Origin of the sequence: Paenibacillus faecis (genome assembly GCF_008084145.1) — a bacterium.
Lineage (GTDB): Bacteria > Bacillota > Bacilli > Paenibacillales > Paenibacillaceae > Fontibacillus > Fontibacillus faecis.
In genome coordinates, this window is the sequence record NZ_VSDO01000003.1 from 576,716 (window position 1) to 692,058 (window position 115,343).

Below are 115,343 nucleotides of genomic sequence, written 5' to 3' on the forward strand. Positions count from 1 at the left end.
GTTCACGCTGACCTCGCCGGCCAACGCGTTCGTTCTCCGCAACGCCGTGGCCGAGAATACCACCGGTACGGTCAGCATTTACGCGAACGGCGTAGATAAAGGCAACTTTACCGTGACCTCCAAGTTTTCCTACGTATACGCGACACCTTCGACGCTCGGGCGGCTCGGCTATGACAATTCGGGCTCCAAGGCCTACTGGCTCTACGAGGATTCGCAGCTGCTGCTGGATCAAGTCTATCCGGCGGGGACCAAAATCCGCATTCAAAAAGATGCCGGAGACGTTCCCTGGATCTATGTGGATATGATCGAGACCGAAAACGTCGCACCGCCCGCCGCGAATCCGGACCCGGGCAAATATGTCCAGGTTTCGGCCGCCAAATCCATCGAGCAGGCGCTGAACGAGTTCCGGCAAGATCCGGCCAAGAAGGGGATTTTCATCCCGGCCGGCGAATGGACCCTCCCGTCCAAAATATACCTGTACGGCCGGGCAACCGAGATCATCGGCGCGGGGCCTTGGCATACCCGACTCGTCGCCCCGAAAGACCAGACGAACACCGATGTCGGATTTAATATCGGCTCCGGCGCGAACGGTTCAACCATCAAGGATCTGTCCGCCTGGGGCAACTATATCTACCGGCAAGACGGACCCGGCAAGTTCATTGACGGAAACGGCATGCAGAACGTCACCATCGAGAACGTCTGGGCCGAACATTTTGTCTGCCTCTATTGGGGAGTGAACTCTTCGCACAATACGTTCAAAAACAACCGGATCAAAAACATGTTTGCGGACGGCATAAACATGACCAACGGCTCCTCCTACAACATCATCGACAACAACTATGCCCGGGGAACCGGCGACGATTCGTTCGCGTTGTTCAGCGCCATTGATTCGGGCGGCTCCTATAACGTCGGCAACAAGTATACCAACCTCACCGCCACCAATGTCAGACGGGCAGCCGCCTTCGCGGTCTACGGCGGACAAAACAACCTGTTCCAGAATCTGTATGGCGCGGATACTCTGACTTATCCGGGCGTCACCATCAGCAGCTTGAGCTTCGGCTACAATACGCTCGGTTTCGGCGACCAGGATACCGTCATCGATGGCGTCACACTGGATCGCACGGGCGGCGATTTCTGGACCAGTGTCGGCGGCGACGACAAAATCAACGACTACCAGAATTTCGGGGCCATCTGGTTCCACGGCGGCGACAGGGACTTCAAGAACGTTCTGGTGAAGAACGTCGACATCAATAACCCGGTGTACTTCGGACTGATGTTCCAGTCCAAGTCTCCGGAGAACCTTCCGATGCAAAATGTCCGCCTGGAGAACATCACGATTAACAACCCGACCCGCTACGGCATTAAACTCGTCGTTAAAGCGGAGGACGGCCAAGGCCCGGTTGTCGGCGAAGCGAGCTTTACCAACGTGAAAGTGAACAATCCGGGCATCAGGGCCATCTACGGCGAGGACCGTTCTCCGAATTTCAACGTTATTCGGGTATCGGGGAATAACTGGTAACCCCTGAAATTTCAGCGGCTTAAGGAAGGAATGAGCGGTGCAAGAGGGTATCCTCGCGGGTCGCCATTCCTTCTTTTCTATACTCTATATTTATTTCTACCTAAGAATTATAATTGAGCATATTACCAAATTATTCTATGGGTAGAGAGGGGAACTTTCGTGAGGAAGCTGGTTGCTTCATTGGCGGTTACGCTTGTTGTCGCGCTGCTTTTTCAGCAGCAGGTGTTTGCCATGGCCATTTACGTTAAGACTTTGACCGGCAAGACCATAACCCTGGATGTGGAGCCTTCGGACTCCATAGAAATGGTGAAGCAGCAAATATCCGATAAAGAGGGCATTCCCGTCGACCAGCAGCGGCTGATTTTTGCCGGGAAGCAGTTGGAGGATGGCCGTACCCTGTCGGACTATAACATTCAAAAGGACTCCACACTGCATCTGGTACTGCGAATCCGCAACGATGCGTCCTTGAAAAGCCTCGCCATCCATCCGGGAATCCTGGACCCTGTGTTTGTTCCGGCGGTGGAAGCGTACCGGGCCAACGTCCCGTACGATATCCCGTCCATTTCGGTCTCCGCCGACGCGGCGGATGACACGGCCTCGATCCAAATCAACGGCGGGGCGGACAATCCGGCGGACGTGCCGCTTCAGGTCGGGGATAATTCCGTGACGATCACGGTAACCGCGGCGGACAATACCGCGAAAGCCTACACCGTGACGGTAACCAGAGCAGCCCCCGTGCCGATTGACAGTTTAGCCGTGGCGGGCACGTCGGCGACCACGGTCGCGTTAAGCTGGGCGGCGGTACCGGGAGCTTCCGGTATGGCGGTCGAGCAGTCCCTTGCAGGGCGGAACGATTGGGCGGCGGCAACGACGACACCGGCTCCTCTAGCGGCGGATGCGACATCCGCGACGGTGACGGACCTCAGCCCGGATACGGCGTATGACTTCCGGCTGGTCGTCACGGGCGGCGCCAACGAGGGCCGGTCCAATATCGTCAGCGTTAAGACCGCCGCGCCGGACGTCGACGCGGAGACACCGGCGGTCGTTTCGCAGCCGCTGGACCAGACGCTGCGCCTGGGCGCTTCCGCCCGGCCTTTAAGCGTCACCGCCCTCGTATATGACGGCGGAACCCTTAGCTACCAGTGGTACCGGGGCGACAAGAACGAGACGGCCGGCGGAACCGCGATTGAGGGAGCGGCCGGTTCGTCGTATACGCCGCCGGATAAGACGGTCGGCACCACATACTATTATGCGGTGATTACGAACATGAACCCGGGCGTGACCGGCGTTCAAACCGCATCAGCCACAAGCTCGGCGGCCAAGGTGACGATTCTCCCGGCCACACCGCCGGGCGGTCATGACGGCGACGGATCGTCAGGAGGCGGTTCCGGCGGTTCAGTCGTGTTATCCCCACAGACTCCGATAAAACCGGAAGATCCGGCGAAACCGAAGGCCGAGTTCACGTTTAAAATCAACGGCCAAAGCGCCGATATCGGGTCCGTCTCGCTCACGGAGGTCAATGGGCGTAAGATCGCCAAGGCCGTGTTGGATTCCGGCAAACTGCGTGAACGACTGGCGGTTGGGGAACAAGCCTCCGCTTCCGTGGCCGTAACGATCACGGTCAATGAAGATGCGGATGCGGTGATCGGCGAAATCAACGGTCAGTTGGCCGATTTTTTGCAGAAGAAGCAGGCCGTTTTGACGGTGGAGTCCCCCCAAGCGGCATTCACGCTGCCGGTGCGGGAAATCAATCTCGACGGTCTATTGCGGCAAATGACATCGTCCAGACAGAACCCGACCATGCAGGACCTGGAGATTCAAGTTGAAGTCGCCAAGTCCCCTGCCGATACGACACGATCGTCGGAACAGGCGGCAGCGCGTCATGATTCGGAACTGGTTTCGCCTCCCCTGGATTTTGCGGTCCGGGGCGTCCATAAACAAACCGTTGTCGACATCCGGGAATTCGGTACTTACCTGACCTGGGACATCCCGCTCCCGGGCGGTGAGACGCCTAAGACGACAACCGGCGTGATGCTTGGCTCCGACGGAACGGCCCGCCCCATCGCGACACGCTTTATGGAGGCGGGGGGCCAAACTTACGCCAGACTGTCGGGCATGGCCACCGACACCTACGCATTGACCCGCCGGCAGCCGGCCGGATTCAGCGATACGACGCATCATTGGGCCAAGGGAGCCATCGAAAACCTGAGTTCGCGGCTGATCCTTACAGGTGGCGAGTCCGGGCTGTTCCGGCCCAACGACCAGATCAGCCGCGCCGAGTTTGCGGTCATGCTCACGCGGGCGTTGGGGCTTCCGCTCAAGGAAGGTACCTCCCTGTTTTCGGATATAAACACGAGCGATGGGTACTACAGCGAGGTCAATACGGCGGCGGCCTTCGGCCTGATCGGCGGCTTCGAAGACGGCTCGTTCCGCCCGGCCGACAAGATCACGCGCGAGCAAGCTATGACCATGATCGCACAGGCGATGAAGCTGACCGGCCTGGCGGACCGACTTCCCGGTCAATCCGGCGAGCATTCTGCGGCGCTGAGCGCGTTCCCCGATGCCGCGAACGTGTCCTCTTGGGCGCTTAGCGGCATCCGGGACAGCTTGGCGGCGGGGCTGATCACAGGCCGTGCTGATGGCAGATTGGCGCCGCAGAGCTCTGTGACCCGAGCCGAGGTCGCCATCATTGTCGAGCGCCTGCTGCAAAAATCAGGACTGATTTAATTCATCATGGGGCTAACCGTTTATCGGTAGCCCTTTATCACTTCTTGCGGGGAGAATTACCTGGAAAAGTTCGTTTATTTGTCGTGGTCGGGTAAGCGTGGCCGAACCTGGGCTGAATTAGCAGTGGAACAGGCTATCGATAGGCTCTGTTGGGCTATGGTTGACCATGGCTGGGCCCAGGCAATAGATTTAACGGGAAAACCTCCCGTTAAATAACGCGCAAATGGCCGGGGGCGAGGATTACCTGGAAAAAGTCCCGCTAATTTGCCGCAATCGGGCCCGATCGGCCAGAATAGGCTGAATTAGCGGGAGAAAATCCAGCTAATTGGGCGAGACCCTACCCATGGGGCAAAATTAACGGGAGGAAATCCTGTTAATTTGGAAGGACGATACAGAAGGACGACGGGACTGGACAATATTGGCAGCGCACTCAGAAGATCGAGGCACTCGGGTGAAGGATTAGTTAGTTGAGTAATATGATCTGCCTGCGGTGTTTAGTTACGGTAGAAGATAGAGGCAAGTTTGAGCTTGGACAGTGTTTGTCTCGGCGAGGTCCTGGGCCTAACTTTGGGGTCGGACACGGCCATGATTGGGCCATGATTGGGCCATGGTTGGGCCATGGTTGGGCCATGATTGGCCATAGTTGGCCATAGTTGGCATGGTTGGCCCCACTTGGGCCATGGTCGGCCATGGTTGCCATGATTGGCCAGAGGTGAGCCCTGCTGAGCCCAGGCAACGGATTTAACGGGAAAACCTCCCGTTAAATGACGCGCAAATGGCCAGGAGCGAAAATTACCTGGAAAAAGTCCCGCTAATTTGCCGCAATCGGGCCGGATCGGCCAAACTAGGCTGAATTAGCGGGAGAAAATCCAGCTAATTGGGTGAGACCCTACCCATGGGGCAAAATTAACGGGAGGAAATCCCGTTAATTTGGAAGGACGATGCGAGAGGACGACGGGACTGGGCAGTATGGGCAGCGCACTCAGAAGATTGAGGCACTCGGGTGAAGGATTAGTTAGTTGAGTAATATGATCTGCCTGCGGTGTTTAGTTACGGTAGAAGATAGAGGCAAGTTTGAGCTTGGACAGTGTTTGTCTCGGCGAGGGCCTGGGCCTAACCTTGGGGTCGGACACGGCCATGATTGGGCCATGGTTGGGTCATGATTGGGCCATGATTGGGCCATGATTGGGCCATAGTTGGCCATAGTTGGCATGGTTGGCCCCACTTGGGCCATGGTCGGCCATAGTTGCCATGATTGGCCAGAGGTGGGCCCTGCTGAGCCCAGGCAACGGATTTAACGGGAAAACCTCCCGTTAAATGACGCGCAAATGGCCAGGAGCGAAAATTACCTGGAAAAAGTCCCGCTAATTTGCCGCAATAGGGTCGAATCGGCCAAAAATGGCTGAATTAGCGGGAGAAAATCCAGCTAATTGGGCGAGTCCACACCCATAGGGCCAAATTAACGGGAGGAAATCCCGTTAATTTGGAAGGACGATGCCGAAAGGACGACGGGACTGGACAACATGGGCAGCGCACTCAGAAGATCAAGGCACTCAAGGGCCCCCCGTTAATGCCCGGGGTTTTCCCGTTATCCCAACGTTCCGCCCCCCCTCTTCCCCTGCAAAACTGATCCAAAATGCGCATGACAACTCGTACCGCTTCCCTTAAACTATGAAGTACAAATTGCACACATTTTCCAGTCTCCCTAGCTTACTCACCCCCACTTCTAAAGGAGGAATGAACTTGTACAATCCCCGCAAACCCAAGCGCATCCTGATCCTGGGCATTCTTGCGGCAAGCCTGACCGCCCTGCCCTTTTCGGCGGCGGCCGCCGAAGGAACCGCCAATCCCACTGTGGAGCTCCGAATTATGGAGACCACCGATCTGCACGTGAACATGGTCAATTATGATTATTTTGCGGATAAGCCTACGGACGAATACGGTTTGGCTAAGACGGCAACGTTGATCAAGCAGGCCCGCACCGAGGCCAAAAACAGTCTGCTCATCGACAACGGCGACCTGATCCAGGGCAACCCGCTGGGCGATTACGTCGCCACGGTAGAAACGTTGAAAGAAGGCGAAACGCATCCCGTCTTCAAGGCGATGAACCTGTTGGATTACGATGCCGGCAACTTGGGGAACCACGAGTTCAACTATGGTCTCGATTTTCTGGAGCAATCGCTTGAAGGCTCGGATTTCCCTTACGTGAACGCCAATGTCTACATAGACGACAAAGACGGGAACCCGGCCAACGACAAAAATGCCTTCACCCCGTACCTGATTCTGGACAAGGAAGTCACCGACAACAGCGGGGCCAAGCATAAACTCAAGGTCGGAATCATCGGCTTCGTGCCGCCGCAAATTATGGTGTGGGACAAAGCGAAGCTCGAGGGCAAGGTCGTTGCCAAAGATATTGTGGAGACGGCGGAGAAATTCGTTCCTCAGATGAAAAAAGAGGGCGCCGACCTGATCATCGCGGTTCCGCATTCGGGCTTTGAAGACATCCCGCAAACCCCGCTAATGGAGAACTCGGTCCTCTACCTCAGCAAGGTCAAAGATATCGACGCCATTTTATTCGGGCATGCGCACAAGGTGTTCCCGGATGCTTCCTTTGAGGGTAAGCCCGGCGTTGACCTGACCAAGGGCACCATTAACGGCGTGCCCGCCGTGGAGCCCGGATATTGGGGAAATAACCTGGGGATTATCGACATAACCCTGGAGCAAAAAGACGGCAAGTGGACGGTGAAAAACTCCGCCGCTGCCGTGAAACCGATCTTCGACAGCGCGAAAAAGCTCCCTTTGGTCGAGGCGGACCAAAGCATCTGGAACGCGGTGAAGAAAGAGCATGAGGCCACGCTGGAATATGTTCGGGGACCGGTCGGCAAAACGACCGCGCCGATCAACAGCTGGTTTGCCCTGATCCAGGACGATCCGTCCATTCAAATTGTGACGAACGCGCAAAAATGGTACGTGGAGCAGCATCTGCAAGGCACCGAATACGAAGGACTTCCCGTTCTTTCCGCGGGGGCCCCGTTTAAAGCGGGCGGACGCCAAGGCCCGAACTATTACACGGATATTCCGGCCGGCAGCATCGCCATCAAGAACGTCGCCGACCTCTACCTGTACTCCAACACGGTTAACGCCGTGCTGGTCACGGGAGCCGAGCTGAAGGAATGGCTGGAATGGTCGGCAGGACAGTTTAATCGGATCGATCCCGCCGGCACACAAGAACAGGCTTTGGTCAACTACGACTTCCCGACCTATAACTTCGATGTCATCGATGGCGTCACTTATCAGATTGATGTGACACAGCCCGCCAAATACGACGCCAAGGGCGGACTGCTGAACGAGAAGGCCAGCCGGATCGTGAATCTGTCCTACGAGGGCAAACCGATTGATCCGGCGCAAAAATTCGTCGTGGCGAGCAACAACTACCGCGCCTCGTCCAGCAAGTTCGCCAATCCGGACGGCAAACGGATCATTCTCGCTTCGCCGGATGAAAACCGGCAGGTCGTCATCGACTATATCCGCTCGAACGGCACGATCAACCCGAGCGCCGACGGCAACTGGTCGCTGGCGCCCTTCGGCAGCGCGAACGTGACGTTCGCCACTTCGCCGGCGGCCAAAGACGCTATGGCCGGTAACGCGTCGCTCGCCGCCAAGCAGAACGAGTTGACGTACCTCGAAACGACCGAGGACGGCTACGCCAAGTTCAAGCTGAGCGTGACGGCCGACGGCAGCAAGCCGGTGGCCCAGCCGGCGTCGCCGGCGACTCCGCAGCCGAACCCGGCAGAGACGCCGGTGACGACGCCGGAGCAGCCCGCTCCGGAAGCCGCGAAAGCGGAACCGGCCGCTCCGGCGAACAACCCGGCTCCGACCCAGCCGCCGGGGGCGGCCAAAGAAACGGTCTACGTCGTTAAAAAAGGCGACAACCTGTACCGGATCGCCCTCGACCACAACACGACGTGGCGGGAGTTGGCCAAGTACAACAAGTTGGCCAACCCGAAGCTCATCCGTGTCGGGCAGCATATCCTCATTCCGGCCAAATAACAAAGGCCGGAACTAACGAACCCTGGCGCAGCCAAGCAGCTGCGCCAGGGTTATTTTCGCTTGGTCCGACCTCTCCCCCAACACCTCAGGGCGTTTAAGATTCACTTAAGGTTAGCGGCGTATTTTTAGGGAACACATCACTTACATTACAACCGGGGAGGATTAAGTCCAAATGATAACATCCAACGGAGCAGGCAAAGAAACCAGAAAAAAAAGCATCACGTATTTTAAATTCGGCTTGGATCTCATCATGGCGCTGACGTTTGTGCTATTTTTTAACAAGCAGGTTCTCGGGGGACTTACGTTTCATGAAATGGCGGGGATCGGTTTTGCCGCGGCCTTTCTTCTCCATATGGGACTCAATTGGAGATGGATCGTCAGGGTGACGTCGAAGTTGTTCGACCGCAAGCTGCCGCTGAAGACCAAGTTCAGTTACTTGTTGAATCTCGTGCTGTTGTTGTCCATGACCTTTGTAATCATCTGCGGGCTTTTTATTTCCAGGGTCGTCTTTCCCGCGCTTCGCGTCGGCAACGAGCCATGGTTCAAAGTCGCGCACATGTCCGTCGCCTACTTGGTGCTGATCCTCGTCGCGGTGCATATCGGCTTGCACTGGAAATGGGTCGTGGGCGTCTTCCAGCAAATCGTCCGCTACCGTATGAAAAAGCCCTTCCCCGCCATGGCCGCAAAGCTAGCCGCGGCCGCGCTGCTGGTGTTCGGCTGCTATCAAATCTATACCTCGAACTTCGCCATGCATTTGCGGGGTGTTGCCCAGGTAGCCGGCTTCTCCACCCCGTCGGTGCACGCGGGCGGACGGGACGGCGGACGGCCGGAAGGATTCGGGACGGCCGCTTCCATGCAAAGTAAGGGGGAACACGGCGGGTTCGACCGAGCCGGCCGCGAAGGCGGATTCGAGGGTAGAGGCGGAGGCGCCGGGCCGAACGTTTTTGGCGTCGTCGGTGAATACCTCGGTATCATGTCTGTGTTTATTATCATCGTTTACTACCTGGATCAATGGCTTCTAAAGCGGAACGCCGCAAGGAAGAAGCAGCGCCTCCAAAAAGCGGGCCCGGCCGGTGCGTAACGGATGCAGAAGAAAGTACAAGATCCATGCGCGGCCACCAGTTCATGGTCAGATCACGGATCCCCTAACCTAACCCTTCAAGATCCCGCCCAGATAGCCCGACAGCGCCTCGGCGGCCTTGGCATGCGCCCGTTTCCCCGGGTGCGTGCGGGCGCCGACGGTTTCGTCTGTCGTGTCGGGCAACTGGAACACGGAAACCCGGCGGTCTCCCGTAGCCCGGATATACGCATCCACCGCCCGGTAAATGGACGGCATCAACGGAAGCCCCAGCATCCCGTAGACCCAGACGATGTGGGCGTGCTTGTTATTTTTCCGCAGCTTTCCAAGAAAGCTCTCCACCGCCCGCTCGAAAGCGCGCAAATCCTCCTCGTTGTACGTCCCGTCCTCATTCAAACGCTGCTTATGCGCTTCTCCCGTAACCGGGTCTCCCCATGCCGGATTATTAAAGGCCCCGGCATCGTTCGTCCCCAGATTCACGACCACCGCGTCCGGCTGCCAGGACGCAAATTCATGTTTCCGAAAAGCACCCAGCGCTTCGTTCCTGGCCCCCGTCAGAAGTCCGCAGACCTGCTCGTAGTAAGCCGGAATCACGTTTCGGGGGTTGTTGTCCCAACTGGTGAGCACGCCCCAGCCGCTCTGGGAGATCACGCGGTATTCCGCGTTCAGCGCCTCCGCGGTCATGTACGTGTAATTGTCCACGGCGCTGAACCACATCGGAATCCAGTCCTCCTCCGTCCGGGCCCCAACCGCTCCCTCGCCGGATGTAATGCTGTCGCCGATAAACTCGATCTTGACCGGCTTGTCTTCCACAGGCGCAAAGGTCCCGTCGAACTTCACCGCGTGAATCCGTAAAGAGCAGCCCGGGTCCCCGTTCATGGCCTGGACGTCTTTGACGACCCGGACATTTTTGACCCTGTCGGGGTTCATCCCCCTAAAAAGGCAAACCCAATATCGTCCCTTGGTCAGCATCTGCCTGCTCACAGCCGCGGAGTTGATCAGCACGGTGATCCAGGACTCGTACTGATCATAATCCGCTTCCACCTCGATCCAAAGCTCGGACCCCTTGGCGTTGAGTTCTATGCCGCTGCCCGTCCAGAACAGTGTCAAGGGCGCAAGGTCTCCGGTGGTCCGTCCATGAACCTTCAAATGCGCGATTTCCGACAACGCGTACGGCTTCAACTTTTTCTGGTCCTGATCCTTCAAACTCGTCTCCTCCATTCAAATTCTCGGAATTGATGATTTCGCTTTATCCTGCGTTTCCGCGGCCATTCGAATCGTTAAAAAGCAATACAGGAGCATACTCATAGACGGAGCGCCTAAAATAAAGGGGTTGAATTGGGAAGCGACGATGATGGCCACCACCAGATAAAGCGCCCCGGCCGCCTCCGCCGCTTTGTTCTTGACAAACCATACGATAAAGATGAAGAAGGCCGCCCAGCCCGCAACGCCCACTACCCCGATTTGAAGCAGCAGGGAAGGCAGCAGCATTTCATATAAATAAGGTTGCTCCATGGAGCTCCTCAACAAATTTTCCGTGTAGCTCCCATAACCGAATCCGATCCAGGGACTTTCCCGCCATTGCTCCAACAAAGCCCGGGTTTGCACCAAACGGGTGTCATTGGCCCTTTTCGCTCCCTCCAGTTCGTCGGTAAATCGCAGTTCCTCATTGACGCCCTCCTGAATGCGGATATCCCCCTCCTTAATGGCGCTGGTACTGTTCACCGCGAAGGTGTTCTGGATTCTGGTGAATAGATAGTTGTCCAGCAGAGTGGCATTCAGGATATAGCCGCTAACCACGGCTAAACTTAGGCAGACGACCAACTTTTTATAGTGAATCCGGCCCTTCATTCGGTTGCGGAAATAAAACAGTAACAGAAATAAAAATCCGAATAACAATCCCATCCACAGCGATTTGGTCAAAGTCAGAAACAGCGCCGTGAGGCCGAGCAGATAAAATAGGCATGTCCTCGGGGTCAATTTGCTCTTATGCGTAAAATAAAAGATCATCAGCAAATACAAGGACGTTGGATAAATGATCCTGAAATAATTCATCGGATACATGACCGGCGGGCGTTCGGAATGCCCCAGCGTTAAGGAACGGAGCGTTTCGAAAAAATGAATGGCGAACGTAGCGTCGCCGTAGATTTTTTCACCCGTGTACAAAAAGATGTGCAGCAGAGCCAATCCGGCGAGACAGAACTTGATCAGGGGCTCGGCCCGATGCAATCGGATGTACCCGATTCTCATCAGAATCAGCAGCGGAAAGTACAGCAGCAGCAAGGTTGTCGATTTGACCTGTTGCACCGCCATTTCGACGCCGTACCCGGAAAAGGCCGGAATGATAAAGACCCAAATGGCATTGAACAATAAGAATAAAGCGAGCACGAGGTCAAAAGGATTCAACATCCCCCACATCGGCGCTTCGCCGTCTCCATGGACCCAAGTTAATTTCTTTGTTGCCGCAGCATGAACGAGCATCCCGCAAAGCGCCGCGAGAAATAAAGCATAGGTCAGCACCCGGACCGGAATTTCCCCGACCAGCAGCAGTTTCCCGTTATAGCCCAAAATAAGCTCGCCGATAAATAGAGTGGTGATGACGGTTAGCAACAACCGCGGCATTTTTTTCAATAGATGCGATCTGCCCATGGTGATCAATGCCTCCAATGTAAGTCCAAGCGGACTGATCTGAGTTGTCTGAATTGAGACCTCCCCTTATTCTAGCAATTTAGGTACCGCCGCACTATGGGGGTAAATTCCAGGAATTTAACCGATGTGGGTGAAATCCCCTTTTTTCCGAAACTCTATTCTATACATATCCGTCTATATTAATAGACTCTCTATTTCGACGTAGTCCCACAACATAAAAAGGGGTGCACGCTATGAAAAAATGGATGGCTGCGAGCGTTGTTTTGGCCCTGCTGGCTGCAGGGGGCACGAACGTTCACGCAGCGGCACAGCAGGCTTCGCCGCAACTGGTAATCAAAGGAACCCCGGTCAAGTCGGACGCGGCGCCTGTAATAAAATCGGGACGCGTGCTTGTCCCGATTCGGGTGGTGACGGAAATGCTCGGCGGGAAGGTGACCTGGAACACGCCCGAGCAGACCGTTTCCCTCCGGAAGTGGACGGACACGATTCAACTGACGCTCGACAAACAGACGGCGGTCATCAACCGCCCCGGCGAAAGCAAGCCGGAAACCCGGCAGCTTGAGGCCCCAGCCAGGCTGGTGAACGGCCGGATCTATGTACCGCTGCGGTTCGTGTCGGAAGCGTTCGGCTACCCGGTGGATTGGGACGGGACGACCGCCCGTGTAAAATCACCGCTCAGCATGAAGGAACAGGAAATCCTGGCCTCCGGTTCGCTGGAGGATGCCCGGCAGCTGGTGAAGAAACAGCTGCTGTCCGGAACGGTGCACTACAAGCATGAGGCGTTAGTTTACAGCTATGAAAGCGAGTATCGGGAGACGACCTTCCTGTTTCCGGAAGGGGAGGCGCTTCGCGGCTATATGATCCAGGGAGACACCATCATGCGGTTTGAGTTCAAGGAAGATTTCCCCCTGGCGGTTTGGCAGGCCCGCGTCAAGGAAGGCGATAAGACGACCTCGGTCCTCCAGGGGCATTGGACAAAAGCCATAGGCGAAAATCCTTCGATCAAAAAAGCCTTCTTCACCTACACCTCCGGCGGCTGGGGAGACAGCTTCAACGAGGAGACCGGCTGGATCGATCCGCAAGGCGAATATTCGCAGCTTGGCTACAAACGCCTGGTCGGCGGAGAGGTGGAAATGTCCCACGGGACGATCGCCTACGCGCAGACCCATGAGAAGCGGCAGGAGACCGTCAAGTTCAATAAGACGGGCGGCGCGGGCAAACCTTGACGGGAATGCGGCAAACAAGCCCGCGCGGCGCACGCTCCGCCTGCCATATAAAAAGTGCCCTGTCCGATACGTTATCGGAATCGGGGCACTTTTATTTTTCAGCTTACTTTAACGCCTTCCAAACCCAATTCTCCACCTCCGGCAGATCGAAGCCTTCCTCCCGGATATACTCGTGATGTTTCTTCAGCATGGCGTCCATCTCCTCGACGATCGCGGCGTATTCGCCGGCGTCGGGCAGATTCAGCACGGCTTCCTTCACCAGGTCGAAGCGGTCCATCTGGTTCAGCACGCGCATATCGAACGGGGTTGTGATGTCGCCGTTTTCGCGGTAGCCGTGCACGTGCAGGTTATGGTTGCGGCGTTCAAAGAACAGGTCTTTGATCAAGCCTTCGTAACCGTGGAAGGCGAAGACGACCGGTTTATCCTGCGTAAAATAGCGGTCGAATTCGTCGTCGGACAAGCCGCGCGGGTCCAGCTTCCGGCTTCTGAGCTTCAGCAGGTCGACCACGTTGATGTAGCGGATTTTCAGCTCCGGCAGCTTCTCATGCAGAATCGAGATCGCCGCCAGGCTTTCGATCGTCGGCTCGGTGCCGGCGGAAGCGAAGACGATATCCGGCTCCCCGCCTTGATCCGTGCTGGCCCAGTCGATCACCTTCAAGCCTTTCCCCACCAGCTCCTGCGCCTCTTCCGCCGTAAACCATTGCGGACGCGGGTGCTTGGACGAGACGATCAGGTTGATCTTCTGGCGGTCGTTCAGCACCGTGTCGAACACGGCCAGCAACGTATTGGCGTCCGCCGGCAGATACTCCCGGATGAATTCCGGCTTCTTGTCGGCCAGATGGCCCAGCAACCCCGGATCCTGGTGCGTGTAGCCGTTATGATCCTGCTGGAACACCGTCGACGTGGCCACAACATTGAGCGAAGGAATGTCCGCGCGCCAGCCTTGATCGGTCGCCTTGCGCAGCCATTTGAAATGCTGGGTCAGCATCGAATCGACCACCCGCAGGAACGCTTCATAGCTGGCGAAGAACCCGTGGCGGCCCGTCAGGACGTAACCTTCGAGCAAGCCTTCAGCCTGATGCTCGGACAGCTGGGAATCGATAACGCGGCCGTAAGGCGCCAGGAACTCGTCGTTCGGTTCTTTGATGGCGTCCAGCCATTGGCGTTTGGTGACCTCGAACACCGGGCCCAACCGGTTGGACATCGTTTCATCGGGCCCGAAGATGCGGAAGTTCCGGTTCTCCTCGTTGATCCGCACCACTTCGGCGATGTACTTGCCCAGCACGGCCATATCCTGCGCAATTACTTTGCCCGGAACGGAGTTATCCAGCGCATAGTTGCGGAAATCCGGCAAGCGCAGGTCTTTCACGAGTTTGCCGGCATCGGTGACCGGATTTCTGCCCATCCGCCGGTCGCCCTTCGGCAGGATTTCGGCGATCTCGGCTTTCAAGCGCCCGTTTGCGTCGAACAACTCTTCGGGACGGTAGCTGTTCATCCACTCCAGCAAAGCCGGGGCATGCTGCATGTTCTTTTGATCCGCCGGAATCGGAACCTGGTGAGCGCGGAAGGAGTCTTCGTTCGGCACGCCTGCCCATTCCTTCGGCCCCGTCCAGCCTTTAGGGCTGCGGAACACCAGCATCGGCCAGGCCGGACGGGCGGGATCGTTGTTTTTGCGCGCATGGCTCTGAATGCTATGAATCCGCTCAATGATCGCGTCCAGCACGAGGGCCATTTCCTTATGCATCCGCGCGGGGTCTTCCCCTTCGACAAAGAAAGGCTCCCAGCCCATGCCCTTAAAATAGGCCGTAATCTCCTCTTTCGATTGACGGGAGAGAATCGTCGGGTTGCTGATTTTGAAGCCGTTCAGATGCAGGATCGGCAGCACCGCGCCATCCGTAATCGGATTGATGAACCGGTTGGAGAACCACGAAGCGGCCAGAGGTCCGGTTTCCGCCTCGCCATCGCCCACCACGACCGCGGAAATCAAATCCGGGTTATCCAAAATCGCGCCGACGCCGTGGGAAAGCGAATACCCCAGTTCGCCGCCTTCATGGATCGATCCCGGCGTCTCCGGAGCCGCATGGGAAGCTACGCCGCCCGGGAACGAAAATTGCTTGTACAGCTTTTTCAAGCCGGGGATATCCTGCGTGATTTCGGGATAAATTTCCGTATAGCTGCCATCAAGGTACGAATTGGACACCATGACCTGGCCTCCATGGCCCGGGCCTTCGATGTAGAACATGTTGAGATCGTATTTCGTGATGATCCGGTTTAAGTGCGCGTAGATGAAGTTCTGCCCGGGGATAGTTCCCCAGTGCCCGATCGGTTTAAGCTTCACGTCCGAAGCTTTCAACGGTTCCCTTAACAGCGGATTATCCTTCAAATACAGTTGCCCGACGGAAATAAAGTTCGCGGCGCGCCAATAAGCGTCCAGCTTCTCCAGATACGTTTTTGACGAGTAGTCCAGTTGTGCGATGGGTACTCCCATGTCATTCACTCCTATCTCTTTGTTCGTTCATTTGTGAAACATTTCACCTATGTATCTATCATAACGACTTTTTTGAAAAATGATACGGTCCAATTTTGTGAAAAGATGAACATGCTATGAATTTTGGTTGAACCAAAGCCGATCATAACTGCCGCCCAATAGGTGGTTTGCTCTAAGGCTATAAGCCTTTATTACCGGCTCGCGTCTAAAGGCGCTAGCTTTCACTGCTTTCACTGCTTTCACTGCTTTCACTGCTTTCACTGCCTTCACTACGTTCAAGCTAATATGCCGCTGCCGCTTTTGCCTATCCCTGAAGGGGTTCGATTATTACTCGTACTCCGTCAGACAAACCTTGATAACATAGAATTCCTGCATATGTGCCACTAGCGTTGCGTTAACCCGAAGGGTCTAATGGCCGTAATCGCCTCCCCTAGAAGCCGGGCGGTGGATAAGGGCTTTTTGAGGCGTTATTTTGTCGAATTCGTCCCTTCGATGAGAAATAGCGGTCATTTGGGGCCTTATTTTAGGGAAAAGCGGGTCGAAAAACGATTTTTGGAATCGCACCAGAGAAATAAGGCCCTTTTTAGCCGCTATTTTCCCCGAAAAAGCGAATTTGGGCGAAATAGCAGCCCAAAACGCCGCTATTATAACGGGCGGCAAGTGAGATTGCGGGGTCGGCAACACCATATCAGGTTTAATGCAACGCCAGTGCGCATCTGCAGGAATTTTCGACGAAACCGGCTCGTTTCTCTAAAATCGCTGGAAATTCCTGCAGATTTGCATCTTTTTCCGCATCCCCTCGGAGATCGGCCTAAATACCTGCAGATTTGGTTACTACTTAGGACTTCCTGCTTAAGTGCGGGAAGTTTTTTTTTCTATAAAAAAGGGTTTATAACTCTTTTGTCAAAAAGGTAAGTTAATCCAATTCATGAGAGGAGCGTCACCCATGCATCTATCCCCTGAACAAGTCCATGCCATATGCAAGGGCGACCCCGAAATTATCACTGCCTTCAACGCTTTGCTGCAGGTGATCGATCAGCAGGCCAAACGTATTGTAGAGTTGGAACAACGCGTTCAGGAACTTGAACGTCAACTCGGTCAAAATAGCAACAATAGCAGCAAGCCGCCTTCTAGCGATGGGTTCCGTAAAACCAACAATCTCCGGCAATCCGGTGGAAAAAAAGGGGCACCCAAAGGCCATCCCGGGCAGACACTGCGTATGGTGGCACAACCGGATGAAATCCAGATTCATCCGCATGCGATCTGCACTTTCTGCCATACGTCTCTGGCAGACATCCCTGCTCAAGGGTATGAAGCCCGGCAAGTCTTCGATCTGCCTCCTGTCAAATGGAGCGTCACCGAACATCGGGCCGAAACGAAGTGCTGTCCGTCCTGCAGGACCACAAGTACAGCTGCTTTTCCTGAGCGAGTAAAGGCCCCTGTGCAGTACGGTGATACGCTACGGGCTTGGACCAGCTATTTGAGTGTCTACCAATTGCTGCCTTTGGAACGCATTGCTCAGCTTTTCGAAGATTTGACAGATCACGGTCCGAGTGAGGCTACGCTGCTCTCGCACCTCCAGCAGATGTATACCTCCTTAACTACGCCTGAGCAACAAATCCAACAGCACCTGCTCCGGAGCCCGCTCATCCATGCGGATGAGACCGGGTTTCGCGTTAACGGAAGCGGGGTCTGGATGCATACGGCGAGCAATGGCAACTTCACACACCTCACCGTTCACAGTAGCCGCGGTACCCAAGGAATGGCGGCCGGAGGGATCCTGCCCGCCTATAAAGGTACGGTTGTCCATGATTGCTATGGTCCGTACTTCAACCCAAAGTCGTTTTCGTTCCGCCACGTTCTGTGCAATGCGCATCTCCTTCGGGAATGTCAGGGCATTACCGAGAACGATAATCACCAATGGTCGGGGGAAATGAAAACATTGCTGCAAGAAAGTTGGAGCCTGGTGTGCGCCTCCCGCGAATCCGGCAAGCCTCTCCCGGAACTGGTGGTCCAGGAAATCGAGCAGCACTATGACGATATTCTTTTTCGTGGCAGAGAAGAATGGAGTAAGAACGTCGTTGCCAGGAAAAAGGGCGTACGCGGCAGACAAGCCAAAGGTAAGGCCGGGAATTTAGCAGAGCGGTTTGAGAAATGGAAATCTGCTATCCTCGCCTTTCTTCGAGATGCCCACGTACCGTTTGACAATAACCAAGCCGAGCGAGATATTCGTATGGTCAAGGTGAAGACTAAAATTTCTGGAGCATTCCGCACCGAAGCCGGCGCAGAACATTTCGCCCGTATTCGCGGAGTCATCTCTACCCTCCTCAAACAAAAACGCCCTATCCTGGAATCGCTCTCTTCCGCTCTTCAGGGCCGTCTCCAATTCTAAACTGCTACCTAAGTAGTAACCAGATTTGCATCTTTTTGGAGTTGGAAGCTTGGAAGCACTCTAGGCACCTCTTTGTAGGTGACATATCACTTCGACTAGCCATTAAGCCACCTTTTCCTTTCGTCATACAAAAAAATAAGACCGAAACCGAGTTTCAGCCTTATCGTTGCACCGATACAAATGTATTGAATTTCATATATTTGTAGTGGAATCGCATATGGGAAAATTCAAACGGCGTGCCGTTGTCGAGAAAAAAGACCCCTTCCATGATACCGACGGGTTCGTGTTCCCGCAAGTTCAGCAGTTCCCGGTCTTCCGGCTGGGAAGGCTCCGCGAAAATCGATAGAAAGGACTTGGTTACGGCCATATTGTGCGCTTCTTCCAAGTAGTTGAAGATCGAGCCTTCGATAATCGTCTGATTCAAATTTTGCACGATTTTGATCGGAATGTAGCCGGTCTCGATCATAAACGGCTCCTCATCGAACAGGCGCAGGCGAACGATTTTATATACAAAATCATGCGGCTCCAGAAACAAATCGCGCTGCAACTCCTCCGTTGGCGAGACCACTTCGAAGCTCAGCACTTTGACTTTCGGCTTTTTTCCGTCCATCTGAAAATTGTCCGTCACGCCCAGATTCGAACCTTCGTAATTAAAAATCGACTCGTTCTTGAGATACAGCGGATTGATGAAGGTCCCGGAACCGCGCTTCTTAAAAATAATCCCGTCGCTCTCCATCTTCGCCAGCGCCCGTTTCACGGAACTGCGGCTCACCCGGTACGTCTCGCTAAGACTCCGCTCGTCCGGTAATCTCAGGTCCGCGTACCTGCCTGCGTGGATGTTCTTTTTCAGGTCATCGATTAATTGCTTATAGATCAATGGTGGCATGCTCCTCTCCTTTTCAAGGATACTTCATTAGTTCGGTCAGGAAGAAAAACAAACCCGCCCGAATCGGGGCGGGCCTGGAGAAACCCTACATCGTCCGCTCTTCCTTCAATCCGCGGATAAAGCTCTCGAAATCGGGGGCGAGCCGGGTGATGCGGTTGTCCTCTTTTTTATCCACATGAACCACTTCGGGTTCGCGGTCATTTCCGGATTCCCGGTAATCCAGCATTACCACTTCATACGCGGAAGGGCAGTCACAAATGACAACTCCGATTTCGGGATATCCCCCTTGCTCGATCAGCGTCCGGCTGCCCGCTTCGCCGCACAGCGAGTGCTTCTTCGTCCGGCCGATGCCCAGAATCCCCGAGATTTCGATCGCATCCCTGCCGGCACCGGATTCGGTCGGGTCCACCGGGAAAAATCGCTGGCGGGGAACGCCTCCGTTATGCTGTTTCATCATCTCCACGTAGAAGGCCGGCAGGCGGAAGACCAGCTCTTCCTCCACGGAAGACACCAGTTCGTCCGTCGGCGGCTCGGACACATACTTCTCCAGCGCCTCCGCGCTGTCATCCCAGAAGCCCGTCGTGTCGATGTCGGCGGCGTCCGGCCGCCCAGCGGCCGCTCGGGCCTCCTCGCTAAACCGGCGCTCCTGCGATCCAGATCCATCCGGCTCGCCCCCCGGTTCCTCCCCGGGTTCTCCCGCCGACGCGCCCTCGGCAAGCTTGTCCCGGATCCAGCCGAGGAATTCCTGCGTATCCTCATCGCCGGGGTCCAGCCGGTCCGCAGATTCGAAGGCTCCCAAAGCCTCCTCATACCGCTCCAAATAGTAATAGGCCAGCCCGATGCGGTAATGCCACAGCGGGTCCTCTTGCCCCTCCTCCGCAACCGTCAAAAACTGATCCACCGCCTCGTCATACCGCTCAAGGTTGTTCAGCGCCCGGCCCAAATGGCTGACCAGGGTGTAGTCTCGTTCCTCCGTCGGTACCTCCATAATGGCATCGACAATCTTCTCGAACTCGTCCTCTTCGTGCCACGCCTCCAATTGGGCGATCAACTCTTCATGCATTCCCGTTGCCTCCGTTTCTTCGTTTTAAGTAAATAGCCATACAGTCTGAACTAAACATCCTTCATCAACATCCAACATTGCAGATATCTAACGCCTCCGTAGGGGGCACACACTTCACTGCTATATTAACTGGAAAATCTCCCGTTAATATACCGCCTTTGACCCTTGGATCGGATTTAACTGGAAAAAATCCATCTATTTCGCGATCCCATTGCCGGTATACGCCATTTCAGACAAATTAGCGGGAGGTTTTCCAACTAATGCGCCTCTGCAGCCGCTTAGGCGCCAAATTAACGTGAGGAATTCCCGTTATTTCAATTAAACCTTTGGCGTTGAGCAAGAGTGTGATCAGAACACTTCCCGTCGATGTCTTTTATGCTAATCAACAGCTCAGCCTTTATGGCTAATTCTTCTCATCCAACTCCTCTTTCCATTGATCCATATCATAAATGATTTTGAATCTGTTCACAGGGGCGGCATTTTCCTCCAGAGGAGCGTATCCCCCTATTCTCATGGAAAGATCCATTACTTGCGGGTGATGGTGCAATTCCTCCAAATGATCCATTATGGCGGATAGTCTGGCTTTCAACGCCAGTTTCCGGGTATCCCCACCGTTGTTAAGGGTTGAAAGTTCCTCCGCGTCCAACCAAGGATTTTCCTCCAAAAAAGCTGTGCCGCAGGTTAATTCCATCTCCATCACCGGCTCGAATATCCGCCAATCCGCCTTCTTTAAAGCCGCCACAAGCGACCCTCGGGCTCCCGCAATATAATAATAGTCGCGGAAAAAGCACATCCTGCAATACGTCTTCATGACTTCAATCCCGCAGTCCGGCAGCGGATATCCCATCGCTACCCCCTCGGTTTGGAGCCTTAAGGCATAGCATTCCAACGATTTCAGGAACAGCCGGTATCCGAGTTCCAAGCCTTCTTCATCATCCTTATGACAGCAATAACTTACGATCTCTTCATCGGTCACTTTAAATCCGAAGGCATATCCCGCGCCGATCTCCCGCGGTTTCAGCTCGATCTCCACGCTCGCGTACAAGTCGTTAAGGCTGGTCACTCTGGATGTACCGCCACCAAGCGTCTTATGTATATCCCCGGTGAATTCCCTGTACAAGATGCGGGGATCCTTGAGGCTCAGCTTCACACCTTGTCCCTTCATAAAGTCACGGATTCGCTGGAGATGCAAATAGTCATTTCCAATAAAAACGATGTCGGTGTACTTCCTTGCCCCATCTTCCGGGAGGTCGAAATGAGCGCCGATCACGACGTCCTTGTCGTGTTCCCAAAGGCGTTTTATGCTGTCAAGGATCCCGTCCCGTTGTTCGATACTTTGCGGAAATGACAGGGCAGCGCCCAGGTACTTCATGTTCAGATCCGGCAGCAGGCGCCTTTGCTCGTCCAAATAGGCCGCCGCTCTTTCAAATTGAACCTTGCGTGAATTCCCGCTCAATCCTCGTTCCATCCTCTCCTAATCCCATATTTCCATCATATAGGAGCTTGGTCCGACAGGCAAATGAGCAAACGGAAAAATATTTATATACCATGAATAGAAAAATTTTACTGTAAACTCTAAAAATCTATACCATTACTTGTTATATTATGGACAGGGACCAAAGTTTAGCTATAAGCTCCCAGTCAGCGCGTCCATCACTCTTGAACGAAAGTGAGGTGAACGGGCTGTTTTTGTTCTAACGCAAGTGATACTCCAGATGGGCAGCATTTCGAGTCAGAAGAGAAGTACAACTGGTTCCGACTTGTAAGAGGCGATTCGTTTGTTTAAGTAGGATCACATCCGAAGGAGATGAAATCTGCTATGGGCAAATGGGTGAGGAAAGGCGGGATTTTTTCTTTCAGCTTTTTGTTAGCGCTTACAACCTATTCGGGATGGACCTCTCTAACTCCCGTCGCCGATGCGGCGGCATCCGATTACAACTATGCCGAAGCGCTGCAGAAATCGATTTATTTCTATGAGACGCAGCGTTCGGGAGCTCTTCCCGAGAATAACCGCGTGGAGTGGCGCGGCGATTCGGGAATGCAGGACGGGGCGGATGTCGGCCATGATTTGACGGGAGGTTGGTATGACGCCGGAGACCATGTCAAATTTGGTTTTCCGATGGCTTCAACCGCAACAATGCTCGCATGGTCTGTTTATGAGTACCGGGAAGGATACGAACAGTCCGGACAGCTCGATGAAATATTGGACAACATCCGCTGGGCGACGGATTATTTCATGAAAGCCCACACGGCCCCGAACGAACTGTGGGGGCAAGTCGGCAATGGGACGGCCGACCACAATTGGTGGGGACCTGCCGAGGTCATGCCGATGGCGCGGCCCGCCTATAAAATCGATGCGTCCAAGCCCGGCTCCGATCTTGCCGGGGAGACGGCCGCGGCGCTTGCCGCAAGTTCCATCATCTTCAGAGACAGCGATCCGGCTTATGCGGACAAGCTGCTCCGGCACGCCAAAGAATTGTATGCCTTTGCCGATCAGTATCGCGGCAAATATTCGGACAGCATTACCGATGCCAAACAGTTTTACAACTCCTGGAGCGGATATGCCGATGAATTGAGCTGGGGGGGCGTATGGCTTTATTTGGCCACGGAGGACGAAACTTACCTCGATAAAGCGATCGCCGCGAGCGAGCTGTGGGGCACCAACCAGCAAGGCGAATGGGACTACAAGTGGACGCACGCCTGGGACGACAAGCATTACGGCGCTCAGTTGCTGCTGGCCCGGATTACCGGCGATCCCAAATTCGTCCGTTCTACGGAAAAAAGCATGGAATTCTGGACCACCGGCGTTTCGGGTACGGGCGAGCGCGTAACGTATACCCCCGGCGGCCTTGCGCATCTCGATCAATGGGGCGCCCTTCGTTATACGGCAAATCAAGCCTTTCTTGCTTTTGTCTACTCCGATTGGGTCGGCGATCCCGTGAAGAAATTAAACGCGCGTTCATTCGCGGAGCGGCAAATCCTGTACATGCTCGGCGATAACCCCCGCGAAAGCAGCTATGTGGTCGGCTTCGGCAACAATCCGCCGCAGCACCCGCATCACCGCACTTCACACGGCTCCTGGGCGGACAGCCAGAACGTGCCGGAGAACCATCGCCACATCCTGTATGGGGCGTTGGTGGGCGGCCCTTCCCAAACCGACGCGTACACCGATTCCATCGGCGATTATGTATCCAACGAGGTCGCCATCGATTATAACGCCGGATTTACCGGGGCACTGGCCAAAATGATGCTGCTCCACGGCGAAGGTCAACAGCCTCTCTCCAACTTCCCGGCTCCGGAACAACGCGAGGACGAGATGTTCGTCGAAGCCTCGGTCAATGCCAGCGGCAGCAATTTTGTGGAAATTCGCGCCTTGCTGAATAACCGTTCCGGCTGGCCGGCCCGCGCCAGCGAGAACATGTCGTTCCGGTACTACGTTGACCTGAGCGAAGCCATGGAAGCCGGATACGGACCGGAGGATATCACCGTAACGGCGGGAGGGTACAATCAGGGAGCCACGGTATCCGAGCTTCAGCCCTATGATGCGGACCGGCATATTTACTACACTACCGTCGATTTCACCGGTACACGGATCTATCCGGGCGGGCAATCGGCCTTCCGCAAAGAGGTGCAATTCCGGATCGCAGCGCCGCTAAACACCAACTTCTGGAACAACGCCAACGATTTTTCGTTCCAAGGCGTAGCCAGCGGAGGAGCGGCCCCGGCTAAGACGCCGTACATTCCGGTGTATGACGGAGGGCGTCACGTCTTCGGCGAACATCCCGCGGGAGGCGGGAATCCGGGTGAACCCACGGTACCCGCCGCGCCGCGAAACGCCAAGGCCGTCCCGGGAGACGGGATCGTCCGGCTGTCCTGGAACGCCGTAAGCGGCGCCGCCGATTATCTGGTCAAGCGGTCGCTGACCAGCGGCGGTCCTTACGAGACGGTGGGAACGACGACGGAACCGGCCTTTACCGATGCCGGGGTCATCAACGACACGACGTATTATTACGTCATCACCGCCAGAAACGACGTCGGCGAAAGCCTTCCCTCGGCCCAAATCAGCGCCAAGCCGCGCACCGTGCCCATTCCGGCGGAAGGCGACCTGGTCGTCCAGTACCGAAACAATGACGCAAACGCCGGCGACAATCAGTTCCGGCCGCATTTTCGCATCGTGAATACCGGCGACGAGGCGGTGGCGCTCAGTGATCTTACCTTGCGTTACTACTACACGATCGACGGTGAACAAGCCCAGCAGTTCCATTGCGACTACGCAGCCGTCGGCAGCGGCAATGTCGACGGGCGGTTCGTCAAAATGGATTCCTCGGCAGCCGGCTCCGACTATTATCTCGAAATATCTTTTGCTCCGGAAGCGGGGAATTTGGAGCCCGGCGGCGACACCGGCGAAATTCAGGCCCGCGTCAACAAAATCGACTGGAGCAACTTCAATGAGAGCGATGACTACTCCTACAACGGGACACAGCAAGCATTCGCCGAGTGGGACAAAGTCACGCTTTATCGGAACGGGACAAGGGTTTGGGGCGTCGAGCCTTGAGCTTTTTCCAAAACTCATACAATCGAAAGGATGATGTAAGGATGACGCATTGGACAAGGTGCAGGAAACCTGCTTCGATCCTGATGACCGTGGTTTTATTCTTTTCCGTTGCAACGACCGGCGTGTTTGGGTTCGGAACGGCTCGGGTTCAGGCCCAGGAACCGGCTCCCGAACAGACTGAGGCGGCGCTGCAGGCGGCTTCCCCGGAGGAAACGCGGTTTCTCCAGCTGTACAATCAGTTGAAGGATCCGGATAACGGGTATTTTTCGCCCGAAGGCATCCCCTACCATTCCGTGGAAACGCTGATGAGCGAAGCTCCCGATTACGGGCATATGACGACCTCGGAGGCTTACAGCTACTGGCTGTGGCTCGAGGTGCTGTACGGGCATTATACGGGCGATTGGAGCAAGCTGGAAGCGGCCTGGGATAATATGGAGAAATATATTATTCCGGTCAATGAGGGCGACGGCAAAGAGGAGCAGCCGACGATGAGTTACTACAATCCGAACAGCCCGGCGACGTACGCGGCGGAGTATTCGCAGCCGGACCGGTACCCCAGCCAGCTCAGCGGCCAATACGCGGCGGCAGAGATCCGCTGGACGCCGAGCTCAAGGCCACATATGGAAACAACCAGACTTACCTGATGCATTGGCTTCTGGACGTGGACAACTGGTACGGATTCGGCAATCTGCTGAACCCCAGCCATACCGCCACCTACGTGAACACGTTCCAACGCGGGGAGCAGGAATCGGTGTGGGAAGCCATTCCCCATCCTTCGCAGGACGACAAGTCCTTCGGCAAACCCGGCGAGGGCTTCATGACCCTGTTCACCAAGGAGAATCAAGCTCCGGCGGCGCAATGGCGTTACACCAACGCGACCGACGCCGATGCGCGGGCCGTTCAGGCCATGTATTGGGCGAAGGAGCTCGGCTACGACAATGAGGTTTATTTGAATAAAGCCGAGAAAATGGGCGATTACCTCCGCTACGGCATGTACGATAAGTACTTTCAGCAAATCGGCAGCGCGGCGGACGGAAGTCCGGCGGCGGGCACCGGCAAGAACGCCAGCCACTATCTCATGGCCTGGTATACGGCCTGGGGCGGCGGTCTCGGGCAGTCGGGCAATTGGGCTTGGCGGATCGGGGCCAGCCACGCGCACCAAGGATACCAGAACGTGGTGGCTGCCTACGCCCTCTCCGATCCGGACGGCGGGCTGATCCCCGACTCCCCGACAGCCGGGCAGGACTGGGATACCTCGCTGAAGCGGCAGCTGGAATTCTATACCTGGCTGCAATCCGCCGAAGGAGCGATCGCCGGGGGCGCGACGAACAGCTGGGATGGCGCGTACAAAGCGTATCCGGCGGGAACGAGCACGTTCTACGGTATGGCTTATGACGATGCCCCGGTTTATCATGACCCGCCTTCGAATAACTGGTTCGGCATGCAAGCCTGGCCGGTGGAACGGATCGCGGAATTGTACTATATCCTGGCCTCGAAGGGGGACACTTCGTCCGAAAACTTCCGCATGGCCAAACAAGTGGTGACCAAGTGGGTCGACTGGTCGATGGATTATGTATTTGTGGATCAAAAGCCGGTAACCGACGCGGACGGGTACTACCTGGACGAGCAAGGAAACCGCGTGCTCGGCGGACAGAATCCGCAAATCGCCACGGTTTCGTCGCCCGGCGACTTCTGGATTCCGAGCAACCTCGAATGGCAGGGCCAGCCGGATACGTGGAACGGCTTCGGCAATTACACAGGCAACCCCGGCCTTCACGCCGTAACCAAAAACCCCGGACAAGATACCGGCGTCCTGGGCAGCTATATTAAAGCGTTGACCTTCTTCGCGGCGGCCACCAAGGCGGAGAACGGCAGCTATACGCCGCTTGGCGGAGAAGCCGAGCAACTGGCCAAATCGCTGCTCGACACGGCTTGGGGGCACAACGACGGCGTAGGCATTACGAAGCCGGAAGCGCGCGCCGATTACTACCGCTACTTTACGAAGGAAATCTATTTCCCGGCGGGCTGGAGCGGCAAGAGCGGCCAAGGCAACACGATCCCGGGAACGAACACGGTTCCTTCCGATCCTGCGAAAGGCGGCAACGGCGTTTACGCCAGTTATTCCGATGTCCGTCCGAACATTAAGAACGATCCCGCCTGGTCCTACCTGGAAGACAAATACAACACGTCCTGGAACCCGCAAACGCAGAAGTGGGAGAACGGCGCGCCCGAGTTCACTTACCATCGCTTCTGGGCCCAGGTCGATATGGCCACGGCCTACGCCGAATACGACCGCTTGATCAACGGCGGCGGTGGCGGCCCGGTCGAGCCGGTAGCCCCCAAAGCTCCCGGGAATTTGAAAGCGGTTGCCGGGGATGCGCAAGTCTCGTTGACGTGGAGCAAATCTAGCGGCGCCGACAGCTACACCGTGAAGCGGGCGGAAACCAGCGGCGGCCCTTACACCGACGTTGCCACGATCTCCGAGACGTCCTATGTGGACCTTGATGTCGTCAATGACACGACGTACTACTATGTGGTCGGCGCCGCCAATGAAGCCGGCAGCAGTCCCGATTCCGTCGAGGTCAGCGCCAAGCCGACAGCCAAGCCGACGCCGGTGGAAGGCGACCTCAAGCTGCAGTACCGCACGAATGACACGAATCCCGACGACAACCAGATTCGGGCGCAGTTCCGAATCGTCAACACCGGCGAAGAAAGCGTGGCGCTCAGCGATGTGAAGCTGCGGTATTATTTCACGGTCGACGGCGACCAAGCCCAGCAGTTCCACTGCGACTATGCAGTCATCGGCAGCGGCAAGGTCACCGGCACCTTCGTGAAACTGAATGAAAGCAAAGACGGCGCGGACTATTACCTGGAGGTCGGCTTCACATCCGATGCGGGAACGCTGGCGCCGGGTGCGGACACCGGCGATATCCAGGTACGCTTCAACAAAGCCGATTGGTCCAACTACAGCGAAGCGGATGATTTCTCATATGATGGAACCAAAACCGCTTATGCGGATTGGGAGCGCGTTCCGCTGTATTTGAACGGCGGCCTGGTTTGGGGGCTTGAGCCTTAAGCCGCCGCTTACGGAAAAAGCAAGAGGGTCATCCGTCGGGATGACCCTCTTTGCTTTTTAATAAACCATGCTGCTTGCTACGGAGCTGATTCCGTTAACTTTGTCAATTCAAAGATCAGCTCATTGGCCATCCGTTTATTCAACCGATACGTTTCGAACCTTCCGGCTTTGGCGGATAAGGTCTTGATCGTTTGGATCTGCGTCTCGGTCGGGGGCTGCCGCTCGATCAGGCCCTCGTAATTTTGATAAGCGACTTTCAGCGCCGTTTCCGGAGACAGCAGATCGATCGTTTCATATAACGCTTTCGCCGCTTGTTCCGTCGTCAAGCCAAATCCGGCATCGGTCGACAGCATGAAGCGGTCGGGGTATTTTTCCATCAGCGGCACGAAGTCCTCCAATTTGTTGGTGCTCTCGGGATTATAGGCCGTAAACCCGGCAAAAAAATCAATATACAAGTTCGGATGCTTGTTTAATAGCGGTTCGATATTTTCCGGAGGGTTATATGCGTTGGCATGTCCGAAGATGATGGCGGTATCCGGATGCTGATCCAGGGCTTCCTCCAGACGGGTGATCGGCTCGCCGTTCGGCGGGTCGATATGCAGCAGAATCGGCACTTGGTATCGGGCCGCCAAATCATATATCTTCGGGAAATTCCCGTCGTTCGGATGCTCCGCCTTCCAGGCCACCCGGGAGACCGTTTGCGAATAAGTCGAAGCGGCGGCCACCTCCCCGATGTTCAAATAGCCCTGTTCCAGGTTTTGCTTAACGATGGACACCCCCTCCTCTTCATAGATCGGAAATCCCGCAAAGGAAGGGTATACGCTCGAAGGCGCTTGCTGATATTGCTGCCAGGCCAGTTTATCCGTTTGCTGGGCGCTCGGCTCCGATATATTTCCGAATAACACGAGGCGGTCGATGCCGTATTCCCCCCACTTCCCGATCGCTCCCGGGTCGGAGGCATCGTGATTATGAATGTCGATGACCGTAAGATCCTGATAGATTTCGTACAGATCTTTATTCGAGTCCTTGTTTTGGTTTTTCCTCAGGCTTTCTATGAAAGCCCCCTCCTCCTTGGGGGTATATTCGGTCAATGGTTCGACCCTGACCTCGGTCCCCTTCTTGTTCCCCGTAGTCTCCTCTGATGACGTGCATCCCGAGAATAGGACAGCAGCGAGAGTTAGCGCACATAGGGCAAAACAACGCACCGTTTGAGGCATAGGCGTTCCTCCGTCTGGATTTTTTTTTGGATCACATAAAGAATGGGGTAGTCTGTCTGATATGCATAATTCGTGAAATTTTCGTCTCCATTTGGAAGCGCTATCAAATCCTATCAAAAATATATCTCATGGAGCCGCGAATTTCCACCTAAATTTGGAAGTATGCCCTGAAATGACCTCCAAGGTGGAAGCTCGCTATTTGAGCAGACGGTAATGCCTCATCGGCCAACCTTGTTTTTGTAGATATAATGTCCCACCCTCGGAGTCTATACCATTAACGGGAAAATCTCCTGTTAATATACCGTTCTTGGCTTTTCGAGCAGATTTAGCTGGAAAAGTTCCATCTATTTCGCGGCCCTATTGCCGCAATACACCATTTTAGGCGAATTAACGGGAGGTTTTCCAGCTAATTCGCCCTTGCAGCCGCATACGTACCAAATTAACGGGAAGTATTCCCTTTAATTCAAACCAAACATTTAGTTGTAGATCAAAAGTGCGAGAAGAGTACGGTACAAAAAAAGGAGAAATCGCCGAACGATTTCTCCCTCCTACAACATGAGCATCCCCGCTATCGGGCAGCCTTAGTTAGAACGTATTTTCAAAAGCCGTGATGCAGGCCCCGCCCTTCGAACGGTCCAAGACCGAGAAGCGGATTTCCGCAAACAATGTCCCAAAGCCCTCGTCATCCAAAAGCTCCCGCCACCATCTCGCCACCTTCACCGGATCGTTCCGGAATACGCCGCAGCCGTAAGCGCCCAGGATCAGGTTCCGGTCGCCCTTATGGGCGAAGATCGCCAAGGCCAGCCGCATCCGGTCTTTCATAACGCGCTCCGCCTCCAACGGGTCCTCCCCTTTGAGCAGTACCTGCCCGTAGTTCACGGCGGGCAGCGTCAATACCGACGCCGTGACCGGCCGCTCGATCAGCTCGAACCTCGGGTCGCGGAAAAACACCACATCCGGCGAGTAGATGGCATGATCGGTATACATCATGGTACCGCAGGCCCGATTGGCCTTATAGTAGCCTTCGTTGCGCAGCTGCGTTTCGTATAGACCGCTGGAAGCGGCCAGGCTCTCCTCCTGGGCCATCGCACCGTTCAGGAAGCCGCCCCCGGGATTTTTGGCGCTGGCGAAGTTCAGCACGCCAACTTGCTCCTTCCCGGCTTCCGCAAAGTCCAAGATCGCCTTCACCGTCGCCTCGTTGGCGACGGAACATGCGGCGGCCTGCGGCAGCCTCGTCAGCCCGGCGCTTGCCCGCACCAGCTCCGCCCCCCGTTCGGGGGTGATCAGCTCGCTGTTCTCCTCCGAATCCTTCTGCGCCGCGGCAAAATCCACCCGGCGCCCCTCATATTCATAGAACCCTTGCCGCTGAATCCGCAAGGTATCCTCGGCAATTCCTTTACGTTTCATCTCCGTTCCCTTCTTTCAATAATAATTCGTCACGCGCTTCGGTCAGCGCAAAGCCCAGCAGATTCCGCCCCCGCCATTTCACCGGGTTCTCCGCGTCCGGGTTTGATTGTCCCATCCCGATCCCCCAAATGCGGTCCCGCGGACTGGCCTCGACCAGAATGCGGTTTTTCGTCGCTTTGAGGTAATCGCCGAGCTCAGGATTTTGCGAAAATTTGGCCAAGCTGCCTCTTTTCACTATGCCGTAGCACGCGCTGTCCCAAATCTCCTTGTCAAAGTTGCGGACCGCTCGCCCGTAAGCCTTCATCTCCTTCGGATGCTTGGCCCCCAGGATCGCCTCCAGCATCTCGCCGTCCCCGAACAGCCGGGCTTTCTCGGCCATCATAAACTGCTCGGCACAGGAATACTTCGTGCCCTCCACCTCAAACGGGCACATCCACCATTGGCTGAAGCAGCTCTTGTCGACGCCTCCATTCTTCGGCGGGGTATGGCCCCAAAAGAATACAAACTTGAACGTTTTCCCTGCGTTATAGGCTTGTCTTAATTCCTCGATATTGTAAATCATCGGTATCCCTCCAAATTCCTCCGATACAAGCGGGAGGGCCGGTGCCCCGCATTTTCGGTATAATGGTCCGTTTCCGTCACAAGATCCGCGACCTTCCGGCGGAAAGCGGCTTTTAGCAGCTCTCTATCCAAAATGACCTCGTACACCTGCTGGAGCTCCGTCAAAGTGAACAGCTGGGGCATTAAATGCAGAGCGATGTCGGTGTAATTCACCTTTCCGCGCAGCCGCTCGATGGCGCAGGCAATGATTTTGGCATGGTCAAAAGCCAAACCGTCGTTGGCAACAATCGCATAAGCCGTCCCGGCCGAAGTCGGCCTGGCCGTCACCGTTCTCGCCACGACGGCCGTAAGCTCCTCTTCTTCGGCGCTCAGCTTAAGCTCGTACTCCAGCGTCTTCACGTATCCGCCCTCTTCAAGCAGTTCCTTCCGTTCCCGCAGCAGCCGGTAGGTTACCTTGAACCAGGCGGCCTCGGCCGCATCGTCCCCCGCCTTAAGCTGGAACTGGTCGCTATTGATCAGGGCCATATAACTGCAGCTCATCACCCAGGTGCGGGGGTCCCGCCCGATATCGCTAAAGGTATACAGCTGCTCCAAATACACGTCATCCAGGCCGGTCTCCTCGCGCAGCTCGCGCGCGGCGGCCTGCTCCGTCGTCTCGTTCGGGCGGACGAAGCCGCCCGGCAAGGCCCATTTGCCCAGGAAGGGGTGCCCTCCCCGGCGAATGAGCAGCATGCGCAGTTCCTTCTCCGGAAGCTTGCGGTAGCTGTCCGCCTGCGCGTCCGTCACGGTAAAAATCACCATGTCCGCCGCCACCGACGGGCGCTCAAAGTCCCCAGCCCGGTACTGCTCCAAAAACTCGCGTTCCGTCAGTCCGTCGCGATCCTTCAAATCCATCGGTCCCGCTCGCTCCTTCACTCTTTTTCCATGATCAGTTCAGCAATTCCCCAAAGTAGTTGCCGTAGGGCTGGAACTTCGCCAGCACCTCGTCGACCTTGCGCATCCGCTCCTCCAGGCTTCCCTGCAGCGGAATGTAGGGGATCCGGCGCTCTTTCAAATCGGCGATAATCTGCTTGTGAAAAACATGCCGCTTCTGATCCCCGCTGCGATCCCAGGTGTCGTCGTACGGAATGTCGTCTTCGCACAGGAAGAACAAATCGTAGCGCTGCGCGTTTTCGAGCGCGATCCGGGTCAACAGCTCCGGTGCCCGGCCGTGGTAATCGAGCGCGAACATGTACGTCGTAATTGCATTGGTGTCGACGAAAAGATACCGGTTCGCCTCCAGCACAGCCCGCTCCTCCCGCTCGATATGCCCGACCGCGATTTCATTGAACGCCTCGAAGCCGATTCGGCGGTCCACCTGATGCTCGGTCCAATAGTCGCGGCCGTATTCGCTCGCGAAGGTCGTATGGTACCGCCGCGCCAGCGCCTCGGTGATCGTCGATTTGCCGGTCGACATCGCCCCCACGAAAACCACCTTCGTAATTAGGTCCCGGTACACGACATCACTTACGAATTCCCGGTACTTGTAAGGGTCCGAACGCACCATCGTCGCCGAGACCGGGACCCGTTCGCGCGCTTCGTCCACCCGCCGGTCCACCGCGCCCAAAGCGACGCTCATGTGCTCGCCGTAGAACTCGCTCGAGTAAAAGTGCGTTACCTGCTCGCCCTTCAGCAGGCCCAGAATATACTGCTCCTCCCGGATTTCGTGTTCCCGGTCGTCGGAGTAGCCGTCCGGGCCGTCCCAAGCTTCGATCACCCGCACGGCCGGGTAAAGCCGGCGTATCCAGTTCGCCCGGATATGAAGCGGGATCGGCGTGACGGTCGTCTCATAGATCACGACGATCAGTTCGTCGACTTCTTGCAGCGCGGTTTCGATCATATATTGGTGCCCTTTATGCAGCGGGGCGAATTTCCCCAGCGTCAATCCCAGCGTTTTCATGCCAGCGCCTCCTTGGCCCCTTTGTTCCAGTTGTAATAGCCGTATCCCGCATTGATCAGATAGGCGCTCCACATAACGATCATCAGCAGACCGTCCGGGCTGCCTTCAACCATCCGAATCACCCACAGCAGCACCGTGAACATATTGAGTACAATGTAGACCACCCATTGCTCTTTGAATCTTCTGACCATCAATAGCGTCGCCACAATGGACAGCACCGTCGTAATCGCATCGATATAAGGCGAGTTCTGTCCGGGGATGAACGAGAGCCCAAGGCCCAACAGCAGACAGCCCGCCACAGAAACCACACCGACCCCCAGCAAACCTTGGGGCTTCATCTGACGCATGGCCAGCTTGCCGCCCTGGCGGTTGTTCTTCCACATGTAAAAGCCGACGACATTCATGGGGACAAAAAACAGCAGGTTCAGCATAACCTCCCCGAAGAGCCCGTTGGCATAGGACAAGTAGGCGTAGCCGACCGTGTTATACATGCCGAACACATAACTCATCAGACTCCCCTTGGCCGCGAGCACCACGCATAGCACGCCCGTAACAAACACCGTAAACCCGAACAAGGAGTCCTTGGATATTACCGTGAATCCTATAGCAATGGAGGTAAACACTACCAGCCACACGATTTCGAACAAGTTCCAGTTCCCCGTAAGTTTCTTCAACTTGCATCTCCTCAGCTTTCTTCCGCTCACGCTTGGAGCGAACTCAAATTGTTACTTAGTATAAAATTGATAATAACAATTTGTTACTATCAAAGATAACAGAAGAACCCGCGGATGGCAAGTAAAATTTTCCTTTCCGGGTGACGAGAGGGCCTGGGAGGACCGGCAGAAGCAGCGGCTGGTATGACTTTGGGTAAGTGAGATGTGGTTGTGTGGGATGTGTGTATCTGGGATGTGTTATGTGGGCTGTGCTATGTCGGCTGTGCTATGTGGGATGTATGATCCGCGCCGAATTAGCGGGAAAATCTCCAGGTAATTTTGCTCCAAAAGCGTACAGGCCGCGATTACCTGGAAAACCTCCCGTTAACCAAGCTTCCTGGGGGGTCATTATCGTGGATCAGGCCGAATTAACGGGAGAATATCCCGGTAATTCGGTCCTTTTAAGCTAAACAGGCAAAATTAGCGGGAGAAACTCCCGTTAATGATGATGAGGGTTAGCGGAAAATCCCCGCGATCACATGCAATTGCCCATCCGAAATCGGGGGATGACAATGCGACGTCTGCTTTTCTTTTTCAGGCTAGAGGGTTCGGACTTCCGTCCCTTGAAGCGATCCGCGGTACGCAAGCTCTGTTCGCTCCATCGTATCGTGAATCTGGCGAATGATGTCATCCAGCGATGCTGGATCGTTCACATCGTATTCCTCGATATTCAGCCGAAGTACGGGACAGGCGGTAAAACCGTCGATCCACTCGGCGTACCGGGCATGCATCCGCTCCCAGTACGCGCGTTCCGTGCGAATTTCCATGTCGCGGCCGCGCTCCTGGATCCGGGATAAGATGGCAGGCAGGCTGCCTTCCAAATAAATCATTACGTCCGGATGCGGAAAATAAGGCGTCATCACCATCGCCTCAAACAGGCTGGTATACGTCTGATAGTCCGTGGCCGACATCGTGCCTTGATCGGCGTGCATTTTGGCGAAGATCCCGGTATCCTCGTAGATGGAACGATCCTGGATGAACCCGCCGCCGGCTTCCACGATCGCTTTCTGTTCCTTAAACCGCTCAGCCAGGAAATAAATTTGCAAATGGAAGCTCCAGCGCTCAAAGTCCGCATAAAACTTTTCCAAATAGGGGTTATGATCGACCTTCTCCATCGAAGTCTTGAATCCCAGCCGCCCGGCAAGCGCCGTAGTCAGCGTCGATTTGCCCACTCCGACCGTGCCCGCGACGGTAATCAGCGCATCGTCCGGTATTCCGTAGTTATTCATCATCACATTAAACTCCTTTACACCTTGTACCCTTCATAAGTGAAAAATTATAACGTTCCTGCCCGCTTTTTACAATCGGAAAATTTCATGTTCGATCCTGGATGACATATCCTTCCTCCGGTTGGAAGGCGACGAAACCGGCCATCTCTTTCTCCCGGAAGTGAATGGGTTGTCCGGCTCCCATGAGCAGGATGTTTCTTTTATCGGCCGCTCCCGTTTGCGGCAGTTCAAAACAGCAAGTATAGGGAAAAACGGCCCGTAACGTGGTATGCACGGCACGAATGAGGGTATCGCCTCCCCCGCGGCCAAACAGATTCATCAAGAGGGCCCCCCGCTCGTTCAGCTTGTTCCTGCACAGCCGAAAAAAAGGCTGCGAAAGCAGGTGAAGCGGCGTATCCTTCTCCGTAAACGCGTCGAGCACCACGAAATCATAGGCGAGATTCGGCTCCCTTACCAGCAAACACCGTCCATCGCCAACATCCACATTATCCGGGGAATATCCGAAATAACGGCGGCTGACCTCTTTTACCCGCGGGTCGATCTCCGCCACCTTCACCCGTTTATCGTAAAGCCGGGCAGGAAGGGTCCCGATGCCGAGCCCGATGATATAAGCGTCGTTGAAATCCGGTATATGGGATTCCATGAGATGAAGCAAGGCCCTTGGATATTCAAAAACAATGCGGCTCGGGCGATCGATATCCATAATCCCTTGAGCGGCTCCGTCCGAAAAAGCCAGTACCCGGAAATTTCCGCGTTCCCCCTCGTAACGGGAGGTCTCATAAACCACCAGCCTGCCTCCCTCTTCGTCCCGATCCTCGTATAGTACCCTCATCCGTCCTGCTCCCTTTTATAGTATGCTCTAGGCTGTGGTTACCCGAAGATCCCTTCGATCTCCTCCCGCTGCCGGGCCGAAATCCCGGTTTCGCTTAGGACAATGACGGCATCGGCCTTCCGCCAGACGAGCAGTTCGCCGTTCGTATCCCAACTGACGATATCTTCGGGAAAGTCATCTATCTTTTTCAACCCCATCCGCCGAACCAATTCCCCGTACTTCGTCTGATCCACGATGTCGTAACAGCCCTTGTGGTAGAAATCCAATTCATATTTAAAAACGCTCTTCCATTTTCCGGTGTTCACCTGTTCCAGCATCGCCAAGTTTTCGATATGGGTCTCGAAACGATGGCATTTGATATCGTACCCTTCGTAATATCTTCCCTGCTCGTCGATCGTAAAGGTCTCTTGGTATAAAGTATCCGCACACTCCAAGTGCCGGACGACGATGTCGTCTTCCGGCTCCATGACGATCAGCCCCGTCTCGCACTCAAAGGCGCCTCGGCAAGGGGGCTTATGAAGAATCCCAAAGACGATGGGTTCCAGGTAAGCATAGTATGTAAAGCCGCCAAAATTCTTTTGAAATTCGATCAATGCATTAGTAGGTGCTATCCCCGCAGCCTCGAACGCTTGAACGATGTCTTTCTCCTCCCGAACGGAATCCTTCCATTTGGAGTGATCCAGAAATCGCCGCGCTCTATTGGATAATTTCACGTCTCCACCCCCGCACAAATTCCGGCCGCCTCTCGGGCCACCCGCCACTCTCATGGCGAAATCGGCAAACTAAAACGCCCTTTCGCCAGCCAACAGCTAGTTTTTAGTATAACAGAGTATGGGCTATTTGCTGGATCGATGCTTTTTAGGCAAATCCGGACCGTAAAACGGCGTAAGAGCGCTACCTGATTCAGGTTAGCGCCCTTAACTTTTTCCGGAGAAGAATATTTGCGATAACTGAGCAAATAGGTTCCTGGTTGCTGTCTCCGCCCCAACTATAGGCCGAAGGGGTTACCCTTTTCGGATTACGCCCCCAGCATGGCGACAAAGGCAAATGCTCTTATTGCTTTTTTGAATGCTGTTGTGTCGGCATCCGCACACATTAACGGGAAAACCTCCCGTTAATATCCCTCTTTCGGCCCTTGGATCGAATTTAGCTGGAAAAGCTCCATCTATTTCGCGGCTCAACTGCCAATATACTCAATTTCAGGCGGATTAACGGGAGGTTTTCCAGCTAATTCGCCTCTATAACCGCATCGGCACTAAATTAAAGGGAGGAATTCCCTTTAATCTCAACCAGAGAATTAACTGTGGGCAAAATGGTGAAAAGCACCATTCACACGGCTGTCCACTAGGCAAATCAATAGTTCAACCTATCTGGCTCCTGTAACCCCGGACTATTGGAGGTATTGCTTTATTCTCCCGATCGCTTGTTCTCCGGCCTGCCGCCACCGGTTTTCATGTTCAATCCGGTCGTCCGGATCGACGGGGGCTTGAAACTGGTTCAATCCGAAGGCCGTAAACGGGCCTAACTCGCCGTTCTCATCGAGTCCTGTATGCACGATATGCTTGATCAGAAACGGACGCCCAAACTCCAACAAAGCGTCGTCCCGATCCAGCTTCCCTTCCACAACCCGTGCCGGCAGGCGCAAGTACACCGTGGTTCCTTCGTTCATGTGCAGAATGGAATCGAAAAATCCGGCGTAATATTCCCAGCTTCCGCAAAAATGAAATCCCTGCTTCTCAAAATCCCCGCACACATCGCCATAATAAGCGCGCATTCCCTCAATCTCCGACGGGATATTTAACATCCTGGCTTCCTCCCTACTTGATATAAATAGACTTATCCTAAGGGATTGCCATGATCAGCCGGTTTCATTCGCGGAAAGGCGCAGGGAAACACGATCGAATAAATGCGGACTCATTCCGATGAGGCCTTCCTGTTGTTCGAACATTTCACCAAGGCAACTGCTCATCCATATAGTAAAACCCGCCGTCTTCGCCCCTTCCTCCGCGGAAAGCTCCGCCTTTTCTCCGCCCATTCGGGTTTTGACCAAACCGGGGTGCACCGAATTGACCTTGAGATTCGTTCCCTTGGTCTTTTGCGCCCAATAAGCCGTCAGCATGTTTAAGGCCGCTTTGGAGGCCGAGTACGCCGGCGTCGCGATCCGCTGCGCCAGTTCATTGGACAGCTGGAACTGAATGGAGCCCAGGGCGCTGCTTTGGTTGACAATCCGTCCCGCATCGCTTTTTAACAACAGCGGCAGCAGAGCTTCCGTAATAAAGAAAGGCGCGAACGTATTCACTTCAAAAGTATCCCGAAAGGCGTCCCCCTCGTAGCCGGAGTTCTCCGCCCAGATCCCCGCGTTGTTAACCAAAATATCCAAGCGTCCGTAGGTTTCTTGGATGAATTGAGCGATCTCCGCGATATGTTCGGCATTCGTCACCTCCAGCTCCACTCCGAGCGCCTGAAGCCCTTCCCTCCGCAGTTCTCCCGCCGCTTCCTCCGCCGCTGCTTTGGTGCGTGCCGCAACCAATACGGTAACGCCCTGCTTCGCCAGTTGTCTGGCTACCTCATACCCGATTCCTTTGCTTGCGCCGGTGACTAAAGCAATTTTGTTCTCCATGATTCATTTCCTCCTTAGTGTGTGGACCTCTTTTAGGTTGTGGATGGCGAAAGGCGGCAGATAATGAAAATGTCTCCTTTTTATTTTGAGAATGAATGTTCTAGAATGTCCGTGGACAGCTTTTGAGAACGGTCGTTCTAAATTTACGAAAAAAAATTAGTCCGCCGCTTTCTCTAGTATATGCATCGACAATTTGGCAATCCGCCGCAGCTTCGCCTTGTCGACTGAAGTCCGGGCCATGACTCTCAAGCCCGTTAAAGCGTTATGCAGAACCTCAGCCAACGCCTTGGCATCGTGCCGCTTCGTAAACTCGCCGTTCCGCTGCCCCCATGCGATGATTTCTTCCAGCAGCCGCTCCACCTTGGCAAAAGCCTCTTTCGCCTTAGCGTCGACATCCGCATCCCGGATCCCCAGTTCAACGGCCGAATTGACAAGCATACAGCCGGGGGGCGTGTCTTCCTCGCCGTTAATCATAAAATCAAAGACAAATTCGACTGCTTCGAGCGCCGTATTGGACTGCTTGGCTCCCGCTGCCAATCTGGTGCTGATCCGGTCTTCAAATCGGTCCATCGCTTTAAGGAACAAGGTGCGTTTGTCGGTAAAGGTATCGTAAAGGCTTCTGCGATGAATCCCCATGCACTCGACAAGGTCATTCATGGAAGTCTTCTCGTAGCCCTGCTCCCAGAACAGCTTCATGGCCTTCTCCAAAACCGCGTTCTCTTCGAATTCTTTGCTCCTGGCCATTTTCAATTCCCTCCTGAAACGATCTTAGCATAATGAGAATGATCAGTAAAGAATTATTTTTACCGATCGTTCTCAAATCATAATCACTTGCTTCCATCACGCAAAAAGAGCCTGATCGCATCAGGCTCCCATCAAATTCTCATCCTATCTCTAGGATTTCAGAATATTATTCTGCTGCTGAAGCTCGACCTCTTCTTCCACCTCATAATACTCCCGGGTATACTCCGCTTTCAAAGCCTCCGCCTTCAGCAGGTTCTCCAGAAGCGGGATCACGTCCGTGCATTTTTGCCCCTTGATTCCCAGCGTTTCCGCCTTGACGGTGCCGTCCGGGAAAATACGAATCTGGATTTTTTCCGGCACTAAACTCCCCCCTTAGAAATCGATCGCGCGGCCTCCGCGGTTCAGGCGGACATCGTCATGCCCCTTGTCGCCGAACAGGCGGCCTGCTCCGGAAGACTTGCCGTCGTAGCCTTCGCGGTCCTCCCGTGGGGTGGCCGTCACAGCCCGGACGTTAGCCCAGTCCCGCAGCGCCCGGATTTGCTCCGCCAGGGTGACCGACAGCGAAACGGTGTTGGCGATGGCTTTGTGGAAGTCCTCCAGGCGAATGGACCGGTTTTCCGCAAAAGCCTCAAACAGCGCGTCGACGATCAACTGTTCGATTTCGGCTCCCGCAAACCCCTCGGTTTTCTCCACCAGATCCTCCAACACCTCGTCGGTCAACTGGAACTCGCCAAGCACTTCAGGATCCTGGATGCGCTTGTGGAAATGAACTCTGAGGATTTCCTTCCGCTCCCGTTTGGTCGGCAGGTCCACAAAAAAGATTTCGTCAAACCGGCCTTTCCGCATCATCTCCGGCGGCAGCTCGGAGATATTGTTCGCGGTCGCCACGACGAAGACCGGCTTGGTTTTCTCCTGCATCCAGGTCAGGAATTGCCCGAAAACCCGGGCGGACGTGCCGCTGTCTCCGCTGCTCGTAATGCCGCTGAAGCCTTTTTCAATCTCGTCGACCCAAAGGATACACGGAGAAATCGCCTCCGCCGTTTTGATCGCTTTGCGCATGTTGCTTTCGCTGCCGCCCACGATGCCCGTGAAGATCCGGGCCATGTCCAGGCGCAGCAGCGGAAGCTGCCACAAGGAGCTGATCGACTTGCTGATCATGCTCTTACCGCAGCCAGGAACTCCCGTGATGAGCACTCCCTTTGGTGCGGGCAGTCCATACTTTTTGGCCGAATCGAGCCACGATTTATTGCGCTTGGACAGCCAGCGTTTAAGGTTTTCGAGCCCGCCGATATCCTCCATCTTCAGGCTGCTTCGGACAAACTCCAAGATGCTGGTCTTTTTAACAATCTGCTCCTTCTCCTCCAGAATGACCTCCACGTCCTGGGCGTCCAGCTTGCCGTCTTCCACCATCGCCCTCGCAAACGCGTTTTCCGCCTCGGACAGAGTCAGACCCAGCGCCGCCTGGGCTAGCCGCTCCTTATCCTCCTCGCCCAGCTCGATCTGGATTCTCCCGCTCTGCTCGTTGATCGCAATCATCTGTTCGAGCACCGCCTTGATCTCTTCGAAGCTCGGCAGCTCAAAGTCCACAATGGTCACGTCTTTCTGGAGATCTTCCGGAAGCACTAACGCCGATGACGTAAAAATCACATTGATGGGATGCGCGCTCTGTTTGATCAGAATCAGCATATCCCTTAATTTGCGGATGACCTGAAGATCAGCCGCCCGCCCTTGCCCGCCGAAAAACACGTGGAAATCCTGCAGGACGACAATGCAGGGCTTGTCGTATTTTTCGATGAACTCGAGCGCTTTCAGGGGCTGCTTGCTGTCCCCCTTTGGCTGGTGGTTCCCGTCGACAATTCCGGTCGTCATCCGCCAAGTCAGCACCTCACGGGGGGTTTTGATTAATCCGGCGTCCTGCGCCACGGAACGGATAAGCGACAGAATGCGGTCTTCTTCCCAAGTCTGGATGTACAAATAAGGAAACCGCGCTTTCAGCAGGTTGGCTAACAAAGTCTTTGTTCGTTGCTGATCATGGACTACGTTCATGTTGACCCTTCTCTCCCTTTAAAAATCAACTTTTCTTCCGGAAATCGGCGGCGCTTGTTTAAGCTGCTGCTGTGAGAACATCACCAACGGCTCAATGGCGTGGTTAGGTTGCCGGGTAATCCCCATCACGGATATAAAATGGTCGAATGATTCAAAGCCGCCGACTTCCTGGCGCTTCGTGACGATTTTCTTAGCCAAAATGATACCGATCTGCGGAATAGCCGCAAGCTCCGCTTCAGTCGCCGCGTTGATATCGATTCGTCCCGCCGTGGGTGTCGAGTCCTGGAGCGGGGGAGCGACCGGCTGCCCGTCCGCCTCGTCCCGCCAACTCTCCCGGGCGGGTATTTGCAGCTGGGGAGGCCGCTTCATCCCCGAACCTCCTCCGCCGGCATTCAGCCGCGTTTCGGCCTCCTGTCTAAGCTTGGCGATCCGTTCCTGTTCGCGGGCTCCTTGCCCGTCCATATAGACATCCAGTTGAATCAAAAAGGCGGGCCTTACCATAAAAGCGTGAATTACAGGAATCACCCAAAGGACGATCGCCATATACGCGCCGAAGTCCATTCCCATGGCGGTGACGGTAAAGGCCGCGATGAACCAGGCCAGATATCCAAAACCGTACAGGCGCCAACGTTGATTTTTCACTCTGAACCCGATGTACAAAAAAGAGATAAAGCTTGTGATTCCGAAGGGGGCCAAGGTTAACAAAATCCACCAGCTGTTGATGATCTCCCAGGACATCCCGCGGTTAGTATACGTTTTTGCCATGCCTTCACCTTCTATCCGTTCAATATGTACGTCACTTGAATGGAGTTATCCTCAAGTACTTCTTCTGTTTCCAGAATGAGCCCCTGCTCCTTGGCCTTTTCGATCAAGCTAGTGTATACGCTCTGTTGAAGGTAGTGCTGGTAGGACAATTCCACCTTCTCCACCCAATCGGCAAAAGCCTCCCGATCCGCGGACTCCGGCAAAATCAGATCGTAGCCGCCCTCTTCGTTCACGATAAAAGTGGCTTCGCGCTCGCCGCCAAAAGTAATGGAATCGGCGGATTCCGCTTTGCGCAGGGAACAGCTCCAATCGTTCAGCGCCTGCTCCAAGAGCGCCTCGTCCTTCATTCGGGTGGGGAGAATCGTATAGCGTTGCCCCCCGTGCTGCAGCTGGTTGGAAATTCCTTCGGCGATCTCCTTGGTTAAAGCGATAGCCAGGGGGATCAAAACTACTTCAATGCTCATGCGTTGGCCTCCTTGCGCCCGTATCCCAACCGCAGCAGCAGCTCGATGTCCGCCGTTTGCGCCATGCCGTTCGCGGTAATCGTCCCGTCGGGATGGAGCCGAATCTCCAGTTTATTCGGGATCTTGGGCAGCTGTTTCTCCAAGTGTTTGTACCTCTCCGTCAAAAAACGATATTGCTGGTTTCTCGAACCGACCCAAGGGCGGCTTAAATCATGTTGACTTTTTATGTAGGGGCCGTCGATCAGCAGGTCGGTCTCGCCCAGTAAGCGCTGCCATCCGGCGTCTTCGGCCTTTTTGATATGTTCGTAAGGGTAGCCCGAGAACGTCACGACCGACAAGTCCAGTTCCCGTCTTATACGGCCGGCTAAACGGCTCAATGCCTCCGCCTGGCTGAAAGGCTCTCCGCCCAGAAACGTGACGCCCTCCAGCTCAGGGGCGCGCTCCAGGGTGGAGCGGATATCCTGGAAGAGGTCCTCCAATGCATAAATTTTTCCGCCGTCCATATCCCAGGTATGGGGATTAAAACAGCCCTCGCAGCGGATCGGACAGCCCTGGACCCAAATGACGTAGCGCAATCCCGGCCCTTCGACCTTCGTTTGCTCGACGATCCTCGAAACCCGGACGAAATCCATCCCTTCACCTGCCTTGTCATTGCTCATAGGACCCTAAAAACGAGCAAGCTGAATAATATGGCATAATTTTACTACACGCCCCCAGTCCCAGCAATGGACCTAAAAGGCTATAATACGGCGGTTTATCCCGATTTCGGCCCCGCCGCCCAAGGACGAAAGACCCTCCTGGCGGAGGAGCGATCAGTTGGGCAAACCGGAAATAATACCGAAGGGCCGACCGAAAGAAAAATTCGGTCGGCCCTGTATCGACGGTCCCTCTTCAGCCCCACGCCTTTACTTTAGATAAGCTAGAGCCAGATCGATCAGCTCTTGTTTGCTCAAGTGACCGCCGACATCCTCGATATGGTACCAGATATAAAACTTGCTGTCCGGAATGGGGTAAATAAAACTGATTCCTTTCCCCGTTGCGATCTCTCTGCTTGTTTCTTTGCCGGGGACGGCCGTATACTCGCCGTACAACAGCTCCGTGCCGTCGACGTTCAGCTTTTCTTTCTTCACACCCTCGCTCCCCGCAGAGCTCTGCTGAACAACCGTTTTCTCATCGGATTTGGTCGCCTGCACCAGCAGTTGCTTGCCGCCATGCTCGTAAACGCTGAACAAGCTCCAATGATCGCCGGACACCCGGAGCGGCTGCATGGCGTAGCCCTTCCCCGATTCGGTTGCCTGCTTCTCCAGTTGGTCCGTCAGCTTGCTCCGCTCCTCGTCGGACAGCTCGTCAGGGAGGTAGGTGACGCGGGCGCTTTCAAACTTGTACTTTTGCCCCGCTACGGTATCCATAAGCTGAATAGGCTGCCCTTTTAACTGTTCACGCAGTGTAGAGAGCGTCTTAAAATGCAAAGGCGCTCTTTCGATATCTATTTTGCGGTCAGGGTTTCCTTCCGCGATATAGAACGCCGCTGCTTCCCCTTCCTTCAAAAGCCGATCAGCCAATTGGCCGCTTTTAAGGGAACGCAGTTGATTTTCCAGCGTGTTCCCGTCCCGGTCGGCGGGGTCGATCTGCTTCTCCTCGTAAACAATATCACCGTGATGATTCGTCAACGAGTACAGATGAACCGCGGCGAAGGCCGAAGATACGGTTAACAGCATGCCGACCAGCACGAATACACTAACCCTGTAATTCAATGTACCTCTCCCTTTTTCCGCTTTGGACTCCAACAGCTTCTTCATTACAGGCCGGGTCAGGTCCGTTTCCGGCAGCCGCGCGTTATGGAAGAGTTGTCTGAGATCCCGGTCGTTGTCTCGATTCACCGCTGCTCGCTCCCTTCATTTGGATATAGTACTTGCGGAATTTGGCGGCAGTTCTTTCATACTTTTTGCGTAAACCGGTACTGCTGCGCTGCAAAATCAACCCGATCTCCTCATAGGTTTTATCCTCCACGCAGCGAAGAATCAGCAAACTGCGCTCCTCCGCCGACAACCTGGACATGGCCCGGAGCACCCGCTCATCGAAATAGGCGGCTTCGATCCGCTGATCGATCGGCTTGTGATCCTCATCCGAACGGTATAGAAACGGAAGGTACCTTGCCAATTTGCGCTTGCGCAAAACGTCCAGGCAATGATTGGAGGCTATCGTATAAATCCATGCCTCAAAAGGCTTTTCCGGACGGTATGTCCGCAGATGCCGGAAAGCCTTAAGGAACACCTCCTGCACGCAATCCTCGGCTTCGGCATGGTTTCCTAACATATGGTAGCAGTAGTGGAGGATCTGCCTCTGATATCTCTGCATAATCTTTTCAAACTGACGGGTATCCCCGTTCAAAATTTCACCGATGATGAAGCGAAGCTCCGTATCATCCACATCCTCACCCCTTTCTAATCTGCACTTCGGACGAGGAATCAAAGGTGCGGCATTACTTCAAATACGCTTTGGCCACGTCGATAAGGTCCTGCTTGCTTAAATTTCCGCCGACATCCTCTATATGGTATTGAATATGAAACTCACTGTCCGGAATACTGTACACAAAGGTGATCCCTTTCCCCTTGCTGATTTCCCTGCTTTTTTCTTTGCCGGGCTCGCTCTTATATTCGGTGTACAACAGCTCCGCTCCGTTGACTTTCAGTTTTTCCGTCTTCACTCCGTCTTCTTGGGAAGGGCTCCGAAGGATCACCGTTTTTCCATCGGATTTGATGGCCTGAACCAGCAACTGGTTACTGCCATGTTTGTAAGTGCTGAACAGGTTCCAATGGTTGCCGGACAGCTGCAGCGGATGCATTGCGTAACCTTTGCCCGATTCGCCGGCTTGCCGCTCCAATTGGTCTGTCAGGTTGGCCAGCTCCTCATCGGACAACGTAAGAGGGTCATACGTAAGGCTGGCGTTCTCGAACTTATACTTCTTCACTGTATCCAAAATTTTAACATGCTGCCCCTTTAACTGTTCGCGCAGTTTGGAGGATGCCGTAAAACTCAGGGACGATCTTTCGATGTTCGTTTTCCGATCCGGGTTTCCCTCCGCAATATAAAAGAGCGCGGCCTCCCCCTTCTTCAGAAGCTGTTTCGCCAGTTTGGCGCTCTTTAAGGATCGGAGTTGATCCTCGAGAGTATTGCCGGACGGACTCGTTTCGTCGAGCAGCTTCTCCTCATAAACCGTCTTTCCCTTGCTGTCGGTCAACGAATACATCTCGGAGGCGGCCATGGCCGAGGAAGCCGTTAACAGCATCCCCGTCAATCCAATTAGGATACCAGCTTTATATTTCATAGAAATGTCTCTCCTTTTTTGGTGTGCGGCAAAAGCGCACTGTGTTTTATGCAGGCCTGGCCAGGTCTGAACCAGGGGCGCGGACTATAGCAAGCAACTTCGTTCGTCGTTCGCTGCGGCAAGGGTCGACCCCTTCCTGCCCCTTTCTAAAGAGTACTACGCACGAGCCCCCTGCAAATGTGACATAAAAAAAAGGACCCGCATCTTGCGGGTCCCACCACCATCAGCCGAAAATGACCGGATCGGCAGCTTAAAGCTTATTCGCGTACATGATTTCCCCATACGTCCCGATAAAGATATATTTTCCGTACATCTTGATCCCGTCTTTCATCATTTCCGTCCCGAATATGCTCACGCCGGGATGCTTGTCGGGGATCGTAACCTTCCGCCACTGTACCCCGTCCTTGGAGACGTAATAATTATCGTAAAGATCGTACCCTCCCTCGCCCAATTCCTCGAAAGAATGGTACATCGCATAGAAAGACCCGTCAAACGCGGTGAGGAAGTTGAAGCCGTCTTTATCTTGGACCAGATTCGTTGTTTTCTTGGACCAATTTACACCGTCTTTCGATACCCACGTTTTGGTAGGGATATATTGGTTTGCAACGACATAGGTGCTGCCGTTCCAGGCCAGAAACACTTCGCTCATGTCCAGCGTCTTCAGCAGCTTCCAATGGACACCATCCGTCGTCTGCATGATCTTCGTCGTCGAGGGTTTATATTCGTTATAAACCTGGAATGTGGCGAGCAGCCGCTTGCCGTCCCAAACCATCGAGGTCAGCCAATCGTTACTAACGCTGTCAACCCGCGTCCAAGACACTCCGTCCTTGGAAGTGTACACGCCGTACACCTGGTCGGAGGCGACGAAAAATTTGCCCGCCCACATCACGTTGCGCAAGTCGCCGAATTGATCCCTAAACTTGATTTTCGCCGGCTTCCAGGTCGTTCCGTCCGCGGAATAATAAGCCCCGCCATTGCCGACGGCAACGAACTTGTTAGCCCCCCAGGCGACATCGAACAGGCTCGCTCTTCCGAGCCTGCCTCGGTAAGCGAACGGGCTGCTGCTTCTCCATGTCTTCCCGTCGTCCGTGTAGATCACGCTGCCGTACGAGCCCACGGCGACCGTTCGTTTGCCGTTCGTGGCCAAACCGTTGAAATCCCCGCTCGTCGCCGTACCGATCATCCGATAGCTCCACGAGGATCCATCTTTCGTATAGATCGAATATGTTCCGTCGGGGTGATCCTGCCGATCGTTCGAACCGATCCCGGCGAAACCGCTTTTTACGGGGTAAATGGTATAGATATTGGCATGAAGATAAGACAAGTCTACCTTCCTCCAACTGGCGCCATCCCTTGACGTATAAGCGACGTTGATATTCACCCCTTCGTTGTTGCCGGAGGCTCCGGTGACAATATACATGTTGTTGCCGTAAACGATGGTCTGCAATTGAACGCCGTTAGGCGACTTTCCTTGTTTCTTCCAAGTCGTCCCGTCCGTTGAAGTGTAAATGCCGTTACCGACACCGATGTATTGATGGCCCGTCCAGACCAGATCGCGGACCCCGGCGGCGGCATTATAGGTTTTGGCGGACCATCCGAGGCCGTCCTTGGAAACGAGGACGTAATTTTGATCATAGCTGCTTACGAAGTAAGTCCCGTTCACATATTTCAGGGTGTTCCAGCCGCGCTCGCTTTTTAACGTATATGAGGTCGCCCAGTTTTCCCCGTCTTTTGACGTAAACACATGTTTCGTTCCCAAAGCCACGAATCCGCCCTGGCCCCATGCCAGATTCTCGATCGTTTCGCCCGGGTTAAAGTCCAGCTTCGTCCAAGTTAAACCGTCTGTGGAAACAAAGCCTTCGGAAGGCTTGCGGTAAAGGTCCATGTCGTATTCCGTATTGTTGCCGAACATGACATATTTCGTTCCATCCCATTCGATAGTCGTCAAATGATAATTCCCGAATTTCGAGAGGGCCTTCCAGCTTACCCCGTCCTTCGACTTCATGACCGTGCCGTATGGACCGACGGCTATGTATTCGTTGTTATTCCCCTTTGTCAGCGCATAGGGCGCGTTGGAGCTAAAGGTCGTGTCCAGCGTCCAGCCTTCGCCCATCGAAACGGCCGGCTCCTGCAGCGTAATCGAGTCGAGTTCCGGGTAGGCCCCTAAAGCATCCGCCTGCGGGACAGCTCCCCCCCATAACGACAATAAGAATGACAGACAAACGACCATGACGAGCGCACTTCTTCTCATGTTTCCCTCCTGTTGTTGACGTCTTGTTGTTTAGAATTATTTTCATCTTAGTCGTTTTTTGTCGAATTGTGATGGGTCTTTATACCTATTAGCAAGAAAAAACATAACCAATGGCCCAAAACGACCGATTGGTTATGTCCGATAAAAGTCACATATTAATTTACAACTTTTTCACTGGGCGCAATACCGCATAGCCATATCCCTCGGGAAAATGACGCTGGTAATCCTGCTTAACGTCCTCATCCCATTCATACCCTCTGCTCTTCGGGTCAAAATTCCAGGCGGTATGTTCAACGGCCCCCATGACGGCGCCGTTATCCTTGAGGTAATCGAAAGGCGGATGAAAGAAAACCAGATATTCCGATTCGGGGATCTCTTTACATTCCATCCCGTCCGGAATAGCTCCCTGGTAGTCCAGGGCAACGGGAATTCCGTACAGATAGCCTTTTTGCCCGTCCCGATAAAACCATCCCGCCGTCTGGCCCAATTGCCCCGGCAAGGCCAGGTTGGACATGCTGTCCAGAACGCCGGCGATCTCATCGCAGTTGTGACCGTTTTGCCAGAACGACCCATAATTTTGTACGTCTAAATCCCAAATTCCAATAAACTTGTGTGCCGGAATGTACTCGACTTTGATCTCGACCGGTTGTACCCGTGAGTTGCTCATCTTGCCACGCTCCTTGGTCAAATAATAATGATAAGGCGAAAATACCTCCTGACGAATGGCCAATGGAATGGGCCGGGGCGCCTTGCGGTAAGCCGCCGGGGTAACCCGGAACGCCTTGACAAACGCTCGGGTAAAAGACTCCTGTGAGGAGAAACCATACTTTACGGCAATATCCAGCACGCGCTCGTCCGTGTCGCGGAGCTCCAAAGCGGCACGGCTGATCTTTCGTGTCCAGATATAATCCCGCAGCGTCATCCCCGTTAACTCGTTGAATTGCCTGGAACAATAATAGGGCGAGTATCCCAACTGCTCGGACATCTTCAGGAGAGATGCGGTTTCCGTGATATTGGCGTCCACCCAGTCCACCATAAGCTGGACCATTTCATTCCACTCGTACATGAGAGATTTCCTCCTTCCAACAGCATCATAGCAAAACGGTTTCCCGGCCTTTTGATCTGAGTTGCACTGCTTTTCGGGAACGCGGCTTTCTTATGTACACTTGTCATATTAGTGAATTTTTCGCACAATGATAATACCACAAGCCCTAAAATAGCAAAGATGATCATCCCCGAACAGGAGGAACTATATCATGAAACTCAGAGTGTCCGCAGTACAATATCAGCTTCAGACCATCGCATCGTTTGACGATTTCGCGAAACAATCGGAGCATTACATTAAAACAGCCGAGGAGTTCGGCGCCGAGTTCGTGTTATTTCCCGAGTTCTTCACGACCCAGCTGATGTCGATCGGAGACAAAGACGGTCACGCCTTGACCATCAACGACTTGCCCGATTTTACCGAGGCGTATTTGAACTTGTTCTCCTCCCTGGCCAAGCGGACAAACCTGCATATTATCGGAGGAACGCACGTCATCCGTAAGGAGGATCGGCTCTACAATGTCGCCCACCTGTTCTATCCGGATGGAACCATAGCGGCACAACCCAAGCTGCATATTACCCCCACCGAAGTGAACGAGTGGAAAATGGCCCCCGGCGATGGCCTGCAAGTGTTCCAGACGAGCAAGGGGACTATCGCCATGCTGACCTGCTATGACATCGAGTTCCCGGAAATTGTGCGAATGGCCAAAGCAAAGGGCGCGGACGTCATCTTTTGTCCTTCCTGTACCGACGATCGCCACGGCTTCCACCGCGTCCGCTACACCAGCCATGCCCGAGCGATTGAGAACCAGGTTTACGTCGTTCTGACCGGAACGGTCGGTTCGCTGCCGACGGTGGATTTCATGCGGGCGAACTTCGGGCAGGCGGCGATCATCACCCCGAACGACATTCCGTTTCCGCCCCGTGGTATATTGGCGGAAGGCGAGATCAACCAGGATATGATCATCACCGCCGATCTGGATCTCGACCTGCTGTACCAGGTTCGGGAGCAGGGCTCCGTCACGACGTGGCGCGACCGGAGAACCGATCTTTATCCGGACTGGAACTAAGGCGGGCCTGGGAAAATGGATATGTACCGCAAGGAATTTTACGTGTTTGACCAGGATCAGCCCGTCCCGGCGGTCATTCGTAATTATACGGAGCGGGACTTTCCCGCGCTGATCCGGATTCAACAGGAAAGCTTCCCGCCGCCGTTTCCGTCCGAATTGTGGTGGAACGCGGAACAGCTGAGCAACCATGTGGCGCTTTTTCCGGAAGGGGCGTTATGCATCGAGGTGAACGGCGAAATCGCCGGATCGATGACGGGTCTGCTCGTGGACTTCGATCCCGCTCACCCCGAACATACCTGGGAGGAAGTGACGGACGGCGGATATATCCGCAACCATAACCCTAACGGAAACACCCTCTATGTCGTGGATATCTGCGTACGCCCGTCCCAACGAAAGCTAGGGCTTGGCAAATGGCTGATGTCCTCCATGTACGACGTGGTGGTCCACAAGGGGGTGGACCGGCTGCTCGGCGGAGGCCGAATGCCCGGCTACCACAAGAAGAAGCACGAGATGACGGCGGACCAATACCTCGCTGCCGTGGTTAAAGGCGAGCTGAAAGATCCCGTGATCACCTTTTTAATGCGCTGCGGGCGTACGCCCGTGCAAGTCGTGGCGAACTACCTGGAGGACGAAGAATCTTGCCATTACGGCGCGTTAATGGAATGGAGAAATCCGTTCCGCATGACAAAATAAATTAAGAATGAGGTGCGCAGAATCTATGGAATACCGCAGAATTACGAGTATCGAGGACCCTTTGTTTAAGCAGATGCACCAGCTCATGCAGGATATTTTCCCACCCGAGGAAGTGCTTGAGTTCTGCCTTTGGAAAGAGCCGCTGGAGGATCCGGGCATCCGCGTCTTCGTTGCCGTTCATGACGGTCAAGTCTGCGGCGCAACGGAATACCGCTTCTATGAGGATTTCAATGTGGCGATGACCGACTTTACCATTATCGGGCGCGCCGGACTGGGGATCGGCCGCTTCCTCAGCCAAAAACGGCTGGAGGATTTGAACGCGCTGGCCCAAGCCAACGGCAAACCGCTGCTGGGCATGTTCGCCGAGATCTACGACCCTTACCGGGTGGAGCAGTACGAATTCGGCGGCGTAAAGCCGATGGATCCGTTTGTCCGCCGTGAAGTGCTGTCGCATTTGGGGTACAAACGCCTCGACTTCCCTTACGTTCACCCTTCCTGGAACAACGACGGGGAAGCCGTCACCGGGCTCGACCTGTGCTTCCTTCCGACCGACGACAGCCTGAGCGAGCTGCCGACGGAGCTGATCGTGAAGTTTTTGCGCCGTTACTACACCGTCCTGCCGAACAAGCCGCAGGCGTGGCACGACATGGTCGGGCAGCTGGAGGCGAAGGAGAGCGCGGCGCTGCTGCCGATCTGACCTTTTGTCAGTCCTGCATGCCGGCGTCACCTGCAAACTAACGGGAAAACCTCCCGTTAATTTACCGCACTTGGCCCTTGGATCGGATTTAGCGGGAAAAGTTCCATCTAATTCGAAGCGGAGTTGCGAATATACGCTATTTTAGGCGAATTAGCGGGAGGTTTTCCTGCTAATTCGCTTCAGCCTCCGCCTTAGCGTCAAAATAACGGGAGAAATTCCCGGTAATCGCACCCCTGCCCAGGTACAAGCCTGGGCAAGGAGAAGCCGCCGAACAAACAACCCTGAAACCGCCACGCGGCGGCCATCAGGGTTGTTTGCGTACTCCATCATTTATTTAGATTCCGCCGTCATGTTGATCTTCAACACATCGCCCGGCCGACCGCCGAAGACGATGAGGCCGTCCTCCGGCAGAACCGCGGTGCGGCTGCCGCCGGCGGCGGAGAAGCTCACCAGCGCGCCTTTCGCATCATAGACGACGAATCCCGCATGCTGCGGCTGATCGACCGTCATGGTCCGGCCTGCCGCCTCGCCGCCGATTTTGAACCAGCGTGCGCCGCCGCTCTCGGCCGGAATCGTGACGATGGACGAATCCCCGCCATAGATCGGCTTCACGGCGGCCTCCCCGACATACGTCCGGCCGGCGGCCCGCAAATATTCGACGCCGTCCTTGCGGAAGAACTCCAGATCGAAGGCATCGCGGCCGTTCATGACCGGAATTTCGGCGACGTTGACGGCGTGGTCTTCGTTCGTGATCTTTGCCCCGTTGGCATAGCCGCCGTCCTCGTTAAGCTCGATCTTCTTGGTCAGAACCGAAGGCGACAGGTAGAACAACGAATTGATCTTTTCGTCCAACGCATAGTAGGTCCGTCCATTCCGCTCCTTCCAAGCCTTGGAGACCGTCTCTGTCACCGGGTTATCGGCCAGCTTCTGGTACTCGTAATAAGCCATGACAGCCTGCCCGAGACCCGGAAACTCCAGGTGGCTTTTGACGCGGATGTACGTATGACCGTTCGTCTGTTCGTCGAAGCTGATGACGGTGCGGCCATCCGCACCCGTAAACTCGTCCCCGCCGGTGTACACGTACGTTTGCTCCGGAATCAAGCCCATCAGCGCGGGCAGCTTCACCTCCCCGTCGTCCACCGTGATCCGAAGTGTGGAGCCCACCGTTCCATACCATCCGGCATAGGCGCGCAAGCGGTCCGGCATGTCTTTTTTCACGGGCTCGGAGAAGGTTGGGGCCGGCAAAATCTCGGCGATGTCCCCCTTCTGTTTCAGGTAGGCCAGCAATATGTTCGTCGCCGCGGCCGTATTATAGACGGACGAACCGCCCGAGGTGAGCAAGGCTATGGAGACGTCCTCTTCCGGCAGCGCGATCAGCGCCGAGTGGTACATCAGCGTGTCCCCGCCTTTGGTCAACGCCTTGATGCCGTAGTCGCCGAACGGGGCCAGATCGACCGAATCCCAACCGAGCCCGTAACCGAACGTGTTCGTCTTGTCTTTGACCCAGACGCCTCTGCGGTACTCCGGCTGCTGCATAGCCGAGGCCGACGCTGCCGACAGCAGCTCGGGCTTCTCCCCCGTCAGCACTTCCGCGAACAGAGTCAACTCTTCGGCGGTCGAGTAGACGCCGCCGGTTCCGATCACGTTCGCGTTCTCCGGGGGCAGAGCGCCGGCGATCCCGGGGAAGCGAATCGGGTACAAGCGGCCGCGGTCGAACTCGTCCAGCGGCGTCTTCGTCGACGTCAGCTGCAGAGGCTCGCCGACATGACGAGCCAGGAACTCGCTGTAGCTCATTCCGCTCACTCGTTCCACGAGAATCTCCAACAATTGAAACCCGTCATTGGCGTAAACGGAGTATTCGCCCGGGTCGGATTTCAGCCGCTGGGACCGCAGGTTCTCAAGCAATTGGTCATGGTTCCCGGTATCGTTATCATCCAGCAGCATGCTGTTTTTGTAGTGAGAACCGTACAACCCCGCCGAGTGATTCATCAGCATGCGGGGCGTAATCCGTTTATACCGTTCGTCAGCCATTTTGAACTCGGGGATATACGCCGTCAGCGGCTCGTCGATATTTATCTTGCCGGCGTCCGCCAACATCATCGCCGCGGCGGTCACGTACATTTTGCTGACCGAGCCGATCCCGAACATCGCTTCTTTCGCTACAGGCGTCTTGCTCCCCGACTCCGTCACTCCGAGCCCTCCGGACAGCACGACTTTCCCTTCGTCCCGGATCGCATACTGCACGCCGGTTACGCCGTAGTTGTCCACGAGGACTTCCGCCAGTTGGCGGGCCTTGGTCCCGGTCAGATCATTTACCGCCGAGCCGCCGCTGGCCCGGGCGGCCTCTTCCGCGACCGGAAGCGCCAGCAGCAGAGCCGCCATCACTCCCGCACTCATCCGTTTCCACATCTTCATGGTTCGCCTCTCCCTCTCTCTGTTCGGATTCAGATCTTGCTTCTCATCATACAAAGAGTAAGTACAGAACGGACGAAAATGCCCTGAAACGAAAAAAAGAACCCCCGAACGGCATTAAGCCGGGGATTCCTGCGCGCTCAAGGGAAGAACGACCATGTTGTCGAACGTCCGCGATTCGGTTTCAATCGTCATATGGCCGCCGTATTTTTCGCAAATCCGCTGAATGTTCGTCAATCCGTAGCCGTGATAATCCGGATTCGCCTTCCGGCTGCGCAAATCCGATACCTCCTGGTCCACATGATTGCGAATGCGAACGAACAAGGCGGACTCGGTCGAACGGACCCGAATCTGAATATACCGGTCTTCGGCGATTTTAACTTTTTTGGACGCCTCGATGGCGTTATCCAGCATGTTCCCCAGCACCACGCACAAGTCGTACCGTTCGATGCCAAGGTTCGGGGTATAAAGCCGGAGCTCCGTGTCGATTCGGACACCATTGGCCTGCCCGATGTTGAGGGCGTTGGTTACCAGCGCGTCGACGGCCAGATTGCCGGTGTTTACCCGGTGGTAGGCATCTTCAATCTTGTTTAGCGTTACGCGGATATGCTCATTGGCTTCGTCCGTCCTGCCCTGTGCAATGCATTCCGCCACGTATAAGAACTGCTGATTTGTATCATGAATGATTCGTTTGACTTTTTTGAAGCTGTGCACGGTTTTTTCATAGTTGGCGTCCTGATAATCCATCTGATGCTGAAGCTGGGCATTCTCGTGGAGCAGTTGGAACTTGGCGATAACGGTATCGAGAATATAGACGACCAGCACGTTTAAGACAATAAAGCCGAACACCGAGAGGAAATAGTGAATATTCTTCTCGCTGTAGGCCGTCAGCACATTCACCTGATAGATGCTGATGACCGGTACGCTCAGGAACAACAGATAATAGCGGGAATCGAGGGGATAATTTTTTCGTTTGGCCAAAAAACGAATCATCTGAACGACGGCAAACATGACTGTACAGCTGACCAGCAAGCTCATGGCAAACAGTCGCTGCCCCGGTTTGGTTATCCAGTCCGAAGGGTCCGCCGTCACGGCAACGGAAGGCTCGATCAAATAGAGGGAAATGGAGTTCACCAGTGTGAGCAGGACCGCATAAAGCACGGAAAACATGATTTTCAGCTTGAGCTCCGCCTCGAACCCCAGTGCCAGGGAAAAGATGACCACGAGTCCCAGCAGCGAGGACCAGAGCGGAGTAATATAAACGGACATATACATCATGTTTAAGAAAACAAAGGCTATCATGTACACCCACTTCGACGGCTTGCCGCTCTCCTTGCCGAAGACGGAATTGAAGTAGAAATTCACCTGGACGGCCATAACCAGCGTGATCCCCAGGTTCAGCAGTGGCAGTATAAGGAGTTCCATGATCTCAATCCGCCCTCATCACCATAAATTTTGTGCAGGCATCCTTGACCTCTTTGATCTTGGAACGCCCGATGGGAAGCTCCATCCCGTTCGACATCACGACTTGGCCGCCGGCAAATTTATGCACGTGGAGCAGGTTAATCAGAACGGCGCGGTGAATTTGTAAAAAACGGTTCTCTTTCAGCGCCGTCGCGTAGCTGGAAATCAGTCCCCGGCCCTCGTGGACGGCATGGAGCGTGGTGAATTTCAGTTTGCCTTTGACCGTCAGGCTTTTGACAGCTTCGATGGCAATGATGTCATCCTGCCGAAGAACGATCTCCTCATGCGTCGATTTGATGATTAAAATGTCTTGCTCGCGTTCTTCAAAATAACGGCACAGCTTCAGCATCTTCTCCTCAAAGAGGTCCGGTTCGACCGGCTTGATCAGATATTGAAAAGTGACGACATCGAAGCTTTCCAGCATATATTCGGCGTAACTCGTCAGGAATACGATCTGTTCGCCGATCCGCTTCATCTCTCTCAGCTTTCGGGCGGTCTGGATCCCGTTCAGTCCGTTATTCATTTCAATGTCGAGGATGAGAATGTGAAAGGATTGTTCCCCGCTCTCATAATGCGCTATCAATTGTTCGCCGGACTCGAACGGCACGGCCTCAAATTCAACGCCGCTCTTGACCGACAAAGCCAGCAGCATCCGCTTGACCCGCTCTCTCTGCAGCGCTTCGTCGTCGCATATGGCAACCCGGTACATGCTTGTCTCACCCTTTCCTTCGGTGATGGAACATTTAGTTCTAGCGTAACATCCGGCCGCCCCGGCAGCAACAGAGCTTGGCAATTCAGCCCGGCTTGGGAGAGATGGGGATCATCGCATTCACGCCAAATTTTTTTTGCACATATTGTTCAGATTGGACCGGCGCCCGGCATCTCTATATCATGGCAGCAACATTTATCCGTCAGCGGGAGGCACACTTGTGGAAGCAAAGGAAGCAAAGGAAACAAGGGAACAAATCATGGAGGAAGACCTAGGGTTGGTGGAACGGGCCCGGCAGGGAGATACAGAGGCTTTCGGCGTGTTGATCGAACGCCACCGGGACAAGGCGCGCGGCATCGCCGAGCGGATGACCGGAGATCCGCATATGGCCGACGACATCGTCCAGGACGCGCTCATTCGCGCATTCATGCATGTCGGATCGCTGGTCGATGCAAGCCGGTTCCTTCCGTGGTTCCACCGGATTGTCCGCAACCAGGCGAACATGCGGCTCCGGCGCGGCGGCCCGTACCGCAAGGAGAAGCCGTTGTCGGCGTGGGATAAAACGCACGCGGAAAGGGTGGATTGGGAGAACCTCGACAGCATTCTCGGCCACTTGACGCGATCCGCATCCGAGGCGGCCCGCACCGAGCACGACCCGGCCGAACATTTGCTGCGGAAGGAGCTCTACGAGACGATTCGCGCCGTTCTTCACTGCCTGACACGCAAGGAGCGGTCCATTTTCGTGGCCTATTTCTTCCGTCAGCTGTCGCCGGACGAGATCGCCGCGATGCACCGGATGCCGGTCGGCTCCATCTACACCTATCTTCACCGTTCCCGCCGCAAGCTTCGTGAAGAGCATGTCCGCATCTCGCTCGGTCTGCTGCCCGAAAAGGAGGGAATGGCTATGAAACGGAGACGAATTCTGGACCTACCGCCGTGGCCCGCGCATGCAACGACCGCCGTCTCCCTGATCGACCGGATCGGCCATTTGCTGGCCGCACTCGGCGATCCTTGGGACACGGCGGAATTGATGGGTCTGTCGGGGTTTGCGTTTCGGATGAAAATTTCGAACAAAACCACATTCGCCGACGGGATCTATGTCTACGATTGGCGGATGACGATACACTCGGTTTTGCAAACGCTCGGATACCAATCATCCATCTTATGCGGCCAGCTCGCCGAATCCCCCGTTCCGCTGCTGGCGGCGGCCGAACGGTTTCCCGTCGTGCTGCCGATCGAAGAAGCCCTGTTGCCGTTCATCCGCAAATATATCGAACTGGGCAGGCCGGTGCTGTACTTCGATACGTTCGCCACAAAACCTTATGTGCACGAATGGGCCCTGATTTACGGTTATGACGACGAAGCGCGTGAAGTCATATTAACCGATCTGATGAAGCCGGAGGGAAAACGGATCTCCTATGACGACCTCGCGGAAAACCCGCTGCGCTTCCTCGTAGGCATCGACGGAGAGGCGAAGGCCTTCGTTCCGGCAAGGCCGTCCACGGCGAACGGAACGGAAGCCGCCGCGGCCGAACGGGTCGAGCGGACCGAACGGGCGATCCGCGAAGCGGTGCGTTATTCCCGCGAGGGCTGCGAATATCGCCCTATGACGGGGTATTTAACCTACACGTCGGGGCTCGCCGCGTATGACCGCTGGATTGGCCATCTCCAGTCCGGACACGCCAACCGGTACGGCATGGGGCAGTTGGCCTTCGTGTATGCGGATACGAGGCGGTATGCGGCGGACTATTTGCGGCGTGTGCCGCTTGAAGGCGAAGCCATGCGGCTTGCGCTGCTGGCATCGGAAGCTTATGAACAGGCCGCCGCATCGCTCGCCGCGTTAAGCAAGGACGTACCGTTCATACGCTCGACCGAGCTGCTTACCGATGAGCTGCGGGCCGTTTGCATTTCCCGACTTACGCAAGCGAAGGAATTCGAAACCGCCGCGGTCGGTTATCTGGAGAAAGCGATATGTGAATTGGAAAAGGAGAAATGAGCCGTGGCGCCAACAAAGATGAAGCTTCGCTATTTGACGCAGTTTGACCCTATGCGGGATCTCCTGGATGCAAAGACTTCGTTTGAGCAGACTCATCCGGAGGTAGAAATTTCGATCGAGCAGGCTGCCGATAACTTCGAATCGATGCAGGTATTCAAATCCGGCGAGTGTCCGGATATTATGGATGGCGGCGGATGGTATCTTTTTAATCAAAAGGGGTTATTCGTGGACTTGATGCCGTTCGTGGAGAGAGAGCCCGGTTTGGCGGACGATCTGCAGCCCGGGATTATGCGGGTGGCGCGTAAGGATGGAAATCTTCCGGGGCTCCCTATCGATATCGCACTCCCGCTGATGGTGATCCATAAGGAGATGTTCGAGAAGGCCGGTGTTCCGCTTCCCTCCGACGACTGGACGTGGGACGAAATGATTGAAATGGCCAAGCAGCTAACGATTCGCGACGAGGACGGGATCGCAACGCAATTCGGGCTCGGTATCGGCCAGGATATCGAGGAGATCGAGCCGTTCATCCTGCGAAATGGCGGACGTTATTTGTCGCCGGACGGCTCCACGACACTAGGATACGCGGACAGCCCCGCATCGATCGAGGCCATGCAGCGCGTAATCGACGCTTTCCGAGTTCACCGCGTCACCCGTAAACCGGGCGAACCGTCGAAGGCGGGGGACTTGCATGAAGGATTCGCGATTGCGCTGGGCTACACCTGGTACGTCGGGAACCTGATCCGGTTCGGGTTGGACGGAAGATTTCAGATCGTCCGCTTGCCCCGGATGCCGCGCGCCGAGGAGGCGAATATGATTTATATGGGCGCCGCCGGGATTACGACCAAGTGCGAGCATCCGGAGCTGGCATGGCAATTCCTTAAGCATTACATTCTCGAACGCCCCGAACGGTTCCGGCAGACGCAGACGCTGCCGTTGACAAAGTCGCTGGCCAGCGACAGCGGGATGACGGAACACCCGATCTGGGCCAAGTTTATAGAAGAACTGGATCATGTGCAGGCGAGCGGCTTTTACCTGAACGAGAAATGGAATTCTTCGCGGCAGCTCATCAATGAGGAAATTCAACGCATGATTCTTAACGAGGCGGACGTCGCCCAAACGATGCGCTCCTGGAGCAGGTATGCATAGAGGATACCCCTTTCACGGGAAATTCCCCCGTGAAGGGAGGCTGTGCGGGAGGAGAGGTGAGTGGGCAGGATAACCCCGAAACAAGATATCGGCAGCCATACCGTGTAATGGCTGTTTTTTCGGCTATTACCCGCCCGCGGCACTAGTTGTTGCATTAACCCGAAGGGCTAATCGCCGTAACCGCCTCTCTTTGAAGCCGGGCTGGTGGATAAGGGCCTTTTGAGGCGCTATTTTGTCGAAGTTGGCTCTTCGAGGTGAAATAGAGGTCATTTGGGGCCTTATTTTAGAGAAAGTCGGGCAAAAACTTGATTTTTAAGCTCGCACCAGAGAAATAAGGCCCTTTTTGACCGCTATTCTTCCCGAAAAAGCAAATCTGGACGAAATAGCAGCCCAAAACGCCGCTATTATAGCCGGCGGCCAGAGAGATTAGCGGATCGACAGCACCATGCCAGGTTTAATGCAACTCCTGTAGGCCGCAAGCCCGTTTCCGGTATAACGGGAGGGGCGTTTTCACCTTATTCCCCGTCCTGCGGCCAACCGCCCCACAAGTTCCCCATATGTCCATCCGGATCCCTAAAGGTGAAGCTGTAACCGCCTTGGGGTTTAAACACCATTTCCCCCACTTCCGCCCCCAGCTTCCTTAATTCTTCATAAGCTTCATGAATATTGTCCACCTGTAACGAAATGATCGGCTGAAGCCGCCCCTGGCTGTCCGTGAAGTCCAGCTTGGGGACCTCGGGCGAGTAAATCAGTCCCAGGCCGACTCCCCCGACATTTAACCAAGCCTCCGGGTCCCCCGGGGTATAGTCGAACGTGAACGGAATGCCCAGCATCTGCGTGTACCATCTCACGGAAGCGTCCAGATCACGTACGGGCAATTGGACGACAGCATAGTTTTTTACGTGGAATGCCATAATACTCCTCCTCTACAAGTTGTCCCCTCATTATAAACGAACGCCAGCCTTATCTTTCTCTTCCTTTCCCGGTCGCACTTTCGGGGCGGTAACCGCCTCTTACCCCTCAAACCGCTGCGTCTTGTACCACTTTGTTTTCCGTCCCGTCGCTTTATCGACGACCATGGAATAGAAGGCGCGCAGGGAAATCAGCAGGAATAGTTGAGCATAGGTGAAATAAGAGAGGCAAGATAAAATAAAGTTTTGCGTCGTGCTCTGCCCGATATCCGTGGCCAGCGCCAGATTGATCTGCAGTACAAACAGGTAATACATCAGTCCCCAAGCAATCATCAGGTACACGTACAGATCGTCCGCAAATTGGAACGGCATCGCCACCTCGGGATTAAACAACCCGATGAAGCCGTAAATCAAATTCATGACGATAATGATGTCCGAAATGATAATGGCCAGCAAAAACCAGAAGTAACTCGCCGTATAGTACAGCACGTGCAGTTTGATGCGCCAGCTGGACCGGTTGAACAAATGGTGGAGATTACCGATCACGACGGAAAAATTCCCCTTGGCCCACCGCTCCCGCTGCTTCAAGTACACGCCGAGCTGTTCGGGCTCCTGCTGATACGCCTCCGCCTGGGGCGCCAGCGCGATAAGCTGCCCTCTCGTCAAAATCTCGAACGAAATGGCCGTATCCTCCGTAATCGCCTCCGTATCCCAACCGCCGATGTCCCGGATCAAATCCGTTTTGATGATAAAGTTCGTCCCGGGAATCGTGCCCAGTTTAAACAGCTCCCATAATCCGGTGTGATAAATCCGTTGGGCCGTAACCAGTTCAAGGTTAATGCATTTGGACAGGAGGTTCTGCCCGCGGTTTCTCGCCTTGTTCCGTCCAAAGACCGCGCCGTAATTCTCCGGGTCTTCCATCGCCTTCTCGACCAGAAAAAACAAAGCGTTGCGCTCGGGCGCCGCGTCGGCGTCAAAAATACAGATCCACTCGTGTTTCGCATACTGCAGCGCGTCGTTGAGCGCACCGGATTTTCCGCCGGTTCCCGTCCGTTCAAAGATCATAAAGTCCCGGTCCCGAAACGCTTCCTTGCTTTTCAGCGCCTTTAGCTTTCCGGCGGTATCGTCACTGCAGTTATCGGCAATAACGATGAGCTGCACTTTCTCCTTCGGGTAATTCAGCCGCAAAATATTCTCCGCCGTCGCCGCGATCACCAGTTCTTCATTGTGCGCGGGCACCATGACAGTGATTGTAGGGAAGTGCTCCATTTGCTCCGGACCGGGAACCGTCCAATCCTTGCGGCTTTGTTTAAAAATAAAGCGGACGGCGCCCCACATGATCACAATCGATTGAAATACGGCCGCCCAAATACTAATTATTGAAAACACCAATAATAAATCAGCCACGGACTTTCCTCCGGTCATATTTTCGATTTACGCGTCTCCGAAAGACCAGCGTTGCAATAAACAATACCAGAACCGCAGCGGCAAAAATCAGGCTGACGATCCGGCATAGCGGAATAAACCAGGCGGTATAAGCCATCTCCTACTCCTCCTGTTGCATATCACCCTTTATGAATCGCGGGTCACTTTAAATATATTCTCCGATCAGGTCCGTCTCCGTATTGCGTTCAAGCGCGGATATGACCGCGTCGGTATCTTCATATTTGCTGAACTGTTCCTTCGTAAAGACCAGGGCTCCGGCGCGGATTACCAGCTTCAAATCCCGGTCCTTCCGGTCCAGGAAGGGAATGTCCATCAAGGCGTTTTTGATCCGGTCCGTCAGTTCCTTCAAATACTCGTGATTCGTCATCGGGAACAGAACAATAAATCTCCCCTGGTCCAGCCCGAACTTATAATCCTCGTAGCGGATTTGCTTCTGAATCTCCTCCGACAAGGAAGCGAGCAGCCGGGCATATCCTTGGGAGCCGAGCGATTCCCGCACCATCGGCAAAAAATCGATCTTAAACATAGCCAGACAGAAACGGTATGTATCGGAATACCGGTTGGCCAGATTCGACTGTTTCACAAGCGTTTGGGCAAAAGCTTCCTTATTCCCGAGCGAAGTATCCAAATCCACTTCCGGGTTTCTGCGCTGCAGTTCGTCAAGCCGCTCCATCATCCGCTTGGTGCGGATCAATCCGGCCTTGATAAACGCGGCGGCGGCCATATAGGCCGGGGGCAGCCACAGCCAGGATAGCGACAACACGTCCACCTCGGCATAAGACGCCAACCACACGAAATAGGCCACCAAATAAACGAAAATACAGACGACAGCCACCCCGGCCGGGAGTAAAAAACCGAGCAGCAGAGCCGCCAGGCTGCCTATACTGAACACCAATTCGAATGCCGTAAAAGATTGCTCCCGGAATATATTCACAAATACCAGCAGCACCTGGATGACCGCCAACCCGATCAGCAGGCTGTATCCCCAGACCATGCGCTGGATTAATCTCCTATTTCTCATGCCCACCTCTAAAATGTTTAAAAGTCATTACTTTCTCTTCAACGCATACTCCCCCAGGAGGGGGAGCAGATTATCAAAAATGTGGGTATTGGCCTCAAACACATACCCTCCAGGATAGCGGGAATCGCGCCCCTTGAAGGTCAGCATTCGTTTGTACAGTTGTTCGGCAAAAGACCGGTCCCCTTGTTGAAGGGCGAACTGGATGGCGAGGCCGTAAACCGAAGGGGACTCATACGTCACGGCCGCCGTCCGGTCGGCTCGCCTGTATTGTCCGAACAGTTTGCCCGTTTGTTTGAACTTCTGCTTCAGGAATTGATGCAGCGCCCCTTGATCTCTTTTCGTCTTCCCGGTATGAATGGCTACCATCAGCTGGTCAATCATATTTACGCTGGCTTCATACGAATACTCTCCGCTGACCACGTTGAACGACTTGGGATAAAATACACCGTCATCCGGCATGTCCTGCAGCAGCGTCTGATACCGCAGGTAGGTCTCCTCGTGCAGCACCTCTTCTTGCACGAGCCTCTTTAGCGTAGACAAATCCACATAGGCCAGAGCCAAAGTATCCGGGGACTCCTCTCTGGCGAAATCGTAGAAATCCACGAGGTATCCGTTTTTTTGCGAGTGGATCAGCAAGGTTTCCGTTAACCCCTTCGCCTTTGCACGCCACTCGGGATGACCCTTCCACTTCCCGGCCCCTTCCAGTAAAGCCCCAATAATCCGCAAGTCGTCGCCAAGCGCGTTCGTGCTGACCTCCAAACTTCCGTCAGGGCTTAGTTTCCAAGCGATGTAACTTTGATCCTTCGTGAAATAGCGGTCCAACGTTTCAAAGCTCTTATCAAAAGCGGCCTCATCGTTACCGGCTAGCGCCGCCTGCATCCATAACCCAAGCGACTCGGAGAGCGCCTCTCGTCCCGCCGCCATTTCCGGACTGACCGAGGGGGACTCTTTTAAATAGGTAGCCAAGGTGCCGTTGGGATTGGTCATATGCTTCGCAACGAAACTTTTCGTCGACTCTTTGCCTTCCGCGTAGGACAAACATCCCCCGATCCCCAAAGCCGCACTCAATAATAACCCGAACCCCAAGCCTAAAATTTTACGTCTGCTTCGCCTTAACAAACTAGGACCCCCGTTCTGTTGTGTCTCTCGTAGTCGTGATGTTGACGCGGTCTTCTTGAGAGGCCGATCTATTTGGAGCCTGGTGCAGTATTCTGGAATTAAATGAAAGTTTAATGTTTCCTCCACGCATTGTATCATTTTTTATCTGTACAAAAACTGTACAAGCAAGAAAAAAATCTCCGCACGCCAAAATCCCCGGTGAAATCCACCGAGGATAACGGTTGAGTTTAAAGTTTGGGTCAGGCCAAATACTCCGCCATAATTTGTTCGATATCGTAGGGAGTTACCCCTTTCTTCACCGAAAATACCATCCCCGCCTGGTCCGGACTGTCAACCCGTTCCCCGCGTGCCTGGGCATGCAGGCTGAACAGGTCTTGCAGATCGGGTTTCCGCATCGAGGTCATGGCTTTGCCCATAAGGACCATCCCTTTTTGGTTTCCTTCCACATTGTTGTAGTAATGGGGATGTCGCGTTAACGAAAGATCCGTCCAGATCACCTTACGGGTTACCAGATCCATAATGACGGGAATCGCGATCTGCGTATCGGCGGTGACGTCGATCTTGTTCTCCACGGTGGATGGCTCGAATATTTCCCCGGAGCCCGGTTTTTTACGCATCATCCAGCCCGCGAAGCACTCCGGCAAATCGCAATAAGGCTGTTCCGTAAACGAGTGCAGGGTGGCCACGATATACCGGCCTCCGTAATCGACAATGGAAGGGATATGCAGGTCAATAAACTCGCAGGCGCCCTGAGGAGCCGACACGATATCCCCGCTATGAACGGCACGGTATTTGGACGAGCGCAGGTTCGTATAGGAAATATGCTCCACGTACTGCCAGTTGCGGTCATACATGACGGCGGACAGGTCGATATCCACGCGGCCGGTGGGCTTTCCGTCGACGTTCCCCTCTTTCCACCAATTGAAGAACCGGATCGTGTCCCCTTCGCCCATCGGGAGGCGGCTTCCCCGCACAAGAGTGCGCAGCGCCTTGCTCGCCGAGCGTTGCGAGAACGGAACATGATAATTCTTCAATTCCGGATCGACATAGACTTTCCCAAGCGGAGGGAGCAAGGAGAAACGCCGGACCAGCGCTTCCTCGCACAATCGTACCGCTTCCCGGCAGACAGCCTCATCGATTTCCGGAAGGGTATCGGGAATCGCAAAAGCGTTAGCCACCCTTCCTTTCGGGAAAAAGACGCGCAGATCCTGCGGCTCGTTTCGGCGGGCAAAATGGTTTTTTACCTGCAGCAGCACCGGAGTCGATACCTGGTCCACCACTTCGCCGAACGCCAGCAATACATATTCCGGGTCTTCGGCGGTCCGAACCAGGTGATCCAGTCTTCTGGCAAATTCGCCGGGACGCTGCGTTAACAGATCTATGAGCGTCCACATATTTCGGTACTGGAACGCCAGTTCGACGCTTCCGTTGAAGGTCGTAAAGGGCTTGTTGTTCCGTAAAATAGCAAAAGCTTCCTCACATCGGCGAAAACGGTGTTTGTATTCGGAAGGGTGAAGAATCTCGCCCAAACGAATCCAGCGTTCCTTATACCGGAGCATATCCTCCGTGATTTGACCGCACTGTTCCAGCAGGCCCAGCAGCAGTCTCCGTTCACGCCGTTTAAATTTGCGGAAGCGCGTCGCCTCCGCCAGGCTGACATCGCCGTCCGACCAGGCCACGGCCAACCGCAGGACATCGGTAGCGGTTTTAAAATACCGCCCGATCAGCCCCAAATTGGCCTTGTCATGCCTCATCAAGGAGGCCGCTACGAAAGCGGCATTCTCCTTGAACGGAATCTCGGACGGTAGCATCGCCGCCAATTCATCCGGCTCCGCATGCTCAATAGCCGAATCGATATCCTGTTTGTCCATCTCTGAAATGGAGACCTTGGCTTCGATCAGTCGACGGATCATGAGATGGAATTCTTCCTTGCTTCCAAGATCGATGACCTTCAGGTTTACCTGATCGAGCAGTGTAGGCCTATCCACAGGAGGATATTCAGGGCATTCATAAGTCAGATAATGATAGATCGCATTCAAATACAGCTCCACGTCATCCTCCTGCATCACCTGCATCGGGAAGGCGGGATACATCGGCTTATATTCCACATGCGCGCCGACCATCACCCTTAAATCGGATACCAGCTCGCGATAAAACATTTCAAATTGCCCTTTGGATAAGGCAAGTACGGCGCGCATCAACGCATGCGAAAACGTAAAGCCAAGGGCTTCCAAGTTTTTTAACGCCGTCGCCAAGCAAGCTTTGGGAAGTGTGTTCGCCATGTTCGCCTCTTGCCCTGGCTCGACGATCACCTTGTTTGCTCTTCGTAAAAAAATCGTACTTATCATAATTAAAGAGTCCAGGAAAGCCATATCCCTAATTCAATAAGGGAAGTAGAAGGAAGGAATATGATAGCCTGGACGCCTCCTCTCCGGATGAAAATCCTTCAGGAAAGCCGCGACCCTAATTCGCCAAATGAGTTTAGAAGGAAGGATCGCGATAGCCTGAAGGCTCAAAGGCTCGAAGTCCGTGACCCGATCGCTTTGATGTACCCATCATCGCAGAGTTTGCGGCGCACCAACAGGGCGAAAGTATTACGACTTGTTGAATAGCGGTGGCATTCGCCCAAAAAAAGCTCTTCGAACCCGCCTTCATACGAGTATCGAAGAGCTTTTATTAACGTTCCCTCAGAGCATTCGCGATCCGCTGATCCGGTACGAACCAGATGACCGCAACGAGTACGAAGAAGCAGCCGGAGATCCAAGGACTCACATAGGCGCTCAAGGCCGCAACCAAGTAGAGCAAGGGAGATAATTTCCCTTTCCAGTCTTTGCCCAGCGCTACGACGAAGGAAGAATCGCCGGCATGCTGGTTGCTGATCGTACGCTGAAGCAGCCAGTACGAGAACGCCGCCAGCAGCAAAATAAGGCCGTACAGCGCCGTTGGTGTAGCCGCAAAATGGCTTTCCCCCATCCAGGCCGTTGTGAACGGCACAAGGGATAGCCAGAAGAGAAGCAGTAAGTTGAGCCACATCAACCGCCCGTTCATCGTTCGAACCATATGCAATAGATGATGGTGATTATTCCAGTAGATACCGACATATACGAAACTGAAAATGTAGCTAAGCAGTTTCGGGCCAAGTCCGATAAGCGCCTCCCAGTTGTGGCCTTCCGGCACTTTGAACTCCAGCACCATGATCGTAATGATGATCGCCAGCACGCCATCGCTAAACGCTTCCATCCGGTTTGCTTTCAGAGGGGCTCCCCTTTCTCGCTTCTCGCGTCTTTTTCTATTCGACACCAGTAACTTTGCACATCCCCCTCCACCCTGTCAAGAAAAACTTCACGCTTTTACCCCATAACGTTCACGAATCCTACAAAAGGTTGGGTCGGAACCGTATTCAAAAAATGCTCTCGCAGCCGATATACCTTAAGTATTAAATTTTGAAAATTATCCCAACTGGGAAACTTGGAGGTCGTATTCAATGGCAAAATCATGGACCGTCCTGGTCGATGGCTCACCACACGAAATCGGCATTAAAACGGGGCTCTTTAAATGCAAGATCACCGTGGACGGGGCAGAAAGACGGGTGAAGAGCAGAAGCACAGTGATTCGGCTCATCGATGAACCTATAGTTATCGGGAGCAAAACCCTGAACCTGACTGCAATTGGAGGAAAAGTGGATTTGGCGGTTGACGGTTTCTATCTGAATTCCGCAAAACCTTATATCCCACTCAGCAATATCCCGGGCTGGTCAACGGCTATTATGCTGATTCTCACGATATTCGGCTGGCTTGTTGCAGGGCCGGTCAGTTGCTCCATCGGTGTACTGGGAGGGGTATCCGTCGTTTCAAATTCACTGGCACCGGGGCAGAAAAGCCGACTCCCCGTCTGTCTGGCCATTACGGCCGCCACCGTGGGGCTCCAGATTGCATACCTTTTTCTTCGGTTGCAGCTCATGTATTGATTCACAATTCCAGTAGGAATACATAGCCGATGTACCAGGAAATACATAAAAAGATATGCCGACATTATCGGGTGGAAAATGTTCTAGCGCACTTTCTAACCCTTCCAACTCCAAAAAGATGCAAATCTGCAGGTATTTTAGGCCGGTCCCCAAGGGAATTCGAAAAAAGATGCAAATCTGCAGGCATTTCTGACGATTTTAGAGAAACGAGCCGATTGCGTCAAAAATTCCTGCAGAATTGCAGGAATTTTGAAATTATTGTTCCAAACAGAAAAAAAACATGCACATATGCAGGAATTCTTTATCAAGGTTGTCTGATGGGGCACTAGCACCCCGGATACTTTACCACCGGCCACTTTTGCTTCCGCAGGGCGTTCATCGCTTCGGGGCCCAGGTTAAGATTGTCTTGTACCAACTGATGAGGCGTCAGCGCCATCCATTGATTCAAAGAAACATCCTGGAACCGGTCGCTCTTAAACATTTCCAGAAACCATAGGCTCTGGTCGCCCGTGTTCTGAATGTAATGTCCATAAGCAAAAGGGACGTACCCCACATCGCCAGCGCGATAATCGAACGTCCGGGCCGTGCCGTTTGCGGCAAACACCGTCATCCGCCCCATTCCCGAGATGTAATACTGCCACTCGTCATTGTTCGGATGCCAGTGCATTTCCCGCATGCCGCCCGGCTTGATCTCAACCAGAGCGGCGGCAATCTGGGTGGAGATCGGAAAGTTCGTGGAATCGACGATCCGCACGCTCCCTCCCGGAGTTACCAACGGCTTCTGCGCAAGCAGCCGATGCGAAAACGTTAAAGGAACCGTACCGTAGGGGTCCGCTACCTGCTGGCTTTCCAGAGAGCCGGGCACATTAGCCTGAAAAATATATCGCTGTTCTTTCGGGATATGAGCAAAGGCGCTTGCCGGCACTCCGAAATTCGCGGCCAATACGTCCTTCGGCGTATGCGCAAACCAATCGGAGATCGACAACGTATTGAGGTCCGAGAAATTCCCGTCGTCAAAAACGAGTAAGAACTCGCAGCCTTCCTCCAATCCTTGAATCGAATGCGGAACTCCGGGGGGAAAGTACCACAGGTCCCCCACGCCTACATCCGCTATAAAATTCCTCCCGTTCTGATCGACCGCCGTGATCCGGGCCCGGCCCACCAACATGATGGACCATTCCGCCTGCTGATGCCAATGCAATTCCCGCACGCCCCCCGGCGTAAGTGCCATGTTCACCCCGGCGAGCGTCGTCGCGGTCGGAAGCTCGCGAACGGTCACCTCCCGCGACCAGCCGCCGTGATTCAACTGCATATGCGCATCGGAGAATGAAAACTTCAGGTTGGGGATCATTCCGGCGTCCGTAACGGGAGGAACCAGCAAATCCGGGTTCTCACAGTCGCGCAGAATATCACGCGGACCCAAGTCCCACCAACCTGCCCCATCCTGCCTTATCGGCTGCGGGGTAGGTCCCGTCGCAGCTTGGTGAAGCGGGTTATTTTCCACAGTATCACTCCTCCTTCTCTACTTGCCACTAATCTAAACTATGCCGGGTATACCTATCCCAATCCCAAACCTCCCGCGACTTTTTCGGAGATATACGTAAAAAAGCCCCCAACCTGCCAAGGGGGCAATATATCATCCTATTTAAATATTGGCCGCAACGTTTCGTGCCTGCTCGTCCAGCTTTTGTGCATAATCTACGATATTGTCAAAATCATCCAGGGTCACGCGAATCTGCTGCTGACTCTCCACGACGGAAGACTGAACGCGGCGGATACCTTCCGAAATCTCGGAAATTTCCTTTGCAATGCCGTTGATGGTTCCCTGGATTTCGATGATGGAGTCCGTCACTTCATTGGCCAGCTTGCGCACTTCCGTAGCCACGACATTAAACCCTCGGCCATGCGGTCCCGCGTGGGCCGCCTCGATGGTGGCATTCAGGGCGAGCAGGTTGGTTTGTGAGGCAATGTCGCGGATCGTCTGCACAATCCCCTGGATCGACTTGGCCTGCTCCTGCAGCTGCTTCAGGGTAAGGTTGTTATCCTCCGAAACCTCGGCAACCCGGTCGACACTCCAGAGAAGCTCCCGACTTCGGCTGATTCCCGCTTCCGCACGCTGATTTAACCCCTGGGAGGTTGTCTCCAATTCCCTAACCACTGTAGCCAGGCTGGATTGACGTGTCGTAATATCCGTCGCGATTTTAAATACGCCAATAATCTCGGATTCCCTTTCATCATAAATCGGCATATAGGTGGCTTCCAGCCATACCGCTTCCCCGCGGGCATTTTTCCGTTCTATTTTATCCTGAAAGCTCTGCCCCGACAGTAAGCCATCCCAAAACGCTTCATAGGCCGGCGAGTCCGCAAAAGAATCGAAACAGAAATCGCGATGCCGCATGTTCCTAATCATATCTACGGAATATCCCATCGCGTTCGCAAATACCTCGTTGACATAAGCCACCTTTCGGTCAGTGTCGAAACGGATCATGGCCAAATTCCGCTCCAGTGCCCTGACGACCAGCCCGTCCGTTACCGCTTGATTGTTCATAATGATAAATTTGTCGACCTCCATCATGAAAAAAATAGGCAACTCGGTTTCAGTTTAGCAAAGAGAACTCGACAATAAATATACAGATTCAAAAGGATTCCGGCTCCATGCGGCGAAAAACTCTAGGCAGGATAAGCTTTTTTCGCCCATTCAAAGGATGGATTAAACCCAAAGCGAGGATATAACGGATGAACCTTCAATTACTCTATCATGAATATTTGAATCTAAAATTTAATAGAGGTTTGCCTCCCGTGCAAATGGACCGCTTCGAATACGATTATTGCGAAGACGGCAGAACAGCGTTGTTCCTGACCGGCCGAGATGATGCGCTCTTTACGGACTGGACGGACGAATTACAGCCGAGAGATCCCCACTACATCAGGAACCCCGACTGGAAGCCCGTACTCTCGGATATTTTCAAGCAGATGGATGTATATGATGAACTGGTATTCTACTACCTGTTGTTTACGATCAACTCGACGACGACCATAGCCAATCACAATCCGTACGGCGCAATGAACGATTTCATGAAAAACTATTGTTTCACCCAGTTGTCGCAATTGGGGGATGTCTCCGCCATAAGCGAGGAACGGAAGCGCCAATTAAGGGAGTTCTTCTTCTTTTTCTACCTCTATGCCCACCCGGTAAATGAGGAAACCCTCTACGCCTTTTCATTCCGGGAGCATGAGTTGGTTCATACGAAAACCAATATAGAGATGGAGCGCTATTTCTCCGCATATCACGATTATTACCGCGAGCATATCGACAAGTTCAGCGGGAAGATCCTCCTGTCCCCCCAGGAAATCGAGGCCTGCAAAAGCCTCACGTTGGAGCTGTTGAGTTCCCTTGAAGGAAAATCGGCCAAGCTGACCCTGCCGCCGGAAGAAGGGCTGGAGGATGTGCTGCGGCTGGTTAACGACGTTGATGCGCTGATTCGCACTTATTCGGAAAATAGAACGCAGGTGTTCGAGGTCATGGCCGGGTTTCTTGCGGACAACCACTCCAGTCCCTACCGCGATCACGGTTTCCGGACCCTGCTCCAGCATTATGCTTGTTACATCCTGTATTTTAAATTTGATGAGATTCATCATTTGGTGGATTACTTTAAAAGCAACCCAGCATGGTGCGGGAAGATCATTAACCACCTGTTTGCGGATACCATCTTTCTACAGCGAATCATGAGGCTGAACCACATCGATATTACCGAACATAAGCGGGTGATCGAGTTTTTTGGCGAGGAGGCCCGAAGGATTTATCTGTAAACCAAAATCGGGGCACCGCGATGGGTGCCCACTTCATTCTATCCTTCCTCGATCTCATACAAAGACCTATCCAATTCCCGAATGAACGGGGTCCATTCTCCCGCGGCGTACAGCAACAGCCGATGCATGGCACGCGTGCACGCCGTATAAAACAGCTTGCGTTCGCTCTCCCGATGATACGTCCGCGAGGAGGCGTCATAGATGAGAACAGCGTCGAACTCAACCCCCTTAGCGAGATATACAGGGAGAATCAGCGTTCCTTGTTCAAAAGAGGGAGTGTTCTTCGTCACATGCTTCAGCCCCTGGCACCCCTGCGACATCAAGAGGTCATAGGCTTCTTGGCTTTCGGCCGCCGTCTTCGTAACGACGCCGATGGAGACGAAGCCTTCCGCTTGAAGCGCCGCTATGTGCTCGGCGATCCGCGCCGCCCGCCGCTCCCCGCTGCCCGCGTCGCAGAGGAACGGCTTCAGGCCGATTCGTTCAAAGGGCACGATCTCCTGGCCGTCCGGCAGCAGCGACCTTGTGAATTCCACAATCTCACGGGTCGACCGGTAACTGCGAAGCAGCCGAAACAGGTTGGTTTCGGCTTCCCCGTATAGCCGGACCAGCGGCGAGTCGCCTCCGTAAAGTTCCGTGGCCTGAGCGAAGATAGCCTGGCCGAAATCGCCGAGCACCGTCATGCGGGCCCGGGGGAACATTTTTTTGAGGAACTCGTATTGAAACAGCGAATAATCCTGGCCCTCGTCAATGAACACATGCCGGATTTCCGTGTTTGTCCGCACGCCCTCGATAAGCTCTTTTAAGTACAGATATGGCGTTGCATCCTCATAGAACAGTTCGAGCCGGTCCAGCTTCTCCCGGGTCTGCCCGCAGATTTCCGTCCAAAGCGAAGGGATCTCCGCGTGACCGGTTATCTCCCTGAACGTCTCCCCTTCCGCAAACAGCTGGCTGTACAACCCGACCATATCGATGAACTTCATCCGCTTCACGCTTCGTTTCAGCGGCTTGAACTGCTCCTTGACGATCATCCGCCGCAGCATTTGTTCCTCCCGGTCGGCATAGTCAAAGTCAGCTTCATCGGGTCGGCGCTCCCCTTGGAGCCTTTCCTGAACTTCCTCATATTGTTCGGCGAAATCAAAAACGCCCCGATCCTTGTGCAGCCGTTGAAACGCCTCGGCATACTGATCCTTGTCGAGATAATCCAGTTCCTCCTGTACCCAAAGCTCCTCCCGTTCCTTCTTCTCCAGCGAAACCAGTTCACGCAGCAGCCACTCCTGCAGCAGGGCGATGCGGTTGGTCATACGGATGGAGGGATCATAGCTGTAAAACTTGGCCTCCATCCGCTCGGCCGGAATCAGGTCGCGATCGCGGAACCGGATGCTTTGGAACCGCATGCCCGCTTGCTCCAACCGCTCCGCATAATTCCGGAGCGCTTGCAGGAAGGCGGCGGACGCTTTATATTGAATGCCTTGGACCCGGGCCTCATACCCCTGGCCGGCATGTTCCGTCAAAACGTATTCGATTTGGTCGAAGGGGTCCTCCAGCCGAAACGTATGGCCCAGCCAGTAGTCGAGGTACTCCTGAAAGGTCGTTTGCTGCATGTTCTCTTCCCCCAGCTCAGGGAGCACCGTGGAGACATAGCTGTTGAACATCGGATTCGGCGAGAAAAGAACGATTTGATCCGCCTTTAGACGCTCACGGTGCGTGTACAGCAGGTACGCCACCCGCTGCAGCGCCGCCGAGGTCTTACCGCTTCCGGCCGCTCCCTGAACAATGAGCATCCGGCTTTTGTCCTCGCGGATAATCGCGTTCTGCTCTTTTTGAATCGTCGCGACGATACTCTTCATTTGATGGTCCGCGCCTTTTCCGAGCACCTGCTGCAGCAATTCGTCGCCAATCGTCACGCTCGTGTCGAACACGTTTCGCAATTGCCCCTCACGGATCTGATACTGCCGCTTCAAGGTCATCGTTCCCGTGATGGGTCCACCCGGCGTATCATATCCGGCCGCGCCGGGGGAATGATCGTAATACATGCTCGCGATGGGAGTGCGCCAGTCATAAACCAAGAAACGCAGGCCATCCGCATCGACGAAGGAAGAGACGCCGATATAAACTTGCTCGACAAAACCCAGGCCATCCTCATGGAAATCGATTCGCCCAAAGTAAGGGGACGACAGCAGCCGTTTCATGCTCTTCCATTGCTGGGCACGCAGACGGTGGCTTCGCTCCCGCTCGGACAATAGCGCTTCCTGCTGCCGGATGCTGTAGAAGGTTTCTTCAAAATCCTCATCCGTGCTGGTATTTACGGTGACTTCTTCCCAAAACTGCTTGCGGATGCCCGTCACCTGCTCATGCAGCCCGGTCACCTCCGGCTCCAGCTCGGCGATCCTGGCTTGCAGCTTCTCCGTGACCTCGTCCAACCGTTCCTGTTCTTGTTTCCAATCCTCAGCGCTGATCATCTTCCGCCTGCACCCCTTCATTCAAATTTGCGAAAAAATAAAGTTTGACAAAGCGAATTTTCATATGGTAAGATTAAAGTGTGAATAAGATGGGTTAAATCCGCTCTGTTTCAAAAATATTAAAAAGCAGCTCTCCAATCATATCACAACATATCTATGTGCGCAACTTTAAACCGTCACAATTAAACCCGGCAAATTCGCCGGGTTTTTGATTTTTTTATGCGACTTGATTGCGTTATAAAACTCGCCTCAATCCTCCAAGGGAAGGTTATCCGAAAACAAATCCGGATTGCGCTTGAGCATTTCGGTGATTACTTTCGCCACCATCGCGGCATCACACACCCTTACCGAAGCATCGCCAAACTGCCCCCGGTGCATCGCGCCCGTCTTTTCCAGGACCTCATCCACCTTCCAAAAATGCTCCGACCACGACAGCCCGCAATGCCTGCGGGACGGTACCGGGATTTCCGAGCCGTCGGGTAAAACCGTATACAGCATCTCATGATCATCCGTTAACCTGCCCGGGATGTCCGCCCACTCCTCAACCCCATGAATAAAGGTATTGCGCCTTAAGTCAACACCAACCAACAAAATGGTCGCCCGTCGGTCGAGCAGCTTCCCCCAAGCGGAGCCTCTGGCGCAGGGAGTATCGAAATGATGGTCATCGTTTGTAAACGCTACGGCATCCCGACCTAACGCCGCCACGGAATGGGTGGGGTGCAGGGAACGCACCACACCGGGCCGTTGACGAAAAAGTTCTGGCAATATCCCGACGTTGGAGGGCGTCCGATCCACGTAAAACCTCGGATGGTCCGCATTGATGCGGGACCATGTATGAGTCGGCAGGACAAGCAAGCCCTCCTTCATATACGCTGTAAACGCATCCAAAACGGTGTCTGCGCCGCCCTCGACCGGTCCTATGCTTTTCATGGAAGAATGGATCAGCAGCGTCCCCTTGCCGTCGATTCCCAACTGCTCCAATTGCTTTATCAAGCTCTCTTTCGTATGCACGTGCTCCCCCTCTTTGCGCCTTTATGGGCAAATGTCTCGATAACCTACTGCAACTTGCTCTCGATTCGCTGCATAAATTCCTCGGCTGCGCTGTATCCCAGCTGTTTAAGATACCAATTGTTCGCCGCCGCTTCGATCAATCCCGCTACGTCGCGTCCGGGCTGGAGCTGGATTTCAAGATGCGGAATTTGAACGCCGAGGTACTCGGTGAACTGGGGAACGACCTCCAACTCATTGTTCAGCGCATCTTCCTTCCAGGGAGACAGCTCAATATCAAGGACAATACGCGTCTCGTCCTGAAAAGCCCGGCGTCCATACTGGCGTACGACATTGATCAGCCCGACGCTGCGCAGGGCCAGAAACTCCCGGGTCGTCTCATTATGCGTCCCGAGCAGGGTCGACGGCCCCAGTTTCTTAAGGACCACGATATCGTCAGCCACAAAACGGTGCCCCCTGCGAATGAGCGTATGGGCGGTCTCGCTTTTGCCGATCCCCGATTTGCCCCGAAGCAGGATGCCTATCCCCGAAACATTCACGCAAACCCCATGAATCGACAACTCCGGCGCCAATGCCTTCACCAGATAGTTATCCAACTTGGCGATAAACTCCGTAGTCGTCTCGGACGTGCGCAGGAGCGGAATGCCCTCCTGGTCGCAGAACAGGGTTAGATAGGGAATCTCTTGCTGCCCCGACGTCACAATAAAACAAGGCGGTTGATATTTGACAATATTTCCGATATGAAGCTTGCGTTCCTCTATGCTAAGCGTCAATAAATAGGTAATCTCCTTGCGGCCGAGCACTTGCACGCGCTCCATCGGAAAAAAATCGAAGTATCCGACAAACTCCAGTCCCGGTCTATGCGTTCGCGGCCGGGTAATGGCGCGGTCCAATCGGTCGGCCCCCGCAAGTACTTCCAATTGGAATGTTTCCGTAAGACGCTGAACGGTAATCGACTTCATGTAGTTTTCTCCTCCTGCGGCTAAAGCGCACCTAAAATAAAATGCGCCTAATAATCGATACCCCGGTTTTAAGGATATATTCCACAGCCGACAGGTGCATTCCTGCTGAGTTTGCCGGAATGATAAACAACGGCTCCCCTTGCCTCATTTAAGGACAAGGGGAGCCGAAGCCTCCGAAATACATGATGGTTATTTGCTTACCCGTTTACGGCTTAACCATAAACCGAGACCGATCAGTCCCAGACCCGCTAAGATGTACGGATAACGGCTTCCTTCACCGGTCTTGGGAAGCAGGGTTCCCGGCGATGGCTTGCGCGTTTCCGGCTGCTGCGGTTCCGGTTCCGGCTTGCCGCGCGGGATATCCCCTTCTTCGATATCGACCGGAGGCGTCTCCGGATCTTCCGGCGCAGGCGGCTGAGGCGTCGTCGGTTCGCCTCTCGGGATATCCTCATCCGGTACGTCCACTTCGCCGGACGGCGGTGTTCCCGGATTGGCCGGATTCGATGGATGGCTCGGCGTTACCGGAACCGATGAATTCCCGGGGCTCGTTGGATTCCCTGGAGTTCCCGGATCGGTCGGGTTTGACGGATTCGTTGGATTCGAAGGCTCGCCCGGTTTGACAGGTTCTTCCTTGCTGTTCGTCACGGTCAAGTTCTTCACGTTGCCTTGGCTCGTAATACTGGAGTCAATCGTGACGGTCCACTTCGCTTGATCGATTTTATATCCCTCCGGAGCTGCCAGCTCCTCCAAAATATAATTGTCGTACAGCAGTTTCGTGAACAGGATTTTGCCGTCCGCATCCGTTGTTTTCACGATCGGCGCCCGTTTGCCGGCTTCATCGTATAGCGCGAACTTTGCGCCGGCCAGCGGCTTCGTCTTATCGTCCCGGTCGACCTTGACCACTTCCAGGCTGCCCGTTACGCCGCCTCCGGATCCTGAACCGGAGGAAGTACGGACAATAATCTCTTCCGTGGTCTCCCTAAGCTCGGTCTTCAGTTGGTCGCCCTCGAGCGCTACTTTATTTTGTACGGCTTCTTTGTCTTCCGCGACAATGAACGATTGATATTCCAAAATATACGCCGTGGAGATCGGGTTGGTGAACTTCAATTCAAACGTCTCTTGATCTCCATCAAGCCTTGCGATGGTTAGCGTGTAGTCTTTCCCCTTTGTTAGTTCTTCCGCTTTCGCCGCTTCCCCGCTGGCCTCGATCTTGGTGGCGTACAGATGGAACGAGTCCTCGATCAGGATCTGGTTCGCACTCGGATGGTCGATAATTTTAGCGTTGGAAATATGCGACTGCCCTTCATTGATTCGAATCGACCAGTCGATTTTATTTCCTTTCTGACTCCCTTGCTTCGCGACATACTCACCGCCATGAGGGACCGTTACTTTACCGTTCCAGGTCGCCGCTTTATCGCTTCCTTTCCAAAGTTCAGCGGTATTGTCTATCTCTTTGGCAATCAAAGCGCCCTGCAGCGATGTTTTGAACTCAATCCAGTAGGCGGATGAAGTCGACCCGGGAAAATGAATCGAAAGTTGGTTTCCGTTAGCCTCGGAAGGCTCCGTCACCTTATATTTGGATGCGGGAACTTCGTCGCCTTTCTTGACGTCATTTCGTCCCCCCATCAATTTCATCTCGTATACCTTGACCGAATTCGGCACCAGCTTTTGATCCTGCTTTAACACATCCGTTACAACCGCGTCTTTAAGGGGTTCGAGGTTGTAGTTCATCTTGATGTTCCATGTAATCTCTTTGCCGACGGGATCATAACCGCCGTCTTTACCGCCATTGTTCTTCGTGTAATCGTCGGCGGAGAAGCTGGCATCCCGCTCAATCGGCCCCTTCTTCTCCCCGTTCTCGACCCACGTCATGGAAGCCCGGTTCAGAAAATCAAGCTTACGGTCCTTCAGCCAACCGATGTTAAACTTCGTCTCGTACTCGATCGTATAGGTGGTGTCCAGGGTTTTGGCGAACTCGATAACAAAGCCTTGGCGTACATCTTTGTACTCCACCTTATAATGGCTCTCGGGAACGACTTTTCCGTCCGCTTTAACGACGACGGAGCCCGGTACGAATTCAAGCCCCTGGTACGGGAACGTATCCGTGATCACGACGCTGCTCATGCTGTACTTACCGCCACCCGGCATTTTGTCGCCGTTGACCGTGATCAACCACTTTGCCGTTTTGCCCGCAAAGTCCACCTCCCCTGTTCCCTTGACCAGAGCGCGGCTCTTTTGGGCCGGGACGGTGACTTCTTTGGAAGAATCGCCCGATGCCACTTTGTTCTTCACCGGCTGCCCGTCGGCCGCCGTTCGATCGACCGGCTTGGTTTGGTAAACGATCGTATATGGTGAATCGATATCCTTCTTAAACTGCAGCTTAAATCCGTTTGTCCCTTGCGGATCAGCCTTGTACTCCTCCCCGGAAAGCAGATCCTGGGCATTCGTCGAATTGCCCCTATACACCTTCAACGAATCGGCAATCCATGTATGATTCGTACTGAATTCATCCGTGACGATCGCCTTTTCTTGCGGGATATTCTTTTCGTTAAAGTTGTACTTTACCGTCCAGGTGATGATTCCGGTGTCTTGATCAACACGATACGACTTATCCAAGAATGAGCCGCGATTTACGGTGACCGTAGCGGTCGACTTGGCCTCTTTCATCCCCTCGCCGGTCAGGACAGCCGTGTTCTCGAAGCGCGACTGCTCGCCGGTAAGCTTCGTCGAAAAGCGAATTTCGTAAGCTTTGCTGATCGTCTCATCCTGGAACGCAAGCTCCAGTTTGGCCCCGCCGTTCGTTTCGACCGCATACTTGCCGGATTCCACCTTGCCGCCAAGGGTAACCGATCCATCGCCGTTAACCTGCAACTGGTAAACCTCTACAGAGTCGGCGATCAGTTCCAGACCTTCAGGCAGCGCGTCCGTGATGACCGCGTGCTTGATGTTCTTCAGCGACTTGTTCACCTGAACCGTCCAATCGATCCGGTCTTTGCCGATCGCTTTTCCTTGTTTCTCGGTCAGCTTGCCGCCCTCCGGTTTCAGGTTCACGATGATCGTCTGCACTCCGCTTTTTACCGGAATGGCAATGATGATTTCAGTGCTTCCTTTCAGCACTTCCTTCTTAAATTCCGTGCGGATTTCCAGCTTGCCTGTGATGTTGGAATGACTCTCGACGTAATCGTTGAAGGTCATGACCACTTTCCCGTTCAGATCGACCGTAAATCGGCCAACCTCCCCTTGACCGGAAACAAGCGGAGCATCGATATCCGTAAAAATTTCAAATTGCCCCGGCAGATCAAAAGTAAATGTATCTCCGTTCTTGTAGCCGTGTCCGTTCGGAAGTTCCCACTCATAGCTGAGATTCACGGCCGCCCCAATATCCAGACTACTGCCGGGATTATACACCGCGTCAATGACGGTGCCGTTCTTATCGGTTAAGACGACTTTGGTTAAAATACTCTCCGTATTGGCGATCGGCGCCGACGGGTTATATACGTTATCCGTCACGGATTCCTGCACGCCAATCGCCGCTTCCTGCAAATCGGCCGCCGCATTCGCCGTCCATACGGAAGCGCCATACAGCGTTTGAATCAGTAACAGTAAAGCTACAACGAGTCCAAAAACTTTTTTCTTTCTCCTCATAATCTCTCCCTCAGTCTCTTCATCACCCTCATACTATTCGGTTCCGATCCGCTTTTTCGTGCGCAATTCGGGCCATACAACCAACCGATTGCATGGCGATAAGGGACTTTCCAGTCCATCACCTCCACTGCTTGTTTATTGACGCACGACTTCCTGTGCCTGTCATTTCCCTCAGGAACCAAATGGGCTTCCTGCATTATATATTCCAAAACTATACAATTTCTAGACAAACACAAATAAGCCTTGGACCTTCCGTCCAAAGCTTAGGTTAATTCTCGTATTAATAATATTTAGCTGCGGTATAATGGGAGGCGTCTTTGACCATTTGGAATGCCGTCCCACTGCTCTTCCAGCTCGCATCCACCGTAGTGTCGATCGTCACCCATTGCCCGTTCAAAAACACTTCGTTCCAGGCATGGTAGACGTCAACGTAATCCGAAGTCCCCATAACCAGCTTAGCCGGAATATCGATGCTCCGCAGCATGGAAGCGAACAAAGAGGCGTAGTCGTAACACATTCCCTTTTGCCCCGACAATGTTCGATTAATGTCCGGGAGGTAATCCGTTAATTCGCGGGCCGCAAGAGCCTCGTCATACCGAATCGTGCCGACGATATAGTCGTAGATAGCTTGTACTTTCTTCTCATCGGATGAGGCCGATTGGGTTAACTTCTTCGCAAGCTGAGCCGCCTTGTCGCCTTCGTTCCAATGGATATTTTGGATGGAGTTCAAGAATACCTGGCCGCCGTTCGCCAGCCGAAGCGTTACGTCCGCTTCCTTGACCGGCTTATATTTGGTGCCCCCGACTTGTTCCAGAACGGTAATCTTATAGTTCCCGTTGCCCATCTGCAGCGGAAAAGCCTCCTGCCGTTTATCCGGCGAAAGTCCGTATGTATATTTGTCCTGACCTTTAGCGATCATGAGCTTTGTCTTGACGTCGGCCTTCACGTCATATTTAATGACGATCACGCCGCGGTCCATCTGCTCCAAGTCCAACCAATCCTCAGAGGAGGCGGCTTGTACAGCCGGAGCCCACATCAATAACGCAAAAAGTCCTACAATAGCGAACACTACGCTGCGCATACTGTAAACTCCCTTCGGTGGCCAGGCTGCCATTGACGGATCGTCAAGAAGGCCCTATGGCTTTGCGTCCTTGTCTTTCAACAAGTTTGCCGTTATCGTAATAGAGTTCCACAGATTTTGAATCAAGTTTGTCCAGAAAAAACAAAAAAAGCGTCTTCGTTCGGTAGCTGGCTGCCATTGACTTACGTCAAGAAGGCCCTGTAGCTTTGCGTCCTTGCCTTTCGACAAGTTTGCCGTTATCGTGAGTAGCTTTGTGAGTCCATCGTACCAAATATATGAGCTATCATCAAGAGAAAAAATGGAATTTTGTCGAAATAGTTATTTTTTAGATAAAACTGTCTTTCCATATGCCTGTAGACACAAGTTTTAATAGAACTTGTATTCCTTTTATAGTATATTCTGAGTATATTTGTTACGAAGGGCGTGAATCTGATGACAGTTTCTTTAAAAGAAGTTTTCGGAATTTCTAGGGATATCCTTAAGAGTTATGTGTCTAGAGAGATAGATAATGAGTTTAAAGATAAACTTGAACTTACGGATCATCATATAGTTATCTTTGGGGAGACTAAGGTCGGAAAAAGCTTTTTAAGAAAAAAGTACATTCCAAAAAGTGATGAAGTAGTTATTATCGATTGTACAAAAGGTATAAACTTAAATGATGTTTACATGCAAATATTATACAAGTCAGGAATTGAAGTGACAGATAGTTTAACAAAGTCCTTTGAAGAAACCAACAAACTTAAAGGAGAAATCAGCGGCGGTTTCCTAGATTTCCTGAAAAGTAAAATCACTGGAGAAATAAATGATAAAGAAATTCAAACCGAAAACAGCAGGCCCTATATTCCAAATACTGTTAGTGTAAAAGTTTCCAATGAATTGGAAAGAGCCGGTAAAAAAATTATTGTCTTGGATGATTTTCATTACCTTGAGCTATTTGAACAATATCAACTAGCGTTTGATTTAAAAATGTTTTATCAAAATGGAATCCGATTCGTTATTATCGGAACTAAAATAACCTCTGGTTATTTTGAAAAATTTAATGGAGAACTTTCACACCGTATCGATTACATCGACGCAACTATTTGGAAGCATTCAGAATTACGCCAAATAGCTGAAAAAGGATCCAGAGAATTGAACATAAATATCTCACAAAGTGTTATTGATTATTTCATCGACTCTTCAAGTGGAATTGTCTCTGTGTACCAAGGCTTATTATTTAATTTTTGCCGAGTAAATAACGTAAGGGAAAAGAGTGCTCAATTAATTCATTTGGAGAATATAGATCTAGCTTCTAAATGCACGAAGACATATTGGGATGAGATTAGTGAGATATATTTTAAAAAAGTTAAAGATATTGCAAGTGGTGGACGAAGACGTAAGCTACAATTATATTATTACATAATCAAAATAATTTTAAATTCTGAACAGACGCTCATACGTGCTGGATTTCCATTCCAATATATATTTGATCAGTTAAAAACAACTCACCCTCTGAAAGATAGCCTAAACCAAGGGGCTTTAACGTCTGTACTAAATCATATTGATGACTTGCAGTATGATAAAGAGATTTTCCCTAAAGTATTCACATATTTTGATAAAAGACTTTCGATTGTCGATTCAGACTTTTATTTTATGACAAGACACTTACCTCGTGAAAAAATAGATGAAATATTACCACCCCATGAATATGTAATTCAATTAACAGATATCGAGGAGGAAGGACAACTAAGTTTGTTCTAATGAGTCTATTTCGTCTTTTAGGGGATATATTGTTGATACGACTCAGCTTAATGGTTATTGGGTAAGATTGAACCTAAGTATACAAGATTTTCTTACTTTTCTCCTCAGACTTAAATTAATCCACCACCACTTGTTTTGCCTGAATTAGAACCTACATTAATAAACAATTTGATATGCTTCAGACTCCCGATATGTTTCAAAGCGACCATTTAATCTGCTTCTATCAAGTAACCTGCATCAAGTTTGACTAAAGTAAAGACAGTTCCCTAAGAAAATAGGCCTACTGATAAGCCACCCATCATCCTGAAAAAGGTTGGTGGGTTTTTTTCGTTGCTTCTAGTGCCTCATCAGACATCGTAGTAGGAGAAAATGAGGAGTCGCTAAATCGTATTTAGCGCACTAAGATCAAGGTGCCTAACCCCTACCTTCCAACCCAGCCAACTCCAAAAAGATGCAAATCTACAGGTATTTAGGCCGATTCCTGAGCGGATGCGAAAAAAAGATGCAAATCTGCAGGTATTTCTAGTGATTTTAGAGAAACGAGCCGGTTTTGTCAAAAATTCCTGCAGAATCGCAGGCATTTTCAAATTTTTGTTCCGAACAAGAAAAAAACATGCAGATATGCAGGAATTTTATGTTATCAGGGTTGTCTGACGAGGTACTAGCTCATAGTTTTTAAACACACATAGTTAATTTCCACTGACCCACTCTATTTCACAAATTTTTGCTTTTCAAATTATTTATCATGCCGATGAGCCTTCGTACGCTTGCAGTGCTCCTTCAGTATATTTGCGCGACAACGCAAAATATCATGCGGTGTACACGGATTTCCGCCGGCTTGCTATTTGATATATTGATATTGCCTATCCCGCACCTAATACATTTTGAGGAGAAAAAAATCGATGAAAATCATCATTCCCAAAGGAATCACCCCGGCTATCCTGACAACGGCCATCCTGATTGGATGGACTGCGGCCGCGCCAAGTCTACCCGTTGCAGCCGCACAAGACCCTATCGCGTCGGCGCAGAACGCGTCAACCGCTTCGAAGAAGGCCGTTCCCGTCACCGCCGAGTCGGTAGAACAGTTTGCCGATGCTTATTTTTCGCGTCCCGATGTGAAAGAACGGCTCAAAGGCGCACTCTTTCTTGTCGTTAAAGACGATAAAGTCCTGCTCAATAAAGGATACGGCTATGCCGACACCGACGCAAAAAAGCCGGTTGACCCCGATACCACAGTTTTCCGCATGGCGTCCATCTCCAAAGTCTTTACGGCAACGGCCGTTATGCAGCTTGCCGAGCAAGGCAAGCTCGATCTCGAACGCGACATATCCGAATATATGACGGGCATCACTATCCCCAATCGTACAGGCTCCCCGCTGACGATGAAACATCTGTTAACCCATACAACCGGGTACGACTATACGGAAGGTTCCGCAGCCGCGAACCGCACGTCTCTGGAGAGTTACGTCAAAGAAAATATACCGACCGTCATTCGTAAGCCCGGAGAGGCCTACCGTTATGACAATATCGCTTACGTACAGCAGGGATATATCGTACAAAATGTGGCGAAGCTCCCGTTTGAAACCTATACGAAAGAGCATATTTTAAAACCGCTCGGCATGAACAGATCCGATTTTGTCATGAGTGACGAGATCCAGGCCAATTTGGCCAAGGGTTATGATCCTGAGGGCAAAGCGATTCCTTTGTACGAGAATACCCCCTATATCGATCCCACCGGAGGATTATTCTCAACCGGCGGCGATATGGCCAAATTTATGATAGCGATGCTGAATGACGGCAAGCTCGGGGAGACTCGGATATTGAAGGAACAAACCGCCCGGACCATGAAATCCTTCCAATTCGGCGTTCATAATGATCTGCCCGTGATGGCGTATGGATTTGAATCCTTCTTCAACCACCTCCATAATGGAGAGGCCGTCATCGGGAAAGGCGGGGACCTTGCCGGAGCTCATTCCTGGATGTGGATGCTGCCCGAGCATAAAGTAGGCGCGCTGGTTATCGTAAACGGCGAGGCCATAGACCCGAGAATCGAACTATTCGCCGCTTTCATGCAGCAGTTTTATCCCGATCAGCGCGCTGCCGCTCCGCCCCAACTTCAACGGGCACAAGAACAACAAACACCTTTGACCCGGTTTGAAGGCACTTACCGCAACCTGCGGAATCCGCAGGCCATCTCGCGTATTACGGCAAATCAGGACGGTACACTTACGGTAAAAGATCAGATGGGCACGCATCAGCTGCAGAAACTGGAGGCGTTGTTGTTTCAAGACGAAGAAGGCATGAAGGCGGGATTTAAAGAAGATAGCCGAGGAGAAATCAGCTACTTCTACTATAATGCCCCGGACAGCTTTTTCGAGAAATTGCCAACCCCTGCGCCCTACAGTGACGTACCTGAGCATCACCCGTACGCCTCTTCGATTTATCTGTTAAAGCAGCTTGGGAAGATCAGCGATGACAATCCGAGCAAATTCGGACCCGAGGAAACTTTAACCCGTGCCGAATTCGTGCAAATGCTGGTGCAGATCGGCGGGTTTCCATTGAGCAAGGAGCCTGTCCGATTTGCCGATACGGCCGGTCATCCGCTCGCACCGGAAATCCAGACGGCTGTAGAACATATAGGTGTCGAAGGCGTACAGGACGGACGTTTTGAGCCGGATCGAGCGATCACGAGGCAGGAAGCCGCTTCGCTAGCATGGAAGTTTGCACAGGCGTTTAGGCCGGACCTACCCCAAGAAGCAAAACTAAGCGGCGAACAACCCTCGCCTTGGGCCAGGGAGGCCGTTCAATTTGTCGCCGCCGCAAAGCTGTTTGGCCCCGAGGTAAGCATGGGCGCCGACGGGACGGTCGACTATAAGCCAACGCGCCCCATGCTTCGCCAAGAAGCCGCCGCGTTGCTAGCCCCGCTTGCCGTTCCGTCGGGATCATGAGTCGCCCCTCCCTAGTTTTAAAAGGCCGGTTTCCCGGCCTTCCTCATTTTAACAGCGGTCACGCATCTAGGACTGTTGGTTCTTAACCGCTGCACCATGGCTTCTCTCCCTTTTTCCTCTGCCCGCATACAAAGCGAACAAGAGAACAAACCATACAGGTGTCAACAATAAGGCCATGCGCGTTTCCTTGGCGACCAGCATGATCAGGAGAATGACCGCGAACAACGTCAGGACGGCATAATTCACAAATGGCGTAAGCGGTGCTTTGAATTTGGAACTCGCGTGCAGTTGCGGATGGTTTCTTTTATACCGTAAATGGCAAACCAGGATGACCCCCCAGACCCATATAAAACAAATGGCGCTAATCGTTGTCACGATGCCGAAAGCTTGCTCCGGCACAAGCTTGCTCAAGAGGGCGCCGGCCGAAATGACAAGCGTGGATACAAATAACGCGTTTCTCGGCACATGATTCTTGTTCAGCTTGGCATATTGGGAGGACGCCTGGTCCTTCTTGCCCAAATTGTACAGAATCCGGCTTGTTGAGAACATTCCGCTGTTGCAAGCGGAAGCGGCCGAAGTTAATACGACGAAGTTAATGATTCCGGCGGCCACCGGGATCCCGACTAAACTAAACGTTTTAACGAATGGACTTTCCGAGGGACTCAGTCCTGTCCATGGATTAATGCACAATAGGGCGATCAACGCGCCAACGTAGAAAAATAGAATGCGTAACGGGATTTTATTGATCGCCGAGGGGATATTTTTTTCCGGATTCGCGGTTTCCGCGGCCGATACCCCCACCAACTCCACGCCGACAAAGGCAAACACGACCATTTGGAACGAAAGTAAGAACCCCGTGATTCCGTGCGGAAAAATCCCGCCATGCTCCCACATGTTTTTTACCGTGACCATGCCCGACTCGGTTTTAAATCCGATAACCAGCAGAACAATCCCGATGGCGATTAGAGCGAGGATCGTCACCACCTTGATTAAGGCGAACCAAAACTCCAATTCTCCGAAGTTTTTCACGGTCAGCAAGTTCAGTGCCAACAAAATGATCAGACAGATGACGGCGGGAATCCACTGGGGAATATGGAACCAGTACTGGACGTATACCCCGACGGCGATCACATCGGCCATAGCGGTCATGATCCAGCAAAACCAATAGGTCCACCCCGTTACGAACGCAATCCGCGGGCCCAGATAATCTTCGGCGATGTCCGTAAACGATTGATACCCGGCTTTGGACAGCAGAAGTTCCCCCAACGCCCTCATCACGAAAAAAACGGCGATTCCCACGATCAAGTACGCGAAGACAATGGACGGTCCCGCCAGTTGAATCGCTTTGCCCGATCCGAGAAACAATCCGGTACCGATGGTGCCGCCTATGGCGATGAGTTGGACATGCCGATTTGCTAAATCTCTTTTTAATTCTTGTTGTGCCAAAACAAACTCCCCCTCGATGTTTAAATTGTTTCATGTGAAACAATGAACCGCATAGATACAAAAAAAAGAGATTGGATCGCTCCAATCTCCAGGTCTAAAAGAATAATAAATAAGATTTGTTATTCAACGGGGAATAGCAAATAAATATCTAGTACTCTTCTGTCCTTTTGCCTGAGATGGTGAACCCTTCGGCGCCGCGGAATCCCGCGGTCTCTCCAGAAGCCGCTCCTGCTATAGTACGATCCATAGCAATCATAGCTTGCTTACTATTCAATTTTTAAGTAATGACAGTTACTTTAAATATTTTTCAATACTACTCCCAGCCCCCGGACTTTGTCAATAACATAAATTTCATGGTTGGGCCTGTCCGGTAAAGCAAAAAGCTAAGCGCGGCGGGATGCCGGCCTAGCTCTTTTATTAAATCACTATGGCTCGTTTCTCTTCCGTCAAGCCGAGCGCCTTCGCGGTTTCGGGATCGATTTGGCGGAAAAGATGGGGGTTTTCCGACAGCGATAAGCCATAGGAAGGAATCATTTCCTTAATCTTTGGCTCCCATGCTTTCAAATGCTGCGGGAAGCATTTCTTGATGACCTCCAGCATGACGTGAACGGCCGTCGAAGCCCCCGGAGAAGCGCCCAGCAACGCGGCAACCGAGCCATCGGCGGCGCTCACCACCTCCGTGCCGAATTGAAGCGTTCCTTTACCGCCTTCCACGGTATCTTTAATCACCTGGACGCGCTGGCCGGCGACGACCAGCTCCCAATCTTCGCTCTTGGCGCCCGGGATAAACTCGCGCAATTCATTCATACGCTGCTCTTTGGACAGCATCAGCTGCTGGATGAGGTATTTCGTCAGTGCCATTTCCTTCACGCCAGCCGCCAACATCGTCAAGAGGTTATGCGGCTTTACGGAAGTGATGAGATCGAACACGGAGCCCGTTTTTAAAAACTTGGGAGAGAAGCCGGCAAACGGCCCAAACAGCAGCGATTTCCGGTTATCGATAAATCTTGTGTCCAGATGCGGAACCGACATGGGCGGAGCGCCCACCGAAGCTTTGCCGTACACTTTTGCATGATGCTGTTGGACGACCTCCGGGTTATTGCACACTAGGAATATTCCGCTGACCGGAAATCCCCCGATGCGTTTTCCTTCGGGAATGCCGGACTTTTGCAGCAGGTGCAGACTTCCTCCGCCGGCCCCGATAAAGACGAATTTTGCTGTATGGTGTTCGACGGCTCCGGTATCCAGATTTTTCACCTTTAATTCCCACAATCCGTCCCGGGTCCGCTTCATATGGGTAACACTGTGTTTGTAGTGGACATCGACTTGTTGAGCCTTCAAATGGTCGAACAGCATCCGCGTCAGCGCGCCAAAGTTCACATCCGTACCGGAATTGATTTTGGTGGCCGCGACCGGTTCGGTAAAGCTGCGGTTCTTCATCATCAGCGGAAGCCATTCCTTGAGTTTGCCCGGATCGTCGGAAAATTCCATGCCGTGAAACAAGGGATGGCTGGACAGGGCTTCAAACCGTCTCTTTAAAAATTGGACGTTCTGCTCCCCGCGAACATAGCTCAAATGAGGCAGCGGCATGATAAAGTCCCGGGGATTCCGGATCAGATGGCTATTCACCAAGTAAGCCCAAAATTGCTTGGAGATCTGAAATTGCTCATTGACCTTGATGGCTTTGCTGATATCTATGGATCCGTCAGGTCGTTCAACGGTGTAGTTAAGTTCGCACAAGGCGGCATGCCCGGTTCCCGCGTTGTTCCATTCGTTCGAACTTTCCTCCCCCGCACGGGCGAGCTTCTCAAAAACCGTGATCTTCCAGTCCGGCGCTAATTCTTTCAAAAGGGTTCCCAACGTTGCGCTCATAATTCCGGCACCAATCAACACAACATCTGTACTAGTTTGTCCGTAACTCATACTAACCTTCCTCACCCTAGAATTTGCCGAAACGATGTAAGCGCTCTCGCTTCGGCATCGCCATAAGCCCGTCTCAAGCCGACCCACATCTTTTCTCATTGAAATATCATATGGTCCTAGTGTATCAATAGTGCCGCTAGATTTAAATATTTATTTCTAAGATATTTATAATTAATGCAAAAGATCGGCCGAATTTTACCAAAATAGAAAAAGCAACGCCTTTGACCGCGTCAAAGACGTTGCTTGCAGCTTAGTGTCGCTCGTCCAAGTTAAGCATGTCCGATTCGTAGGACTGAAACGCGTTTTCCAAACCCATAATGACATCCTTAATCTTCATGTACCCCTTGGTATACGGGGCGGAATCCCGAATTTCTTCCCACATATAGTGATAAGGCTTCATATCCTCCGTTTCGCATACGATGAAATCCGTATATTCCTTTCCCGGAAGCGCCTCCGCGTCAAAAAAGCGCACGCTCACCTGTCCCCTGTATTTTTGAATAATGTCCTCCAAAGAAGCCGCGTGCTTTCGACGTTCTTCCCGCGGTAACGCCAGCCAGGATGGATAAAACTCTACCAAAACAATCATCATATAACGCATTCGATCTACCTCCGCTTTGACAATCTGATCTGAAGGTCAGTGTACTCGTTCGTCGTCCAGGATGCATTGCTTCCCCCTTTACCATACTGCCGTAAGAGGTCACAAAATCTTGTTCCAGGGAGAACGCCACATTATATTCTCTTCCATCGGGCAAAAGATAAAACAGACGAAATAATCCCTCCGAGCAAAAATAAGCATGGTGCACCCGTTGACCCGCTTCAACGATTCGCGTTCCTTGCCCCACTTTTTTCACGACAGTCCGTTCTACAAACGTATTCCAATCGGCTTCGGCGAACGAAAAGACGGAGACCTTGTTTAATAGCGGGAGATAATGATGATTTGGTTTTTCGGATTCCGGATGCATTCGTATCATCACCTTATTAGCAAGGGCCCCTTTGCCTGCTGCAAAAGGGCCCGTTATTTGAAAATCTATGCTGACCGGACTTATCTCCGGGCACTCCGGTTGAATTGATTCACGGCACTAAACAGGGCTTTTACGGACGAGGTCATGATGTCCACATCAATGCCGCAGCCCCAGTAGATTCTGCCGTCGGAAGCCGTGATCCCGATATAAGAAACCGCTTGGGATTTGGATCCCGTTTCCAGAGCGTGCTCACTGTAGATCAAATCGGTATAGTTCATGCCGAGACCCGATTGCAGCGCGTTGCTGATCGCATCCAGTCTTCCGTTCCCGGTACCTTCCATTTCCTTGACTTCATGACCGGTCCGGATCGTGACCACCGTTTGAAAGCCTTCATCGTCTGCGGAGCGGTATTTGATAAATTCCACAGGAGTGCTGATGTTCACGTATTCCTTCATGAAAATATCGTAGATTTCCTCCGGCATCAGTTCCTTTTGCTGCTGGTCCGACACGTTTTTAACGAAATACCCGAAGTTTTCGCGCATTTTCGCCGGGAGATCGAGTCCGTACTTCAACTGCAGCACGTATCCGATTCCGCCTTTACCGGACTGGCTGTTGATGCGGATAATATCGCCTTCATACTCTCTGCCGATATCCTTGGGATCAATGAGCAGATAAGGAACCGACCAATGCCGGGGCTCCTTCTCCTCACGCCATTTCATGCCTTTGGCGATGGCATCCTGGTGCGAACCGGAGAAAGCCGTGAATACCAGCTCGCCTCCGTACGGATGTCTTTCGCTGACTCTCATTTTGGTCAGCCGTTCATAGACGGAAGCGATCGCCGGGAGGTTCTCAAAATTCAGTTTCGGGTCCACCCCGTGGGAATACATGTTGAGAGCCAGCGTCACAATGTCCACATTCCCCGTTCTCTCCCCGTTTCCGAACAAGGTGCCTTCGACGCGCTGAGCTCCCGCCAGCATCCCCAGCTCCGCGTCGGCTACGCCCGTTCCCCTGTCGTTATGCGGATGAAGCGACAAAATCACATGCTCCCGGAAATTCAGGTGCTCGCTCATATACTCGATTTGGCTGGCGTAGACGTGTGGCATCGACATGGATACCGTTGCCGGCAGATTGATGATGACCGGATTCTCCGCCGTCGGCTGCCATACGTCAAGCACGCTGTTGCAGATGTCCAGCGCAAACTCGATCTCCGTCCCCGTAAAGCTCTCGGGGGAATACTGGAACTGGAAGTTCCCTTCCGTTTCCTCCGCGCACTGCTTGAGCAATTTGGCGCCGTTAACGGCGATGTCGATAATTTCCTGTTTGGATTTGCGGAATACCTGCTCCCGCTGCGCCACGGAGGTCGAGTTGTACAAATGAACCACGGCCTTTTTCGCGCCCTTCAGCGATTCGAACGTTTTGCGGATAATATGCTCTCTCGATTGAGTGAGCACCTGGATCGTGACATCGTCCGGGATCAATTCCTGCTCGATCAGGGTGCGCAGGAAAGTGAACTCCGTCTCCGAGGCTGCGGGAAATCCGACTTCGATCTCCTTAAATCCGATCTCTACGAGCATTTTGAAGTATTCCAGCTTCTCCTCCAAATTCATCGGAACGATCAGCGCCTGGTTTCCGTCGCGAAGGTCGACACTGCACCAGATCGGAGCCTCCGTAATATACTCTTTCCGGGTCCAATTCAAGCTCGTCTCCGGCGGCATAAAATATCCTCTGACGTACTTTTCAACATTCCTCATGGGTATCTTTCCTTTCGTCGATTTTTTGGCTTATCTGCCAAAGACCGGATGCACAAAAAAAGCCTTTCGTCTCCACTACAACAGAGACGAAAGACTTTGACATCTTACGCGGTACCACTCCGAATTCACGCCGTCGCCCGGCATGCACTCCACGGATACGGGTTTGCCGAAAGGACAAACCTGGCATCCTCCTGATGATAACGGTCAGGCTCCGGCTCCGCCTACTTCTCTGGGTTCAGCGAGCAACTCCAAGGTGAGTTCCGATTTCCTCCACGGCTGTTTCACACCAACCAACAGCTCTCTGTTCGCTTGGATAATCGTACTATTCCTTTTCAACGTATTTTAATTATTAGGATCATGCTATAACACCTATCCGATGGTGTCAAGTGGAATCTGATGTTCCACCGCTCCACCCCGGATACCCCAACTGCCTCAGCCGTATCTGTATCATATAGCCTCTTCGCTGACAACTAGCTGTCAGCCTAGTTCAATCGGCATCGTCTTCGTAATGTTGGGCGATTTCGCGGGCCATTTCGCGAATCCGGCGCTGCAACTCCAGCGGCTCCCGAATGCGTATGGCCGTACCGAACGACATCAGGTAAGTCGGCAGATACTTGTTCATCGTCGGAACGTCGAGCAGAAACCTCGCCTCCCGATCGGTTCGTTCCGTCAAATAGTGGCGCATATGCCAGTGACCGCATACTTCGTTCAGCACGTCCTGCTCTCCCTCGATCCGGATGACCGCCAGCGGTCCGTCCGCCTCCCGTCCCCGATTGGACTGGTCGCGGAAATAAGCCGACGCGGAGAAACGCTCCGGCGTCTCAAACCGCGTTTCGGTCGGCTCCAGCCGCGCGATCCGGTCCACGCGGAACGTCCGTACGGCCTGCGACCGATGGCAAAACGCGACCGCGTACCATTCGTTCCGGTCGTAAGCCAGCCCGTACGGATCGACTGCACGCTCGCTGGCCTGTTCCGCATTCGCCTTGCGATAGACGATGCGGACGGTTCGCCCTTCCTTGGCCGCCTCCTCCAGATCTCTGAGTAACGGAACGACGGAAGGCGGACGCACCGGAGAAATCACATCCATGCCGCTCGTCTGGCGGGATAGGTCGTGGCGCTGCTCTTCGTGCAGCCCGTTCTCCACCTTTTTCAGCGCGCTCTCCAACTCCTCGGCATATGGGTATCCGGCGCCTTGGGCAAATTTAAACGCGTCCACCAGCGCCTTAAGCTCTACGGAGTTGAAGAACAGCGGCGTTTCCCTGAAGCTCTCCAGAATGCGGATGCCGCCGTCATGGCCCGATTCCGCGACGACCGGCACTCCGCTTGCGCACAGTGCGTCGATATACCGGTATACGGTTCGCACGCTAATCTCCAGACTGTCCGCAATCTGCGCGGCCGTAAACTTCCTTCCGGATCGCAGCATCCAAAGCATGGACAGCATATTATCCCATTTCGCCATCGGGAGGCCCCCTCTTTTTCTCACGACATCCAAACTAATTCGAGCCCTTTTTATTCGCTATGGATAGATTCCATCAACTCGAAAAAGTATTTTGGCTCATGCGTCCGATATAGATGGAACCATGCATGCAAGGTCTCGGGTGCAAATACATCCAGCAGCTTCAACACATGCATCGTAAACTCCAATGGCGCGACTCCTGACGCGGTTACTAAGTTCCCATCGGTTACGGCCGGTTCCATTTCATAATACCGCTCTCCACGGTACTCAGGACATAGCATTTTCATATATTCCAGATCATTGCTTGTATGCCTTCTTGAGTCCAGCACTCCTATCTTAGCAAGTCCCGTGGTTGCACCACAAATCGCCGCGACAACCGCCCCTTCTTTCACAGCTTCGGCGGCTATTCTCAATATAGGCTCATGGACAGCCTCCAGCCAAGTATCTCCGCCCGGGAGAACCAAAACATCCGTATTTTTCAAATTGCATTCAGCAACAGATATACTAGGCTGTATTTTCATACCTCCCATGGTCGTGACCGGGTGATGGTCCATGCCTACGGTAATCAACTCTAAGGGCGCTGTATCTTTTTTAAAATATCTCCCTGAGTTCAGTTCGGCCGTTAAATAACCTACCTCCCAGTCCGCCATCGTATCAAATACATAAATATACACCTTTTTTGTATGCAAAATATACACTCCTTTAATTTGAATTACCCCTATTGTAAAAAAACTTTACTGACAACTTCCGTCAGTAAAGTTTCGAAAATTTTGGGCTTTCATTTTTTTGGTTCCTCTTCAGGAATAGCGTCGGTTCGAATCACAAAAGCGACCTCCTTGATTTCACTATCCCATTCGCACAACAGCCGAAAACCTCTCAAAACAGCACCGGGTTCATAATCGACTGTGGTGGTCCGTGCTGCCCTTGATGCCTCCAGGTTGATGGCCATAGCTCTGACAACCGATCGATGAGATCCGGAGAAATTGTCGCGGCCGGCAGCACCGGCACGCTCCGGAGAGATGGCTAGCTGGCATAGTCACAGGGTTGCTGCTCTAGTCCGTCAGATATTTTACATGAAATGTAATTTATGCAACCAATTTACTGAGGCAACCCTAGTGCGCCTTCTCTAAATACCTATACTGCGTGGTATTACTGATACCAGTCGCCACTGTAATTTGCTTAATTGTATAGTCTTTACTTTTATACATCTTAACAGCCATTTCCACTTTATCTTCTTTCTTAGTAGGTCTCCCACTTTTCTTTCCTCTTGATCTTGCTGCTTGAAGACCCGACTTTGTTCGTTCACTAATAATATCTCTTTCTAGTTTAATGATTAACAGCGGATAGGTGTCTGCAAATAAATTATATCAATCAGAAGTTGTCTACGAAGCCATATGTGATTCTAAAATTGTTGCGGAACTAGCCGTTGCATCCCGAAAGACGAATATAAACCCAGAATTACAAGAGTTTTTGAAAATAGCGAAAGGCAAGGCGATGAACACATTTACAAAGTGACAAAACTGTTAGTTTGAACGAATGTTTGTAAGAAAGTTCGATGGTTTCCTACTTTTTTTTTTATTATATTGAAAATGAAGAATGTAAGGAGTGGGACAATTGAAAACGGTACTATCGGTGCAAAACCTAACGAAAGAAATCAAGGGCAAGTTGATTGTGCGGGACATATCGTTCGATGTGGCAGAGGGAGAGATTATTGGACTACTTGGTGCGAACGGAGCGGGCAAGACAACCACGATGAAGATGATAGTTGGTCTAAGCACAATAAGTGACGGGGACGTGCGGATTGCAGGCTACAGTATTAAGAGTCAGTTTTCTAAAGCACTCATCAATGTAGGGGCAGTGATTGAAGCACCTGCATTCTATCCTTATTTGAGTGGGTACGAAAATTTACGTCAATATCAGCGTTTGCACAAAAATGCGAATAAGGATTGGTTGCTGGAGGTAGCCAGTCTGACTGGGATAGAACATGCGCTTAAGCAGCGAGTAGGCACGTACTCCATGGGAATGAAACAACGCTTGGGAATTGCACAAGCACTACTGCGAAAACCAAAGTTGCTTGTGTTAGATGAGCCGATGAATGCACTTGATCCTGCTGGTGTCCGTGAAACCCGGAACTATTTAAATAGAATTGCGGCAGATTTGGGCGTAGCAATTGTGATCTCCAGTCATCAACTGTCTGAGATTGAGCAGATGGCACGCCGAGTGGTTATTATACAGAATGGCCGCTTAGTGATAGAGCAGCGGATTGATGATGGGTTAAATGATGGAAACTTCTGTATTACTCTTCACATTGATAATATTGAGCTTACAAGCGAAGTTGTGGTTAACTTGTTTGGGGATGATCATCATGTATTGGATTATATGCAGACAGAGAAATTATCTAACGGTTTGCATACTATGACAGTAGCTATTGATGAAGGTCAAGTTCCAAAGCTGATTCGAGCATTGTGTGATGCCGGGGTGGAAGTTCATCGGGTGTTGCCGGCACATACGAGTTTAGAGGATAAGTTTTTAGAATGGACAACTGCGCGCAGTGAGGTGAGTTAAGTTGTTATGGAACGAATGTTTGAAGGTAGTGAATAAAAGAATCTTTATTCTTTCACACATTGGTTTTATTGTGATGACGGTACTGTTGTCTTGGTCGTACATCAGTAATCTCAAGGCTGATGTTACGGTGGCCCAAATGGTAGCTGCTTTGCTTGGCCTATCGGGAATGCTTGTAATTCTACCTTGGGCGATTGTTTTATCACCTCTTATTTGGACGGATGAGTATCATTATGGTACTCTGAAACAACTATTCCTGCATACGTCCTCGCGCTCACGGTTGTATGTTGCCAAAATTGCTGCGATGATCTTGCTCATCGTTACGAGTGTTGCTAGTATATTCATTGTTTCTTTGTTATTGAATCTTCTGATGGCTCCACAAAACATGCAATGGGGCGACATGACGCATGTTATATACTCTATCGGAGCACTCGTATTGCAATGTTGCCTTTATGCAAGTCTAGCATCCTTGATTGGTGTGTGGACGAGATCAGCTGCTATCGCAGTAGGCGGTAGTTTAGTGCTATACTTTCTTCAGATAATATTTGGAAGTAGTCTCTTATCTACATCATGGACGCACATTTTATTCATTCATCATGATGATTTAAGTGTCTATTGGAGCACATCACAATATAAATCGGAATTAGTTGGTTTACCTATGTCGTTAGCGATAGATATCTCCTATATTTTGTTTTTCTTTGCAATTGGATTATGGTTGTTCGTCAAAGAGAGAGGAGCAGGCTAAACATGACACGGAGCTACCCGCGGTGTTTGCCTGTAGTCTGGGTAATGCGTTGCTTCCCTTTAAGAAACCAGGTATGCCGAAGCGCCTGGTAATCCCGGATCATGGACTCATCTTCGAAGAGCAAATGGGCAATGTCTTCGTTCATTAATCTTTTTTCAAAGCGGGAAACGTCTCTTCTGTAAACACTTGTTGTTTGGCTTCATCCGCAGCAGCTAACGTATACGTGGGGTCATCCTTGCGGATGACCCCTTATAAGCATGGTGTAATGAAATAAACTGTAAACCCTCATATGGTCCGTCCCGTTAGAAACCGCCTCTAGAATGGATGATTTGGCCGGTAATCCATTGGGCCTCGTCGCTTGCCAAAAAAGCGATCAGACGGGCCGCATCCTCCGGAAGACCGATTCGACCCATCGGAAAACTCGGCAGTAGCGCGCTCTTCACCTCTTCGGACATCCAACCGGAGTCGGTAGGACCGGGATCGACGGCGTTGACGGTAATGTGCAGCGGTGCCAGCTCTGCGGCCAGAGATTCGGTAAAAACGGAGATGGCCCCTTTGGTCGCGGCATAGGCAAGATTGCCGGGCATAGGGCCCTTGCCTTGACCCGAAGTGAGGTTGATGATTCGGCCGCCGAGTACACTAGGGGAAGCTTGCGCTTTTTTCTCGGCCTCGAGCATACGCGCGAATTCAGCGGACAGCATGAAGGTGCCCCTAATGTTTACGGCGCAATGAGCGTCGATGAGAGACTCGTTTAATTGACGAAAATCCGCATCGACACTATACGCGGCATTATTGACGAGGATCGTGGGAAGCCCCATCGCTTTTCGGACTTCACTTAACAAGTCGGACGCGGAGCCCGGTACGGAAAGGTCCCATTTCATGTGTGCCGCTTGAACGCCCAACTGCCGCAGCTCTCCCGCAAATAAATCGGGCCAATTCTCATCCGCATCGTTCGGATTGATTTCTTTATCGTAGTCGTACAGATGCGTAAAGAACAGGCTGGCGCCTTCGTTAGCCAAGGCCCGACAAATCGCGGCCCCGATTCCGCCCGGCCGGCTCGCCCCCGTGACTATGGCGATTTTACCTTGCAATCTGGTCAATTTGACGATACCTCCCGTTGTCTCTATACCTGCATTATTGGGAAGTTTTAACGTCCGGTCAAGGTTTTGACCATTATAAAATCGGTTTGCTCCTCATCTCCCATATAGAAGGAGTGCGATCCTGTTTGAACAAATCCCATTTTCTTATAAAAAGCGATCGCATTTTCGTTTTTTTCCCATACGCCTAGCCATATCTTCTTCTTTTCCTGTTCCGCCGCAATTTGTATGGCCTTGTTCAGCAGATTTTTGCCGAGCCCATGTTTTTGAAACTCGCTTTTTATATAAATTCTCTCGATTTCGAGTGACTCTTCCCCCATATCTTCCGTTTGAGCCTCATGCGTGTTGACCTTTAAATATCCAGCCACTTCCTCACCAACATAAGCAAAAAGGAATTGCGAAAAAGGATGGGCTAACTCACTTTCCAGTTTCCTCAAGTTAAAAGCTTTCTCCAGATAGGCATGCATGTTTTCGGGCGAATTCTGTTCCTTAAACGTCTCATTAAATGTGACGTAACTAATTTCTTGAAGTTTATTTACATCGTCAAGGGTGCACTTTTTTATAGTTATAGCCATTTGATTATGTCGCTCCTTCATCAATATGCTCTCTTATTTCCCTTTTTTACGTATTCCCAGTCCTTCTCGACATTTCTCCTTACTCTCTGGAGAAGATGGACCAGGGTCTCTATTTCTCCCTCGGAAAAACCCTCCAAGGCGACACTATTGGAATACTCGTTCTCTCTTTTTATATTTGGATAAACATTTGCCCCTCTCTCTGTTGGAAAGAGCCTGTTTATTTTCTTGTTTTGTTGATCGTCTTTTTTTTCGATGAATCCACTCATTTCAAGTTTCTTTATAGCACGAGCCGCCGTGGTTCGATCCACTTTGATCATCTCGGCCAGCTTTTCCTGAATGATTCCCGGGTTTTCGCAGATTCGCACAAGGTACAGATACTGCCCTTTGGTGAGGTCGAATTCCTTGAACTCTATATTGCTTATTGAATCCAATGCCCTTGCGATCATACCAATTTCACGAAGAATGTCCTTCATCATTATCTCCTTGGCTAGTTTTTGTTGCATTTACAACAAAATAGGATGTAAAAATTCTATCTTATTTTTGTTGTAGTTGCAACAAAAAACTCTAAAACCGGATAATAAAACCCCTTCAGCCTATAGTTGAAGGGGTTTCGGTACTATCGATCTTCTTTTATAGCCAATAAAACGCCAATAAAAATCAATGTGGAGCCGAACCAAAACGTTACACCAATGTTCTCTCCTAGAACAAGCCATCCGAGCAAGGTTCCAACCACGGGCTGAAAGAAGAAAAATAGCCCTCCGCTTGAGGCGTTAAGCAATTGCAGACCCCGATTCCAAAGTAAAAATCCACCTGCAGTTGAAGCAATGCCCAAATACAAGAATCCACCCCAAATCGTCGGGTGAGCCAGCTGAGAGGCGTCAATTTCGTGCAATCGCGGCAAAACAAAAGGGGTCAGTACAATAAGGGCCACCAAGATGGAATAAGTGGTTACCGTAATTTGTGAATACTGATTAGGCACAAGCTTTACAAGTACAGACATTAGTGCCCATGTTAGCGCAGCTATCAGGAGCCATATACCTCCAAGTTTCATGGACAAGTTCATTCCACCGACCCCAACAATGAAAAGAACCCCGATTGTTGCTAAACCAATAGAGAGCCCCTTTTTTAAAGTCAACCGCTCTTTCAGGAGGAGACGAGCAAAAATCACCATAAACGCCGGTGTTGAGGAAGTTATAATGGCTCCCATTTGTGCCGAGGAATGCATTGTCCCCATTTCCTGAGTAACAATCGAAATGGTATTGCCAATGACTCCAATAGCTATAATGATTAAAAAATCACGTTTGTGAATCCGCCAGTTCTGTCGTGTTATCAACCCGACCGTGATCAGTGCCGCCATAGCCACTAAATACCGTATCCACACCAACTCCAATGGAGGCACTACCGAAACGACAACTTTAACAACAACGTACATACCGCCCCAAATACTGGCGGCCAAAGCTAGATATATAGATCCTAACAAGGTATTTTTCATTTTTGTTCCCTCCGCTTTATTTTAGGTCACCGAAGCCCCTAACGGAGGAGATGTGGTAGTCACCTTTACTCCACTAAGGGCGCAAAAGTGCAACCGGTACATCGTTTTCAAATAATGGAGCCAAGTACACTATAATTCACCTCTATCTCAATCAATCTACATGTTGTTATATTAGCATACATTGATGATCTACCGGACACTTCCAATAAAAAATCACGTCCTCCAAAGGAGAACGTGATTTCTGTGAAGCGGTTTGACTCTAGTTATTTACGCTTTCGGGCGACTACCGCCAACCGCCCGTTGTCGGTCGAGTACTCGCAGGTAGACAGTACAATAAGCTTGTCGCCGTATTGGGCCGTTACGCCCGTGTCGTAAAGTGCGAGTTTTTTGATGTTCTGAACATAATCATCAAACTCAGCGGGCGTACGTACCTTATCAATCTGGTAGTACTTAAAAACGTCGTCCGATTTGCGATAAACTTTTGACAGGATCACGGCAATAATCTCATACTCTTCCTTTTCATATAGCGTGCTGAACTGGAACGTGGCGTGCTCTTTGTAAAAGCTTTCGTTCTTATACTTCGACAAATCTTTGAACATCCAGCCGCTTTTCATGTGGTGTCCGTGAATCAGCAAAATGTCCGAGCCGTTAATCCGGCTGTGCGCATCCAAAAAGGGAAGACCGCTCTTGGTTTTCTTTTGATCAAAATCGCGATTGAGATAGTATTCCGGATCCTGCGGATTCTGCATAATCGGGTAATTAATGCGGGTATTGTCCACACTTAACCACCCGACAATGTCCGAATTTCTTTCGTAAAGCTCCCGAAACTCGGGAAGCATGACCGGCTCACGCGACTTCGCGGCTAAAGGGAGCACCTTTGCTTGACCCGTGTCCGACCCTTCCGCCCATGCCTCGGTCAGGCTTTTGATTTTCTGTTGTTCGATATAGTCCCCCACGAGCATCCTCGCAAGATTAGTCAGGGAAAATACCAACAGAAGGACGGAAACGGCGATAAGAATTTTTTTGATTTTACTCATGTTCTTACCGCCTTTCCGATGATTACAGGATGTGTTTTTTCTTCTTTCTGTCGAGCAGACAAATTCCGATAGTAATCAGGGACAACAGCGCCAAAATCAGATAGGAGATTGGCGAAGGTCTGTGATCCCCCGTTTCCGGGACATCGTCCAGCTCGTCGTCGACAATGCCAGGTCCGTCAACGACATTGTCGGCTTCGTTGCCGGCGTTTCCGATGCCGTTGTCGACGTTGTTGCCGGCTCCGGTATCCACGCTGCCGGTTCCATTGTCGACGTTGCCGGTTCCGTTATCCACGTTGCCAGCGCCGTTGTCGACATTCCCGGCTCCGTTATCCACATTGCCGGTTCCCTTGTCAACGTTGCCGGTTACGCTGTCGACGACGGTACCGTTTATGCTATCGATGCTGCCAGGTTCCGGCTTGACAGGATTAGGAACGGGGGTCACCGGAACCGGATAAGAATATCCGGAGTCTGATCCGCCGCCTGTTCCTCCGCCGCCGCTATTGCCGCCGGTACTTACCGGGCTCAATTCTACATTGTAGCGTACGATGTCGCTTCCAACCCTGATCAGGTCGCTTGTATGCGTCACATATCCGGTTTTTGTAACCACCAGATAGTAATCCGTATTCGGGAACACCATGTACGCATATGCACCGGTTGCGTCGCTGTACTGACTTGGACTGGCGTTATCGTTCGGTGCAAAGCCCGGAATGCTCCGCAGCGTCACTTTCGTGCCTGGCACAATACCTTTGGCTTTGTTCTCCGGTGTGTCGGCATAGTACAGGGTCACTTCGGCACCTTCAATCACGGCGCCGGTGTTTTTATCCGTAATGATGCCGTATGGATCAACGAGCTCCTGGGAAATATTCAATTCCCCGCTGGCCTTCACACTCAGAATCGCATCCCGAACAATCGTCAGTTCTTGACCCGGCTCAAATTCGTAACGCACTTCCATCTTATAGTTCTCCGCGGTTAAACCGTCCGCCGAGAATGCGCCGTTCGGCTGCAAATGAAATGCTTTAGGAGCGCCATCTTGGTCCTTAACATATTGATCGTTCGCATCGCGCAAATAGATGCGCATCTTGCCGGCGAGCTCGCCGGTCACCAGTGAAGACTGCCCTTCAGGCAGCTTCAGGAGTACGACACCTACGGCCGTAATGTCTGCCGGAACCAGTTCTCCGCCTCTCACATCACCCTCGACTTGCGCTTTTTGCGTGAAAGTGATCGGCTGTTCGACGCCGCCCACTTCGATCAATTTGGTGTAACTGATCGTATAGTCGCCGCCATACAACACAGGATAGAAGTACGCACCATCGGCGTCGGTTTTGATCTCATGCTCTTTGCCATTCGTTTTATCGGTAATAACAATAGTCGCATTCGGAATCACTTCGCCCGTTTCGTTATCGCGCAGCACCCCGATGATCGCTGCCGGTACGGTAGTTACCTTCGCGATGTTGCTCGTCAATTTCCCTTCCGTCAGGCTGTCCACCTTAGCCACGATAAAGTGATCCTCAGGCGTTGTAGTTTTCAGCTCCGGCGGTGTATAAGAGATAACCGCTTTCCCTTGCTCATCGGTCGTCGCCTTCACTTCCGATTGATCCGGCAGCAGGAAGATGACTTCCTCGTTCGCCACCGGCTTGCCGTCATAATCGGTCAACGTTGCCGTCAACTGCGAAGGTGTCTTACCGTTGCCGGGAACGACTTCGGGATCCGCCGTCAGCGTTAGCTTGCCGGGGAGATACCTTGCATTGACGTACCGGGCTTCGGCAATCCGCTTCGCTATAATCTCACCGGTATACTTCCGATTCGCCGGGTCGGCGCTATAATCCTCGCCCGAATAATCGGTCTGCGTGACGATATATCGGTCACCGCTCGGAATGCCCTCAATAGCGACGGTTTCCCCATGCTTAAGGGTGATCTTACCGCCGGACTTGATCGTTCCCGTCGTGCCGTCCGACTTGGTGTAGGCGTACGCCTTACCCGCAGCGGCGTCCGGGAATTGGACCGTAAACTCGAACTCTTTATTCTTGTCCGCCCCACTGCCTTCGACCGTTTCACCGATCAGCAGACCGCCGTACACCATCCGCGTGTTAACGATCCCCGCTTCATGGTCGCCTCCATCGGTAATGGTGCCGGTCGTTTTCCGGTCTGGCCAGGTTGTCGTGTATCCTTCGGCCGTATAATCAGCCTCGGTGACGGTGTAGATTGTACCCTTGGGAATTCCATCAATGACGGCGGTTTCCCCATGCTTGAGGGCGATCTTGCCGCCGGACTGAACGGTTCCCGTCGCACCGTCCGATGTCGTATACGTATACGTTTTGCCCGCTCCCGGGCCCTCAAACGTAACGGTAAAATCGAACGCCTTGTTCTTGTCCGCGCCGTTGCCTTCGACCGTCTTCCCGATCGTCAGCTTGCCGGGGAGGTACTTGGCGTTAACATACTTCGCTTCGGCCGTTTGTTCCTTCACGATGCTGCCGGTGCGCGTCAGATTCTCCGGATCGGTCGTATAGCCATCGTTTGCGTAACTCTTCTGAACGATGGTGTAGGTGATGCCGTCCGGGATATCCTTGATCGTAATCGACTGGCCGCCTTTGAGCTTAACGGTTCCGCCGTCGGCTATGGTGCCGCTTGCGGAGCCATTATAGGCATAAGACTTATGGTTGCTGAAAGAAATCGTATATTCAAATTCCTTGTTCGGGTCAGCCCCTAGTCTTTCGATCGCCGTGCTCAACTTCAAATCGCCGGGCACCCACACCGGGGTTGGCACAACGAGCGGCTTTTCTTTAGTTACCTCCACTCCGTCCACCCAGATCGGATTCCAAGGAGTCGAAGCTACACGTACCTGATAAACCGTCGTGGTCGGCAGATAGGTGGTCTCGTCAATAAAGGTTTGCTTGAGCACATAGAGTCCCGCTTTGGGAAACAGGCTAAGCTTGCCGTCCGAACCGGTGGTTCCGCCGGTGACCTCTGTCACACCGTCAGGCTCATACAACTTGAAGATTACGCCGCCCAGCGGCTTGCCATTGGGGTCAACCTTAAGCAGATCCAGTTTACCCTGAGTTTCCGCGCTGCCGCCTACGTCACTGTTATCGACAGCGTGTTCACTTTTGGCGCTGATACCGTCCAGGGTGTCATCGCCCATCAGCTTGATCTCGTTGCCCGCCTTACCACCGCTAGGTACTTCGGTGACCTCGGTCTGATAAACGAATTGGTAGAGCTGGTTCGGATTCGCCATGCGGAAAATCAACCGGGTCGCTCCACCTTCCGTGACGGTTTCCACCTTGACTTCACTGTTCGGATCGTACAGGTTCAGCGCTTCGCCGTCCCTGACAAGAGCTCCGCTTGGAGTCAGCTTGGCGTGGTACACCGCCATGTCAGGGCGCCGCAACGAGAGGTCCCCCTTCTCGTCCTTGCGCAGAGCCAGCCCCTCGCCAAGAGTATCCTGCAGATAGACGCCGTTCTTCACCTCGAAAGGAGGTGTGTAGTTCACCGTCCACTCCAGTACGCCAGGGTTCGGCTTAGTCACCGATTTGCCCAGCGTCTGCATCGGAACGATGACCTTGCGGCTGGCTTTGACCGCGGTAGGCTCATCCCCCCATGTGATTTGCATCTCGGCGGTGTTCGTCGCTTCAATTTTTGCGTTGCCTGATTCAAAGTATTGACGGAGGGCCGCCTCGCTCGGTCTTGCCTTGACCAGAACGACGTAAGGACTTTCCAGCTTGGTAAAGGAAAAGGTACCTACGTTCCCTGCAGCGGAGAAGCTCACGAGACCACTTGGGTCGGAAATCAGCGTCGTTGCGCTAACCGTCGCTCCATAGTCTGCCCGGGCTCCCTTGTAAATCGCAAAATCCTGTCCCTCCGAATAGGGTACAAACTCCCAGCCCTCGGGCAGGGTATCTACAAGTTTGATGTCGCTGGCAACGTGATTTCCGCCATCCTTGGCCATCTCTTCGGTCCTCATGCCGTTCATATTGATCGAAAACCGGAAGGTCACCGTCTTGCTCACCCGATCAAAGGCTGCCAGTGTATAAGTTTGGTTAGCGTCGTCCCGGATGTAGCTTCTGACATCGTTAGGGATAACGCCTGTCCCATCCGGTTTGGACGCAAAGAGCATCTCTTTGGCCAGCACGCCGCTGTTGAATCGTTGAGAAATCCGATTGGAATCAATTGTCCGAGTTGTGCCTTCAAACAAGACCGCCCGGTTATACTGATCCGTGGACTTATTGCCCGCGAAATGCTCCCACTGTGTCAGCAGGGAGTTATATGTGAAGGAAGCGGGCTTATCGGTATTGTATCCGGTGACCTGAAGCAAGTCGGCGACAGGCTTCCCATCCTGTGAAAGCGTGTATACTTGATGCGTTAAGCCGTCACTCGACTGAAAGGAACCGGACTGGAACCGCTGGTAGTAATTCTCCCTGCTGTTCCCCTTCAACTGATTCAAAATTGCGGAGTCAAGCACCGGATTGGCGGTAATCTTGGTGAAGTCGATGGAGCTTGCATCCCCATACACAAGTAGATCGTACACCGCACCGTCCGGAAGAGCTTCCTGAGGTGTTAGGGTGATTTTCCACGGCAATGTGCCCAAAGCAAGGGTATCACCGGTACCTACACTCTTTGTCAGGGTATGGGCGCCAATGGTGACAACGGCGGTGTCCCACACGGTAGCTTGGTCATTGTCCTGCACGGTATTGACATCCAGCTTCCACTGGGCGGTGGCCTTGTTATTGAAGCTGGGCTGACTGCCCGTAACTTCGGATACAATGACCAGACGGATCGGGCCGTTTACCTCACCGAAGGAGTACACATTGTTGGCATCAGGGGTGATCGGCGTTGTTGTGTCCGACCACTTCTGACCGTCCCATGTTTGCCAAGCGGCCGATAATCGGGTAAGTCCGGCCGGCAAGGGATCGGTGATCGTAAAGTTCTTAAGCCCTTGCTTGCTGTAGTTCTTGTTAACGTCAATCGTCCACGTAATGGTACGCGGGTCTGAAGAACTCGTCCGCTTGTTCAGCGTACCGCTCTTCTGAATCCAGTCGGGCCTGAAAGTCACGCGCCAAGAATTCGAGGAAAGCAGCTTGCTGTCCGTCTTGTCTCTCAACTCCGTGATGTTTGTGACAGTCTGGTACCCACTAGCCGTATTATACTCAGTATAATATTTCGCCTTAGGAATCCACGTCCTGAAAGTGACGGTCGCCTTGTCACCGAATCCCTCCGGGAAGGTATAGACCAGCGCGTTCGCGGTGCCGCTTTCCGGTGTCACTGTGTTGCCGTTAACCTTCAGGGAGCCCTCCACCAAGGTGCCCACCTGAGTCGGATCGAGCGCGTTGTAGAACTTTAGCCCGTCCAACGGCTGCGGAATGGTGGGATCGAACTCATCCGTAGCGGCAATGTCCACTTGCCACTCGATGGTTCCATCCACGAAGTCTGCCGGATAAATCCAGTTGTTTTCAGTAGCATTGCTGTTCGATTTCAGTTTAATGCTGTACGCAGGCGTAACTTGAGGGTTTTCAAGCAGGTAGTTCCCGCCGAAGATGTTAATCGGCTTTCGCTCGCCGTATTGTATACCCGACAAGTCTGCCTTAGCGGTGGACTCAAAGCCGAACTGGACGTTCTTGCCCTGGCCATTGAAGAAGCGTTCTTCGCCATCGAACACCACCCTGATCCCCGCTTCGGAGAAATAAGCGGTTCCGATGGTGTAACCCGTTTTTTCCTTGAGCGTCATTGTGGCATCCGGCAGAATGACTTCCGGAAAATAGGTCGCTTTGTCCAGCATGACATAGTCGCCATGCAAAATGACCGTGCTGCCATCCACCGTGTTCGGATTGTCGGCATCCCCTTTCACCGGGATCTTGATATCGCCCGATCTTAAGGTGAAGGGCTTTCTGCCATGAATGACGTCATCCGTATGTAAGACATTTTCGTTCTGCACGACTTCCAACGGAAAAGGCGAATTGGCTCCCATGAGGACCGCCGTTTTGTCCGTCGGGGCTGCCGCCGTCACCATGAAATGGTTCGGCACATCGTACACCGCCTCAGGTGCCGACGGCGCTTCGTCCGCGCTCGGCGAATCGGCTTCCCTAACGGCCTCCGCTCCGGACTCGCTTGGCACACTTTCCGCATAAGCAGTGACAGAGAACGCCACCGTTTGCAAGACAAGCATCATCGCCAGGCAGAAAGAGAGTATTGCTTTACCTATGCTGCGTTCATGTTTCAAGACTGTAATCTCCCCCGTTCCAAAATTGCCTAAACGCGCATAGACCTATGCGTCTGCTTGATCCCAACGACCCTTTACATCACCCAAATATTTCAAATTTTAAATAATTGGCTGAAGGTCATGGGCGTTCAGGCTGTCGATCATGCTAGTAACTTCTCCCCCCCCTTTTTCAACCATATTCGACACTTCCATCCTGCAAATGGCAGAGTACGCCCATTTTAAACAGCGTACTTCCCCATTATATTACGAGAGATCTCTACAAATTCTAGACAAAACTCGACAAAGGGACTTGGAGACGAAAAAACAATAGAGGAATGAAGCGGAAGCCGTAAAGGAGAATAGCCTGATGGTCAGGCTCCTTTTCCAGGAGGAGTAAGGGTTACGTCACCTTCATAAATATACTTCGGATTTTTTAATGAATCTTTTAAGTCCTTTTCGGTACTTCAATATATCCTGCTCATTCGGGGTCTATTTTGGAGTAACCCAAATTAAAAAGATTGCACCCCAACAGGCACAACTCGGTACCACATTGATCCAGTGCCCTATCAGACAACCTCGATAACATAGAATTCCTGCATATGTGCATGTTTTTTTCGGTTTGGAACAATGATTTCAAAATTCCTGCAAATCTGCAGGAATTTTCGACGAAATCGGCTCGTTTCTCTAAAATCGCCGGAAATACCTGCAGATTTGCATCCTTTTTCGAATTCCCTCGGGGACCGGCCTAAAATACCTGCAGATTTGCATCTTTTTGGAGTTGGAAGGGGAGGAAAGCGCCCTAGGTGCCTTGATCTCCGTGGGTTAAGTCACTAGCGTTGCATTAACATGAGGAGACTAACGACTGCAGCCGCCTCCATTTAGCCGGATGGGTAAATAAGGGCCGTTTGAGGCGCTATTTTGTCGAAATCGTCCTTTCCGAGTGAAATAGAGGTCTTTTGGGGTCTTATTTTTGGGAAGCGGGCCGAAACCTGATTTTGGGACCCGAACCAGAGCAATAAGGCCCCTTTTGGCCGCTATTTTACCCGAAAACGCAAATCGGGCTATAATAACGGCCCAAAACGCCGCTATTATAGCCGGTGGTAAGAGAAATTGCGAATAGGCGGCACCAGGTCAGGTTTCATGCAACGCCAGTGGGGTAAATACGATTTTTCCCCTACTACGATGTCTGAAAGGCGCTAGTCCTGAATTTCCGTATAAATTTGAAAGGTAACTCCGAACTTGTCCGTGACATCTCCAAATCCGGGGCTAAAGGTTTCTTCCTGAAACGGCAAATTCACATGCCCGCCTTGCCGCAAAGCCTCATAGATCTGTCTTGATTTCTCCACGTCGTTCGTTGTGATGCAAATGGTTACTCTTTTTCCGTTGGCAATGGGTGAACCCCCTGGAGCATCGGAAAACATAAGTTCCGTTTCACCCACTTGTACCTTTGCGTGGGCCACCAGTTTTTTTAAATCGTCAGTAAACGTATTCGGCATTTCCGGCATCTCCCCGTAAGTCATCATCGAGAGAACTTTAGCGCCAATGGCCTGCTCATAAAACTGAATAGCTTCCCTCGTGTTTCCCTCCAAAGTAATATAAGGGGTTAGTTTTACCGTCATAAATTGTACCTCCCTGGGTGAAATTTGATTCATTCTTTTAGACGACTTACGTGCCCCCAAATCATCGGTCACTCGCAAAATTCCAAATTCGCCCCCTGCTGTCAGAAAAATGGGCACCCTACCCGAAAAATGGCACCTATCTCTTGGATGATCCGGGTTGATACAATGAAGGTATTCCCCTGTGCAATTATTTCCATGAGTTACATAGGTTGGGGAAATCCTTTACTTGAGGAGGGTATTTATGAGGCGGTCTCACTTTAGGGAAAGGCGGTTTGTTCAAAAAGTATGCAGTTTGATCCTGACGATCGTGATCGCGAGCGGCATCAGCCTGTGGCCGACTTCCGAAGCCCAGGCGGCTGAAGGAACGGGGACATCCATCACCTCGATGGGTTACTTCTCGGCGGCTGACGGGCCTGTCATCACAAAATCAGGGGTCGGTCAGGCCAGTTACGGATTCGTTATGCCCATATTCAATGGGGGTTCCGCCACCTGGAACGAGGTTGTCCAAGACTTGGGCGTGAAGGTGAAAGTCAACGGCAGTTGGGTCGATATCGACAGTGTCGGCAGCTTTGTCTATAACCAGAACTGGGGCCACTGGAGCGACAGCGGCTTTAACGGCTACTGGTTCACCCTTTCCGCCACGACAGAGATTCAGTTGTACTCCAAAGCGAATGGGGTTACGCTCGACTACAAACTGGTATTCCAAAATATCAACAAAACGACGATTACGGCGATGACGCCGACGCAAGGGCCGGAAATCACGGCGGGAACGACGGGCGGAGCCGGCTTCACTTATCCGGTCTTCAACCATGATCCGGGTATTCCTTATGCGGCTGTGGCCGATGATTTGAGGTTGTATGTTAAACCCGTAAACAGCAGCGCATGGATCGATATTGACAACAACGCGGCCAGCGGCTGGATCTACGATCAAAACTTCGGCCAGTTCACCGACGGAGGCGGCGGCTACTGGTTTAACGTCAAGGAGTCGATTAACGTCAAGTTGGCATCGAAAACCTCTTCGGCTAACGTCATTTATACCATCACTTTTAATGAACCGGTAAGAAATTCATATATCCTTACTCCCTTTGATGGAACGACTTTCACCGCAAATGAAAGCGGTGCCATCGGTCTGCCTCTGCCCAAGATTGATGGAAGCGCCCCGGTCGCCGATGAACTTGGGAACTTCGTATACCAGATTCGTATCAACGGACAATGGGTCGACTTGGGGAATTCCGGTCAGAGCGGATTCGTATATTCCGCGAACGGTTACAATAATCTGTCCAGCGCCAATCAGTGGGGGTATTGGGCCGATCATATCTACGGGCTGTGGTTCCAGCCCATCCAGGAAGATATGCAGCTCCGGATCGGGTATCCCGTAAATGGGCAGGCGGGCGGAAATGTCGGCGACAATTTCGTCTACTACACCTTTGTCGGAAATCCCGACGCTCCCCGTCCCGATGAAAACGATCATGGCGATATTCCGCTCGGAACCCCGAACGATCCGGCGATCGAGGGCATGACGCTGGTTTGGCAGGATGAGTTTGACGGAACCCGGCTGGATGCGGGGAAATGGAATTATGAACTGGGCTATTACCTCAATGACGATCCCGGTACTTGGGGTTGGGGCAATGCGGAACTGCAGCACTACACCAATAGCCCGCAAAATGTATTTGTGCAGGACGGGAAGTTGAATATCCGGGCTTTGAACGAGCCCAAATCCTTCCCGCAGGATCCAAACCGGTATGCCCAATACTCTTCCGGTAAGATTAACACCAAGGATCATTTTTCGCTCAAATACGGCAGGGTGGATTTTCGCGCGAAACTGCCGGTGGGGAACGGCATCTGGCCGGCCTTCTGGATGCTTCCGCAGGACCAGGCCTACGGGACATGGGCGGCATCCGGGGAAATCGATGTGATGGAAGCGAGAGGGCGTTTGCCCGGCACGTCTTCGGGCGCCATTCATTTCGGCGGACAATGGCCGGCCAATACCTATCTTTCCGGCGAATATCACTTCCCGGCAGGGCAAACCATCGCGAGTGACTATCACGTCTATTCCGTCGTCTGGGAAGAGGACAACATCAAGTGGTACGTGGACGGCAAGTTCTTTTTTAAAGCCACCCGGGATCAATGGTACTCCTCCGCTGCGCCGAACAACCCGAACGCCCCGTTCGACCAGCCTTTCTATCTCATTATGAATCTGGCGATCGGCGGAAACTTTGACGGCGGTGTGACTCCGGGTCCCGGCGACATCCCTGCGACGCTGCAAGTGGATTATGTACGCGTGTACAAAGACGGCGGCGGCCAAAATCCCGGAGAGCCCGGCCCGGGTTCCCCCTCCACGATCGTCATCGGCGATGAAGTGAAAGGCCTGAAGAAAACCGGCGATAACTTGCTGTTCTATGTAAACGGCGCAACCTTCGCCGATTTGCACTACAAGGTCAATAACGGCACACAGCTCAACGTAGCCATGACCCCTACGGGGAACGGCAACTATACCTATGCGGTCAACAACCTGCGGCACGGGGATACCGTCGAGTATTTCTTCACCTACAACCCGGGCCAAGGAGCACTGGATACCCCTTGGCAGACTTATATTCACGGGGTCACGCCAGGCAGGCCGGAATAACCCGAGCAACCGCGTTTCACCTCAAACAGGGCTCCCTCAGGCGAGGGAGCCCTGTTTTTGATATAACATACCCGTTTTAAGCCTGCGCCCCCGCCCCGTTTTCCGCGACGGAAACCGGTTTTACGAGCGCCTTCTTCTCCCAGGCCCGGCTTTTCCAGCGAAGCAGCATCATGACCCCGCGGAGCCATTCGTCCACCGTAAAAGCGATCCATACGCCAAGCAGTCCCAATCCGGAATGAACGCCCAGCACATAAGCCAGCGGCACCGAGACCCCCCACATCGAGAGCACGCCCATCAAGACGGGAAAACGCGCATCTCCGGCGGCGCGCAGCGAGTTGATGATCACCATATTGAAGGTCCGGCCGGGTTCGAGTACGATGGATAGCAGAAAAATCCCCGCTCCCGCGGCAATGATTTTGGGGTCCTCCGTGAACATGCCGATCAGCTCGTGCCGGAATATCGCCGCTACCCCGACGACAGCCAACGTTAACAGGAAGCTGATCCTCACGCTGGTTATAAGCCGCCGATAGGCCGCCTTCATTTCCCCCGCGCCGACCATCTGTCCGACGATGATCTCGGTCCCCGATCCGATCGCCAACGCAAGCGCCATGAAATAATTCGATATGTTCATGACATAAACATGCGTATTTAACGCGGTGATGCCGATCATGTTGACAAAACTGATCACCATGAGGTATTGCGACTGCCAGGCCAGATGCTCGCCCGCCGCCGGCAGCCCCACGCTCATAATCTGTTTCACGTAGGGACCGTTCCAGGTGACGTAATCCTTCCTTCGGATCGGTGCGGGAATGCGGCGATACAACAGGATAAAAAGAACGATGATGCCGAGGAAGCGGCTAACGACCGTGGAGACGGCCGCCCCCGTAACACCCCACTCCGGAAAGCCCATGTTGCCGAAAATGAGCAAATAGTTTCCGGTCACATGGATCAAATTGACGCCCAAAGTTACGTACATCACGCTTTTGGTGTTCCCGCTCGCACGAATCACCGACGAGACCGCGTAAGACAGCGCCTCGATCCAGATAAATCCGCCGATGATCTCCAAATAGTGGCTTGCGATGCCGATTTGTTCGGGATCCAGGTTCAACAGCCGCAGGAGGGATTCCCCAAAACCGACGAGAACCAGGCTGACGAGAATACCGAAAATCAGGTTCAAGGTAATCGCCAGGGCCGAGATCCGGCTCGCCTCTTTCTCCCGCCCCGCGCCGATATACTGGGATACCGCCACGCTGGTGCCGATGCCGACAAAGCCGAACATCAGAATGCAGAAGTAAATGATTTCGTTGGCTAAGCCTACGGCCCCTGTCGCCTTGTCGGAGATGCGGCTTAACATAAACACATCGACGGTACCGAGCAGCATCCGCAGCACGGAGTCGACGAAAATGGGCCAAGTCACAGCAAAAAGACTAAGTTTTTTCCACGAGGGAATACGTTCGGATAAGGTCACGTTAATACAAGCTCCTACCATGTGTTTTTTCTCTTTCGACCTTCCTAGTGTAGCGCCGGCAAGCCAATACGTCTATGGGGGAAATTTCGTTTATAAGGGTTGAACTAAAGAATTGGCGTTGGGCAAGGCTGTGATAGGTTCGGATATACGCTGCCAACATCCACGATTGTAGAAATAAAGTCCCGTCGTCGGAGTCTGCATCATTAACGGGAAAATTTCCCGTTAATTTACCGCTCTTGGCCCCTCGATCGGATTTAGCTGGAAAAGTTCCATCTATTTCGTGGCCCTATTGCCGAAATGCACGATTTCAGGCAAATTAACGGGAGGAATTCCAGCTAATTCGCCTCTGAAGCCGCATACGTACCCAATTAACGGGAGGAATTCCCTTTAATTCGAACCAAACCCTTAGTTGCAGGTCAAGATTGTGAAAAGAACCTTTTACACCGCTGTCTAATATGCAAATCAATAGTTCAACCTACATAGCACAAAAAAAAGCGCCCGCCGGGACGCCAAGGGTTATGCCTAAGAACTAAGACTGTTCCGTGTACTTTTTGAAATTGTCCAAAATCGCCTGCCAGCCCGCCTGCTGGAATTCCACCGGATGCGTGCTTTCCGGGTCAAACGTTTCGACGACCTTCGTTTCGCCGCCTTGGCCGCTAAAGGAGATTTCGACCCTTCTTCCATCTCCCATCGTATAGGAGATCCATTCATGCGTCCTCACTTCGTCATAGACCCCGCCAAAATCAAAACCCATGCTGCCGTCCTTCGCTTCCATTCGGGTCGTAAATTTGCCGCCGGGCCGCAAATCATTCTCCGCTCTTGGCGCATGCCAATCCTCGGAGGCTTGATTCCACTTCGTAATGTGCTGCGGCTCCGTCCAACAGCTCCATACTTTTTCCACAGGGGCTTGAATTACGGCCTGAACGGTTACTTTCGTCGGATTACTTGTTCCCATTTTAAAGGACACCTCACTCGGTTTCGTCGGATTTTTGTTTCTCAAGCGTATAGACGTAAACCACCTTCGAAATTCATCGGTGAATTTGCTCCGGCAGCCCAAACCGTAAAAATAATTTCGTGTTAATGAAATTTTGGACGTGGAGGATTTGATGATCCTTGACCTCGAGCACATGAATTCCCCAAGGGATGAAGACCGCCGCGTTCTCCGGATTCGGCATATATTGCGCAAAGGCGGGATATCCGCCATTTACCGTAATCGGCACAAAGCGGGAGCCCTCACAATGCGGCCGGGTCAACGAAAAAAACTCAAACAGATCGTTTCTGCCGCGCACCCACATGGCAAAAGGCGGCATCGACATACAGCCTTCCTCATGAAATAACGCGACCAGCGCATCGATATCAAATTGTTCAAAGGCCTCCACATACCGTGACAGCAGCTCGCGATCAGGCTCGGTATCCATCCGGCTGAGCTCGTCGGAGCGCAGCCGGGTCCGGTTCAAGGTTTCCCTGGCTCTCTGTAAAGCGCTGTTCACGGCGGCCGGCGACATCCCCAAAGTTTCGGCAATCTGTTTGGAGGACCAGTCGAAAACATCCTTTAGAATAAGAACGGCGCGCTGACGAGGGGGTAAGGTTTGCAAAAGCGCGATGAAGGCGAGCTGCAAGGTATCTTTGCGAATGAGCGCCTCTTCGGGATTCTCTCCAAAGTCGGGAGCAACCCAGATCCAGGATGACTCGGGCAACGTTTCGCGGGGCTCGACAATCGCAGCCGCCGGGTTGGAGAGGTCAACGGGCAGAGTACGGCGTTTGGCTTGTCTCAGTTTGTCCAGACACAGGTTGGAGGCGATGCGATAAACCCATGTTTTGTACGATGATTCCTGCCTGAAGGAGTTCCGGCTTTGCCAAGCCCGGATATAGGTTTCCTGAACCGCATCGTCCGCGTCATCGATAGATCCCAACATTCGGTAGCAAAACGAGGTTAGCCCCGGCTTTAAATTCTCTAGTAACTGCAGGTCCACAGCCGTCTCGCTCATAGTAGCCTCCTTTTGACAGGGAAAATTAGTTTGTGCGTTTTGTCATAGTTTACCACAGGAGCGAGCGGTGATCACCCTTATCATGGCGATGGCTTAAAAGGCTTACAATGATTAGGCCAAACGGGGCCAGCCGGCCGTTCCCGCTACTTGCTGAACTTCATGAATATTTTTTGCATCAGCCCCGGAGGGGAAATCCTGCTGTTCTGAAACGCCGCGATGACCCAATGGCCGTTTCGTTTCACAACGACGTTGGTATTAATGGAATCTCTTTTGACGGGGGCTTGTTTCTGCCATCTTAATTTGACAACGCCTAGTCCATGAAAGACCGCCGTCTCCGGAGAAAGAAAACGAATTTGCTTGATCTCCCCTTCCAGCGTCGATCCTTTCAAAACACTGTTCCATAAGGCTTTATGGCTATCGGATATCGCCTTTCTTCCCTGCAAATGTTCTCCCTGAAACGTCACGTAGTCGGCATCCTCCGTAAAACAAGAACCATACGCCGCCTCATCCCCCTGATCCCAAGCCGTTTTCAATTTCCGAAAAAGGGATTCAATCTCTTTCCTATCCTGCGCTTCTTGCATATCCATGTCGATCCGCTCCTTTAATTGTGGTATACTTGGTTCCTGAAAAGTTTGATTCATACACTTTCTTAGTAAGGTAATTATCTTTTCATTTTAATTATCTTAATCAATTAAGATATATTGATCTTAACTTGGAGGTATGTAAATGTCAAGGGACTCTTTTCCTTTCACCGAGCTTTCTTCTTTACAGCAAGATGTACTGGATGAATTACGGCAAAACAGCGCGCGCGCCGTCATGTTCCATCAGTTGATTTCCGAAAAGCTGGGGTTGAACGCCACCGATCACAAATGTCTGGATTACATCAATCGCGCAGGCCCCGTAACCGCCGGACAACTGGCCCAGCTGACCGGTCTTACCACAGGGGCGGTTACAAGTGTCATCGACCGGCTGGAACAAGCGGGATATGTGGTTAGAGATAAAGATCCGCATGATCGAAGACGCGTGGTCGTCAAGCCCGCTCCGGAAGGATCGGCCCAGATTTCGCCAATGTTTGAATCTGTTATGCAATCGACGCTTCAAATCATCTCGCAGTATTCGACAGAGGATTTGCAGCTGATTCTTGCGTTTATCAAGCAGTGCAATGAGATGACATTAACGGAGATGAACAAGCTGAAGGATAAACATGAAGGGGAATCCTAAAGACCTCAAGCA

85 protein-coding genes, 4 pseudogenes, 3 riboswitches and 1 other annotated feature (1 of these 93 cut by a window edge) are annotated in these 115,343 nt (G+C 52.8%); of the genes and pseudogenes, 23 read left to right on the forward strand and 66 right to left on the reverse strand.

Features of this window, described 5'->3' with window-relative positions; genetic code table 11:
• The 4 genes from FRY98_RS16050 to FRY98_RS16065 all read left to right on the forward strand — a co-directional run.
• Positions 1–1,519, forward strand: partial view of a discoidin domain-containing protein gene (locus FRY98_RS16050; RefSeq protein ID WP_148453736.1) — the final stretch only. It extends 2,069 nt beyond the left edge of the window; only the last 1,519 of its 3,588 coding nucleotides appear in the window; its start codon lies beyond the left edge, outside the window; it ends in the stop codon at positions 1,517–1,519.
• A gap of 159 nt (positions 1,520–1,678) precedes the next feature.
• Positions 1,679–4,246 carry an S-layer homology domain-containing protein gene (locus tag FRY98_RS16055; protein WP_148453738.1) on the forward strand — a complete coding sequence of 856 codons (2,568 nt, stop codon included), beginning with the start codon at positions 1,679–1,681 and terminating at the stop codon, positions 4,244–4,246.
• Positions 4,247–5,983: 1,737 nt separating this feature from the next.
• A complete protein-coding gene (locus FRY98_RS16060; protein ID WP_148453740.1) occupies positions 5,984–8,296 on the forward strand; it encodes a bifunctional 2',3'-cyclic-nucleotide 2'-phosphodiesterase/3'-nucleotidase in 2,313 nt (770 codons plus the stop codon).
• A gap of 172 nt (positions 8,297–8,468) precedes the next feature.
• Positions 8,469–9,377 (forward strand): DUF4405 domain-containing protein, encoded by a 909-nt coding sequence (locus tag FRY98_RS16065; RefSeq protein WP_148453742.1) that lies wholly within the window; start codon positions 8,469–8,471, stop codon positions 9,375–9,377.
• Positions 9,378–9,446: 69 nt separating this feature from the next.
• On the opposite strand, the gene FRY98_RS16070 is transcribed toward FRY98_RS16065, so the two are convergent.
• Both FRY98_RS16070 and FRY98_RS16075 read right to left on the reverse strand, forming a co-directional pair.
• Positions 9,447–10,595, reverse strand: a complete 1,149-nt coding sequence (locus tag FRY98_RS16070; RefSeq protein WP_148453744.1) for an SGNH/GDSL hydrolase family protein — start codon at positions 10,593–10,595, stop codon at positions 9,447–9,449.
• Positions 10,596–12,023 carry an O-antigen ligase family protein gene (locus FRY98_RS16075; protein ID WP_148453746.1) on the reverse strand — a complete coding sequence of 476 codons (1,428 nt, stop codon included), beginning with the start codon at positions 12,021–12,023 and terminating at the stop codon, positions 10,596–10,598.
• 233 nt (positions 12,024–12,256) lie between these two features.
• On the opposite strand from FRY98_RS16075, the gene FRY98_RS16080 reads away from it, so the two are divergent.
• Positions 12,257–13,249, forward strand: a complete 993-nt coding sequence (locus FRY98_RS16080; RefSeq protein ID WP_148453748.1) for a copper amine oxidase N-terminal domain-containing protein — start codon at positions 12,257–12,259, stop codon at positions 13,247–13,249.
• Between the two features lie 103 nt (positions 13,250–13,352).
• Here the strand turns inward: FRY98_RS16080 and FRY98_RS16085 are convergent, their stop codons facing one another.
• Positions 13,353–15,737, reverse strand: coding sequence for a phosphoketolase family protein (locus tag FRY98_RS16085; protein WP_148453750.1), 2,385 nt, complete (start codon positions 15,735–15,737; stop codon positions 13,353–13,355).
• Between the two features lie 946 nt (positions 15,738–16,683).
• On the opposite strand from FRY98_RS16085, the gene tnpC reads away from it, so the two are divergent.
• Positions 16,684–18,129 carry an IS66 family transposase gene (tnpC, locus tag FRY98_RS16090; RefSeq protein ID WP_170287106.1) on the forward strand — a complete coding sequence of 482 codons (1,446 nt, stop codon included), beginning with the start codon at positions 16,684–16,686 and terminating at the stop codon, positions 18,127–18,129.
• Between the two features lie 160 nt (positions 18,130–18,289).
• On the opposite strand, the gene FRY98_RS16095 is transcribed toward tnpC, so the two are convergent.
• From FRY98_RS16095 to FRY98_RS16105, 3 genes are all read right to left on the reverse strand, one after another.
• A complete protein-coding gene (locus FRY98_RS16095) occupies positions 18,290–19,015 on the reverse strand; it encodes a GntR family transcriptional regulator (RefSeq protein ID WP_148453754.1) in 726 nt (241 codons plus the stop codon).
• An 85-nt stretch (positions 19,016–19,100) separates the two neighbouring features.
• Positions 19,101–20,078 carry an SMI1/KNR4 family protein gene (locus FRY98_RS16100; RefSeq protein ID WP_148453756.1) on the reverse strand — a complete coding sequence of 326 codons (978 nt, stop codon included), beginning with the start codon at positions 20,076–20,078 and terminating at the stop codon, positions 19,101–19,103.
• Positions 20,079–20,481: 403 nt separating this feature from the next.
• Positions 20,482–21,546 carry an elongation factor G gene (locus FRY98_RS16105; RefSeq protein WP_148453759.1) on the reverse strand — a complete coding sequence of 355 codons (1,065 nt, stop codon included), beginning with the start codon at positions 21,544–21,546 and terminating at the stop codon, positions 20,482–20,484.
• 351 nt (positions 21,547–21,897) lie between these two features.
• Here FRY98_RS16105 and FRY98_RS16110 point away from each other — a divergent pair, with 351 nt between their 5' ends.
• The 3 genes and pseudogenes from FRY98_RS16110 to FRY98_RS28970 all read left to right on the forward strand — a co-directional run bounded on the left by FRY98_RS16110 (position 21,898) and on the right by FRY98_RS28970 (position 27,709).
• Positions 21,898–24,633, forward strand: coding sequence for a glycoside hydrolase family 9 protein (locus FRY98_RS16110; protein WP_148453761.1), 2,736 nt, complete (start codon positions 21,898–21,900; stop codon positions 24,631–24,633).
• Between the two features lie 83 nt (positions 24,634–24,716).
• Positions 24,717–26,872 (forward strand): annotated as a pseudogene (locus tag FRY98_RS16115) (glycoside hydrolase family 48 protein); the annotation flags it as partial.
• Between the two features lie 27 nt (positions 26,873–26,899).
• Positions 26,900–27,709 carry a cellulose binding domain-containing protein gene (locus FRY98_RS28970; protein ID WP_249043449.1) on the forward strand — a complete coding sequence of 270 codons (810 nt, stop codon included), beginning with the start codon at positions 26,900–26,902 and terminating at the stop codon, positions 27,707–27,709.
• Between the two features lie 77 nt (positions 27,710–27,786).
• Here the strand turns inward: FRY98_RS28970 and FRY98_RS16120 are convergent, their stop codons facing one another.
• The 22 genes from FRY98_RS16120 to FRY98_RS16225 all read right to left on the reverse strand — a co-directional run bounded on the left by FRY98_RS16120 (position 27,787) and on the right by FRY98_RS16225 (position 48,891).
• Positions 27,787–28,926, reverse strand: a complete 1,140-nt coding sequence (locus tag FRY98_RS16120; protein WP_148453763.1) for an amidohydrolase family protein — start codon at positions 28,924–28,926, stop codon at positions 27,787–27,789.
• A 585-nt stretch (positions 28,927–29,511) separates the two neighbouring features.
• Positions 29,512–30,333 carry a TIGR02452 family protein gene (locus FRY98_RS16125; protein WP_148453765.1) on the reverse strand — a complete coding sequence of 274 codons (822 nt, stop codon included), beginning with the start codon at positions 30,331–30,333 and terminating at the stop codon, positions 29,512–29,514.
• Positions 30,323–30,895: an NADAR family protein gene (locus FRY98_RS16130; RefSeq protein WP_148453767.1), complete on the reverse strand. Its 573-nt coding sequence runs from the start codon at positions 30,893–30,895 to the stop codon at positions 30,323–30,325. The genes FRY98_RS16125 and FRY98_RS16130 overlap by 11 nt, the downstream gene beginning before the upstream one ends.
• The gene (locus FRY98_RS16135) at positions 30,892–31,788 is read right to left on the reverse strand and encodes an NUDIX hydrolase (RefSeq protein ID WP_148453769.1); all 897 of its coding nucleotides are present in this window, start codon (positions 31,786–31,788) and stop codon (positions 30,892–30,894) included. Before FRY98_RS16135 ends, FRY98_RS16130 begins: the two co-directional genes overlap by 4 nt.
• Before the next feature lie 34 nt (positions 31,789–31,822).
• Positions 31,823–32,833: an AAA family ATPase gene (locus FRY98_RS16140; RefSeq protein ID WP_148453772.1), complete on the reverse strand. Its 1,011-nt coding sequence runs from the start codon at positions 32,831–32,833 to the stop codon at positions 31,823–31,825.
• The gene (gene pnuC / locus FRY98_RS16145) at positions 32,830–33,507 is read right to left on the reverse strand and encodes a nicotinamide riboside transporter PnuC (protein ID WP_148453774.1); all 678 of its coding nucleotides are present in this window, start codon (positions 33,505–33,507) and stop codon (positions 32,830–32,832) included. Before pnuC ends, FRY98_RS16140 begins: the two co-directional genes overlap by 4 nt.
• A gap of 578 nt (positions 33,508–34,085) precedes the next feature.
• Entirely contained in the window at positions 34,086–34,775 is a 690-nt protein-coding gene (locus FRY98_RS16150; RefSeq protein ID WP_148454544.1) for a deoxynucleoside kinase, read from the reverse strand.
• An 85-nt stretch (positions 34,776–34,860) separates the two neighbouring features.
• Positions 34,861–35,607: a spermidine synthase gene (locus tag FRY98_RS16155; protein ID WP_148453776.1), complete on the reverse strand. Its 747-nt coding sequence runs from the start codon at positions 35,605–35,607 to the stop codon at positions 34,861–34,863.
• 38 nt (positions 35,608–35,645) lie between these two features.
• Positions 35,646–36,320 carry a hypothetical protein gene (locus tag FRY98_RS16160; RefSeq protein ID WP_148453778.1) on the reverse strand — a complete coding sequence of 225 codons (675 nt, stop codon included), beginning with the start codon at positions 36,318–36,320 and terminating at the stop codon, positions 35,646–35,648.
• A 677-nt stretch (positions 36,321–36,997) separates the two neighbouring features.
• Positions 36,998–37,411: a YugN family protein gene (locus tag FRY98_RS16165; RefSeq protein WP_148453779.1), complete on the reverse strand. Its 414-nt coding sequence runs from the start codon at positions 37,409–37,411 to the stop codon at positions 36,998–37,000.
• A gap of 54 nt (positions 37,412–37,465) precedes the next feature.
• Positions 37,466–38,227 (reverse strand): SDR family NAD(P)-dependent oxidoreductase, encoded by a 762-nt coding sequence (locus FRY98_RS16170; protein ID WP_148453780.1) that lies wholly within the window; start codon positions 38,225–38,227, stop codon positions 37,466–37,468.
• Between the two features lie 156 nt (positions 38,228–38,383).
• Positions 38,384–38,971: a TetR/AcrR family transcriptional regulator gene (locus tag FRY98_RS16175; protein WP_148453782.1), complete on the reverse strand. Its 588-nt coding sequence runs from the start codon at positions 38,969–38,971 to the stop codon at positions 38,384–38,386.
• A gap of 150 nt (positions 38,972–39,121) precedes the next feature.
• Positions 39,122–39,331 carry a DUF2997 domain-containing protein gene (locus tag FRY98_RS16180; protein WP_148453785.1) on the reverse strand — a complete coding sequence of 70 codons (210 nt, stop codon included), beginning with the start codon at positions 39,329–39,331 and terminating at the stop codon, positions 39,122–39,124.
• 12 nt (positions 39,332–39,343) lie between these two features.
• On the reverse strand, positions 39,344–41,017 hold the full coding sequence (locus FRY98_RS16185) for an AAA family ATPase (protein WP_148453787.1): 1,674 nt from the start codon (positions 41,015–41,017) through the stop codon (positions 39,344–39,346).
• An 18-nt stretch (positions 41,018–41,035) separates the two neighbouring features.
• Positions 41,036–41,782 carry a ComEA family DNA-binding protein gene (locus tag FRY98_RS16190; protein ID WP_148453789.1) on the reverse strand — a complete coding sequence of 249 codons (747 nt, stop codon included), beginning with the start codon at positions 41,780–41,782 and terminating at the stop codon, positions 41,036–41,038.
• Positions 41,783–41,793: 11 nt separating this feature from the next.
• Positions 41,794–42,246 carry a hypothetical protein gene (locus FRY98_RS16195; protein WP_148453791.1) on the reverse strand — a complete coding sequence of 151 codons (453 nt, stop codon included), beginning with the start codon at positions 42,244–42,246 and terminating at the stop codon, positions 41,794–41,796.
• A complete protein-coding gene (locus tag FRY98_RS16200; protein WP_249043433.1) occupies positions 42,243–42,905 on the reverse strand; it encodes a 4Fe-4S single cluster domain-containing protein in 663 nt (220 codons plus the stop codon). Before FRY98_RS16200 ends, FRY98_RS16195 begins: the two co-directional genes overlap by 4 nt.
• A 246-nt stretch (positions 42,906–43,151) precedes the next feature.
• The gene (locus tag FRY98_RS16205) at positions 43,152–44,126 is read right to left on the reverse strand and encodes a hypothetical protein (protein ID WP_148453793.1); all 975 of its coding nucleotides are present in this window, start codon (positions 44,124–44,126) and stop codon (positions 43,152–43,154) included.
• On the reverse strand, positions 44,083–44,676 hold the full coding sequence (locus FRY98_RS16210; RefSeq protein WP_148453795.1) for an RNA polymerase sigma factor: 594 nt from the start codon (positions 44,674–44,676) through the stop codon (positions 44,083–44,085). Before FRY98_RS16210 ends, FRY98_RS16205 begins: the two co-directional genes overlap by 44 nt.
• A gap of 52 nt (positions 44,677–44,728) precedes the next feature.
• A complete protein-coding gene (locus FRY98_RS16215; protein WP_148453797.1) occupies positions 44,729–45,574 on the reverse strand; it encodes a hypothetical protein in 846 nt (281 codons plus the stop codon).
• Positions 45,575–45,824: 250 nt separating this feature from the next.
• Positions 45,825–47,825 carry a sialidase family protein gene (locus FRY98_RS16220; RefSeq protein WP_148453799.1) on the reverse strand — a complete coding sequence of 667 codons (2,001 nt, stop codon included), beginning with the start codon at positions 47,823–47,825 and terminating at the stop codon, positions 45,825–45,827.
• A gap of 160 nt (positions 47,826–47,985) precedes the next feature.
• Positions 47,986–48,891, reverse strand: a complete 906-nt coding sequence (locus tag FRY98_RS16225; protein WP_148453802.1) for an AraC family transcriptional regulator — start codon at positions 48,889–48,891, stop codon at positions 47,986–47,988.
• Positions 48,892–49,081: 190 nt separating this feature from the next.
• Between FRY98_RS16225 and FRY98_RS16230 the strand changes: the two genes are divergently transcribed.
• Genes FRY98_RS16230 through FRY98_RS16240 form a run of 3 tightly spaced genes read left to right on the forward strand, consistent with a single transcriptional unit; the run spans position 49,082 to position 51,329 of the window.
• Positions 49,082–49,939, forward strand: a complete 858-nt coding sequence (locus tag FRY98_RS16230; protein ID WP_148453804.1) for a carbon-nitrogen hydrolase family protein — start codon at positions 49,082–49,084, stop codon at positions 49,937–49,939.
• A 21-nt stretch (positions 49,940–49,960) separates the two neighbouring features.
• Positions 49,961–50,632 (forward strand): GNAT family N-acetyltransferase, encoded by a 672-nt coding sequence (locus FRY98_RS16235; protein ID WP_148454548.1) that lies wholly within the window; start codon positions 49,961–49,963, stop codon positions 50,630–50,632.
• A gap of 25 nt (positions 50,633–50,657) precedes the next feature.
• Entirely contained in the window at positions 50,658–51,329 is a 672-nt protein-coding gene (locus FRY98_RS16240; protein ID WP_148453806.1) for a GNAT family N-acetyltransferase, read from the forward strand.
• Positions 51,330–51,659: 330 nt separating this feature from the next.
• On the opposite strand, the gene FRY98_RS16245 is transcribed toward FRY98_RS16240, so the two are convergent.
• The 3 genes from FRY98_RS16245 to FRY98_RS16255 form a co-directional block, all read right to left on the reverse strand.
• Positions 51,660–53,738 (reverse strand): serine hydrolase domain-containing protein, encoded by a 2,079-nt coding sequence (locus FRY98_RS16245; protein WP_170287119.1) that lies wholly within the window; start codon positions 53,736–53,738, stop codon positions 51,660–51,662.
• Between the two features lie 120 nt (positions 53,739–53,858).
• Entirely contained in the window at positions 53,859–55,166 is a 1,308-nt protein-coding gene (locus tag FRY98_RS16250; protein WP_148453810.1) for a sensor histidine kinase, read from the reverse strand.
• A gap of 4 nt (positions 55,167–55,170) precedes the next feature.
• Complete coding sequence (locus FRY98_RS16255) at positions 55,171–55,914, reverse strand: LytR/AlgR family response regulator transcription factor (protein ID WP_148453812.1); 744 nt, start codon at positions 55,912–55,914, stop codon at positions 55,171–55,173.
• Positions 55,915–56,134: 220 nt separating this feature from the next.
• Between FRY98_RS16255 and FRY98_RS16260 the strand changes: the two genes are divergently transcribed.
• A complete protein-coding gene (locus tag FRY98_RS16260; RefSeq protein WP_148453814.1) occupies positions 56,135–57,910 on the forward strand; it encodes an RNA polymerase sigma factor in 1,776 nt (591 codons plus the stop codon).
• A 3-nt stretch (positions 57,911–57,913) separates the two neighbouring features.
• On the forward strand, positions 57,914–59,056 hold the full coding sequence (locus FRY98_RS16265; protein WP_148453816.1) for an extracellular solute-binding protein: 1,143 nt from the start codon (positions 57,914–57,916) through the stop codon (positions 59,054–59,056).
• 515 nt (positions 59,057–59,571) lie between these two features.
• Here FRY98_RS16265 and FRY98_RS16270 read toward each other — a convergent pair.
• The 7 genes from FRY98_RS16270 to FRY98_RS16295 all read right to left on the reverse strand — a co-directional run bounded on the left by FRY98_RS16270 (position 59,572) and on the right by FRY98_RS16295 (position 66,808).
• On the reverse strand, positions 59,572–59,970 hold the full coding sequence (locus FRY98_RS16270) for a VOC family protein (RefSeq protein ID WP_148453818.1): 399 nt from the start codon (positions 59,968–59,970) through the stop codon (positions 59,572–59,574).
• Between the two features lie 99 nt (positions 59,971–60,069).
• Positions 60,070–61,374 carry a glycosyltransferase family 2 protein gene (locus FRY98_RS16275; RefSeq protein WP_148453821.1) on the reverse strand — a complete coding sequence of 435 codons (1,305 nt, stop codon included), beginning with the start codon at positions 61,372–61,374 and terminating at the stop codon, positions 60,070–60,072.
• Positions 61,367–61,510 (reverse strand): hypothetical protein, encoded by a 144-nt coding sequence (locus FRY98_RS28455; protein ID WP_170287107.1) that lies wholly within the window; start codon positions 61,508–61,510, stop codon positions 61,367–61,369. The genes FRY98_RS16275 and FRY98_RS28455 overlap by 8 nt, the downstream gene beginning before the upstream one ends.
• A gap of 48 nt (positions 61,511–61,558) precedes the next feature.
• Positions 61,559–62,434 carry a GGDEF domain-containing protein gene (locus tag FRY98_RS16280; protein WP_148453823.1) on the reverse strand — a complete coding sequence of 292 codons (876 nt, stop codon included), beginning with the start codon at positions 62,432–62,434 and terminating at the stop codon, positions 61,559–61,561.
• Positions 62,435–62,461: 27 nt separating this feature from the next.
• A complete protein-coding gene (locus FRY98_RS16285) occupies positions 62,462–63,502 on the reverse strand; it encodes a glycosyl hydrolase (RefSeq protein ID WP_249043434.1) in 1,041 nt (346 codons plus the stop codon).
• Positions 63,503–63,792: 290 nt separating this feature from the next.
• A complete protein-coding gene (locus FRY98_RS16290) occupies positions 63,793–65,901 on the reverse strand; it encodes a TerD family protein (RefSeq protein WP_211373309.1) in 2,109 nt (702 codons plus the stop codon).
• A gap of 328 nt (positions 65,902–66,229) precedes the next feature.
• Positions 66,230–66,808, reverse strand: a complete 579-nt coding sequence (locus FRY98_RS16295; protein ID WP_148454552.1) for a TMEM175 family protein — start codon at positions 66,806–66,808, stop codon at positions 66,230–66,232.
• A gap of 229 nt (positions 66,809–67,037) precedes the next feature.
• Between FRY98_RS16295 and FRY98_RS16300 the strand changes: the two genes are divergently transcribed.
• Positions 67,038–67,520, forward strand: coding sequence for a hypothetical protein (locus FRY98_RS16300; protein ID WP_148453827.1), 483 nt, complete (start codon positions 67,038–67,040; stop codon positions 67,518–67,520).
• Positions 67,521–67,845: 325 nt separating this feature from the next.
• On the opposite strand, the gene FRY98_RS16305 is transcribed toward FRY98_RS16300, so the two are convergent.
• Positions 67,846–69,024 (reverse strand): oxalate decarboxylase family bicupin, encoded by a 1,179-nt coding sequence (locus FRY98_RS16305; RefSeq protein ID WP_148453830.1) that lies wholly within the window; start codon positions 69,022–69,024, stop codon positions 67,846–67,848.
• 141 nt (positions 69,025–69,165) lie between these two features.
• Positions 69,166–70,095, reverse strand: coding sequence for a methyl-accepting chemotaxis protein (locus FRY98_RS16310; protein WP_249043435.1), 930 nt, complete (start codon positions 70,093–70,095; stop codon positions 69,166–69,168).
• Positions 70,096–70,256: 161 nt separating this feature from the next.
• Here FRY98_RS16310 and FRY98_RS16315 point away from each other — a divergent pair, with 161 nt between their 5' ends.
• On the forward strand, positions 70,257–71,330 hold the full coding sequence (locus tag FRY98_RS16315) for a hypothetical protein (RefSeq protein WP_148453832.1): 1,074 nt from the start codon (positions 70,257–70,259) through the stop codon (positions 71,328–71,330).
• Between the two features lie 38 nt (positions 71,331–71,368).
• On the opposite strand, the gene helD is transcribed toward FRY98_RS16315, so the two are convergent.
• From helD to FRY98_RS16340, 5 genes are all read right to left on the reverse strand, one after another.
• Positions 71,369–73,789, reverse strand: a complete 2,421-nt coding sequence (gene helD, locus FRY98_RS16320) for an RNA polymerase recycling motor HelD (protein WP_148453834.1) — start codon at positions 73,787–73,789, stop codon at positions 71,369–71,371.
• A 249-nt stretch (positions 73,790–74,038) separates the two neighbouring features.
• The gene (locus FRY98_RS16325; RefSeq protein ID WP_148453836.1) at positions 74,039–74,800 is read right to left on the reverse strand and encodes an AAC(3) family N-acetyltransferase; all 762 of its coding nucleotides are present in this window, start codon (positions 74,798–74,800) and stop codon (positions 74,039–74,041) included.
• A gap of 44 nt (positions 74,801–74,844) precedes the next feature.
• On the reverse strand, positions 74,845–75,759 hold the full coding sequence (gene hprK, locus FRY98_RS16330; protein ID WP_148453838.1) for an HPr(Ser) kinase/phosphatase: 915 nt from the start codon (positions 75,757–75,759) through the stop codon (positions 74,845–74,847).
• Between the two features lie 189 nt (positions 75,760–75,948).
• The gene (locus tag FRY98_RS16335; protein ID WP_148453840.1) at positions 75,949–79,404 is read right to left on the reverse strand and encodes a collagen binding domain-containing protein; all 3,456 of its coding nucleotides are present in this window, start codon (positions 79,402–79,404) and stop codon (positions 75,949–75,951) included.
• 280 nt (positions 79,405–79,684) lie between these two features.
• Entirely contained in the window at positions 79,685–80,485 is an 801-nt protein-coding gene (locus FRY98_RS16340) for a transglutaminase-like domain-containing protein (RefSeq protein ID WP_148453842.1), read from the reverse strand.
• A 13-nt stretch (positions 80,486–80,498) separates the two neighbouring features.
• A riboswitch (cyclic di-GMP riboswitch) is annotated at positions 80,499–80,586 on the reverse strand.
• A gap of 58 nt (positions 80,587–80,644) precedes the next feature.
• A riboswitch (cyclic di-GMP riboswitch) is annotated at positions 80,645–80,730 on the reverse strand.
• A 187-nt stretch (positions 80,731–80,917) separates the two neighbouring features.
• Here FRY98_RS16340 and FRY98_RS16345 point away from each other — a divergent pair.
• Together FRY98_RS16345 and FRY98_RS16350 are read left to right on the forward strand one after the other, a co-directional pair.
• The gene (locus FRY98_RS16345) at positions 80,918–82,225 is read left to right on the forward strand and encodes an ATP-binding protein (RefSeq protein WP_148453845.1); all 1,308 of its coding nucleotides are present in this window, start codon (positions 80,918–80,920) and stop codon (positions 82,223–82,225) included.
• A gap of 902 nt (positions 82,226–83,127) precedes the next feature.
• Positions 83,128–85,173 carry a serine hydrolase domain-containing protein gene (locus FRY98_RS16350; RefSeq protein WP_148453847.1) on the forward strand — a complete coding sequence of 682 codons (2,046 nt, stop codon included), beginning with the start codon at positions 83,128–83,130 and terminating at the stop codon, positions 85,171–85,173.
• A gap of 66 nt (positions 85,174–85,239) precedes the next feature.
• Here FRY98_RS16350 and FRY98_RS16355 read toward each other — a convergent pair whose 3' ends face one another.
• The 9 genes and pseudogenes from FRY98_RS16355 to FRY98_RS16390 all read right to left on the reverse strand — a co-directional run.
• Positions 85,240–86,619, reverse strand: coding sequence for an amino acid permease (locus FRY98_RS16355; protein ID WP_148453849.1), 1,380 nt, complete (start codon positions 86,617–86,619; stop codon positions 85,240–85,242).
• Positions 86,620–86,768: 149 nt separating this feature from the next.
• Positions 86,769–86,848, reverse strand: a riboswitch (glycine riboswitch).
• Between the two features lie 188 nt (positions 86,849–87,036).
• A complete protein-coding gene (locus FRY98_RS16360) occupies positions 87,037–88,641 on the reverse strand; it encodes a malate:quinone oxidoreductase (RefSeq protein WP_148453852.1) in 1,605 nt (534 codons plus the stop codon).
• A 151-nt stretch (positions 88,642–88,792) separates the two neighbouring features.
• The gene (locus tag FRY98_RS16365; RefSeq protein WP_225039048.1) at positions 88,793–89,119 is read right to left on the reverse strand and encodes a darcynin family protein; all 327 of its coding nucleotides are present in this window, start codon (positions 89,117–89,119) and stop codon (positions 88,793–88,795) included.
• Entirely contained in the window at positions 89,001–89,504 is a 504-nt protein-coding gene (locus FRY98_RS28975) for a Crp/Fnr family transcriptional regulator (protein ID WP_249043437.1), read from the reverse strand. Before FRY98_RS28975 ends, FRY98_RS16365 begins: the two co-directional genes overlap by 119 nt.
• An 80-nt stretch (positions 89,505–89,584) precedes the next feature.
• Positions 89,585–91,255 carry a 2-isopropylmalate synthase gene (gene leuA, locus FRY98_RS16375; RefSeq protein ID WP_148453856.1) on the reverse strand — a complete coding sequence of 557 codons (1,671 nt, stop codon included), beginning with the start codon at positions 91,253–91,255 and terminating at the stop codon, positions 89,585–89,587.
• Positions 91,256–91,334: 79 nt separating this feature from the next.
• Positions 91,335–91,600, reverse strand: a binding site (T-box leader).
• A 142-nt stretch (positions 91,601–91,742) separates the two neighbouring features.
• Positions 91,743–92,714, reverse strand: coding sequence for a helix-turn-helix transcriptional regulator (locus FRY98_RS16380; RefSeq protein WP_148453858.1), 972 nt, complete (start codon positions 92,712–92,714; stop codon positions 91,743–91,745).
• A 50-nt stretch (positions 92,715–92,764) separates the two neighbouring features.
• The gene (locus FRY98_RS16385; RefSeq protein ID WP_148453860.1) at positions 92,765–93,400 is read right to left on the reverse strand and encodes a type 1 glutamine amidotransferase family protein; all 636 of its coding nucleotides are present in this window, start codon (positions 93,398–93,400) and stop codon (positions 92,765–92,767) included.
• 89 nt (positions 93,401–93,489) lie between these two features.
• The gene (locus FRY98_RS28460; RefSeq protein WP_170287108.1) at positions 93,490–93,660 is read right to left on the reverse strand and encodes a hypothetical protein; all 171 of its coding nucleotides are present in this window, start codon (positions 93,658–93,660) and stop codon (positions 93,490–93,492) included.
• 163 nt (positions 93,661–93,823) lie between these two features.
• Positions 93,824–94,045: pseudogene (locus FRY98_RS16390) on the reverse strand (helix-turn-helix domain-containing protein); the annotation flags it as partial.
• A 13-nt stretch (positions 94,046–94,058) separates the two neighbouring features.
• Between FRY98_RS16390 and FRY98_RS29305 the strand changes: the two are divergent.
• From FRY98_RS29305 to FRY98_RS16400, 3 genes and pseudogenes are all read left to right on the forward strand, one after another.
• Positions 94,059–94,226 (forward strand): annotated as a pseudogene (locus tag FRY98_RS29305) (LysR family transcriptional regulator); the annotation flags it as partial.
• 99 nt (positions 94,227–94,325) lie between these two features.
• Positions 94,326–95,276 carry an ABC transporter ATP-binding protein gene (locus tag FRY98_RS16395; protein ID WP_148453862.1) on the forward strand — a complete coding sequence of 317 codons (951 nt, stop codon included), beginning with the start codon at positions 94,326–94,328 and terminating at the stop codon, positions 95,274–95,276.
• Position 95,277: 1 nt separating this feature from the next.
• Positions 95,278–96,018, forward strand: a complete 741-nt coding sequence (locus FRY98_RS16400) for an ABC transporter permease (RefSeq protein WP_148453864.1) — start codon at positions 95,278–95,280, stop codon at positions 96,016–96,018.
• Positions 96,019–96,034: 16 nt separating this feature from the next.
• Here the strand turns inward: FRY98_RS16400 and FRY98_RS28980 are convergent.
• From FRY98_RS28980 to FRY98_RS16440, 8 genes and pseudogenes are all read right to left on the reverse strand, one after another.
• Positions 96,035–96,246, reverse strand: a pseudogene (locus FRY98_RS28980) (hypothetical protein); the annotation flags it as partial.
• 74 nt (positions 96,247–96,320) lie between these two features.
• The gene (locus tag FRY98_RS16410; RefSeq protein WP_148453866.1) at positions 96,321–97,118 is read right to left on the reverse strand and encodes an SDR family oxidoreductase; all 798 of its coding nucleotides are present in this window, start codon (positions 97,116–97,118) and stop codon (positions 96,321–96,323) included.
• Positions 97,119–97,165: 47 nt separating this feature from the next.
• Positions 97,166–97,690, reverse strand: a complete 525-nt coding sequence (gene paiA, locus FRY98_RS16415) for a spermidine/spermine N(1)-acetyltransferase (protein ID WP_148454558.1) — start codon at positions 97,688–97,690, stop codon at positions 97,166–97,168.
• Positions 97,691–97,710: 20 nt separating this feature from the next.
• On the reverse strand, positions 97,711–98,163 hold the full coding sequence (locus FRY98_RS16420; protein ID WP_148454560.1) for a MarR family winged helix-turn-helix transcriptional regulator: 453 nt from the start codon (positions 98,161–98,163) through the stop codon (positions 97,711–97,713).
• A 143-nt stretch (positions 98,164–98,306) separates the two neighbouring features.
• On the reverse strand, positions 98,307–99,182 hold the full coding sequence (locus FRY98_RS16425) for a DMT family transporter (protein WP_148453868.1): 876 nt from the start codon (positions 99,180–99,182) through the stop codon (positions 98,307–98,309).
• A 263-nt stretch (positions 99,183–99,445) separates the two neighbouring features.
• Positions 99,446–100,219, reverse strand: a complete 774-nt coding sequence (gene srtB / locus FRY98_RS16430; protein WP_148453870.1) for a class B sortase — start codon at positions 100,217–100,219, stop codon at positions 99,446–99,448.
• A 22-nt stretch (positions 100,220–100,241) separates the two neighbouring features.
• Entirely contained in the window at positions 100,242–106,430 is a 6,189-nt protein-coding gene (locus FRY98_RS16435) for a DUF7601 domain-containing protein (protein ID WP_148453872.1), read from the reverse strand.
• A 1,175-nt stretch (positions 106,431–107,605) separates the two neighbouring features.
• Positions 107,606–108,028, reverse strand: coding sequence for a VOC family protein (locus FRY98_RS16440; protein WP_148453874.1), 423 nt, complete (start codon positions 108,026–108,028; stop codon positions 107,606–107,608).
• Positions 108,029–108,269: 241 nt separating this feature from the next.
• Between FRY98_RS16440 and FRY98_RS16445 the strand changes: the two genes are divergently transcribed.
• Positions 108,270–110,654 (forward strand): glycoside hydrolase family 16 protein, encoded by a 2,385-nt coding sequence (locus tag FRY98_RS16445; RefSeq protein WP_148453876.1) that lies wholly within the window; start codon positions 108,270–108,272, stop codon positions 110,652–110,654.
• Positions 110,655–110,730: 76 nt separating this feature from the next.
• Here the strand turns inward: FRY98_RS16445 and FRY98_RS16450 are convergent, their stop codons facing one another.
• From FRY98_RS16450 to FRY98_RS16465, 4 genes are all read right to left on the reverse strand, one after another.
• Positions 110,731–112,122, reverse strand: coding sequence for an MATE family efflux transporter (locus FRY98_RS16450; protein WP_148453878.1), 1,392 nt, complete (start codon positions 112,120–112,122; stop codon positions 110,731–110,733).
• Between the two features lie 529 nt (positions 112,123–112,651).
• Positions 112,652–113,077: an SRPBCC family protein gene (locus FRY98_RS16455; protein WP_148453880.1), complete on the reverse strand. Its 426-nt coding sequence runs from the start codon at positions 113,075–113,077 to the stop codon at positions 112,652–112,654.
• A 73-nt stretch (positions 113,078–113,150) separates the two neighbouring features.
• Positions 113,151–114,110 (reverse strand): sigma-70 family RNA polymerase sigma factor, encoded by a 960-nt coding sequence (locus FRY98_RS16460; protein WP_148453882.1) that lies wholly within the window; start codon positions 114,108–114,110, stop codon positions 113,151–113,153.
• A 143-nt stretch (positions 114,111–114,253) separates the two neighbouring features.
• Positions 114,254–114,697, reverse strand: a complete 444-nt coding sequence (locus FRY98_RS16465) for an SgcJ/EcaC family oxidoreductase (RefSeq protein ID WP_148453884.1) — start codon at positions 114,695–114,697, stop codon at positions 114,254–114,256.
• 139 nt (positions 114,698–114,836) lie between these two features.
• On the opposite strand from FRY98_RS16465, the gene FRY98_RS16470 reads away from it, so the two are divergent.
• Entirely contained in the window at positions 114,837–115,331 is a 495-nt protein-coding gene (locus FRY98_RS16470; RefSeq protein ID WP_148453886.1) for a MarR family winged helix-turn-helix transcriptional regulator, read from the forward strand.
• Positions 115,332–115,343 lie beyond the last annotated feature (12 nt).

What these genes read in the sequence shown, in the direction of transcription:
- FRY98_RS16060 (WP_148453740.1), top strand. Translation starts at nt 5,984, where the DNA reads ATGAACTTGTACAATCCCCGCAAACCCAAGCGCATCCTGATCCTGGGC.
- FRY98_RS16065 (WP_148453742.1), top strand. Translation starts at nt 8,469, where the DNA reads ATGATAACATCCAACGGAGCAGGCAAAGAAACCAGAAAAAAAAGCATC.
- FRY98_RS16070 (WP_148453744.1), bottom strand. Translation starts at nt 10,595, where the DNA reads ATGGAGGAGACGAGTTTGAAGGATCAGGACCAGAAAAAGTTGAAGCCG.
- FRY98_RS16075 (WP_148453746.1), bottom strand. Translation starts at nt 12,023, where the DNA reads ATGGGCAGATCGCATCTATTGAAAAAAATGCCGCGGTTGTTGCTAACC.
- FRY98_RS16080 (WP_148453748.1), top strand. Translation starts at nt 12,257, where the DNA reads ATGAAAAAATGGATGGCTGCGAGCGTTGTTTTGGCCCTGCTGGCTGCA.
- FRY98_RS16085 (WP_148453750.1), bottom strand. Translation starts at nt 15,737, where the DNA reads ATGGGAGTACCCATCGCACAACTGGACTACTCGTCAAAAACGTATCTG.
- tnpC (WP_170287106.1), top strand. Translation starts at nt 16,684, where the DNA reads ATGCATCTATCCCCTGAACAAGTCCATGCCATATGCAAGGGCGACCCC.
- FRY98_RS16095 (WP_148453754.1), bottom strand. Translation starts at nt 19,015, where the DNA reads ATGCCACCATTGATCTATAAGCAATTAATCGATGACCTGAAAAAGAAC.
- FRY98_RS16100 (WP_148453756.1), bottom strand. Translation starts at nt 20,078, where the DNA reads ATGCATGAAGAGTTGATCGCCCAATTGGAGGCGTGGCACGAAGAGGAC.
- FRY98_RS16105 (WP_148453759.1), bottom strand. Translation starts at nt 21,546, where the DNA reads ATGGAACGAGGATTGAGCGGGAATTCACGCAAGGTTCAATTTGAAAGA.
- FRY98_RS16110 (WP_148453761.1), top strand. Translation starts at nt 21,898, where the DNA reads ATGGGCAAATGGGTGAGGAAAGGCGGGATTTTTTCTTTCAGCTTTTTG.
- FRY98_RS28970 (WP_249043449.1), top strand. Translation starts at nt 26,900, where the DNA reads ATGGCCACGGCCTACGCCGAATACGACCGCTTGATCAACGGCGGCGGT.
- FRY98_RS16120 (WP_148453763.1), bottom strand. Translation starts at nt 28,926, where the DNA reads ATGCCTCAAACGGTGCGTTGTTTTGCCCTATGTGCGCTAACTCTCGCT.
- FRY98_RS16125 (WP_148453765.1), bottom strand. Translation starts at nt 30,333, where the DNA reads ATGAAACGTAAAGGAATTGCCGAGGATACCTTGCGGATTCAGCGGCAA.
- FRY98_RS16130 (WP_148453767.1), bottom strand. Translation starts at nt 30,895, where the DNA reads ATGATTTACAATATCGAGGAATTAAGACAAGCCTATAACGCAGGGAAA.
- FRY98_RS16135 (WP_148453769.1), bottom strand. Translation starts at nt 31,788, where the DNA reads ATGGATTTGAAGGATCGCGACGGACTGACGGAACGCGAGTTTTTGGAG.
- FRY98_RS16140 (WP_148453772.1), bottom strand. Translation starts at nt 32,833, where the DNA reads ATGAAAACGCTGGGATTGACGCTGGGGAAATTCGCCCCGCTGCATAAA.
- FRY98_RS16150 (WP_148454544.1), bottom strand. Translation starts at nt 34,775, where the DNA reads ATGAATAACTACGGAATACCGGACGATGCGCTGATTACCGTCGCGGGC.
- FRY98_RS16155 (WP_148453776.1), bottom strand. Translation starts at nt 35,607, where the DNA reads ATGAGGGTACTATACGAGGATCGGGACGAAGAGGGAGGCAGGCTGGTG.
- FRY98_RS16165 (WP_148453779.1), bottom strand. Translation starts at nt 37,411, where the DNA reads ATGTTAAATATCCCGTCGGAGATTGAGGGAATGCGCGCTTATTATGGC.
- FRY98_RS16170 (WP_148453780.1), bottom strand. Translation starts at nt 38,227, where the DNA reads ATGGAGAACAAAATTGCTTTAGTCACCGGCGCAAGCAAAGGAATCGGG.
- FRY98_RS16175 (WP_148453782.1), bottom strand. Translation starts at nt 38,971, where the DNA reads ATGGCCAGGAGCAAAGAATTCGAAGAGAACGCGGTTTTGGAGAAGGCC.
- FRY98_RS16185 (WP_148453787.1), bottom strand. Translation starts at nt 41,017, where the DNA reads ATGAACGTAGTCCATGATCAGCAACGAACAAAGACTTTGTTAGCCAAC.
- FRY98_RS16190 (WP_148453789.1), bottom strand. Translation starts at nt 41,782, where the DNA reads ATGGCAAAAACGTATACTAACCGCGGGATGTCCTGGGAGATCATCAAC.
- FRY98_RS16195 (WP_148453791.1), bottom strand. Translation starts at nt 42,246, where the DNA reads ATGAGCATTGAAGTAGTTTTGATCCCCCTGGCTATCGCTTTAACCAAG.
- FRY98_RS16200 (WP_249043433.1), bottom strand. Translation starts at nt 42,905, where the DNA reads ATGAGCAATGACAAGGCAGGTGAAGGGATGGATTTCGTCCGGGTTTCG.
- FRY98_RS16215 (WP_148453797.1), bottom strand. Translation starts at nt 45,574, where the DNA reads ATGAAATATAAAGCTGGTATCCTAATTGGATTGACGGGGATGCTGTTA.
- FRY98_RS16220 (WP_148453799.1), bottom strand. Translation starts at nt 47,825, where the DNA reads ATGAGAAGAAGTGCGCTCGTCATGGTCGTTTGTCTGTCATTCTTATTG.
- FRY98_RS16225 (WP_148453802.1), bottom strand. Translation starts at nt 48,891, where the DNA reads ATGTACGAGTGGAATGAAATGGTCCAGCTTATGGTGGACTGGGTGGAC.
- FRY98_RS16230 (WP_148453804.1), top strand. Translation starts at nt 49,082, where the DNA reads ATGAAACTCAGAGTGTCCGCAGTACAATATCAGCTTCAGACCATCGCA.
- FRY98_RS16235 (WP_148454548.1), top strand. Translation starts at nt 49,961, where the DNA reads ATGTACCGCAAGGAATTTTACGTGTTTGACCAGGATCAGCCCGTCCCG.
- FRY98_RS16240 (WP_148453806.1), top strand. Translation starts at nt 50,658, where the DNA reads ATGGAATACCGCAGAATTACGAGTATCGAGGACCCTTTGTTTAAGCAG.
- FRY98_RS16245 (WP_170287119.1), bottom strand. Translation starts at nt 53,738, where the DNA reads ATGTGGAAACGGATGAGTGCGGGAGTGATGGCGGCTCTGCTGCTGGCG.
- FRY98_RS16250 (WP_148453810.1), bottom strand. Translation starts at nt 55,166, where the DNA reads ATGGAACTCCTTATACTGCCACTGCTGAACCTGGGGATCACGCTGGTT.
- FRY98_RS16255 (WP_148453812.1), bottom strand. Translation starts at nt 55,914, where the DNA reads ATGTACCGGGTTGCCATATGCGACGACGAAGCGCTGCAGAGAGAGCGG.
- FRY98_RS16270 (WP_148453818.1), bottom strand. Translation starts at nt 59,970, where the DNA reads ATGGCATTCCACGTAAAAAACTATGCTGTCGTCCAATTGCCCGTACGT.
- FRY98_RS28455 (WP_170287107.1), bottom strand. Translation starts at nt 61,510, where the DNA reads ATGGCTTATACCGCCTGGTTTATTCCGCTATGCCGGATCGTCAGCCTG.
- FRY98_RS16280 (WP_148453823.1), bottom strand. Translation starts at nt 62,434, where the DNA reads ATGAGAAATAGGAGATTAATCCAGCGCATGGTCTGGGGATACAGCCTG.
- FRY98_RS16290 (WP_211373309.1), bottom strand. Translation starts at nt 65,901, where the DNA reads ATGATAAGTACGATTTTTTTACGAAGAGCAAACAAGGTGATCGTCGAG.
- FRY98_RS16300 (WP_148453827.1), top strand. Translation starts at nt 67,038, where the DNA reads ATGGCAAAATCATGGACCGTCCTGGTCGATGGCTCACCACACGAAATC.
- FRY98_RS16310 (WP_249043435.1), bottom strand. Translation starts at nt 70,095, where the DNA reads ATGATGGAGGTCGACAAATTTATCATTATGAACAATCAAGCGGTAACG.
- FRY98_RS16315 (WP_148453832.1), top strand. Translation starts at nt 70,257, where the DNA reads ATGAACCTTCAATTACTCTATCATGAATATTTGAATCTAAAATTTAAT.
- helD (WP_148453834.1), bottom strand. Translation starts at nt 73,789, where the DNA reads ATGATCAGCGCTGAGGATTGGAAACAAGAACAGGAACGGTTGGACGAG.
- hprK (WP_148453838.1), bottom strand. Translation starts at nt 75,759, where the DNA reads ATGAAGTCGATTACCGTTCAGCGTCTTACGGAAACATTCCAATTGGAA.
- FRY98_RS16335 (WP_148453840.1), bottom strand. Translation starts at nt 79,404, where the DNA reads ATGAGGAGAAAGAAAAAAGTTTTTGGACTCGTTGTAGCTTTACTGTTA.
- FRY98_RS16340 (WP_148453842.1), bottom strand. Translation starts at nt 80,485, where the DNA reads ATGCGCAGCGTAGTGTTCGCTATTGTAGGACTTTTTGCGTTATTGATG.
- FRY98_RS16345 (WP_148453845.1), top strand. Translation starts at nt 80,918, where the DNA reads ATGACAGTTTCTTTAAAAGAAGTTTTCGGAATTTCTAGGGATATCCTT.
- FRY98_RS16350 (WP_148453847.1), top strand. Translation starts at nt 83,128, where the DNA reads ATGAAAATCATCATTCCCAAAGGAATCACCCCGGCTATCCTGACAACG.
- FRY98_RS16360 (WP_148453852.1), bottom strand. Translation starts at nt 88,641, where the DNA reads ATGAGAAAAGATGTGGGTCGGCTTGAGACGGGCTTATGGCGATGCCGA.
- FRY98_RS28975 (WP_249043437.1), bottom strand. Translation starts at nt 89,504, where the DNA reads ATGCATCCGGAATCCGAAAAACCAAATCATCATTATCTCCCGCTATTA.
- leuA (WP_148453856.1), bottom strand. Translation starts at nt 91,255, where the DNA reads ATGAGGAATGTTGAAAAGTACGTCAGAGGATATTTTATGCCGCCGGAG.
- FRY98_RS16380 (WP_148453858.1), bottom strand. Translation starts at nt 92,714, where the DNA reads ATGGCGAAATGGGATAATATGCTGTCCATGCTTTGGATGCTGCGATCC.
- FRY98_RS28460 (WP_170287108.1), bottom strand. Translation starts at nt 93,660, where the DNA reads ATGGCCATCAACCTGGAGGCATCAAGGGCAGCACGGACCACCACAGTC.
- paiA (WP_148454558.1), bottom strand. Translation starts at nt 97,690, where the DNA reads ATGGCTATAACTATAAAAAAGTGCACCCTTGACGATGTAAATAAACTT.
- FRY98_RS16420 (WP_148454560.1), bottom strand. Translation starts at nt 98,163, where the DNA reads ATGAAGGACATTCTTCGTGAAATTGGTATGATCGCAAGGGCATTGGAT.
- FRY98_RS16425 (WP_148453868.1), bottom strand. Translation starts at nt 99,182, where the DNA reads ATGAAAAATACCTTGTTAGGATCTATATATCTAGCTTTGGCCGCCAGT.
- srtB (WP_148453870.1), bottom strand. Translation starts at nt 100,219, where the DNA reads ATGAGTAAAATCAAAAAAATTCTTATCGCCGTTTCCGTCCTTCTGTTG.
- FRY98_RS16440 (WP_148453874.1), bottom strand. Translation starts at nt 108,028, where the DNA reads ATGACGGTAAAACTAACCCCTTATATTACTTTGGAGGGAAACACGAGG.
- FRY98_RS16445 (WP_148453876.1), top strand. Translation starts at nt 108,270, where the DNA reads ATGAGGCGGTCTCACTTTAGGGAAAGGCGGTTTGTTCAAAAAGTATGC.
- FRY98_RS16455 (WP_148453880.1), bottom strand. Translation starts at nt 113,077, where the DNA reads ATGGGAACAAGTAATCCGACGAAAGTAACCGTTCAGGCCGTAATTCAA.
- FRY98_RS16460 (WP_148453882.1), bottom strand. Translation starts at nt 114,110, where the DNA reads ATGAGCGAGACGGCTGTGGACCTGCAGTTACTAGAGAATTTAAAGCCG.
- FRY98_RS16465 (WP_148453884.1), bottom strand. Translation starts at nt 114,697, where the DNA reads ATGGATATGCAAGAAGCGCAGGATAGGAAAGAGATTGAATCCCTTTTT.
- FRY98_RS16470 (WP_148453886.1), top strand. Translation starts at nt 114,837, where the DNA reads ATGTCAAGGGACTCTTTTCCTTTCACCGAGCTTTCTTCTTTACAGCAA.